General features: G+C 67.1%; 97 protein-coding genes (2 of these 97 cut by a window edge). 34 read left to right on the plus strand and 63 right to left on the minus strand.

Annotation, left to right across the window (positions count from 1 at the left end; genetic code table 11):
* Nucleotides 1–1,038, plus strand: partial view of an MDR family MFS transporter gene (locus HWX87_RS26730; protein ID WP_176050087.1) — the 3' portion only. Its footprint begins 477 nt before the window's first position; only the last 1,038 of its 1,515 coding nucleotides appear in the window; the start codon falls outside the window, past its left edge; the stop codon is at nucleotides 1,036–1,038.
* 59 nt (nucleotides 1,039–1,097) lie between these two features.
* On the opposite strand, the gene HWX87_RS26735 is transcribed toward HWX87_RS26730, so the two are convergent.
* Nucleotides 1,098–2,096 (minus strand): quinone oxidoreductase, encoded by a 999-nt coding sequence (locus HWX87_RS26735; RefSeq protein WP_176050088.1) that lies wholly within the window; start codon nucleotides 2,094–2,096, stop codon nucleotides 1,098–1,100.
* Between the two features lie 131 nt (nucleotides 2,097–2,227).
* Between HWX87_RS26735 and HWX87_RS26740 the strand changes: the two genes are divergently transcribed.
* Complete coding sequence (locus HWX87_RS26740; protein WP_176050089.1) at nucleotides 2,228–3,100, plus strand: LysR family transcriptional regulator; 873 nt, start codon at nucleotides 2,228–2,230, stop codon at nucleotides 3,098–3,100.
* A gap of 108 nt (nucleotides 3,101–3,208) precedes the next feature.
* On the opposite strand, the gene HWX87_RS26745 is transcribed toward HWX87_RS26740, so the two are convergent.
* A complete protein-coding gene (locus HWX87_RS26745) occupies nucleotides 3,209–4,570 on the minus strand; it encodes an MFS transporter (protein WP_176050213.1) in 1,362 nt (453 codons plus the stop codon).
* Nucleotides 4,571–4,995: 425 nt separating this feature from the next.
* Between HWX87_RS26745 and HWX87_RS26750 the strand changes: the two genes are divergently transcribed.
* From HWX87_RS26750 to HWX87_RS26770, 5 genes are all read left to right on the plus strand, one after another.
* Nucleotides 4,996–6,015: an AraC family transcriptional regulator gene (locus HWX87_RS26750; RefSeq protein ID WP_176050090.1), complete on the plus strand. Its 1,020-nt coding sequence runs from the start codon at nucleotides 4,996–4,998 to the stop codon at nucleotides 6,013–6,015.
* 182 nt (nucleotides 6,016–6,197) lie between these two features.
* Nucleotides 6,198–6,743 carry a GNAT family N-acetyltransferase gene (locus HWX87_RS26755; RefSeq protein WP_176050091.1) on the plus strand — a complete coding sequence of 182 codons (546 nt, stop codon included), beginning with the start codon at nucleotides 6,198–6,200 and terminating at the stop codon, nucleotides 6,741–6,743.
* A gap of 87 nt (nucleotides 6,744–6,830) precedes the next feature.
* Entirely contained in the window at nucleotides 6,831–7,670 is an 840-nt protein-coding gene (locus HWX87_RS26760) for a MerR family transcriptional regulator (protein ID WP_176050092.1), read from the plus strand.
* A gap of 123 nt (nucleotides 7,671–7,793) precedes the next feature.
* Nucleotides 7,794–8,774 (plus strand): sulfonate ABC transporter substrate-binding protein, encoded by a 981-nt coding sequence (locus HWX87_RS26765; RefSeq protein ID WP_176050093.1) that lies wholly within the window; start codon nucleotides 7,794–7,796, stop codon nucleotides 8,772–8,774.
* Between the two features lie 220 nt (nucleotides 8,775–8,994).
* Nucleotides 8,995–10,164 (plus strand): hypothetical protein, encoded by a 1,170-nt coding sequence (locus HWX87_RS26770; RefSeq protein WP_176050094.1) that lies wholly within the window; start codon nucleotides 8,995–8,997, stop codon nucleotides 10,162–10,164.
* A 154-nt stretch (nucleotides 10,165–10,318) separates the two neighbouring features.
* Here the strand turns inward: HWX87_RS26770 and speB are convergent, their stop codons facing one another.
* Entirely contained in the window at nucleotides 10,319–11,287 is a 969-nt protein-coding gene (gene speB, locus HWX87_RS26775) for an agmatinase (protein ID WP_176050095.1), read from the minus strand.
* 412 nt (nucleotides 11,288–11,699) lie between these two features.
* Here speB and HWX87_RS26780 point away from each other — a divergent pair, with 412 nt between their 5' ends.
* From HWX87_RS26780 to HWX87_RS26800, 5 genes are all read left to right on the plus strand, one after another.
* The gene (locus HWX87_RS26780) at nucleotides 11,700–12,371 is read left to right on the plus strand and encodes a lysoplasmalogenase (protein WP_176050096.1); all 672 of its coding nucleotides are present in this window, start codon (nucleotides 11,700–11,702) and stop codon (nucleotides 12,369–12,371) included.
* Between the two features lie 246 nt (nucleotides 12,372–12,617).
* Nucleotides 12,618–14,201, plus strand: coding sequence for an NAD(P)/FAD-dependent oxidoreductase (locus tag HWX87_RS26785; RefSeq protein ID WP_176050097.1), 1,584 nt, complete (start codon nucleotides 12,618–12,620; stop codon nucleotides 14,199–14,201).
* A 21-nt stretch (nucleotides 14,202–14,222) separates the two neighbouring features.
* On the plus strand, nucleotides 14,223–15,158 hold the full coding sequence (locus HWX87_RS26790; protein WP_176050098.1) for an SDR family oxidoreductase: 936 nt from the start codon (nucleotides 14,223–14,225) through the stop codon (nucleotides 15,156–15,158).
* Nucleotides 15,155–16,060 carry a metal-dependent hydrolase gene (locus HWX87_RS26795; RefSeq protein ID WP_176050099.1) on the plus strand — a complete coding sequence of 302 codons (906 nt, stop codon included), beginning with the start codon at nucleotides 15,155–15,157 and terminating at the stop codon, nucleotides 16,058–16,060. Before HWX87_RS26790 ends, HWX87_RS26795 begins: the two co-directional genes overlap by 4 nt.
* Before the next feature lie 4 nt (nucleotides 16,061–16,064).
* The gene (locus HWX87_RS26800; RefSeq protein ID WP_176050100.1) at nucleotides 16,065–16,976 is read left to right on the plus strand and encodes an alpha/beta fold hydrolase; all 912 of its coding nucleotides are present in this window, start codon (nucleotides 16,065–16,067) and stop codon (nucleotides 16,974–16,976) included.
* Here the strand turns inward: HWX87_RS26800 and HWX87_RS26805 are convergent.
* Nucleotides 16,931–17,491, minus strand: coding sequence for a putative glycolipid-binding domain-containing protein (locus tag HWX87_RS26805; protein ID WP_176050101.1), 561 nt, complete (start codon nucleotides 17,489–17,491; stop codon nucleotides 16,931–16,933). The genes HWX87_RS26800 and HWX87_RS26805 overlap by 46 nt on opposite strands.
* Nucleotides 17,492–17,748: 257 nt before the next feature.
* Between HWX87_RS26805 and HWX87_RS26810 the strand changes: the two genes are divergently transcribed.
* From HWX87_RS26810 to HWX87_RS26825, 4 genes are all read left to right on the plus strand, one after another.
* Complete coding sequence (locus tag HWX87_RS26810; RefSeq protein ID WP_176050102.1) at nucleotides 17,749–18,642, plus strand: urea transporter; 894 nt, start codon at nucleotides 17,749–17,751, stop codon at nucleotides 18,640–18,642.
* Nucleotides 18,617–19,393, plus strand: coding sequence for a class II aldolase/adducin family protein (locus HWX87_RS26815; protein ID WP_176050103.1), 777 nt, complete (start codon nucleotides 18,617–18,619; stop codon nucleotides 19,391–19,393). The genes HWX87_RS26810 and HWX87_RS26815 overlap by 26 nt, the downstream gene beginning before the upstream one ends.
* A 59-nt stretch (nucleotides 19,394–19,452) precedes the next feature.
* Entirely contained in the window at nucleotides 19,453–19,641 is a 189-nt protein-coding gene (locus HWX87_RS26820; protein WP_069251875.1) for a 4-oxalocrotonate tautomerase, read from the plus strand.
* A gap of 195 nt (nucleotides 19,642–19,836) precedes the next feature.
* Nucleotides 19,837–24,678, plus strand: a complete 4,842-nt coding sequence (locus HWX87_RS26825) for an NAD-glutamate dehydrogenase (RefSeq protein WP_176050104.1) — start codon at nucleotides 19,837–19,839, stop codon at nucleotides 24,676–24,678.
* A gap of 86 nt (nucleotides 24,679–24,764) precedes the next feature.
* On the opposite strand, the gene HWX87_RS26830 is transcribed toward HWX87_RS26825, so the two are convergent.
* The 4 genes from HWX87_RS26830 to HWX87_RS38120 are packed head-to-tail and all read right to left on the minus strand — an operon-like array spanning nucleotide 24,765 to nucleotide 26,441.
* The gene (locus HWX87_RS26830) at nucleotides 24,765–25,625 is read right to left on the minus strand and encodes a class I SAM-dependent methyltransferase (protein ID WP_176050105.1); all 861 of its coding nucleotides are present in this window, start codon (nucleotides 25,623–25,625) and stop codon (nucleotides 24,765–24,767) included.
* A gap of 7 nt (nucleotides 25,626–25,632) precedes the next feature.
* Nucleotides 25,633–25,983: a VOC family protein gene (locus tag HWX87_RS26835; protein ID WP_176050106.1), complete on the minus strand. Its 351-nt coding sequence runs from the start codon at nucleotides 25,981–25,983 to the stop codon at nucleotides 25,633–25,635.
* Nucleotide 25,984: 1 nt separating this feature from the next.
* The gene (locus tag HWX87_RS26840) at nucleotides 25,985–26,161 is read right to left on the minus strand and encodes a ribbon-helix-helix protein, CopG family (RefSeq protein WP_176050107.1); all 177 of its coding nucleotides are present in this window, start codon (nucleotides 26,159–26,161) and stop codon (nucleotides 25,985–25,987) included.
* A 31-nt stretch (nucleotides 26,162–26,192) separates the two neighbouring features.
* Nucleotides 26,193–26,441: a hypothetical protein gene (locus HWX87_RS38120; RefSeq protein WP_244137766.1), complete on the minus strand. Its 249-nt coding sequence runs from the start codon at nucleotides 26,439–26,441 to the stop codon at nucleotides 26,193–26,195.
* A 256-nt stretch (nucleotides 26,442–26,697) separates the two neighbouring features.
* On the opposite strand from HWX87_RS38120, the gene HWX87_RS26850 reads away from it, so the two are divergent.
* The 3 genes from HWX87_RS26850 (at nucleotide 26,698) to HWX87_RS26860 (ending at nucleotide 30,663) form a co-directional block, all read left to right on the plus strand.
* The gene (locus tag HWX87_RS26850) at nucleotides 26,698–28,128 is read left to right on the plus strand and encodes a hypothetical protein (protein WP_176050108.1); all 1,431 of its coding nucleotides are present in this window, start codon (nucleotides 26,698–26,700) and stop codon (nucleotides 28,126–28,128) included.
* Between the two features lie 177 nt (nucleotides 28,129–28,305).
* On the plus strand, nucleotides 28,306–30,072 hold the full coding sequence (locus HWX87_RS26855; RefSeq protein WP_176050109.1) for a hypothetical protein: 1,767 nt from the start codon (nucleotides 28,306–28,308) through the stop codon (nucleotides 30,070–30,072).
* Nucleotides 30,073–30,213: 141 nt separating this feature from the next.
* Nucleotides 30,214–30,663 (plus strand): hypothetical protein, encoded by a 450-nt coding sequence (locus tag HWX87_RS26860; RefSeq protein WP_176050110.1) that lies wholly within the window; start codon nucleotides 30,214–30,216, stop codon nucleotides 30,661–30,663.
* A gap of 142 nt (nucleotides 30,664–30,805) precedes the next feature.
* On the opposite strand, the gene HWX87_RS26865 is transcribed toward HWX87_RS26860, so the two are convergent.
* The 3 genes from HWX87_RS26865 to HWX87_RS26875 all read right to left on the minus strand — a co-directional run bounded on the left by HWX87_RS26865 (nucleotide 30,806) and on the right by HWX87_RS26875 (nucleotide 34,325).
* Nucleotides 30,806–31,687, minus strand: a complete 882-nt coding sequence (locus HWX87_RS26865; RefSeq protein WP_176050111.1) for an arylamine N-acetyltransferase — start codon at nucleotides 31,685–31,687, stop codon at nucleotides 30,806–30,808.
* A 117-nt stretch (nucleotides 31,688–31,804) separates the two neighbouring features.
* Nucleotides 31,805–32,497: a hypothetical protein gene (locus HWX87_RS26870; protein ID WP_176050112.1), complete on the minus strand. Its 693-nt coding sequence runs from the start codon at nucleotides 32,495–32,497 to the stop codon at nucleotides 31,805–31,807.
* Nucleotides 32,498–32,840: 343 nt separating this feature from the next.
* A complete protein-coding gene (locus HWX87_RS26875) occupies nucleotides 32,841–34,325 on the minus strand; it encodes an amidase (RefSeq protein ID WP_176050113.1) in 1,485 nt (494 codons plus the stop codon).
* Nucleotides 34,326–34,696: 371 nt separating this feature from the next.
* Between HWX87_RS26875 and HWX87_RS26880 the strand changes: the two genes are divergently transcribed.
* Both HWX87_RS26880 and HWX87_RS26885 read left to right on the plus strand, forming a co-directional pair.
* Nucleotides 34,697–35,131, plus strand: coding sequence for a universal stress protein (locus HWX87_RS26880; RefSeq protein ID WP_176050114.1), 435 nt, complete (start codon nucleotides 34,697–34,699; stop codon nucleotides 35,129–35,131).
* A gap of 558 nt (nucleotides 35,132–35,689) precedes the next feature.
* Entirely contained in the window at nucleotides 35,690–35,938 is a 249-nt protein-coding gene (locus tag HWX87_RS26885) for an adhesin (RefSeq protein ID WP_176050115.1), read from the plus strand.
* 68 nt (nucleotides 35,939–36,006) lie between these two features.
* Here the strand turns inward: HWX87_RS26885 and HWX87_RS26890 are convergent, their stop codons facing one another.
* Entirely contained in the window at nucleotides 36,007–36,399 is a 393-nt protein-coding gene (locus HWX87_RS26890) for a hypothetical protein (RefSeq protein ID WP_176050116.1), read from the minus strand.
* Nucleotides 36,400–36,590: 191 nt separating this feature from the next.
* On the opposite strand from HWX87_RS26890, the gene HWX87_RS26895 reads away from it, so the two are divergent.
* Complete coding sequence (locus HWX87_RS26895) at nucleotides 36,591–37,064, plus strand: nuclear transport factor 2 family protein (protein ID WP_176050117.1); 474 nt, start codon at nucleotides 36,591–36,593, stop codon at nucleotides 37,062–37,064.
* Nucleotides 37,065–37,075: 11 nt separating this feature from the next.
* On the opposite strand, the gene HWX87_RS26900 is transcribed toward HWX87_RS26895, so the two are convergent.
* Nucleotides 37,076–37,840, minus strand: a complete 765-nt coding sequence (locus tag HWX87_RS26900; RefSeq protein WP_176050118.1) for a BPL-N domain-containing protein — start codon at nucleotides 37,838–37,840, stop codon at nucleotides 37,076–37,078.
* A 407-nt stretch (nucleotides 37,841–38,247) separates the two neighbouring features.
* Between HWX87_RS26900 and acnB the strand changes: the two genes are divergently transcribed.
* Nucleotides 38,248–40,833, plus strand: coding sequence for a bifunctional aconitate hydratase 2/2-methylisocitrate dehydratase (gene acnB, locus HWX87_RS26905; protein ID WP_176050119.1), 2,586 nt, complete (start codon nucleotides 38,248–38,250; stop codon nucleotides 40,831–40,833).
* Between the two features lie 84 nt (nucleotides 40,834–40,917).
* On the opposite strand, the gene HWX87_RS26910 is transcribed toward acnB, so the two are convergent.
* The 16 genes from HWX87_RS26910 to HWX87_RS26985 all read right to left on the minus strand — a co-directional run bounded on the left by HWX87_RS26910 (nucleotide 40,918) and on the right by HWX87_RS26985 (nucleotide 55,524).
* The gene (locus HWX87_RS26910; protein ID WP_176050120.1) at nucleotides 40,918–41,331 is read right to left on the minus strand and encodes a PPC domain-containing DNA-binding protein; all 414 of its coding nucleotides are present in this window, start codon (nucleotides 41,329–41,331) and stop codon (nucleotides 40,918–40,920) included.
* A gap of 101 nt (nucleotides 41,332–41,432) precedes the next feature.
* Nucleotides 41,433–41,984 carry a GNAT family N-acetyltransferase gene (locus HWX87_RS26915; protein WP_176050121.1) on the minus strand — a complete coding sequence of 184 codons (552 nt, stop codon included), beginning with the start codon at nucleotides 41,982–41,984 and terminating at the stop codon, nucleotides 41,433–41,435.
* Nucleotides 41,985–42,109: 125 nt separating this feature from the next.
* Nucleotides 42,110–43,510, minus strand: coding sequence for an MFS transporter (locus HWX87_RS26920; RefSeq protein ID WP_176050122.1), 1,401 nt, complete (start codon nucleotides 43,508–43,510; stop codon nucleotides 42,110–42,112).
* Nucleotides 43,511–43,537: 27 nt separating this feature from the next.
* Nucleotides 43,538–44,782: an FAD-dependent oxidoreductase gene (locus HWX87_RS26925; protein WP_176050123.1), complete on the minus strand. Its 1,245-nt coding sequence runs from the start codon at nucleotides 44,780–44,782 to the stop codon at nucleotides 43,538–43,540.
* On the minus strand, nucleotides 44,779–45,741 hold the full coding sequence (locus HWX87_RS26930) for a VOC family protein (protein ID WP_176050124.1): 963 nt from the start codon (nucleotides 45,739–45,741) through the stop codon (nucleotides 44,779–44,781). Before HWX87_RS26930 ends, HWX87_RS26925 begins: the two co-directional genes overlap by 4 nt.
* A gap of 18 nt (nucleotides 45,742–45,759) precedes the next feature.
* A complete protein-coding gene (locus HWX87_RS26935; RefSeq protein WP_176050125.1) occupies nucleotides 45,760–47,250 on the minus strand; it encodes an aldehyde dehydrogenase in 1,491 nt (496 codons plus the stop codon).
* 72 nt (nucleotides 47,251–47,322) lie between these two features.
* Complete coding sequence (locus tag HWX87_RS26940; protein ID WP_176050126.1) at nucleotides 47,323–48,138, minus strand: aspartate dehydrogenase; 816 nt, start codon at nucleotides 48,136–48,138, stop codon at nucleotides 47,323–47,325.
* A complete protein-coding gene (locus HWX87_RS26945; protein ID WP_176050127.1) occupies nucleotides 48,131–49,798 on the minus strand; it encodes a thiamine pyrophosphate-binding protein in 1,668 nt (555 codons plus the stop codon). The genes HWX87_RS26940 and HWX87_RS26945 overlap by 8 nt, the downstream gene beginning before the upstream one ends.
* The gene (locus tag HWX87_RS26950; protein ID WP_176050128.1) at nucleotides 49,791–50,588 is read right to left on the minus strand and encodes an SDR family oxidoreductase; all 798 of its coding nucleotides are present in this window, start codon (nucleotides 50,586–50,588) and stop codon (nucleotides 49,791–49,793) included. The genes HWX87_RS26945 and HWX87_RS26950 overlap by 8 nt, the downstream gene beginning before the upstream one ends.
* A 76-nt stretch (nucleotides 50,589–50,664) precedes the next feature.
* Nucleotides 50,665–51,522, minus strand: a complete 858-nt coding sequence (locus HWX87_RS26955; protein ID WP_176050129.1) for an IclR family transcriptional regulator — start codon at nucleotides 51,520–51,522, stop codon at nucleotides 50,665–50,667.
* Nucleotides 51,519–52,430, minus strand: coding sequence for an alpha/beta fold hydrolase (locus HWX87_RS26960; protein WP_176050130.1), 912 nt, complete (start codon nucleotides 52,428–52,430; stop codon nucleotides 51,519–51,521). Before HWX87_RS26960 ends, HWX87_RS26955 begins: the two co-directional genes overlap by 4 nt.
* Nucleotides 52,431–52,448: 18 nt before the next feature.
* Nucleotides 52,449–52,976, minus strand: a complete 528-nt coding sequence (locus tag HWX87_RS26965; protein ID WP_175047367.1) for a cupin domain-containing protein — start codon at nucleotides 52,974–52,976, stop codon at nucleotides 52,449–52,451.
* A gap of 29 nt (nucleotides 52,977–53,005) precedes the next feature.
* Nucleotides 53,006–53,776: an SDR family oxidoreductase gene (locus tag HWX87_RS26970; RefSeq protein ID WP_176050131.1), complete on the minus strand. Its 771-nt coding sequence runs from the start codon at nucleotides 53,774–53,776 to the stop codon at nucleotides 53,006–53,008.
* Nucleotides 53,769–54,839, minus strand: coding sequence for an aromatic ring-hydroxylating dioxygenase subunit alpha (locus HWX87_RS26975; RefSeq protein WP_176050132.1), 1,071 nt, complete (start codon nucleotides 54,837–54,839; stop codon nucleotides 53,769–53,771). Before HWX87_RS26975 ends, HWX87_RS26970 begins: the two co-directional genes overlap by 8 nt.
* A gap of 54 nt (nucleotides 54,840–54,893) precedes the next feature.
* A complete protein-coding gene (locus tag HWX87_RS26980) occupies nucleotides 54,894–55,205 on the minus strand; it encodes a recombinase-like helix-turn-helix domain-containing protein (RefSeq protein ID WP_027789383.1) in 312 nt (103 codons plus the stop codon).
* 1 nt (nucleotide 55,206) lies between these two features.
* On the minus strand, nucleotides 55,207–55,524 hold the full coding sequence (locus HWX87_RS26985; RefSeq protein ID WP_006489883.1) for a non-heme iron oxygenase ferredoxin subunit: 318 nt from the start codon (nucleotides 55,522–55,524) through the stop codon (nucleotides 55,207–55,209).
* A gap of 446 nt (nucleotides 55,525–55,970) precedes the next feature.
* Here HWX87_RS26985 and HWX87_RS26990 point away from each other — a divergent pair, with 446 nt between their 5' ends.
* Nucleotides 55,971–57,050, plus strand: coding sequence for a porin (locus tag HWX87_RS26990; protein WP_176050133.1), 1,080 nt, complete (start codon nucleotides 55,971–55,973; stop codon nucleotides 57,048–57,050).
* 102 nt (nucleotides 57,051–57,152) lie between these two features.
* Here the strand turns inward: HWX87_RS26990 and HWX87_RS26995 are convergent, their stop codons facing one another.
* The 17 genes from HWX87_RS26995 to HWX87_RS27075 form a co-directional block, all read right to left on the minus strand.
* Nucleotides 57,153–58,046 carry an IclR family transcriptional regulator gene (locus HWX87_RS26995; protein ID WP_034189901.1) on the minus strand — a complete coding sequence of 298 codons (894 nt, stop codon included), beginning with the start codon at nucleotides 58,044–58,046 and terminating at the stop codon, nucleotides 57,153–57,155.
* 273 nt (nucleotides 58,047–58,319) lie between these two features.
* The gene (gene tecA, locus HWX87_RS27000) at nucleotides 58,320–58,799 is read right to left on the minus strand and encodes a type 6 secretion system effector deamidase TecA (RefSeq protein WP_176050134.1); all 480 of its coding nucleotides are present in this window, start codon (nucleotides 58,797–58,799) and stop codon (nucleotides 58,320–58,322) included.
* 99 nt (nucleotides 58,800–58,898) lie between these two features.
* Complete coding sequence (locus HWX87_RS27005; RefSeq protein ID WP_176050135.1) at nucleotides 58,899–59,387, minus strand: YbaB/EbfC family DNA-binding protein; 489 nt, start codon at nucleotides 59,385–59,387, stop codon at nucleotides 58,899–58,901.
* Between the two features lie 46 nt (nucleotides 59,388–59,433).
* A complete protein-coding gene (locus HWX87_RS27010) occupies nucleotides 59,434–60,861 on the minus strand; it encodes a Do family serine endopeptidase (RefSeq protein ID WP_176050136.1) in 1,428 nt (475 codons plus the stop codon).
* Nucleotides 60,862–60,937: 76 nt separating this feature from the next.
* Nucleotides 60,938–61,303: a hypothetical protein gene (locus HWX87_RS27015; protein ID WP_176050137.1), complete on the minus strand. Its 366-nt coding sequence runs from the start codon at nucleotides 61,301–61,303 to the stop codon at nucleotides 60,938–60,940.
* 51 nt (nucleotides 61,304–61,354) lie between these two features.
* Complete coding sequence (locus HWX87_RS27020) at nucleotides 61,355–62,197, minus strand: hypothetical protein (protein WP_176050138.1); 843 nt, start codon at nucleotides 62,195–62,197, stop codon at nucleotides 61,355–61,357.
* 8 nt (nucleotides 62,198–62,205) lie between these two features.
* Nucleotides 62,206–63,096, minus strand: a complete 891-nt coding sequence (locus tag HWX87_RS27025; RefSeq protein WP_176050139.1) for a peptidylprolyl isomerase — start codon at nucleotides 63,094–63,096, stop codon at nucleotides 62,206–62,208.
* 46 nt (nucleotides 63,097–63,142) lie between these two features.
* Nucleotides 63,143–63,562 (minus strand): hypothetical protein, encoded by a 420-nt coding sequence (locus HWX87_RS27030; RefSeq protein ID WP_244137767.1) that lies wholly within the window; start codon nucleotides 63,560–63,562, stop codon nucleotides 63,143–63,145.
* Nucleotides 63,559–64,146 carry a YbjN domain-containing protein gene (locus tag HWX87_RS27035; RefSeq protein WP_176050140.1) on the minus strand — a complete coding sequence of 196 codons (588 nt, stop codon included), beginning with the start codon at nucleotides 64,144–64,146 and terminating at the stop codon, nucleotides 63,559–63,561. The genes HWX87_RS27030 and HWX87_RS27035 overlap by 4 nt, the downstream gene beginning before the upstream one ends.
* A gap of 59 nt (nucleotides 64,147–64,205) precedes the next feature.
* Entirely contained in the window at nucleotides 64,206–64,877 is a 672-nt protein-coding gene (locus tag HWX87_RS27040) for a hypothetical protein (RefSeq protein WP_176050141.1), read from the minus strand.
* Nucleotides 64,878–64,889: 12 nt separating this feature from the next.
* Nucleotides 64,890–66,701 (minus strand): putative porin, encoded by a 1,812-nt coding sequence (locus tag HWX87_RS27045; protein WP_176050142.1) that lies wholly within the window; start codon nucleotides 66,699–66,701, stop codon nucleotides 64,890–64,892.
* A gap of 92 nt (nucleotides 66,702–66,793) precedes the next feature.
* On the minus strand, nucleotides 66,794–67,492 hold the full coding sequence (locus tag HWX87_RS27050; RefSeq protein ID WP_176050143.1) for an energy transducer TonB: 699 nt from the start codon (nucleotides 67,490–67,492) through the stop codon (nucleotides 66,794–66,796).
* 4 nt (nucleotides 67,493–67,496) lie between these two features.
* Nucleotides 67,497–67,907 (minus strand): biopolymer transporter ExbD, encoded by a 411-nt coding sequence (locus HWX87_RS27055; RefSeq protein ID WP_027780971.1) that lies wholly within the window; start codon nucleotides 67,905–67,907, stop codon nucleotides 67,497–67,499.
* 28 nt (nucleotides 67,908–67,935) lie between these two features.
* Nucleotides 67,936–69,741, minus strand: coding sequence for a MotA/TolQ/ExbB proton channel family protein (locus tag HWX87_RS27060; RefSeq protein ID WP_176050144.1), 1,806 nt, complete (start codon nucleotides 69,739–69,741; stop codon nucleotides 67,936–67,938).
* A 67-nt stretch (nucleotides 69,742–69,808) separates the two neighbouring features.
* Complete coding sequence (locus HWX87_RS27065) at nucleotides 69,809–71,461, minus strand: ShlB/FhaC/HecB family hemolysin secretion/activation protein (protein ID WP_244137769.1); 1,653 nt, start codon at nucleotides 71,459–71,461, stop codon at nucleotides 69,809–69,811.
* A gap of 150 nt (nucleotides 71,462–71,611) precedes the next feature.
* Entirely contained in the window at nucleotides 71,612–72,259 is a 648-nt protein-coding gene (gene cysC / locus HWX87_RS27070) for an adenylyl-sulfate kinase (RefSeq protein ID WP_244137770.1), read from the minus strand.
* The gene (locus tag HWX87_RS27075) at nucleotides 72,259–73,431 is read right to left on the minus strand and encodes a TIGR03032 family protein (RefSeq protein ID WP_176050146.1); all 1,173 of its coding nucleotides are present in this window, start codon (nucleotides 73,429–73,431) and stop codon (nucleotides 72,259–72,261) included. Before HWX87_RS27075 ends, cysC begins: the two co-directional genes overlap by 1 nt.
* 607 nt (nucleotides 73,432–74,038) lie before the next feature.
* Between HWX87_RS27075 and HWX87_RS27080 the strand changes: the two genes are divergently transcribed.
* Together HWX87_RS27080 and gspK are read left to right on the plus strand one after the other, a co-directional pair.
* Nucleotides 74,039–74,602 (plus strand): hypothetical protein, encoded by a 564-nt coding sequence (locus HWX87_RS27080; protein WP_176050147.1) that lies wholly within the window; start codon nucleotides 74,039–74,041, stop codon nucleotides 74,600–74,602.
* 32 nt (nucleotides 74,603–74,634) lie between these two features.
* Nucleotides 74,635–75,630 carry a type II secretion system minor pseudopilin GspK gene (gene gspK / locus HWX87_RS27085; protein WP_176050148.1) on the plus strand — a complete coding sequence of 332 codons (996 nt, stop codon included), beginning with the start codon at nucleotides 74,635–74,637 and terminating at the stop codon, nucleotides 75,628–75,630.
* A gap of 67 nt (nucleotides 75,631–75,697) precedes the next feature.
* Here gspK and HWX87_RS27090 read toward each other — a convergent pair whose 3' ends face one another.
* Entirely contained in the window at nucleotides 75,698–77,341 is a 1,644-nt protein-coding gene (locus HWX87_RS27090; protein ID WP_176050149.1) for a transposase, read from the minus strand.
* Between the two features lie 158 nt (nucleotides 77,342–77,499).
* On the opposite strand from HWX87_RS27090, the gene HWX87_RS27095 reads away from it, so the two are divergent.
* Complete coding sequence (locus tag HWX87_RS27095; RefSeq protein WP_176050150.1) at nucleotides 77,500–78,312, plus strand: hypothetical protein; 813 nt, start codon at nucleotides 77,500–77,502, stop codon at nucleotides 78,310–78,312.
* 156 nt (nucleotides 78,313–78,468) lie between these two features.
* Here HWX87_RS27095 and HWX87_RS27100 read toward each other — a convergent pair whose 3' ends face one another.
* The 6 genes from HWX87_RS27100 to gspG form a co-directional block, all read right to left on the minus strand.
* On the minus strand, nucleotides 78,469–78,729 hold the full coding sequence (locus tag HWX87_RS27100; RefSeq protein ID WP_176050151.1) for a DUF4880 domain-containing protein: 261 nt from the start codon (nucleotides 78,727–78,729) through the stop codon (nucleotides 78,469–78,471).
* A 259-nt stretch (nucleotides 78,730–78,988) separates the two neighbouring features.
* On the minus strand, nucleotides 78,989–79,984 hold the full coding sequence (locus tag HWX87_RS27105; protein ID WP_176050152.1) for a FecR domain-containing protein: 996 nt from the start codon (nucleotides 79,982–79,984) through the stop codon (nucleotides 78,989–78,991).
* Between the two features lie 11 nt (nucleotides 79,985–79,995).
* The gene (locus tag HWX87_RS27110) at nucleotides 79,996–80,544 is read right to left on the minus strand and encodes an RNA polymerase sigma factor (RefSeq protein ID WP_176050153.1); all 549 of its coding nucleotides are present in this window, start codon (nucleotides 80,542–80,544) and stop codon (nucleotides 79,996–79,998) included.
* Nucleotides 80,545–80,550: 6 nt separating this feature from the next.
* Nucleotides 80,551–81,297: a secretin and TonB N-terminal domain-containing protein gene (locus tag HWX87_RS27115; protein WP_176050154.1), complete on the minus strand. Its 747-nt coding sequence runs from the start codon at nucleotides 81,295–81,297 to the stop codon at nucleotides 80,551–80,553.
* A 183-nt stretch (nucleotides 81,298–81,480) separates the two neighbouring features.
* A complete protein-coding gene (locus HWX87_RS27120; RefSeq protein WP_244137771.1) occupies nucleotides 81,481–81,978 on the minus strand; it encodes a GspH/FimT family pseudopilin in 498 nt (165 codons plus the stop codon).
* A gap of 10 nt (nucleotides 81,979–81,988) precedes the next feature.
* Nucleotides 81,989–82,471, minus strand: a complete 483-nt coding sequence (gene gspG, locus HWX87_RS27125; protein ID WP_176050217.1) for a type II secretion system major pseudopilin GspG — start codon at nucleotides 82,469–82,471, stop codon at nucleotides 81,989–81,991.
* 64 nt (nucleotides 82,472–82,535) lie between these two features.
* Here gspG and HWX87_RS27130 point away from each other — a divergent pair, with 64 nt between their 5' ends.
* Nucleotides 82,536–82,982 (plus strand): general secretion pathway protein GspC, encoded by a 447-nt coding sequence (locus HWX87_RS27130; RefSeq protein WP_176050156.1) that lies wholly within the window; start codon nucleotides 82,536–82,538, stop codon nucleotides 82,980–82,982.
* 13 nt (nucleotides 82,983–82,995) lie between these two features.
* On the opposite strand, the gene gspF is transcribed toward HWX87_RS27130, so the two are convergent.
* Nucleotides 82,996–84,213: a type II secretion system inner membrane protein GspF gene (gene gspF / locus HWX87_RS27135; RefSeq protein ID WP_176050157.1), complete on the minus strand. Its 1,218-nt coding sequence runs from the start codon at nucleotides 84,211–84,213 to the stop codon at nucleotides 82,996–82,998.
* A 663-nt stretch (nucleotides 84,214–84,876) separates the two neighbouring features.
* On the opposite strand from gspF, the gene HWX87_RS27140 reads away from it, so the two are divergent.
* Nucleotides 84,877–86,181 carry a substrate-binding domain-containing protein gene (locus HWX87_RS27140; protein ID WP_176050158.1) on the plus strand — a complete coding sequence of 435 codons (1,305 nt, stop codon included), beginning with the start codon at nucleotides 84,877–84,879 and terminating at the stop codon, nucleotides 86,179–86,181.
* An 847-nt stretch (nucleotides 86,182–87,028) separates the two neighbouring features.
* Here HWX87_RS27140 and HWX87_RS27145 read toward each other — a convergent pair.
* The 8 genes from HWX87_RS27145 to HWX87_RS27180 form a co-directional block, all read right to left on the minus strand.
* The gene (locus HWX87_RS27145) at nucleotides 87,029–99,661 is read right to left on the minus strand and encodes a filamentous haemagglutinin family protein (protein WP_244137774.1); all 12,633 of its coding nucleotides are present in this window, start codon (nucleotides 99,659–99,661) and stop codon (nucleotides 87,029–87,031) included.
* 284 nt (nucleotides 99,662–99,945) lie between these two features.
* Entirely contained in the window at nucleotides 99,946–102,219 is a 2,274-nt protein-coding gene (locus HWX87_RS27150) for a tetratricopeptide repeat protein (RefSeq protein ID WP_176050160.1), read from the minus strand.
* Nucleotides 102,216–104,459: a tetratricopeptide repeat protein gene (locus tag HWX87_RS27155; protein WP_176050161.1), complete on the minus strand. Its 2,244-nt coding sequence runs from the start codon at nucleotides 104,457–104,459 to the stop codon at nucleotides 102,216–102,218. The genes HWX87_RS27150 and HWX87_RS27155 overlap by 4 nt, the downstream gene beginning before the upstream one ends.
* Nucleotides 104,460–104,501: 42 nt before the next feature.
* Complete coding sequence (locus HWX87_RS27160; protein ID WP_176050162.1) at nucleotides 104,502–106,724, minus strand: tetratricopeptide repeat protein; 2,223 nt, start codon at nucleotides 106,722–106,724, stop codon at nucleotides 104,502–104,504.
* 178 nt (nucleotides 106,725–106,902) lie between these two features.
* Entirely contained in the window at nucleotides 106,903–107,565 is a 663-nt protein-coding gene (locus HWX87_RS27165; protein WP_176050163.1) for a prepilin-type N-terminal cleavage/methylation domain-containing protein, read from the minus strand.
* Nucleotides 107,549–107,980 (minus strand): type II secretion system minor pseudopilin GspI, encoded by a 432-nt coding sequence (gspI, locus tag HWX87_RS27170; RefSeq protein ID WP_176050164.1) that lies wholly within the window; start codon nucleotides 107,978–107,980, stop codon nucleotides 107,549–107,551. Before gspI ends, HWX87_RS27165 begins: the two co-directional genes overlap by 17 nt.
* Before the next feature lie 316 nt (nucleotides 107,981–108,296).
* The gene (locus HWX87_RS27175; protein WP_176050165.1) at nucleotides 108,297–108,503 is read right to left on the minus strand and encodes a hypothetical protein; all 207 of its coding nucleotides are present in this window, start codon (nucleotides 108,501–108,503) and stop codon (nucleotides 108,297–108,299) included.
* A gap of 304 nt (nucleotides 108,504–108,807) precedes the next feature.
* Complete coding sequence (locus HWX87_RS27180) at nucleotides 108,808–109,404, minus strand: alpha-ketoglutarate-dependent dioxygenase AlkB (protein WP_176050218.1); 597 nt, start codon at nucleotides 109,402–109,404, stop codon at nucleotides 108,808–108,810.
* Between the two features lie 237 nt (nucleotides 109,405–109,641).
* On the opposite strand from HWX87_RS27180, the gene HWX87_RS27185 reads away from it, so the two are divergent.
* Nucleotides 109,642–110,229, plus strand: coding sequence for a malonic semialdehyde reductase (locus tag HWX87_RS27185; protein ID WP_176050166.1), 588 nt, complete (start codon nucleotides 109,642–109,644; stop codon nucleotides 110,227–110,229).
* Between the two features lie 49 nt (nucleotides 110,230–110,278).
* Here the strand turns inward: HWX87_RS27185 and HWX87_RS27190 are convergent, their stop codons facing one another.
* Nucleotides 110,279–111,421: a metallophosphoesterase gene (locus tag HWX87_RS27190; protein WP_176050167.1), complete on the minus strand. Its 1,143-nt coding sequence runs from the start codon at nucleotides 111,419–111,421 to the stop codon at nucleotides 110,279–110,281.
* Between the two features lie 186 nt (nucleotides 111,422–111,607).
* On the opposite strand from HWX87_RS27190, the gene HWX87_RS27195 reads away from it, so the two are divergent.
* From HWX87_RS27195 to HWX87_RS27210, 4 genes are all read left to right on the plus strand, one after another.
* Nucleotides 111,608–112,510: a LysR substrate-binding domain-containing protein gene (locus HWX87_RS27195; protein WP_176050168.1), complete on the plus strand. Its 903-nt coding sequence runs from the start codon at nucleotides 111,608–111,610 to the stop codon at nucleotides 112,508–112,510.
* Nucleotides 112,511–112,899: 389 nt separating this feature from the next.
* Nucleotides 112,900–113,193: a hypothetical protein gene (locus HWX87_RS27200; RefSeq protein WP_176050169.1), complete on the plus strand. Its 294-nt coding sequence runs from the start codon at nucleotides 112,900–112,902 to the stop codon at nucleotides 113,191–113,193.
* Nucleotides 113,190–114,239, plus strand: a complete 1,050-nt coding sequence (gene mdtN / locus HWX87_RS27205; protein WP_176050170.1) for a multidrug transporter subunit MdtN — start codon at nucleotides 113,190–113,192, stop codon at nucleotides 114,237–114,239. The genes HWX87_RS27200 and mdtN overlap by 4 nt, the downstream gene beginning before the upstream one ends.
* On the plus strand, nucleotides 114,220–115,343 hold the 5' portion of the coding sequence (locus HWX87_RS27210; RefSeq protein WP_176050171.1) for an FUSC family protein. 949 nt of this gene lie beyond the right edge of the window; the window shows 1,124 of its 2,073 coding nt (coding positions 1–1,124); its start codon is at nucleotides 114,220–114,222; its stop codon lies beyond the right edge, outside the window. Before mdtN ends, HWX87_RS27210 begins: the two co-directional genes overlap by 20 nt.

The following is a 115,343-nucleotide window of genomic DNA, read 5'->3' on the forward strand; positions in this document are numbered from 1 at the left end:
ATCATCGGCCCGTTGCTCGGCGGCTTCCTGGTCGAGCATCTTTCATGGCGCTGGATCTTCACGATCAACCTGCCGCTCGGCTTTCTCGCGCTCGCGGTGATCGGCGTCGCCTTCCGGCCGCACACCGCGCACGTGAAGCACCGGATCGACTACATGGGCGCCGCGTTCCTCGCGACCGCCCTCACCTGCGTGATCCTGTTTACGAGCGAAGGCGGCTCGCTGCTGCCGTGGACGTCGCCGCAACTGTGGATGACGCTCGTGCTCGGGCTCGTCGCGATCGGCGGCTTCATTTATGAGGAGCGTCTTGCGGCCGAACCGATCATGCCGCTCGAACTGTTCCGCCATCGCACCTTCGTGCTGGTCAGCCTGATCGGCTTCGTGGTCGGCATCGCGCTGTTCGGCTCGGTCACGTTCATCCCGCTCTACCTGCAGGTCGTGAAGGGTTCGACGCCGTCACAGGCCGGCATGCAGCTGCTGCCGATGATGGGCGGGATGCTCGTGACGTCGATCGTCAGCGGCCGGCTGATCTCGCGGCTCGGCTCGTACCGGATGTTTCCGATCCTGGGCACGCTGACCGGCGGCATCGCGATGGCGCTGCTGTCGACGCTGACGCTCGATACGCCGCTGCACACGATGTATGCATACATGGCGCTGCTCGGGATCGGACTCGGCATGGTGATGCCCGTGCTCACGCTCGCCGTGCAGAACACGGTCGAATTCCGGCACATGGGCGTCGCGACGTCGGGCGCGACGCTGTTCCGCTCGATCGGCGGCTCGCTCGGCGTCGCGGCGTTCGGCGCGCTGTTCTCGCACGGGCTGCAGTCGCGGGTGATGGAGGCGCTGCCGGCCGGTACGGAGCTGCCGCCCGCGCTCGGCCCGGCCGCCGTGCACCAGTTGCCGGATGCCGTGCGCGACACGTACCTGCATGCGTTCGCCGGTTCGCTGCACGTCGTCTATCTCGCGGCGGCGACGGTCATCGCGATCGCGTTCGTGCTCGCGTGGTTCGTCGAGGATGCGCCGCTGCGCAAGCACAACTGACCGGCCCGCGAATCGCGACGCAGCCGCCGGGCCGCATCGCGATTCGCAACCACCCGGCGTCAAGGCACCAGCACGACCCCGCCCGTCGTCGCGCGCGACTCCAGCAGCCGGTGCGCATCGGCTGCCTGCTCGAGCGGCAGCCGCGCGCCGATCTCCACGTGCATCCCGCCCGCCAGCCGTTCGAGCGTCGCGCGCGCAGCCTCCCGATACCCGCCAACGTCGCGCGCGATGAAGCCGAGCACGCTCGGCCGCGCGAGCGCGATCGACCGCGCCGGCCCCAGTTCGTCGAGATCGAACGTCTGCCGCGCGCCGATCGCGGCCACCTGCCCGATGCTCGCGACCATCCCGAACGGGCGGATCGCACCGAGCGTGCGCGTCAGCACGTCGCCGCCGATCCCGTCGATCGCGTAATCGACCCCGGCGCCGCCGCCGAACGCGCGTGCCGCCGCGACAAAATCCTCCTCGCGATAATCGACGACCGCCTCTGCGCCATGCCTGCGCGCGAGCGCGGCTTTCGCCGACGATCCGGCCGTACCGATCACCCGCGCGCCGAGCGCGCGCGCCCATTGCGTCGCCAGCAGTCCCACCCCGCCGGCCGCCGCATGCACGAGCACCGTGTCGCCCGCGCCGACTTGCCGGACGCGATGCAGCAGCATGTACACGGTGATCCCTTTCAGCAGCCCGGCGGCCGCGGCGTCATCGCTCAACCCGTCGGGGATCGGCACCACGCGCTCGACCGGCATCGTGCGCAGGCTCGCATAGCTGCCGGTCGGCATGCCCGCATACACGACGCGCTGGCCGGGGACGAGATCCGTCACGCCCGGCCCGACCGCGTCGATCACGCCGGCCGCCTCGACGCCGAGCGCATCCGGCAGCGCGGGCAACGCATGCGCCCCCGTCCTGAAATAGATGTCGACGAAATTCACGCCGATCGCGGTCTGGCGAATCCGCACCTCGCCGGCGCGGGGCGGCGCGACAGGCGCATCGACGCGGCGCAGCACGCCGGCGTCGCCATAGCGGTCGATCCCGATCCGGATGGCGGTGGTGGTTTGGGTCATGACGTTCCTCACAATCAAATGATGTGACACGATCATCCCATCGTGCATAATCGATCGGAATTCCCGGTTATCGCCCATCTACCGTGCAAAATTCGACCGATCAAGAACCCATACCCGCGTCCGCGCCGCCGATGAGCTGGGACGACATCCGCTACTTCCTCGCGGTGATGCGCGGCGGCAGCCTGTCGGCCGCCGCGCGGGCGCTGCAGGTTCAGCATTCGACGGTCGCGCGGCGCATCGACGCGCTGGAGTCCGCGCTCGGCATCCGGCTGTTCGACCGGCTGCCGCGCGGCTGGCCACCCACCGACGAAGGGCTGCACCTTGCCGAGCACGCCACACGCCTCGAAGCCGACGCGCATGCGTTCGCGCGCGCTGCCCAGGGTGCGGCGGCGCTCGACGGCGTGGTGCGCGTATCGGCGTCGCCGGTGTTCGCCAGCCATTTCCTCGCGCCGCGCCTGGCCCGCGCGCAGCGCGCATGGCCGGCGCTGCGGATCGACCTGATGGGCGAGATGCACGCGGCGAACCTGTACGCGCGCGAAGCCGATCTCGCGGTGCGCCTGTCGCGGCCGATCGAACCGGGGCTCGCCGCGCGCCGGCTCGGCACGATGCGCTTCGCGCTGTGCGCGTCGCCGGAATGGGCGGACGCGCCGCCCGACACCTGGCCGTTCGTCGGCTACGACGACGCGCTCGCGCAAACGCCGCAGCAGCAGTGGCTCGAACGATTCGCGGCCGGGCGCCGTTTCGCATTCGTCGCGAACGACCTCGCCGCGCAGCATCGCGCGTGTGCGGCGGGGGCCGGCGTCGCGTTGCTGCCGCGCTTTCTCGTCGACGATCCGGCCGCGCAAGCCGGTGCGCCGCTCGTCGAACTGGCGGCCGCGCCGCGGTGCGACATCGAGCGCGAGATCTGGCTCGTCGTCCACCCGGACGTGCGCCGCTCGCCGCGCGTGCAGCGTGTCGCGGAGGCGATCGCCGATGCGGTTCATGCGGCGGACGGCCGGCTGTGACGCCCCCGCCGTGTCAGAACCGCTGCTGCAGCCCGGCCATGATCGCGTGCGCAGCGTTGCCGTGCGCGATCGGCCGCCGGCCTCGGGCTGGCGCCACCGACAGGCCGCTCAGGACTGCCGGGCCGCCACCTGCCGTTCGGCGGCCGAAGCCGCCACGCCGTGACGCGACGCCGAGCGCCGATGGTCGATCAGGCCGACCGCGACGGCCGCCACCAGCGCGGGCAATCCGATCGCCATGAAGTTCTGTGCGAGCGGCAGATCGATGCCGACCAGCACGCCGATGACGATCGGCGCCAGGATCGCGCCGCCGCGGCCCACGCCCAACGTCCAGCCGATGCCGGTCGAGCGGATCGCCATCGGATAGAACTGCCCCGCGTACGCGCAGTTGACGATCTGCGTGCCGATCGTCGACGCGCCCGCGAGGCCGACCAGCACGAACAGCAGCGCGGTCGGCATCGGGTAGCCGAGCAGCGTGATCGACACCGCTGCAACGAGATACATCGACACAAGCACCGTCTTGATCGGCAAGCGATCGGCCAGCCAGCCGCCGCCGATCGCGCCGATCATCGCGCCGGCGTTCAGCACCAGCACGAACGTCAGCGCCGAGCCGAGGCTGTAGCCGGCGCCCGCCATCAGCCTCGTCAGCCACGAGCTGAGCGCGTACACCATGAACAGGCACATGAAGCACGCGATCCAGAACATGGCCGTGCTTGGTCCACGGCCGTCGTCGAACAACTGCCGGACCGGCGCGTTGCCCGTGCCACCCGCGCGCGGAACGACATAGCAGTCGCCCGGCTGCGGCCGATAGGCGGGATCGAGCCGCTGTGCGATGCGCGCGAGTTCGTCCGTCCGGCCGTGCCGGATCAGAAACGGCAGCGATTCCGGCATCCATTTCATGAGCAGCGGAACGAGCAGCACCGGCGCGCCCGCGGCGACGAACACGGATTGCCATCCATAGGCGTCGATCATCCCCTTGCCCATGACCGCCGCCAGCATGCCGCCGACCGAATAGCCGCTGAACATCAGCGTCACCAGCGTGCTGCGCACGCGGCGCGGCGCGTATTCGGTCATGTGGGCGATCACGTTCGGCATCACGCCGCCGATGCCGATGCCGGCGAGGAAGCGCGCGGCGCCGAACAGCACGGGCGTCGGCGCCAGCCCGGCCGCCGCGGTAAAGACGCTGAACAACGTCAGGCAGGCCGCGATGGCGCAGCGTCGCCCGATCCGCTCGGCGACGGTCCCGAACACGATGTTGCCGAACATCATGCCGAACAGCGCCGAGCTGACCATGAAACCGGCCTGCGCCGGATTGACGCCCATCTCGTTCATGATCGCCGGCAGCGCAATGCCGGCCACCGCGAGGTCGTAGCCGTCGAACACGATGATCAGCGCGCACCAGAACAGCACGACGCCGTGCAGCTTGCCCAGCCGCGCCTCGTCCGAGAGCGCCTGCAGGTTGATTTGACGCATGGAGCTTCGTTCCTTTTTCCAGAGGGGATTCGGGCCCGGCGGTGGCCGTCGCATGACGCGAGTTCGAACGAATACGATCGATCGACCCATCAATTTAGTAGTTGTCCGAATCATTGCCGTGAAATGCGCTGCCGTTCGTCCGGCTGCCGGCGCAGTGTAGGAAGCCACAATGATTTCCACTATCCGAAATTTGCAGGCGACTCGCGAATTCGATTCGTTTTTCTCGTGCCGCACGCCGCACGCTATCCGGATTTTTCCCCTGCGGAGATGGGACTATCCGATTCTTGCGAAACTTTCGACAAGCCTGACAAAGATCAATATCATCCTTTCAGGATATCTCGCTCACCAGAGAAACCGACGTGGCACGACGCGCATCCGCGGCCAGCTGATGTGCTGCACGAAAAGCGCCACGCAGGAGACGCCCCATGCCCCTCACCCCGAATGCGGACGTGCTGTCCGCGCTGTATCGGAATTGCGTGTTCCGATCCGGCCTGCGCACGGATGCGCACGAGCAGGTCTCGCTGGAACTGGCCGAGCATGCGCTGCGCTGGAAGCAGGGCGTACCCGACGCAGCGCTTTTCAAGGGGCAACTGAATCACCTGAGCGTCTACGTGCTGCAGTACGGCGCCGAAGTCGAGGTCGCCCCGCGCCCGTTCGACGGCTTTTCGCTCGTCCACACGTCCCTCGCGGGCGGCGCCGAAATCGAGTGCGACGGGCACGTGATGAGCGTGTCCGAAGGGCGCACCGCCGTGCTCGCGCCGACGTCGCGCGTCCGCCTTCGCTGGCGATCCGGCACCCGGCAACTGATCGTCAAGGTGCCCGATTCGCTGATGCACGCGGTTTCCGGCCGCCCGCCCGATAACGCGGCGCCTGGGCTCGCTCCCGGCTACCTGCTGTCACGCGCGCTTGCGACGCAATGGGACTTGATCGCGCAGTCGCTGCTCAACGTGCTCGCCGTTGCCGACGACGGCGGCATACGGGCCGAATGGCGCGACCACTTCGAACGAAGCCTCGCGCTGTTCCTGCTCGCACATTGCCCGCCGTCGCCCGCCGCCGTGCATGCCGGCCCGGCGCTTGAAGCGCGCGGCGCACCCGCGCAAGCCGGATCGCATGGCGGCATCCGGCAGATGGACGCACTGCACGAATTCATCCACGCACGGCTCTGCGCGCCAATCTCGCTCGAGGACCTCGCCCGGGCGGCCGGCGTCGGCTTGCGGACGCTGAACGTCCTGTGCCGGCGCTACCATGGCTCGACCCCGATGGAACTGCTGCGCAACATCCGGCTGGACGCCGCGCGCGTGCAGTTGCTGACCGACCCGGCTGCCAGCATCACCGATACGGCGCTGACGTTCGGCTTCGGGCACCTCGGCCGCTTTTCGGCCTACTACTTCGCCCGCTTCAACGAGTTGCCGCGCGATACGCAGAAGAAGCGTCCGCTGAACTGAACGCCGCGGCGCCGGACGCGCGGCCACTGCCGCAGTTGTCGCGGCAGTTGTCGCGGCAGTTGTCGCGGCAGTTGTCGCGGCAGTTGTCGCAGCAGTCACCGCCGCAGTCACCGCTTTACGCACCGGGTAATCGCCCGCATAGTAGTGGTTTTCCCGTATCCCTCCCAAGTCGCACCGTCGCCATGTCCACCACGCCAGCCGCCTGCATCGTTCGCGACGCGACCGACGCCGATCTCGATGCGATCCACACGATCTATGCGCACCACGTGCACCACAGCGTGGCCTCCTTCGAGGAATCGCCGCCCGACGTTGCCGAGCTGCGCGCGCGCCGCGACGCGGTGCTGCGCCACGGGCTGCCGTACCTCGTCGCCGAATGCGACGGCCGCGTGGCCGGCTACGCGTACGCGACGCCGTACCGCACGCGCAGCGCGTACCGCTTCACGATCGAGGATTCGATCTACATCGACGATGCGCAGCGCGGGCGCGGGATCGGGCGCGCGCTGCTCGCGGCGCTGATCGAACGCTGCGAGGCCGGCCCGTGGCGGCAGATGATCGCGGTGATCGCCGATGGCGGCACGGGCGGCTCGACGTCGCTGCATCGCGCGTTCGGCTTCGAGCCGGCCGGCATGCTGAAGGCGGCCGGTTTCAAGCACGGCCGCTGGATCGATACGGCGCTGCTGCAGCGCCCGCTCGGCGACGGCGCACGCACGCTTCCCGCCTCGCCATAAGGTCGGTTCACGCGAATGGCCGGCTTGCGCCGGTCCTGCATGAGCGCGAACAGTCCCTGGCGCGCCACGTCGCGCTAGAATGGCCGCATGTCAAAACAGACTCATTCCACGCCCGACGAGGCTGCGCCGGATTCCCGCAACGAATACACGGTCGACGAGCTTGCGCGCGTGTCCGACACGACCGTGCGCAATGTCCGCGCGTACCAGGATCGCGGCTTGCTCGCGCCGCCGGAAAAGCGCGGCCGCGTCGGCATCTATGACGACACGCACGTCGCGCGCCTGAAGCTGATCAACCACCTGCTCGCGCGCGGCTATACGCTGTCGAACATCCAGGACCTGATCAAGGCGATCGACGAAGGTCACGACCTTCGCTCGATCCTCGGTCTCGAAAACGCGATCGGCGGCCGCTGGTCGCACGAACTGCCGAAAACCTATTCGCTCGCCGCGCTCGCGCAGATGTTCGGCCCGCAGGCGACCACGCAGCTGTCGCGCGTCACCGAACTCGGCCTGCTCGAACGGCGCGGCCTGTCGTTCGTCGCGAAGAGCCCCGCGCTGCTCGAAGCGGCGGCCGCCATGACGAAGGAAGGCATCCCGCCGCGTGAACTGCTCGACGTGATCAGCCTCGCACGGCCGCATTTCGACGCGATCGCGCGGCTGCTCGTCGATCTCGTCGTGAAGCGGCTCGACCGCTACGACGCCGGCACGCTGCCGCCCGCCACCGACGTGCCCGAGCTGGTCGACGCGATCTGGCGCCTGCGCCCGCTCGCCGCCGTGTTCGTCGAAGGCGAGACGAACCGCGCGCTCGAAACCGCGGCGAGCGCCTATCTCGGCGGCCGCGTCGCGACGATCCTCGACAAGAAGCTCAGCGACGAGGCCGCGCGGCAGTCCGGCACGCCGGCACCGGAACGAGACGGCGACGAAGCATAGGCGCGCCGCCGTCATATTCATATCGGCAATGCTTCGTTTGCGGGCGCGATCGCCCATGCGACGATTCTTCCAACCGAGCGGCACCCACCGCTCCCGGAAGATGTCTCGCATGGAGTTCGTTCGATGATTCGTTTCACCCGCTGGATCACCCGCACCGCTGCCGTCACGCTCGTCACGTTCGCCGCCGCGTCGGCCTTCGCGCAAGGCGGCGCCGACAAGGTCGTGCGCATCGGCTTTCAGAAGGCCGGCCTGCTGTCGGTCGTCAAGGCTCAGGGCTCGCTCGAAGCACGGCTCAAGCCGCTCGGCTACGGCGTGCAATGGTTCGAATTCCCGGCCGGTCCGCAACTGCTCGAAGCGCTGAACGCGAACAGCATCGACTTCGGCTACACGGGCGCGCCGCCGCCCGTGTTCGCGCAGGCGGCCGGCGTGCAGTTCGTCTACGTCGGCGCGGAACCGCCGGCGCCGCACAACGAGGCCGTGTTCGTGAAAGCCGATTCGCCGATCCGTTCGGTCGCCGGCCTGCGCGGCAAGAAGGTCGCGCTGCAGAAGGGCTCGAGCGCGAACTACCTGCTGCTCGAAGCGCTGAAGAAGGCCGGCGTGCGTTATGACGAAATTCGCCCGGTGTATCTTGCGCCGGCCGACGCGCGTGCCGCATTCGAAAGCGGCAATGTCGATGCGTGGGCTGTGTGGGATCCGTACTACGCAGCCGCGCAAAGCGCGCTGAAGGTGCGCACGCTGTCCGACTACTCGGGGCTCGCGGCGACCAACAACTTCTACGAAGCGACGCGCGACTTCGCGCAGCAGCATCCCGACGTGGTCGGTGCGATCCTGAAGCAGGCGCGCGAGACGGGCCTGTGGGTCAACGGACATCCGGCCGACACCGCCGCGCTGCTCGCACCGAAGGTCGGCCTGCCGCAAGCGCTCGTCGAGACGTGGATCAAGCGGGTGCCGTTCGGTGCGGTGCCGCTCGATGCGCGGATCGTCGCTGCGCAGCAGGGGGTTGCCGATGCGTTTTATGGCGCGAAGCTGATTCCGCAGAAGCTGAGTGTCGCGGAGAATGCGTGGATCGATAAAGGCGTCGCGAGCGCGCTCGCGGCGAAGTAACGCGCGGCCGCCGCACGCATCCATTCGCACAAGGCCGGCGGGCGCCCTGCCCGTCGGCCAGTCCCGGACTGGCATCCCGTCTCGTGGCATCCGGCGCCGGCTGGCTCATGCGGCGCCGAACGCTTCGGCTGCGCGTACCGGGGTTCGCATGCACGCCCCTGCTCCACGAACGCGCACGCCAAGATAAGGCGGAACCCGTTCGCCGATCAGGAAAGCGCTGATGCTACGCACCAACTCAATCGCTTCGCCCAAAGACACTGCCGTCCAGTCCACCGAGCAGCACACCCCGCCGCCGGCGCCGGAGCACGCTCCAACACCGCAGCAACCGGGGCACGCGTTGTCCGGGCTTCAGGATCTTTCAAGCAGCCGCGCGCGTGCACAGGGCACCACGGGTGTGGAAAAGCGCCCGATCTCGCCGAGCGCGTTCAGCACGCCACAGGCGTCGACGAAGAAGTCCAGGCTCCAGGCCGATTCGCAATCCCCCACCGATGTCAGCGACAGTCACAGCCCGGATCGACTCTTCGGTCCTGGCGGTAACAGCCCGAGGCTGTCTCGCACGGAAGGCGTCCAGGCGGTCGCGTCGTCACACGGCAGTGCTGCACCGATGGGCGGCAAAGTTGTCGACGTTCCGAATCTGCCGACGCTGCAAGGCCAGCCGGAACATTGGACGCCCGCGCAGATCCAGCAGGTGAAGCACGGCATCGAGACCGCACTCACGAAGCAGCACGGTCATCCGGTCAAGGTGCTCGGCTTTCACGTGACACCGGAACAAAATGTGGAATCGCTTCGGGCCGAGGGCTTTTCCGCTGAAAAGCACCAAGGGAAAGCAGGCGGGGTAGCCGGCACCAACATCCACGGTCCAGGCCTCTATATTTCCAAACACCCGACCAGCGATTACGCCAGAGCCGATGGGCACGACAGGATGTTTGCGGTCGTCGTGCCCGGTACCGGATTCCACAAGAGCGACGAGCGTCCGGCCAAGGCGTGGGAGTCGGCGCAACATCACGCGAGTGCCGATACCGGCCATTACATGGAGAGCATGCAAGGCGAACTCAAGATCCTGCCGAGCGCAATCGAGCAGGTCGGGCTCGTTCCCATCGCCCATATTCCGCCTTCGATGTCGTCGGCAGCGCTGGCGGAGCGCGCGAGCATGTTCACCAAACCCGCGGTGCCAAACGGCGTTTCACCGGAACTGCACCAGTGGATCACGGGCGCTATCGCAGGTCATCCTGCGCTGAAGAATATCGAAACGGAAACCGACCCGGAGAACAAGCGCGCCAGCATCCGGCGCGTGGTGAACCAGCTCGACAACGACTGGGCCAAGCCGAACGACGCAACCAAAGAACGCCTGCTTGCCGATCTGAATGCGCGTTATTCGATACCGGACTGAGCCGGAGGTCCTTTCGCCATGAATTGACGACGCGACTGGCCATGATCCCGACGCTTCGATGGCGCCGGATTCGCGTGTGAGGTCCGACGCGTCGATCTCCAGCAGGCGGACAGGCTTTTGCGAGGGTGCCCGACATGTCGGCGCACCCGCTCGCCTACTTCAACGCCCCCGCCACCTTCTTCTGCCGCCACAGACACAGCAGATCGCACGCGACATGCGCAGCCGCGATCGCCGTGATGTCCGCATGATCGTAAGCCGGCGCCACCTCCACCACATCCGCCCCGACCAGATTCACCGCGCCGAGCCCACGCACGATCGCCAGCGCCTGCGCGGACGACAATCCGCCCGCGACCGGCGTCCCCGTCCCCGGCGCGAAAGCCGGATCGAGACAATCGATATCGAACGTCAGATACGCGGGCCGTGCACCGACGATCTCGACGATCCGCTCGACCACCGCGCGCGAACCATGGTCGTGCACCCACGCGGCATCGAGCCGCTCGATCCCGAGAAAGTCGTCGTTCCACGTGCGGATGCCGACCTGCACCGACGTCGCCGGATCGATCAGGCCTTCCTTCACGGCCTTGTAGAACATCGTCCCGTGGTTGAGGCTGTCCGGCTCGTCGTCGGCCCACGTATCGCAGTGCGCGTCGAAATGAATCAGCGACAGCGGCTTCCCATAGCGCTCCGCATGCGCGACCAGCAGCGGATACGTGATGTAGTGGTCGCCGCCGAACGTCAGCATCTTCGCGCCCGAGCGCAGGATCGTGCGCGCATGCTCGATGATCGCGGGCTTGATCGACAGCGGGTTGTGCGCGTCGAACCAGCAGTCGCCGTAGTCGACGGCCGCGAGGTCGTCGAACGGGTTGAAACCCCACGGATACGGATGAAGCTCCGCAAGCTGCACGCTCGCCGCACGAATCGCGGCCGGGCCGAGCCGCGCGCCGGAACGATAGGTCGTCGCAAGGTCGAGCGGCACGCCGGAAATCGCGACGTCGACGCCGTCGAGCGCGCGCGAATAATTGCGGCGCATGAAGGACAGCACGCCCGCATAGGTGTTTTCGATCGAGGAGCCGTACGGCGTCGTGCGACGGATCGCGCCGTCGCCGTGGAGAAGTTCGGTCATGGGTCGGACCTGTTTTCGTGGGGAGCCGGCGCCGCCCCGCTTTCTATGAGCGCGCGGGCCGGGCACGGCATGGATTCATCGGGCACGCACCGGCTTGCGCATCCAGTCGCGCGGCCGGGCAGGACAACGACAACGGCAATACCGCGGCGATCATAGCAAGCCGAATTGAAGTCGTTGCCCCGGTTGAGCGGGGGCAACGCGTTGAAGAATTCCGGCGGCAACACCCGCGCACCGGAGTGCCGCATCGCCGGACCGACGCGACGGCGGGCACGCGCCTGCACGTGCCTTCCCGACCGCGTCCTAGAAGGATTCACCGGTTTTTGCACGCCCGTTCTTCCGGATAATGGCCGGCAGCCGCGCCCTCGACGGCGCGCCGTCCACCGCAGACAACAACAAACCGGAGACACTCGCCTTGATCGCCACGCTTCCCGCCACCTACCGCCGGCTCTGGCCGCTCGCCGTCGCCGCCGCGCTGCTGTACGGGCTGTCGCTCGCCGCCGCGCCCTATCCGGGCCAGGCCGTCGCGAAAGCCGCGATGGGCATCCTGCTGCTCGCGGCGGGCAGCACCTGCGGCGCGGCGCGCGAGCGCGCGTGGCTGTGCGCGGCGCTCGTCACCGCCGTGCTCGGCGACGTGCTGCTCGCGCTGCCCGACTGGCCGCTGTCGTTCGTCCTCGGCCTCGGCGCGTTCCTGCTCACGCATGTGTGCTATTGCGCGATCTTCTTCCGCTGGCGCGCACGGCCGCATGGCTGGCGCGTCGTCGCGCTGGTCGGGCTGTGGATCGCCGCACCGTCGTTCTACGTGGCGTTCTTCCCGCACCTCGGCGAGTTGCTGGCGCCGGTCGCCGTCTACATGCTGGTGCTGTGCGTGATGGCGAGCTTCGCGCTCGCCGCCCGCACGCACGGCGCGCTGGTCGCCATCGGCAGCCTGATCTTCGTCGGCTCCGACACGCTGATCGGCGTCGGCCGGTTCCTCGGCGGTTTTCCGGGCATCGACTACCTGATCTGGGGCCTCTACGCGCTCGCGCAGGTCACGATCGTGGCCGGGGTTTTCCATGAGACGGCCGATCGATCGATCCGTCCCTGATACCGTTTCAAACAGGCCGCCGCGCGCCGGCGGTCTCGTCCATCGCCTGTCTCGTCCTGCCGACGGCCCTTTCCGTCCATCCCGCATCGCGGAAATTGGACCGTTCCAAACCCCGCTCAGCCTTTTCCCGTCTGGCTTCCGGCCCTTAGAGCGCCGCTTCTAGCCTCTTGCGGTTTCCGGGCTCACCCACTATCGTTACATCAAACAATGTAACATTCGAAAATGAGCCAAATCGGAGACACCCGGATGAATGCTCGCACGTTGCCTTTCGGTCCGCCCGGCCACGACGGCCAGGACGAAACCATCGACATCGCCATCATCGGCACCGGCTTCGCCGGTCTCGGGATGGCGATCCGCCTGCGGCAAACAGGCGTGACCGACTTCGTCGTCCTCGAGAAGGCCGCGTCGGTCGGCGGCACGTGGCGCGACAATCATTACCCCGGGTGTGCATGCGACGTGCAATCGCACGTCTATTCGTTCTCGTTCGCGCCGAACCCGCGCTGGACGCGCATGTTCGCGCCGCAGCCGGAAATTCGCGCCTATCTGGAAGACTGCGTGCAACGCTTCGGCGTCGGTCCGCACCTGCGCCTGAACCACGAGCTGCAGCGCGCCGAGTACGACGAGGCCGCGCAGCGCTGGCGCCTCACGTTCGCGAACGGCAAGCGGCTGTCCGCGCGCGTGCTGGTGTCGGGGATGGGCGGCCTGTCGCGCGCCGCGCTGCCGTCGATTCCCGGCGTCGAGAACTTCAAGGGCCGCGCGTTCCACTCGCAACAGTGGGATCACGACTACGCGCTCGAAGGCAAGCGCGTCGCGGTGATCGGCACCGGCGCGAGCGCGATCCAGTTCGTGCCGCAGATCGCGCCGCGCGTGAAGGAACTCGCGCTGTTCCAGCGCACGCCGCCGTGGATCATGCCGAAGCCCGACCGCAACCTGACCGGGCTCGAGAAGTGGCTGTTCCGCACGCTGCCGTTCACGCAGAAAGCCGTGCGCAGCAGCATCTACTGGATGCTCGAATCGCGCGTGCTCGGCTTCGCGATCCATCCGTCGCTGATGAAGAACGTGCAGAAGCTCGCACTGCGCCACATCCGCAAGCAGATTCCCGATCCGGAGCTGCGCAAGACGGTCACGCCGAACTACACGCTCGGCTGCAAGCGCGTGCTGATCTCGAACGACTACTACCCGGCGCTGTCGCGCAAGAACGTCGATGTGATCACGACCGGCATCGACCATATCGAAGCCGATGCGGTCGTGACGACCGACGGCAAACGTCACGAAGTCGACTGCCTGATCTACGGCACCGGCTTCCAGGTGGCCGACCCGTATCCGCGCGGTGCGATCATCGGCCGCGGCGGCCTCGACATCGTCGACGCGTGGCGCGACGGCGCGCACGCGTATCTCGGCTCGACGCTGCCCGGCTACCCGAACTTCTTCATGATCGTCGGCCCGAACACGGGCCTCGGCCACAACTCGATGGTGTTCATGATCGAGTCGCAGATCGAATACATCCTCGGCGCGCTGCAGGCGATGCACCGCGAACGGGCGGATGCGATCGAGGTACGCCCGCTCGTCGAGGCGCAGTTCAACAGCGATCTGCAGGGCAAGCTGAAAAAGGCGATCTGGTCGACGGGCGGCTGCAAGAGCTGGTACCTCGATCCGCGCACCGGCAAGAACACGACGCTGTGGCCGGGCTTCACCTGGCGCTTCCGCCAGGCGACCGCGCACTTCTCGATCGCCGACTACCACGCGTATCGCGCGCCGCAGCACGACACGACCGCGCGGCCCGTCGCCGCGCCCGCCGCTTCCGCATCCACGTCCGCCGAAGCGGCCTGAGCCAGACAAGGAGCCACCGACATGAGAGATTTCGCCAACAAGGTCGCCGCCATCACGGGTGCCGGCTCGGGCATGGGCCGCTCGCTCGCGATCCAGCTCGCACAGGCCGGCTGCCACGTCTCCCTCGCCGACAAGAACAGCGTCGGCCTCGCCGAAACCGAACGGATCGTCCGCACGATCGCGCCGAACGTGCGCGTGTCGACGCGCGTGCTCGACGTCGGCGACCGCGACGCGATGTTCGCGTGGGCCGACGACACCGCGAAGGAACACGGCAAGGTCAACCTGATCTTCAACAACGCGGGCGTCGCGCTGTCGAGCACGATCGAAGGAATGGAATACAGCGATCTCGAGTGGATCGTGAACATCAACTTCTGGGGCGTCGTGCACGGCACGAAGGCATTCCTGCCGCACCTGAAGGCATCGGGCGACGGCCACGTGATCAACACGTCGAGCCTGTTCGGGATCTTCGCGCAACCGGGCATGAGCGGCTACAACGCGACCAAGTTCGCGGTGCGCGGCTTCACCGAATCGCTGCGCCAGGAACTCGACATGATGAAGTGCGGCGTATCGGCGACCTGCGTGCATCCGGGCGGCATCCGCACGAACATCGCGCAGGCGAGCCGCGTGTCGAAGAACATGGTCGGCTTCATGGTCGCGAGCGAGCAGCAAGGCCGCGACACGTTCGAGAAGTTCTTCATCACGACCGCCGACGATGCCGCGCGCACGATCCTCTCGGGCGTGCGCAAGAACAAGCGCCGCGTGCTGATCGGCCGCGACGCGAAGGCCGGCGACTGGATGGCGCGCATGCTGCCGTCCGCGTACCAGGCGCTCGTCGTGCTCGCGACGCGCCGCGAGGCCGCTCGCGCGCGCCGCGACGCCGCGCGCGGCACGCCGGCGCCCGCACCGCTGCACGCCACCTACAACAATGCAGGCAATCAGGGAGGAGAACAATCATGACGACCCCGAACATGATGCCCGTGCGGCGCGACATCCGTTTCGCGCTGCCCCCCGAACGCGCGCGCGACTGGCACGTGCAGGGCGTGCCGGTCACGCACTTCATGAATGCGCTGTCGCTGCTGTTCCCGGCCGGCGAGCGCTTCTTCATGGATTCGGTGCGCAACTACCGCGACCGGATCGAGGATCCCGAGCTGAAGAAACAGGTGCTCGGCTTCATCGGCCAGGAAGCGATGCACACGCGCGAGCACATCGAATACAACGACCTGCTGCAGTCGTCGGGGCTGCCCGCACACAAGCTCGACAAGCGTCTGTGGACGATCCTCGGCTGGTTCAAGAAGGCCCTCCCGCATTCGATGCAGCTCGCGATCACGATCGCGCTCGAGCACTACACGGCGATTCTCGCGAACCAGTTGCTGTCGGGCCACGAGCACCGGATCGACGGCTCGGTCGAAGGCTACCAGCAGATGTGGATGTGGCACGCGATGGAGGAAACCGAGCACAAGGCGGTGTCCTACGACGTGTGGACCACCGTGATGAAGCCGGGCCTCGGCAGCTACCTGCTGCGCACGGGCACGATGCTGACGACCACCGTATTCTTCTGGACGATCGTGTTCGACTTCCACGTGCGCCTGATGCGCGCGCATCGTCGCGAACACGGCAAGTTCGGCGGCATGTGGCGCCTCGTGAAGTATCTGTACGGCCCGAAGCACGGCGTGTTCCCGAGCATCGCGCGCGAATGGCTCGACTACTTCCGCCCGGGCTTCCACCCGTGGGACCACGACAACCACCAGTACCTGCAGGGGCTCGACACGCTGCTCGAGAACATCGACGCGACCAACGCGCGCTACGCGGCGCAAGCCGCCCCGCGCCGCGTGCCGCTGCACCCGGTCCCGCAGGCATGACGCCATGGCGCGCGCCCACGAGATGCTGACCGTCCAGTCCGGCGACGTGAAACTCGCCGTCTACGTAAGCGGGTCGCGTCGCGCGCCGCCGCTGATCCTCGTGCACGGCTACCCCGACTCGGCGGCCGTGTGGGCGCCGATCCGCGCGCGGCTCGCGAAACGCTACCGCGTGATCACATACGACGTGCGCGGCGCCGGTGCGTCCGATGCGCCGCGCCGCCGCGCCGACTACACCCTCGAGCGGCTCGCCGCCGACCTGAAGGCGGTGGCCGACGCGACCTGCGGCGGCCGGCCGTTCCATCTCGTCGGCCACGACTGGGGCTCGATCCAGTGCTGGGAAGCCGTGACCGATCCCGCGTTCCGCGGCCGGATCGCGTCGTACACGTCGATCTCCGGCCCGTGCCTCGATCACGTGTTCCGCGCGAAGATGCGACTCAAGCAGAGCCTGAAGTCGTGGTACATCGCGTTCTTCCATCTGCCGGTCGTGCCGTCGCTGGTGTGGCGGCTCGGCGGTGCGGCGCTGTGGCCGCGCTGGCTGCAGATCACCGAACGCGTGCGCGCCGAGCGCGACCCCGTGCAATTGAAGAACGCGCTGAACGGGCTGCAGCTTTACCGCGCGAACTTCCTCGCACGGGCGCGCAAGCCGCGCGAACGGTATGCGCAGGCGCCGGTGCAGATCCTCGTGCCGGTGCTCGACCGTTATGTCACACCCGAGATGTCGGTCGACCTCGACCGCTGGCTCGGCGACCACGTGCGCGAGGAGATCGATGGCAGCCACTGGGTCGTGCTGCGCCACCCGGACATGATCGCGTCGCGGATCGATCGCTTCGCGTCCGCGCAGGAGCGGCCGGCGGTCGCGAACGCGGCCGTTCAGCGGCCCGTTGGCGCGGGCAGGCGTCTGAACAGCGTCTCGTAGTCGATCACGAGCCCGTCGTCGTCGATGTCCATCTCGGCCGTGAAATTCCGGAAGATCCCCTCGTAGCGATAGCGCCGGCCCGGCTCGATGCACGCATAAGCCTGCTTGACCGGCGTGACCTTCAGGTCCGGCGTCGAGATGTACACGACGTCGATCGGCCGTCGCTCGCCACGCGCGAGCCCGAGGCGGCCGATCGGCAGCGAATTCGTGAACGGCGTCGCCGCGATGTCGATGTCGATGCAGCCGTCGAGCTCCGGCAGCGCGCGGCCCACGCCGTCGCGCCAGTGGCCTTCGCCGTCGCCGCGCAGCTCGAGCGTGCCGCCGCCCATCACCTTGAGCACCGCATAGGTCACGCGCCAGTGCGGATCGCACTCGACGCGATACGCAAGCCCGTACGCACGGCCGTACCGCTGGCCGACCACCGCGCTTTCGACGACGATCGCGCCACCGCTCCGGTCGAACGTCAGATGTTCGACCCCGTCGCCTTCGAGCGACGCCCATCGCACTTCACGCATCGTTTCGCCTCCCGGTTTCCCCAATGCGGGGCACTGTCGCGCTCATCCACCGACGAAAGCGCCGGCGGACGCCGAAATTCGTCAACCACCGAGCGTTCGCATCGAAAAAACGCCGGCGCACCGCCCGTCGAACCTGGCAGACCGTCCGCATTCCCCATTTCGGGGCACCGCCGACAAATCCTGACTATCCAGAATTCCCTATTCCGGTGCATCGGATTGTGTCCTATGCTCGCGGCTCGTCCTGTTCCGCCGCCATCATGCCTACCGCCCGCTCCGCCTCGCCGTCGATCGACCTGCGCATTCTGCTGCGCGGCATCGGACAGATCGTACTGCAAGCGAACGCGCTCACCGGCGCGCTGCTGCTCGCCGCGCTGGCGCTGACCGACCTGCGGCTCGCGAGCGCGGCGCTGGTCGGCTCGGCCGCCGCCAGCATGACCGCCGTGCTGACGGGCGCCGAGCGCCGCGACGTCGAACAGGGGCTGCACGGCTTCAACGGCGCGCTTGCCGCGCTGATCGCCGTGCTGTTCGCGCCCCATCAACTCGCCGCCGTCGCGCTGGTGCCGCTGGTCTCGATCGGCGCGGCCCTCGTGCAGCGGGCGATGCGCGGGCCGCTCGCCCGCTGGCGCCAGTGCCCGTATTCGAGCCCGTGTCTCGCCGTCACCGCACTGTGGCTGCCGTTTGTCGCACTGCAGCATGCGAGTGGTGCGACGGTTAGCCCGGTGCTGACGCTTGCTTCCGCCGCAGATGCCCTTCTTTCAGGCGTCGCGCAGACCACCTTCGCGCAAGGCGCATGGGCTGGCGTACTGATCGTCGCGGGGCTTGCAATTGCGTCGCGCCGCGCGGCCGCGTTCGCGCTCGGCGGTGCGATCGTGTCGACCGTGCTGCTGGTCGCGCTCGGCGCAAACGGCGCATTGTTCGCCGATGGCCTCCTCGGCTTCAACGGCGCGCTCGCCGCGCTCGCGGTGATGCCGCGCGGCCCGCGCGCGGCGCTTGCCGCCGCCGCCCTCGCCGCGCTGATCCAGTGGCTCGCGATGCGCGCGGACATCCCCGTGTTCACTGCCCCGTTCGCACTCGCATCATGGGTGACCGTATACGTCGCGCGCCGCTTCACCCTCGGAGAACCCGATGTCGTCATTCGCACACCGTCCTGAAGCCGTGAAACCCGGCGGCCCGATCTCGGACGCCGAACGCCAGATGCGCGTCGATCTCGCCGCAGCCTACCGGCTCGTCGCGCTGAACGGCTGGGACGACCTGATCTACACGCACCTTTCCGCAACCGTGCCCGGCGAACCCGGCCACTTCCTGATCAACCCGTTCGGCCTGACGTTCGACGAGGTCCGCGCGTCGAACCTCGTGAAGATCGACCTGGCCGGCAACCGGATCGGCGACAGCGAGCACGCGGTCAACGTGACGGGCTTCGCGCTGCATGCGGCCGTGCATGACGCGCGCGCCGATGCCGTCTGCGTGATGCATCTGCACAATACGCCCGGCATTGCCGTGTCGATCCAGCGCGACGGGCTGCTGCCCGCGTCGCAGCACGCATTGCGCTTTCACGGCGACCTCGCGTACCACGACTACGAGGCGCTCGCGTTCTCGCCGGCCGAAGGCACGCGGCTCACCACGAGCCTCGGCGCGAAATCCGCGATGCTGCTGCGCAACCACGGCACGCTGACGGTCGGCCGCACCGTCGCCGAAGCCTATGTGCTGATGGATACGCTGATCAAGGCCTGCGACATCCAGGTGCGCGCGCAGGCAGGCGGCGGGCCGCTCGTGATGCCCGACCCGGCCGTGGCCGACCGCACCGCCGAACAACTGCGCGACGGCGGCGCGATCGAGGGCGAACTGGAATGGCCGGCGCTGCTGCGCCGGCTCGACCGCATCGATCCGTCGTATCGCGACTGACTTCGCATCCCTGGCCGCGATCGCGGCCGAACCCGACACACTCAACCGGAGCACTTGTCATGCCGACTTTCAATATCCAGCTGTTCGAAGGCCGCACCGTCGACCAGAAACGCGAATTCGTCGAAGCAATCACGCGCGTCACGTGCGAAACGCTCGGCTGCGAGCCGGGCTCGGTCGACATCATCCTCACCGACGTGAAGAAGGAGAACTGGGCGACGGCCGGGAAGCTGTGGAGCGACGAGCGCTGAACGTCACGATCGGCGAGGCCTGAACGCCCGCCCGCATCGCCCTGATTCATCCGCTGCAGCGCCCGCACGACGGCGCTGCAGGCGGCCGCCTCCTCCGCCTCCCGTTGTGCGCGCGCACATCGCTTTGTCACGCAATCGGTGCATATAATGCGCCTCAGACGCAGCAGCCGATGGCCACCCGACGAGGAGACCGCCATGGAAGCAAAGAACGAGGAAGTCGTCGCACACCTGCTCTCCGATGTCGTCGAATTCGCGCGCGGGCGCCTGCCCGAAGCCACCTTCCGGATCGTCGAACCCTTCCTGCGTCACTACTACGATTTCGTCGACGCCGACGATCTGCAGAACCGCAGCATCGCCGACCTGTACGGCGCCGCGATGGCGCACTGGCAGACCGCCCAGAAATTCGTCCCCGGCAGCGAACGGCTGCGCGTGTACAACCCGATCCTCGAACAGCACGGCTGGCATTCCGATCACACGGTGATCGAGATCGTCAACGACGACATGCCGTTCCTCGTCGACTCGGTGACGATGGCCGTCAACCGTCTCGGCCTCGCGCTGCATTCGGCGCTGCACCCGGTGTTCCGCATCTGGCGCGGCGCAGGCGGCGGCATCGAGCGCGTCGATGCGGGCGGCGCGACACCCGGCGACGGCCAGTCGCAACTCGCGTCGTTCATCCATTTCGAAGTCGACCGCTGCGGCGACGCCGCGCTGCTCGACACGCTGCGCGAGGACATCGCGCACGTGCTCGGCGACGTACGCGCGTCGGTCGAGGACTGGCCGAAGATCGTCGACATCGCGCGCGCGACGATCAAGGAAATGAAGGCGCGCGAATCGACCGCGGAAGACATCGAGGCGCGCGCGTTCCTCGAATGGATGGCCGCCGATCACTTCACGTTCCTCGGCCAGCGCGACTACGCGCTGGTCTCGGACGGCACGGGCTTCGGCCTGCGCGGCATCGAAGGCTCGGGCTACGGCATCCTGCGCGAATCGCTGCGCACGTCGGGCGCGCCCGACGTGACGCCGCTGCCGCAGGCCGCCGCCGACATCATCACCGGCGCGTGGCCGATCTTCCTGACCAAGGCGAACTCGCGCGCGACCGTGCACCGGCCCGGCTACCTCGATTACGTCGGCGTAAAACTCGTCGGCGCCGACGGGAAAGTAACCGGCGAACGCCGCTTCATCGGGCTCTACACGTCCACCGCCTACATGGTGTCGAGCGCCGAGATCCCGATCGTGCGCCGCAAGTGCGCGAACATCGTGCGGCGCGCGGGCTTCCTGCCCAAGGGGCACCTCGGCAAGTCGCTCGTGACCGTGCTCGAAACCTATCCGCGCGACGAACTGTTCCAGGCCGACGAAGACCAGCTCTACGACATCGCGCTCGGCATCCTGCGGCTGCAGGAACACCAGCGCACGCGGCTGTTTGTGCGGCGCGACCGGTTCGACCGCTTCGTGTCGTGCCTCGTGTTCGTGCCGCGCGACAAGTACAACACCGACCTGCGCCGCCGCATCGCGAAGCTGCTCATCGACGCGTACAACGGCGTGAACGTCGAGTTCACGCCGCTGCTGTCGGAATCCGCGATCGCGCGCATTCATTTCGTCGTCCACGCGGAACCGGGCACGATGCCCGACGTCGACACGCGCGAGCTCGAAACGCGGCTGGTGCAAGTGGCGCGCCGCTGGCAGGACGATCTCGCCGACGCGCTGCTCGACGCATTCGGCGAAGAGCAAGGCAACCGCCTGCTGCAGCGCTATGCCGAATCGTTCCCGGCCGGCTATCGCGACGACTACCCGGCGCGCACGGCCGTGCGCGACATCGAGCTGATCGAGCGCGTGAAGGACACGGGCCAGATCGCGATGAACCTGTACCGGCCGATCGAGGCCGAGCCGCGCGCGTTCCGTTTCAAGGTCTATCGCGCGGGCGACCCGATCGCGCTGTCGCGCAGCCTGCCGATGCTCGAGCATCTCGGCGTGCGTGTCGACGAGGAGCGGCCGTACCGGATCCAGACGCAGGACGCCACGCACGCGTGGGTCCACGACTTCGGCCTCGAGCTCGCGGACGATACCGAGTTCGACATCGAGCGCGTGAAAGGCCTGTTCGAGGATGCGTTCGACCGGATCTGGAGCGGCCGGATCGAGAACGACGACTTCAACCGCCTCGTGCTGCGCGCGCACCTGAGCGCGCGCGAAGTGACGATCCTGCGCGCGTATGCGAAATACCTGCGGCAGGTCGGCTCGACGTTCAGCGACGCGTATATCGAACGCGCGCTGACCGGCAATCCGGCGATCGCCCGACAGCTCGTCGAGCTGTTCCTGCTGCGCTTCGATCCGGCCACCGGCGACACGCGCGACGTGCAGGCCGAACGCCTGCTGAAGGCGATCGAAGGGGCGCTCGACCAGGTGCCGAACCTCGACGAGGACCGCATCCTGCGCCAGTTCCTCGGCGTGATCAACGCGACCGAGCGCACGAACTACTTCCTCGTCGACGCGAACGGCGAATCGAAACCGTACCTGTCGTTCAAGTTCAATCCGGCCAAGGTGCCCGGCCTGCCCGAACCGAAGCCGATGTTCGAGATCTGGGTGTATTCGCCGCGAGTCGAGGGCGTGCACCTGCGCGGCGGGCGCGTCGCGCGCGGCGGCCTGCGCTGGTCGGATCGCCGCGAGGATTTCCGCACCGAAGTGCTCGGGCTGATGAAGGCGCAGATGGTGAAGAACGTCGTGATCGTGCCGGTCGGCTCGAAAGGCGGCTTCGTCGTGAAGAATCCGCCGCCGCCGAGCGATCGCGAAGCGTGGATGCGCGAAGGCGTCGCGTGTTACCAGACCTTCCTGCGCGGGCTGCTCGACCTGACCGACAACCTCGTCAGCAACGCGATCGTGCCGCCGCCCGACATCGTGCGCCATGACGCCGACGATCCGTACCTGGTCGTCGCCGCCGACAAGGGCACGGCCACCTTCTCCGACTACGCGAACGCGATCTCGCACGAATACGGCTTCTGGCTCGACGACGCGTTCGCATCCGGCGGCTCGGTCGGCTACGACCACAAGAAGATGGCGATCACCGCGCGCGGCGCGTGGGAATCGGTGAAGCGGCACTTCCGCGAGATGGGCATCGATACGCAGACGACCGACTTCACCGTGGTCGGCGTCGGCGACATGTCGGGCGACGTGTTCGGCAACGGGATGCTGCTGTCGCCGCATATCCGGCTCGTCGCCGCGTTCGATCACCGGCACGTGTTCCTCGACCCGAACCCCGATCCCGCGACGAGCTTCGCGGAGCGCGAGCGCATGTTCGCGCTCGAACGCTCGAGCTGGGCCGACTACGATCCGGCCGCGATTTCGTCGGGCGGCGGCGTGTATCCGCGCACCGCGAAGACGATCCCGCTGTCGCCCGCCGTGCAGGCCGCGCTCGGCATCGACGCGCACGCGCTGCCGCCGACCGAGCTGATCCGCGCGATCCTGCAGGCGCCGGTCGACCTGCTGTACAACGGCGGCATCGGCACCTACGTGAAGGCCGCGCGCGAAACCCACCTGCAGGTCGGCGACCGCGCGAACGACGCGGTGCGCGTGAACGGCGCGGACCTGCGCTGCAAGGTGGTCGGCGAAGGCGGCAACCTCGGCTGCACGCAGTTCGGCCGCATCGAGTTCGCGCAGCGCGGCGGCCGCATGAACACCGATGCGATCGACAACTCGGCCGGCGTCGATTGTTCGGATCACGAAGTCAACATCAAGATCCTGCTCGGACTCGTCGTATCCGACGGCGAAATGACCGAGAAGCAGCGCAACGCACTGCTCGCGGAAATGACCGACGAAGTCGGGTTGCTCGTGCTGCGCGACAACTACTACCAGACGCAGGCGCTGTCGATCGCCGGCCGTTATGCGGTCGAGCTGCTCGACGCCGAAGCGCGCCTGATGCGCTGGCTCGAACGCGCGGGCCGCCTGAACCGCGTGATCGAATTCCTGCCGACCGATGACGAAGTCGCCGAGCGGCAAGCCGCGAAGGCCGGCCTCACGTCGCCGGAGCGTGCGGTGCTGCTCGCGTACAGCAAGATGTGGCTCTACGACGCGCTGCTCGAATCCGACGTGCCCGAGGATCCGCTGGTGGCGGCGATGCTCGTCGACTACTTCCCGAAGCCGCTGCAGCAGCGTTTCAGCGAACCGATGGGCCGCCATCCGCTGCGCCGCGAGATTCTCGCGACACACCTGACCAACGCGCTCGTCAACCGCGTCGGCTGCGCGTTCGTGCACCGGCTGATGGAGGAAACGGATGCGAAGCCGGGCGACATCGTACGCGCGTGCATCATGGCGCGCGACGTGTTCGACCTCGATGCGGTGTGGCGCGACATCGACGCGCTCGACAACCGCGTGGCCGACGACGTGCAGGCGCGCATGTTCGTCGACGTCGCGCGGCTGCTGGAGCGCGCGGCGCTGTGGTTCCTGCGCCATCTGCAATCCGGCGCGGTGGCCGACGGCGGCGTCGCCGAGCTGATCGCACGCTGCCGGGACGCAGCAGAACGGCTCGCACCGCAACTACCGTCGCTGCTGCCGGCCGACGATCTCGATGCGCTGTCCGAACGGCAGCGCGTGCTCGTCGAAGCCGGCGTCGACGGCGCGCTCGCGGTGCGTGTCGCGAGCGGCGATATTTCCGCGGCGCTGCTCGACATCGCCGAAGTGGCCGCGACCTGCAACCGCAGCCTCGAACTCGTCGCGGGCGTCTATTTCTCGCTCGGCACGCTGCTCAATTACGGGTGGATCAGCGAACGTGCGGCGACACTGCCGACGCCGACGCACTGGGACATGCTCGCGCGCGCGGCCGCACTCGCGGAAGTCGCGCGCCTGAAGCGTACGCTGACGACGAGTGCGCTCGCGGAATCGCCGGATTCGACGACGGCGGAGACGATCGTCGGCGCGTGGCGCGAGCGCCGCGACGCCGCGCTCGCGCGCTACGAACACCTGCTTGCGGATCTGCGCGCGTCGGGTGGCGCGAGCCTGGCGGTGCTGCTCGTGGTCGTGCGGGAAATGGCCGTGCTCGAACGCGCGTGACCGGGCTGGCGGGCGCCCGGTGGATGAGCGTCGCCGATCCGGCGTGACCGGAACCGGCACGCGCGCCCGCTTGCGTGCGCGCGACGCTAGATCGTCGCTACCAGCAGTTCCTCAGCGTTGTTCGGCGGCCTGAGGCCGTCCGCACGATCCGCGAAATAACGGCGCGTCAGTTCGGCAGCCGAAACGTGCTCGGTTTTCGCGAAGCCGGCCTCGTGCGCAAGCGCCTGAATCTGCGCCGGCATGAAGAAGCTGATGAACGGCGTGCCGCTCGCGCGTGCGCCCTTCGCGGCCATTTCGAGCCCCGGACGCACGTCCGGATCCGCGTTCTCCAGCGGCAGAAGGAACGTCATCGCGAGCGTCGAGCCCGGCGCGAGCGATGCGACTTCACGCAGCGCGGCCGCGTTCGCTACGCGCGTCAGGTACATGCTGACGCCAGTGGACACCACGACGGCTGGCTTGCCGGCATCGAAGCCCGCGCCGACGAGCGCATCGCGCCACGACTGCTTCGCCTCGAAATCGACCGGCACGAAACGCAGCCAGTCGGGCACGCCGAAACCGAGCTCGACCAGACGGCGTTGCTTCCAGGCCTGCGGCGCCGGCGGATCGACTTCGAACACGGTCACACGCGACGCCATGTCGGGACGGCGCTGCACGAAGCTGTCGAGACCCGCGCCGAGGATCACGTACTGGCTCACGCCATGCGCGGCCTGCTCGGCCACGAGATCCTCGATGAAGCGTGCCCGCGCGACGATCGACGCACGAAACGGCCGCGTGAACAGCGGATCCATGTCGCCGCGCTGCTGCCAGCCCGGCTCCGGCGCGAGCAGTTGAAGGCCGACCTCGTCGGCGAGCACGTGCGGCGGCGCGTCGAGTTCGACGTGCAGCGCGCGCCACAGCGCGACGCGGGCGGCCGTGCTGTCGGGGGCGTCTTCGCGGATATCGGTCATGCCGGCCTCACGCGCCTTGCTTGCCCGGCGCCTGCAGGCGCCATACACGGCCGTCGGGGTCGCGCACGGTCATGTCGCGCGTGCCCCAGTGCGTGTCCTCGAACGGCGTGACGACATCGACGATCGGCTGCGGCCGCACCGCCTGCTCGTCGGGCACCTTGAGCACGACCTGCATGTCCGGCGTCTCGCCCGGCGGCACTTCGGCGATGAACAGGAACGGGCCGTCGCCGCTGCGCAGCTGGCCCGAGTTGTGATCGGTTTCGAATTCCAGCTTGAAGCCCAGCGCCTGGAAGAACTTCGCCGACTTGCCCCAGTTGTGCGTCGTCAGGTACACGGCTTCGATTCGCTCGGATGACATGTCACTCCTCCTTGGTGGACGGCTCCGCGCCCGGCGGCGGCGCGGCCAGGTACGCGCGCAACGCATCGGCCACCAGCGCGGACAGCGATTGCTCCGTTTCGATGGCGCGATGCTTGACCTGCCGGATCAGGCCGAGCGGCAGGTACACGTTGAATTGCTTCACTTCTTCGTCGGTCATGTGGGCTAGTATGCTAGCAATCTAGCAAAAGTCAATCACGGATGCAGCCGGACGGATAGCCGATACAGGCGCTGCCGATCGCCATCACGTCCACGGTCGAGGTACTCGCCGCCGAAGCGCGCCCGATGCGCTGGCGCGGACGCGCGGGCCGGCTGAACCGGGCGATCGAATTCGTGCCGACCGACAACGAAGCCGGCGAACGGCAAACTGCGAAGCTCGGCCTCACGTCGCCCGGGTTGGCCGATGCGATCACGACGATCGCGACAACAAGCCCACCCATTCACGTCGCCATAACCCGTTATATAAGCGCGCTTTTTCACGCCCGGCAATCGACGCCCCCTCTGCCAGAAATGACAGTTGTAAAGCGCTCACACGCAAACTAGTCTGAATGGCAGTAGCTGAATTCAATAAAAGTAGAATTTCACGTTTTTTGAAACTATTCCGGTATTCGTTGACATGATCGCATGATGCTGCGATTTCCGTAGAGCCATTACGCTTTGCGTTAAAAAATTAAACAATACAGCCCCGGAGTTTCCATGAATGTCAGCAATGTCTCGAGTTCGGGTCGCCGTGCTTCCCGGTGGGCGGCAGCGGCAATTTATGCGGGCGCGTTCATTTCGGCGACCGGCACCGCTCTGCCAGCGAATGCAAAAGGCGTCGGCAGCGGGGAATGCGACACGCCGAACACACCATTCTGCGATGCCCTGATGAATCCGTTGCCGGGATGGCCCGGCCACGTTTTCAAGCTGTCGCAGGACTATCCCGATTCCGCGCCAGAAGATTACCAGCCGTGGCGTAAATACGATCCGATTAACGATACCAAACGCTACATCCTTTCGGCTCTCACGTATTTCTATGAAGGAAATATTCGGGGCAATCCTGCCGAAAGTGAAAACAATTTCGATCCGGCACTCAATCAGAGGCGCAAGTGGTATCACGCCCCTTGGCAAGATTACGGCAAAGAAGGACGTGAATTCATCCATGGATTGACGCGCGAACGTGTATCGCAACCTCTCGAACTCGCGAAAACACAGACGTCGTATTGGAATAACTACGCGGTCGGCTTCTACAACGCACCGGGCGGCGTCACGTTCGGAAAAGTCTGGAAGGATCATGGAAAGCCCGATACGAATGCGGGAACCTTTCCTGAAGGAACCGTTTCGGGGAAGTTGCTGTTTACGACGGCAACGCCTAACGAGGTTCCCTATCTGGCAGGCGCGCCCGAATGGAAGGCCTATGTTTATTGCGACGTGCACGACCAAAACCCGACGCTGGACAGCGAGCGCTGTGTCAAGACGGTTCGCTTGCTGCAGATCGACATCGGGGTGAAGGACAACCGTTCAAAGGCCACCGGCTGGGTATTCGGCACCTTTGTCTACGGAGGCGGCAAGCCGCCGAAAACGAGTTTGTCGAAGGGCTCGGAACTCGCGGTCGGCGACGGACGGCCGAAACTGAAGCCGCTCAGGAATTGGGAACAGGTTTATCCCGTCGGCGTCATGTGGGGTAATGACCCCGGATACACGGGGTCCGGCAAGCTGTTCCAGACATGGCTCAATCCGGACGTCAAGCTGCCCCATTACGGTTACCAGAACCGCCTCAACGGTCCGGTCGACAACCCGAAATCGGCTTGCATGTCGTGTCACTCGACTTCCCAGTGGCCGTTGAGTGCGAGCATGATCCCGCCCAAGGGGGCATCCCAATATGTCACCGCATGGTGGTTCCGCAACATCCCTTCGGGGACGCCATTCGGACCGGGGATGCCGCCGGAACCGCCGCCGCAGGGGACGCAGCCCGCGAGCGACAACGTGCACCGGGTATCTCTCGATTATTCGCTTCAGCTCGCAGGCGGCCTCAGAAATTTCTTTGAAGCCAATCAGCAGCTCATCGAGAAAATGTTTCCCAAGGCGTCCGCTGACGATGTCAAGGCGTACCTTGGCAATCCGGTCTCCCGGTCCGGCGACGAATAGTCTCCAGGACCGGCACGCCTGGAGATTTCGCGTGACTCGGAATCATCTGGAATGACGCGAGGGCCCATGGCTGTCGTGCGCGAGCAGTCATAGCGTCCGCGCGCCATGGAAAATTGCCTTGCGGCCCTCGGAAAAACCATTGCCGGAGCCAGGAATTTTCGATCAGGAGAACATAACATGTTGCAATCTGGAAAATTCCGCGTCCGTTTGCTACGCGTCGCGATGCTGATTGCGTGGAGCGTGTCGCTCACGATTTACCCGGTCACCGGAACGAGCAGCACCTCCAGTGGTAACGCAGACGATCCGATCGAGATCAGTTCCTCACTCCCGAAGGACCTCAACAATTCCGACGCGCCGCACGCAACCTTGCAACAGGCCGCCAATTTTGCCTGGAATCAGTTCATCGCACTGAATTGGCCCGCACTTGCCAAAGACACCAATAATCAAAAGCGGGATTATCCCGACACGAGCTTGCCGTTCGGCGACCCTCAGTACAAGGATCCTCTCGTCTGGCATACTTTTCGCGGGAAAGTTGAAATATTCCCAACCGACAATTCCACGGCCTTCGCAAAAGGAGCCGCCAACGATTACGGCTACGATGACAGGCCGAATTACAGTTACGGACAAGGGAATGTCGCCCCCTCCTCCGGACCGGCGCCCTGGATCAATCTCGACGAGAACAGCCAGATCGGCCTGAACAAGATTTATGCCGGCGTCGTGTCGAGCACACCGCTGGATAAAAACGCGCAAATTCTCTTTATGGCGAAGGCCAACAGAAACGAATACAAGTACATTACCGCAAACAAATGGTGGAACCCGCTGGCTCCGGACCCGAAATTGTCCGATCCGCCAGGCTCCACCCCGACCATATTCCAGGCGACCGCCGATTTCGTCAAAGCATACAAACGCGACCCGATAGCCGGCTCTACCAATTGCGACGGCAACCCCTCCAAGGCCAGGTGCATCAGCCTCCCGCTGGATTCCATTGAAATCAAGGCAGCATGGAGAAGGCTGACTCCTGACGAAATAAAATCCGGCCGCTTTTATACGACCCTTACCCGTCACTACGAAAGCGAAGACGACGGAAAGCACATCAAAGCTACCGATGAAGTCATGGGGCTGGTCGGACTGCACATCATCAGAAAAACAAAATCCGCCCCCTATTTCATTTATACGACCTTCGAGCAAGCCGACAACATAACGGACGCCGGCGGGAATCCGATCGAAGACGAGGACGGAAATTACAAGAGCGTGCTGAAGAACGTAACACCGATGACGCCGAATGTAATCTCCAACAACGCCACCGCAAGCACAACCCAAACATTCATGCGCCCGGGGAGTTACCCTGCCCAACCGAACAAACAGCTTTATTATCAAAACATAAAAGACACCAAGGATCACAGTTCCGGTCTGCTCGATGGCGGGATAATTCTCGTCAACAAGAGAATCAATGACATACCGGACGAGATAATAAATGCCAACAAGCAGGCTCACGACAAGATCCGGTCATATGCAGCAGCCAACAACTTCAAATCGCCGCCCGTCTGGCTGTACTACAAACTCATCAATGTTCAAAACACCCCTCTCGGGGAAAAGATTCCCGGAGTCGACAAATTTCCGCGATCGACCTACTACCAGGCCAACAGTGTTATCGAGACCGATTACAACCTTCAGCGATTCAGCGGAGAATTTGACGACTTCAGGAATAAAAAATTTACCATTTCCGATTTCACCAAAAGCGGAAACAACCTGACCAACGTTTCGCACAACGGGAACAGTCTCAACATGGGCGGCTGCATGGGTTGCCATGGCAATGCCCAGGCTGCCGGGTCCGGCTTCAGCTTCATCTTTCTTGACTCACCCGTGACCGCCCCGGAGTGGGACACCAAATCCCTGAACGACAGTAAATTCCGCCGTTTCATGAATTACCTGGCCCGCCCATGAAAGCTCGTTCATTTCAACCACGAACCGGGAGAATTTTTGCAAAGCATTCCGAACTCCGCCCGGTGGATGGAAAGGTAAATTGTCCATCCCGCACTCGAGGCAATCCGACAGACGATTTAATCACGACTTAAAGAGACCATCATGCCGAATACCATCAACATACTTGTTGCAGTAAATACGACCGGCGCAGTCAACGCAAACAACGGAGATATTCCGGGGAAAGGCGTGGGCGACTTCGTATATATGGCGGACGACTCCGACACCACATACCCGTCCGCCGAAAACTACAAAACCGAGGGTACCGACGAATTGCTCACGTACTGCGAAGACGGGGACACCCTCATTTGGCGCGTGTATTCAATCAATCAACAGCCGAGCATTTCCATTACAGGAATTACCGGGGACGTGTACGCCACGTTCAATGAATTCAAGCCTCAAGCGATACCCGGGCATGACGGCCAATGGTGGTCCGCAGTTATTCATGGGACAGGAACAAGCGTTCAATATTCCGTCAAGCTATCGATCGGCGGCGTGCCTGTCTCGTTTGATCCGCATATCACATCGGTAGAACCTGAATACGCCAAGCGCTAGGTGGGCAAAACGGGGCAACCGACCGGCATCGGGCGCAAACACATGCTTGTCCCGGCCCGTTGCCTCCCAGCTTGCGACCGCGGTGTCGAACAGCGGCGAGATGGCGTCGTGTCGTGAGGACGATTGCCGCGCAAGCGCCCCGTTACCCTCGGCGCGCGGCAGTCTGCCGGCTCGTCACCGGGCCGCGGACGCCCGACCCCGCGTTGCGCGCCGCCACGTGCTCGAACAGCGCGTCGAGATCGAACCCCGTCGTATCGATGCCGATCGTATCGCGCAGGCACGCGCCCCACTCGGTCGCGCTGTCGAACGTGACGGAGCGCCCCGCGCCCGCCGCGTCGCGCAGCGTCAGCGTGGTGTTGCGCAGCGCAGCGCGGCCCTCCGGCAGCACGCGGCACGCGATCAGGTCGTTCACGAAGATCGATTCGGGGTACGTCGACGTGAACCAGTTCGCGGCGTCGTAATCGATCCACTCGACCGGTTTCAGCGAGAAACGGTAGGTCGTCTGCCAGCCGTCGGGGATCTCGAACTGCATGTCGAATTCGCCGTCGACCGGCGCGTCGACCACGCGAAACGCGCCGTGCGGCGTCGGTTGCCGCTCGCCCGGCACGAAGCGCAGCGGCGCGGTCAGCGTCGCGCTGCCGAAGCCGATGTCCGCGAGCCAGACCGCGCCGTCGAGATCGATGCGCAGCACCATGTGCGTCTGCGCGGTGACGATCTCGGGCGGCATCATCCAGCGCACGCGCGCGATCAGCGGCGTCACGCGAAAACCGATCGCCGTGAGCGCGGTATGGAACAGCTTGTTGAGTTCGAAGCAGTAGCCGCCGCGGCGGTGCCCGATCACCTTGTCGACGATCGCGGGCAGGTCGAGCGCGACGCGCGCGCCGGTCAGCGGATTGAGGTTTTCGAACGGAATCGCCTGCGGATGCAGCACATGCAGCCGGCGCAGCACGTCCAGCGTCGGCTCGGCCGGGCCGTCGTAGCCGATGCGGGAGAAATAGCGCGAGAGGTCGAACGAGTCAGTCATGAACCGGCACCGATAAAAGGGACACGCCACGATAGCATCGCGCGAAATCCCCATGTTGTGCGGGGCGATTATCCGTCGTCGCGCGATGCCGGCACCGCATCGCGCACCCGCACGACGTTACGGCAGCAGCTTCAGCGCGGACGATGCGACCGACGGCACCGAAATGCCCTGGCTCGTCGCGAACTGCACGGCCTGGCTGAGTGTCGCCGCGAGCGACTGCAACTGGCCCGGCGCGCTTTGCGCGATATACGACGCGGCCTGCATGTTCTGCGGATTCAGGCCCGACTGCAGCAGCGACGCCGCGCTCGTCGAACCAAGATTGCCGAGCCCCGACTGCAACTGCGAATACTGCGTGAGGCCCTGCCCGAGCGACGCGAGGCCGTTGCTGAATGCCTGCTTGTCGACCGGGCCGTGCGTTGCACCGCCGCTCGCGAACGCCTGGCCGAGCGCCTGCGACACCGACTGCTGCGCGCCGCCCATCTGCGACAGCGCGGCCGGCGTCAGCGCATTGCCGCCGGACAGCTGGCTCGCGGCCTGCTGTGCCTGCCCGGCCGCACCGGTCAGCCCCATCGCCGATGCGAGCGACGACTGACCGGTCAGCACCTGCTGGTTCGCGCCGACATAGGCCTGCAGCAACTGCGCGACCCCGCCGCCCTGCGCGGGGGCCGCCTGCTGTTGCTGACCGCCGCCGAGCAGCGATGCGCCGAGCGACTGCAAGTCGAGCTGCGCGTGCGCGGCGCTACTGATCAGGATGCCGAACGCGATGCCTGCCGAGGCCAGGTGACGGCCCGTCGCGCGAATGTGCTTCATGTGCTTTCCTCGTGCCCGAATGATTGAGGCCGATATTGTCGAAGCGCGTCGCGCGGTGCCGCAACGACTGAAACACATCGAAACGAAATCACGGCGCGCGGCCGCTTGCAATTCCGCGACCGGCAGACGTCGTCACGTGGATTCGTCCACGTTTGCCGTGCGATGTCACGCGTGTACCGGCATTCGTTCCCCAGTTGCGTCAATGCAGGCGACGTCCGGCTTTTTATGCGCAGCGCAGCAAAGCGCATCGCCGCAAGGCGTCATGTTCGAAGATCGAAGCAAAACGGGCAGCTCGCGCCGCCCGTTTCATCATCCGGCTACCGGCCGTCGGCCGGCCGCGACGTTACGCGGCCATCCACGCCGGCCGCCGCTGGCCGACCCAGTCGGCCGCCTGCTCGTAGCCGCGCGCGAGCTGCAGCACCGCGAGATCGGCACGCGGGCGCCCGATCAGCTGCATCCCCATCGGCAACCCTGCATCGTTGAAGCCGACCGGCACGTTGATCACCGGGCAGCCGGCCAGCGTCCACGGCACGACCGTTTCCATCCAGCGGTGGTAGGTATCCATCGTGCGCCCCGCAATCTCCTTCGGCCAGCGCTGGTCGACGTCGAACGGGAACACCTGCGCAGTCGGCGCGGCGATGAAGTCGTAGCGGTCGAAGAAGCTCAGCACGGCCTGATGCCACGCGGTGCGCTCGACGCTCGCGTCGAACACCGCCGCGCCCTGCATCGCGAGCAGCCCTTCGACTTCGTAGATCGCCTCGGGCTTCAGCAGCGCGCGGCGCACCGGGTCGCGATAGTGCGCGAGCAGCCCGCCGCCGGACAGCAGGTGCCGGTGCGCGAGCCACAGGCGCCAGATGCGGTCGGGGGCGAACGCCGGCAATGCGGCATCGACGTCGCAGCCGATCTCGCGCAGCGTCGCGAGCCCCTGCTCGCACTGCGCGAGCACGCCGGCCTCGGTCGCGAGATAGCCGTTCCAGTCACCGACCCACGCAACGCGCTTGCCGCGCAGGTCCGCGTCGAGCGGCTGCGCGAACACGGCCGGATCTTCCGCGAGCGACAGCGGATCGTTCGCGTCGTAGCCGGCCTGGATCGCGAGCAACTGCGCGACGTCGCCGACGGTACGGCCCATCGGCCCTTCGATGCCGAGCTGCTGCACGAACACGTCGACGCCCGGCCAGCGCGGCACGCGGCCCTGCGACGGACGGAAGCCGTAGATGTTGCAGAACGCGGCCGGGTTGCGCAGCGAGCCGCCGAAGTCGCTGCCGTCCGCGACCGGCAGCATCCGCGCGGCGAGCGCCGCCGCCGTGCCGCCGCTGCTGCCGCCCGCGCTCTTCGTCAGGTCATACGGATTGCGCGTCGCGCCATAGACCTCGTTGAACGTGTGCGAGCCGAGCCCGAACTCGGGCGTGTTGGTCTTGCCGATGAAAATCGCGCCGGCCGCGCGCATCCGCGCGACGCCGACGGAATCGGCCTGCGGCACGTTCTCGCGGAAAATCGGCGAGCCGTAAGTCGTCCGCAGCCCCTTCGTCATCGCCAGATCCTTCGGCGCCTGCGGCATCCCGTGCATCCAGCCGTGGTACTCGCCGCGCGCCAGTGCGGCGTCCTTTTCCGCGGCTTCGGCGAGCAGCGCATCGCGGTCGCGCAGCGCGACGATCGCGTTGACCGCACCGTTTACGCGCTCGACGTGGTCGAGATACGCACGCATCGTCTCGACGCACGACACCGCCTTGCTGCGGATCGCCGTGGCGAGCTCGCCGGCCGACAGGCGCACGATCGGATCGACGGAAATGGAAGCGGGAGCGAGTAGCTGCGGGGCGCCGTGCGGCATGCGGGGTCTCCTGGAATCGGAATGGAATGGCGGGCCGCGTGGCGGCGGCGGGCGCTCCCGGACCGGCCGGGAGAGGCCGCCGCCGCGGCCGATGCTCTACTCTACGCGACGCCGGATCGGCGACCTCCGATATTTTCCGTCGCGATTCATTGCGGATCCGACTAAATCGGGGCGATGCTCGTCGAGCCGCCCACGCCATCCCGGCCGATGAAATCGTTTATGCGCATAAACTTAAATTTCTTATATTTCTAATAGGCGCGTCATGCGGCGGCGCACGTTAACGACATTTTTACGCGGCCGCCCGATCTCTTTAGATTGCCCGCTCCGGCCGCGCGCTACGCTGGAAGCATCTCGTTCCCAGGACACCGTTCATGCTCAAGTTGCTGGTTCCGGTCGGCCACTCGCCGCGTTCGCTCCAGGCCGTTCGCCACGCGACATTCCTGTATCGCGAGCGCTGCGCGTCGGAAATCGTGCTGATCAACGTCCAGGCGCCGCTCGAATCGACGCGGCTCGAGGCCTATCACCCGCTGTCGCGGCTGCGCTCGATCGAGGAGAAGTTCGCGTCCGACGATCTGGCGATGGCGGAGCGGATCCTGCGGGAGGCCGGTGTCAAATACACCGTCGTGATGAAGGTCGGCCCGGTGGCCGACACGATCGCCACCGCCGCAGCCGAGACCGGGTGCGACGAGATCGTCGTGGTCGCGCCGCGGCACGATCCGCTGCATGCGCTGATGTCGGTATTTCGCCGCAGCGTGATGGGCCGGCTGGTGCGCATTTCGAATGTGCCGGTGACTGCCGTGCAATGACGCGCGTCAGGCACGGCCGCGCAACTGAAGCCGGCCGCCTGACCGGCCCGAGGGCTTGCACTCGCGGCCGTCGAACGAGCGACGCGGTACGTGTGCGCATCGTGCCTCGCGCGCGTACCCGCCATCAGGCCGCGCTCAGTCGATGACCTTGCGCCAGAACACGAAATAGGCAGCCGCCGAAGACGCCACCAGGAGAATGGCCCACATCGGAGCGAGACTGATCAGCACGGAAGAGACGTTCAACATTTGGATTCCTCACTATTTCGACAGCGATGTTCAACATGCACCTGCTTGCCGGAACCGATGCATTCACCTGCCATCGCGCTCCGTCAAATCATGCATTCATGCTATAGCCTTGAGCGTTCGCGCGACCGTCTCCTCCCGCCCGTACCCTGACATTCGTCAAACTCGCGCGCATCATCGCCGTGCCGGGTTCCGACGAAAAATCGGGACAGGATCACCCCGCCCGCCATCGTTTTCAGCAGACGTTTACCGGGGGAAGCCCCAAGTGCTTCGTCGAACGTGTCCCGTTACGCTTGAGCGACGAGGAGACGAATCATGAGACGAGCCGTACATATCGCTGTTTTCGCGCTGCTGGCCTATCTCATCGGCGATCGCGCCATCCTGCATGCGCAAGGCCGCGACGCCAGCCCGCTCGCGTGCGAGCAAGGCGCTGCGCAGGTCAAGGCCGACGCGCTCGGCCGTGGTTTCGGCGACGCCGCCGCCGGCAGCCAGAGCGAGGCCTTCATGTCGGGCTGCCTGGTGACCGGGCGAGGCAACCAGGATGTGGCGATGGCGAACCGGTGACGCACATCCGGTGACGCGCCGACCGCGTTCACGTCGAAACGGCCGAACGCAAGCCGCGAGCGATCGCGTCAATTGCCGCTGTTGACCGTCATTTTCCCGATCGGCATCGCGACGGACGTCGCGGTCCGGACACCGTTCACGCTGAACGTCTGCTCGCGGTCCGCATCGTTGGCGGGAAGACGCATCGACAACTGCGCCATCAGGCCGTCTTTTCCGTACTGACCAAACCAGTCGATCAACCGGCCGATGTAGCACGTGCCGCCGACATGAACCGGCATGTCGCCGACGATCTCGTACGAATAGTGACCGGGGCCATCGTTCGAATACGCGTCGCGGTCATCGCCCTGCACCGACCGCGGAATCGGGCATAGCGGCTTGCCGGCACCCGCCTCGCGCGCCCGGCTGTCGCTCACGTCGTACAGCGCCTGTTCGAGCGCCGCATGCAGTGCGCCGTCAAGCATCGTTGAACCCGTCTTGCCTTCGTTGTGCTGCGCGATCGGCACCGACAGGCGATAGCGCTAATGCACGGTCGGCATCGGCACCTCGTCGAGCCACGGCGCATCGGATTTCCGCTACAGTGGCTTGCCCGGCCTTCGACCTCCGGCCGCCATGTCGAGACTCCGCTTCATCTACAACGACAGCCAATCAAAAGATGAGCCATCCGAACACCGAACTGATCCAGCGTTTCTACACGGCTTTCCAGCAGCGCGACATCGACGCGATGCTCGCCTGCTATGCCGACGACATCGTCTTCAGCGATCCCGCGTTTGGCGAACTGCATGGCGACCTCGCACGCGACATGTGGCGCATGCTCGTCGCGCGGGCGCAGGAATTTTCGCTGACGTTCGGCGACGTCGCCGCGGACGAGCAGACCGGCGGCGCGGAGTGGATCGCGCACTACCGGTTCACCGCGACCGGCCGGATGGTGGTCAACCGGATCGACGCGCGGTTCCGGTTTCGCGATGGCCGCATCGTCGAGCATCGCGACAGTTTCGACCTGTGGCGCTGGGCGCGTCAGGCGCTCGGGCTGAAAGGCACGCTGCTCGGCTGGACACCGTTCATGCAACGCGCAATCCGCGCTCAGGCGCGGAAAAATCTCGACGCGTATCGGGCGAAGCGGAAATAAGTCACGCGCCGCTATGGCTTCATCGTCGCGTTGATCAGGTCGTGCGCCATGTCCGGCAACACGCCGTCCGGGTTCTTGAGGCCGTTCTGGCGATACCAGCTCTCATCGGCTTCGGGATGCGGACCGGCGAGCCCGACGCGCCCCTTGCCGTAACGGTACGTCGCGACTGCGATATCGCGGTTCGGGTACGTCGCCAGTACGACCCCGCCGGAGCCGGCCGGCACGGCCGGGAGCATCGCGCCGTCCTGATAGTAGATCCAGCGTTTCTTCCCGCGCCATACGACCGGCGTGACCGTGTCGGCGATGCCGTGCAGCGTCGAGCCCGGCCGGTCGACTTCGGAGTCGATGTCGCCGTCGACCAGCCGGAAACCCTGTTCGCCCGCCAGGTACGCGCCCATGCAGAGCCCCAGGTAACGCCCGCCGTTCGCTACGTAATGCCGCACGGCCTTGATCGCATTTTTCCCGATGCTGGCTGCCGCGCCGGGAACGTCCTGCCCGCCGCCTGGCTGCACATATAACGCCGCACCGGCCAGCACCGCGGGCGTGATCTTGAGCTTTTCCGCCGGGCCGACGTAGATCACCCGGAAGTTGTAGTCCGATTCCCGCAGGCGGCTGGCGATCGCCTCGGGGCAGCCATCGCACGCGGCGGGGCCGCGATAGACCAGCGCGACGGGCCGGCTGGCCTCACGACGCGTTTCGTCGCCGGTCGTCGCCGCATGAGCGACCGACGACGCGACGAGCGACATCGCCAGGAAAATCGAATCTCTGGATCGCATGTTCTTGATCACCGGCGTAAGAAGGATCGCAGCCGCCGGGGACGAATCGACGGACACACGCCAATTTCCACCCCGCACTTTTGAAGCCTGATCGCCAGCTGCGCGACAGGAAGCGTAGACGCGCGAAAGCGCCGCGTGTGTACCGTTTCCTGCGTGCTTGTGCAGAAATGTGCGGCATCGGCAACCTGATCCAACCCCGCAAGCCGCCCACCGTGCCACGCCAGACAAGGCCGCCTCCGCCATGCAGCCGTGATTCCCGACCCTTCGCGCACCAACTCTTATATAAGACATAAGACATTTGACGTTCCAGACCATTGAGATTAGAATCCCGCTCAAAGCAGTGCCTGGAATAGCCCCGGAGTGCCGGCAAGGCCTTCCCCTCAAACGCAATATCAGCAGGTCTCCCCATGCTTGAAAACTTTCGTGCTCACGTGGCCGCCCGCGCCGCGCTCGGTATTCCTCCCCTGCCGCTGACGGCTCAGCAGACCGCCGAACTGGTCGAATTGCTGATCAACCCGCCGGCCGGCGAAGAGCAGACGCTCGTCGACCTGATCACCCATCGCGTACCCGCAGGCGTCGACGAAGCCGCCCGCGTGAAGGCCGGCTTCCTGGCCGCCGTGGCCAAGGGCGAGACCGCCTGCTCGCTGATTTCGCGCGCACGCGCCACCGAGCTGCTCGGCACGATGCTCGGCGGCTACAACATCCAGCCGCTGATCGAGCTGCTGTCCGACGAAGCGGTCGCTGCCGTCGCGGCCGACGCGCTGAAGAAAACCCTGCTGATGTTCGACCAGTTCCATGACGTGAAGGAACTCGCCGACAAGGGCAACGCGCACGCGCAGGCCGTGCTGCAGAGCTGGGCCGATGCCGAATGGTTCACGAGCCGCCCGGAAGTGCCGCAAAGCCTGACCATCACCGTCTTCAAGGTGACGGGCGAAACCAACACCGACGACCTGTCGCCGGCGCCGGACGCCACCACCCGCCCGGACATCCCGATGCACGCGCTGGCGATGCTGAAGAACGCACGCCCGGGCATCACGCCGGAAGAAGACGGCAAGCGCGGCCCGGTCAAGTTCATCGAATCGCTGAAGGAAAAGGGGCACCTGGTCGCCTACGTGGGCGACGTGGTCGGCACCGGCTCCTCGCGCAAGTCGGCCACCAACTCGGTGCTGTGGTTCACCGGCGAAGACATCCCGTTCGTGCCGAACAAGCGCTTCGGCGGCGTGTGCCTCGGCAGCAAGATCGCCCCGATCTTCTACAACACGATGGAAGACGCAGGCGCGCTGCCGATCGAGCTCGACGTATCGCAGATGGAAATGGGTGACGTGGTCGAACTGCGCCCGTACGAAGGCAAGGCGCTGAAGGACGGCAACGTGATCGCCGAATTCCAGGTCAAGTCCGACGTGCTGTTCGACGAAGTGCGCGCCGGCGGCCGCATTCCGCTGATCATCGGCCGCGGCCTGACCGCGAAGGCCCGTGAAGCGCTCGGCCTCGCGCCGTCGACGCTGTTCCGCCTGCCGCACCAGCCGGCCGACAGCGGCAAGGGCTTCTCGCTCGCGCAGAAGATGGTCGGCCGCGCCTGCGGTCTGCCGGAAGGCCAGGGCGTGCGCCCGGGCACGTACTGCGAACCGAAGATGACCTCGGTCGGCTCGCAGGACACCACGGGCCCGATGACCCGCGACGAACTGAAGGATCTCGCCTGCCTCGGCTTCTCGGCCGACCTCGTGATGCAGTCGTTCTGCCACACCGCCGCGTATCCGAAGCCGGTCGACGTGAAGACGCACCAGACGCTGCCGAACTTCATCAGCACGCGCGGCGGCATCGCGCTGCGCCCGGGCGACGGCGTGATCCACTCGTGGCTGAACCGCATGCTGCTGCCCGACACCGTCGGCACCGGCGGCGATTCGCACACGCGCTTCCCGATCGGCATCAGCTTCCCGGCAGGTTCGGGCCTGGTCGCGTTCGCGGCCGCCACCGGCACGATGCCGCTGGACATGCCGGAATCGGTGCTGGTCCGCTTCAAGGGCAAGATGCAGCCGGGCGTCACGCTGCGCGACCTCGTCAACGCGATCCCGCTGTACGCGATCAAGCAAGGGATGCTGACGGTCGCCAAGCAAGGCAAGAAGAACATCTTCTCGGGCCGCATTCTCGAAATCGAAGGCCTGCCCGACCTGAAGGTCGAGCAAGCGTTCGAGCTGTCGGATGCGTCCGCCGAACGTTCGGCCGCCGGTTGCTCGGTGCACCTGAACAAGGAACCGATCATCGAATACCTGAACAGCAACATCACGCTGCTGAAGTGGATGATCGCGCAGGGCTACCAGGATCCGCGCAGCCTGCAGCGCCGTATCGCGGCAATGGAGCAGTGGCTGGCCGACCCGCAACTGCTGTCGCCGGATGCCGACGCCGAGTACGCGGCCGTCATCGAGATCGACCTCGCCGACATCCACGAGCCGATCGTCGCATGCCCGAACGACCCGGACGACGTGAAGACGCTGTCCGAAGTCGCTGGCGCAAAGATCGACGAAGTGTTCATCGGTTCGTGCATGACCAACATCGGTCACTTCCGTGCCGCGTCGAAGCTGCTGGAAGGCAAGCGCGACATCCCGGTCAAGCTGTGGGTCGCGCCGCCGACCAAGATGGACCAGAAGCAGCTGACGGAAGAAGGCCACTACGGCGTGTTCGGCACGGCCGGTGCGCGTACCGAAATGCCGGGCTGCTCGCTGTGCATGGGTAACCAGGCTCAGGTGCGCGAAGGCGCGACGGTCATGTCGACGTCGACCCGCAACTTCCCGAACCGTCTCGGCAAGAACACGAACGTGTATCTCGGTTCGGCGGAACTGGCGGCCATCTGCTCGCGTCTGGGCAAGATCCCGACCAAGGAAGAGTACATGGCCGACATGGGCGTGCTCACCGCGAACGGCGACAAGATCTACAAGTACATGAACTTCGACCAGATCGAAGACTTCAAGGAAGTGGCCGACACCGTGCAGATGTAAGCACGCAGTCGGGTTGCGGCGGGTGGTAACCGCCGCAGCGCCGCGCAATGGCGCCGCAGGCTGAAAGGCCGCGGCGCCATTTTTTCATGCGTCTCCGGCACCCGGCTCTCGCCGGATCACCAGTTCGTTGAAGCCGGTACCCGCGTCGGGTTCGCGCGAGAAACGATGCGCGGGAAGCAGCGCCAGCAGGATTTCGGCGGTCGTACGCACCACGCAACCGCTCGCGACATGGCCGCCCCACACGCGGCCGTGCGCGTCGGAAACGGACATGTGCAGGTGCGCGCCGTCCGGCGATACCGAACCGGCCAGCGTCAGGATTTCGAGGTCGCCGCGCAGTTCGGTCGGCTGGTCGACGCCGGCGAAGCGCAACTGCGCGACGCTCAGGCTGCCGATGCCCTGGATCACGAAGGCCGCATGCGCGCCGTGCGGGCGCAACGCTTCCTCGATCGACCGGCGCAGATCGTCGCCGGGGGAAAGACGCAGGGGATGGGCTTGCATGGTCGAGAACCCGCTGGTGAGCCGTGATGTCGACAAAGCGTACGTTCGACTCGTGAATCCGGCAAGTCACCTGCCCTTGCGGTCATGCGCGCCCTGCCGCCTCACCCGCGCCGATCGCTCGCCAGCAACCCGTACAACGCGCTGTCCGACACTTCGTCGCCGACGATCCAGCGTTCGCGCAACAGCCCTTCCCGAACGAAACCGAGCCGTTCGAGCAGCCGTGCCGACGCGACGTTGCGCGGATCGATATCGGCTTCGAGCCGGTTCAGGCACAACGTATCGAACGCATGCTCGATCACGGCCGACGCCGCTTCGCGCATGTATCCGCCATTCCAGAATGTGCGCCGCAGGCTGAACCCGATCTCGGCACGCCGGCATTGCTCGTTCGCATGGAACAGCACGCATTCGCCCAGCACGTCACCGGTTTCCGGCAGTTCAAGCACGCACACGAAATCCTGCCCGCTCGCCGACGTCCGCAGGTTGCGCTCGACGCGTTCGATCGCCTGTTCGACGTGCGTCATCGGCGAGAACGAGAAATAACGCATTGCCTCGGCGTCCGACCACAGATCGAACAGCGCATGCGCATCGGATTCGCGCGGCGGACGAAGGACGAGACGCGGCGTATCGAGCGTGACGGTGTCGAACATCGGCATGGCAGTGGCGGCGGTCGGAAATAAATGATCGGAGGATTAGACCATGCAAACCGCCGAAAGCGAAAAAGGCCCGGACAAGGTCCGGGCCTTTTTCGCTTCACCTCAACCGTTGCGGCCGGCCGGGCTTAGGCCTCCAGCGCTTCCAGCACCTTCCCCTTCGTCTCGATCCCGACGAAGTGCACGGTCACCGCCGCGATCAGCGGCACGATGCCGATCAGGTAGAACGCCGGCGCGAGGTTGCCGCCGATGATCGCATGCGGCACGACCATCGGCGCGACGAACGACGCGATCTTCAGCCATGCGCTGCCGAGCCCGCAGCCCGACGCGCGGATGCTCGTCGGATACTGCTCCGGCGTGTAGACGTACGCGGTGATGAACCCCGACGCCATCAACCCGAGCGACAGCGAACAGAAAATCGCGACGACATACACCGACGATGCGTGATACACCCCCGCGAACGCCAGCGACAGCGCACACAGCACGAACGACCATACGATCACCGGCTTGCGGCCGAGCTTGTCGACCAGCAGCGCGGACGCCAGCGATCCGAACACGCCCATTACCGAGCCGATCACCGCGAGGTTCAGCGCGAGCTGCAGCGGCGCGTGATAGAAATTCTTGTAGATCGTCGGCAGCCAGGTCGACAGCCCGTACTGGATGAACCCGCAGGTCGCCCACAACGTCGCCACCGCGAGCGTGCGCTTGCGATACGCGGCGCTGAACAGGTCGCTCATCTTGCGCTTCGGATGCTGGCGCACCATGTCGTCGAACGCAGCCACCTGCGTGACGGGCGGCAGTTCGCCGCGCACCGACGCCTCGAACACGCCGACGGCACGCCCCGCTTCCGGGAGCCGCCCGCGCGAGGCGAGCCAGCGCGGCGATTCCGGCACGAGGTGCGTAAGCACGAACGACAGGATCAGCGGCAGCCCGCCGACGAAGTACATGATTTCCCAGCCGAAGCGCGGCACGAGCCACGCGCCGAGCGCCATCGACACGAGCAGGCCGATCGGGAACACGATCTCGTACAGCAGCACGAAACGGCCGCGGCCATGCGCGCGCGTGATCTCGTTGATGTACGTCGCGGCGACCGGCAGCTCGCCGCCGAGCCCGAGCCCCTGCAGGATCCGCAGCAGCACGAACACTTCGAAGGTCGGCGCGAAGCCGCACGCGATGCTCGTGATGCCGATCACGGCCGAGCTCCACGCGATCGCCTTCACGCGGCCGTGCTTCTCCGCGAGCGCGGGAAACAGGAAAGCGCCGATCAGCTGGCCGATCGCGCCGGACGCGATCAGCATGCCGATCTGCGTCGGCGACAGCCCCCACTTGTGGATCAGCAACGGCAGCGTCGCCGCGATCGTGATCACGTCGAAGCCGTCGAAGAACGTCGCGGTGCCGATCAGCACGCGCGCACGGATCTGCATCGAGTTGGCCGGAAGCCGCTCGAGCCGCGCGATGATCGCGCCGGGCGTGGAGGCGGCAGCTTCCATCGTGGCGCGGCCGGCCACGACGTTGTCGAAAGTGCTCATGCGGGGTGTCTCCTGGTCTTTCGCCGGTCAGGCAAGCGCTTTGGTCGTGTCTGCCAGGGCTTCCGTATCCACTGCCCGGCCCTGGTTCATCCACTTGCGCGCGAGCTTCAGCTCACGTGCGTTGTTCACGGCGATGACACCTCTCACATGCCCGTCGCCCACAAAAAACAGCGTCGCACGGCGCGCGGCGAGCTCGCCGCGCACGACGAGCTGCGCATCGGCCGGCAGATCGCCGAGGATCTGCAGGTTCACGTCGTACTGATCGGACCAGAACCACGGAATCTCCGCGTACGGTGCGCGCACGCCGAGCACGGCCTTCGCCGCCGCGATCGCCTGGTTCTGCGCGTTGGCCCACGATTCGAGCCGCACGCGCCGCTTCAGCCAGCCGTTGTGATGGTTCGCGACGTCGCCGCACGCGAAGATCGCCGGGTCGCTGGTCGCGCCGAATTCGTCGACGACGATGCCGTCGTCGACCGCCAGCCCCGCATCGCTCGCGAGCGACGCGTTCAGCGCGAGGCCGATGCCGGCCACCGCGAAATCGGCGTCGATCGTGGTGCCGTCGGCGAGCGTCGCGCGAACCTTCGATGTGTCGTCGGGCTGCGCATCGAGCGACGCGAGCGCCGCGCCCGTGCGCACGTCGACGCCGTTCGAGCGGTGCAGGTCAAGCAGGAAATCCGATACGATCTGCGGCACCGAGCGGCCGCACAGCCGCGGCGCGCCTTCGACCACGACCGCGTCGACGCCGAGCTTGCGCGCGGTCGCCGCGACTTCCAGGCCGATCCAGCCGCCGCCGATCACGAGCACGCGCTGGCTCGCACGCAGCTTCTCGCCGAGCGCGGCCGCTTCGTCGAGCGTGCGCAGGTAGTGCAGGTTCGGCGTCTTGACGATCGCATCGGGCAGGCGGCGCGACGTGCCGCCGGTCGCGATCACGAGCCGGTCGTATTCGATCTCGCGGCCGCTTTCGGTTTTCACGACGCGGCGCGCACGGTCGATCGATGCGGCGCGCTCCGGCTGCCATGCTTCGACGTTCAACGCGTCGAATTCGTCGGGACGCACGACGCGCACGGTTTCGATGTCGACGTCGCCGGCCAGCACGGCCTTCGACAGCGGCGGACGCTCGTACGGCAGATGCGGCTCGTCGGCGATCATCACGAGACGGCCCGCGTAACCTTCCGCGCGCAGCGTCTTCAGCACCCAGCCGGCGGCCTGGCCGCCGCCGATCACGACGACCGTACCGGGCGCGGGCTGCGCCTGTGTATTCTCATCGCTCACGATTTGCGCTCCGTCATGAACTTGCCTTCCGGCGCCTTCGCGTCCTTCTGCCGGCGCGTGTTGCCGTCGAGGCCACCATCGACGGCCCACTCGGCGAACACGGTCGGGCCCGGCTCGAATTCGCGCGGCTGCCACTCGGGCGTCAGCATGTCCTCGTCCGCGTAGTACTCGATCAGGCCGCCGGCCGGGTTCTGGAAGTACCAGAAGTACGCGGACGACACCGGGTGGCGACCCGGCCCGAGTTGCGTTTCCCAGCCGCAGCGGTCGATGTGCATGCCGCCGCCGAACACTTCGTGGATGTCGCGCACGGTGAACGCAACGTGGTTCAGGCCGCGCTTGGCCGTAGGCAGCGCGAGCAGGAACAGGTCATGGTGGCCGCCGTGCGGCGCGCAACGCATGAACGCGCCGCGGCCCGGGTAACGATCCGACGTCTCGAAGCCGAGCAGCTCGTGATAGAACTTTTCCTGCGCGTCGAGGCAGTTCGTAAAGAACACCACATGCCCGACCTCGACCGGCTCCGCGCGCGCATAGATCGGGCTCGGCTGGTCGACGCGCAGCGTCTGGCCCCACACGTTCGACGGCGAGCCCGTGATGTCGAGTTCGCGCTTGCGCGTGACTTCGATGCGGATCGCCATCCCGTTCGGGTCGATGCAGCCGACCGCATCGTCCTGTGCGTAATAACCGGGCTGACCCGCGAGCTTCGTACGCAGCGCGTCGAGTTCGGCTTGCGTCGCGACGCCCCACGTGACTTCCCGCAGCGTCGGGCCGGCTTCGAATGCAGGCGGCAGCGCCGGATCGTCGGCCTTGACGGCCAGCACGGTGCAGCCGTTCAGCGTCTCGAAACGCGCGCGCGTATCGTCATGCGCGACTTCCTTCATCCCCCAGTCGGCGAAAAAGCGCCGGCAGGTCGCGAGATCGTCGACGCCGTACGTGATCTGCTCGATTCCCAAAATGCTCATTGCGTTTTTCCCCTTCGCTCAGTTCGCCCACGGCAGCGGCGCGTCGTTCAAGCCCCAGTAGAGGCTCTTCTGCTGCATGTACTCGCGGATGCCGAGACGGCCCTTCTCGCGGCCCATCCCGCTCTCCTTCCAGCCCGAGAACGGCGTGGAAATCGAAAACAGCTTGTACGTGTTGATCCACACGGTGCCCGTCTCCAGCGCGCGCGCGATGCGCCATGCGCGCTTGTAGTCGCGCGTCCAGATGCCGGCCGCCAGGCCGAACACGCTGTCGTTCGCCTGCGCGATCAGCGACGCTTCGTCGTCGAACGGCATCGCGACGAGCACGGGCCCGAAGATTTCCTCCTGGCAGATGCGTGCGCTGTTCGGCAAGCCTTCGAGAATCGTCGGCTGATAGAAGAAGCCGTTCTCGCGCCCGTCGCCCGACGGCCGCTCGCCGCCGCACAGCAGGCGGCCGCCTTCCTCGAGACCGAGCGCGACGTAACGCTCGACCGATTCGCGATGCTTCGCGGTGATCAGCGGGCCCATCTGCGTGTCGGGCCGCGTCGGGTCGCCCACGCGCAGCTTGCGGGCGCCGGCCACCAGGCGCTTCATGAATTCGTCGTACACCGCGCGCTGCACGAACAGCCGCGAACCGGCGATGCACGCTTCGCCCGACGAGCTGAAGATGCCGTACAGCACGCCGTTGACCGCGTGATCGAGATCGGCGTCGTCGCACACGATGGTCGGCGACTTGCCGCCCAGTTCGAGCGACACGGGCATCAGCTTCTCGGCGGCGATGCGCGCGATGCCGCGGCCCACTTCGGTGCCGCCCGTGAACGACACCTTCTTCACCAGCGGATGACGCACGAGCACGTCGCCGATCACCGAGCCCTTGCCAGGCAGCACGCTCAGCACGCCCTTCGGCACGCCGGCTTCCTCGCAGATGCGCGCCAGCGCGAGCGACACGAGCGGCGTGACTTCGGCCGGCTTGAGCACGACCGCGTTGCCGCCGGCGAGCGCCGGCGCGAGCTTCTGCGCGTCGGACGCGATCGGCGAATTCCACGGCGTGATCGCCGCGATCACGCCGATCGGCTCGTACACGCTCATCGTCAGGTAATCGCCGCGCGACGGCGTCAGTTCCTCGTCGAGCGTTTCGAGGCACGCCGCGAAATAGCGGAACGTGTTCGCGGCGCTCGCCACCAGCACGCGCGTCTCGGCGATCGGCTTGCCGTTGTCGCGACGCTGCAGGTTCGCGAGCGCTTCGTGGCGCTGCATGATCAGATCCGCGATGCGGTACAGCACCTGCGCGCGCTGGTGCGGCTTCAGCCCGGCCCAGTCGGCGCGGCGCCACGCGGCGTCGGCGGCCTCGACGGCTTCGGCCGCGTCTTCCGCGTTCGCCGTCGACACTTCCATGTTCAGCGACTGGTCGGCCGGATAGATGCTCGCGTAAGGCGCGCCACGGCCGCGCCGCCACTCGCCGCCGATCAGGATATTGCCGTCGGGTACGAGGCTCGTATCGAAAGGAGTCATGTCACAAGTCCCACAAATCTGTCTCTGCACGTCCACCCTCGCCATGGCGCGGGCGGACGGTCCAAGGCCCGGTCAGATCACGCAGCGGGCCGCGCGGTTGCGCAACGCGCGGATCGCGCTGTACGCCGTCAACGCGGACGTCTTCGGGTTGTCGGGTAGCGGCTTGCCGCTCATTTCAAGCGACATCTCGCCGAATGCGCCGCGCGCGGTGATGCGGTGCACGTTGCGCTCGACCGCCGGATCGGCGATCAGGCGCACGTGCGTCGCGTCGAGGCCGAGGCCGGCGAGCGCCACGGTGGCCGCGACGTTCGCGTTCTTCGGATACAGCCGCGCGGCGTCGCGCGCGGTGCCTTCGAAGATCACCTTTTCCTCGGTCATCGCGCGCAGGTCGCACAGTGCCTCGGCCGGCGTACCGAGCCAGCCCAGCGGCGGCTTGCGGCCGACGTACAGCACTTCGTCGAGGCCGCCCTGCTTCGCGGACGCCAGCGCGTCGATCCCGCCGATCGCGCCGGACAGCAGCGTCACCGTCGCGCCGCCCTCGTCGGCCGCCTGCGACAGCACCTCGAGCAGCGCGAGGTCGGACAGCGCGCCGATCGATGCGACCGCGCAGTCGGTGCCGGCCTTCAGCAGCGGCACGACGTGATCGACAAGCGCGCTGTGGCCCGCGCATTCGAGCGCGAACTCCGGGCGGCGGGCCAGTGCGTCGACCGACGACACGACCTCCACCGCGCCGCCGAGCACGCCCTGCACCGCCGCGCGCTGGTGTTCCGGCACGATCACGTGCGCGACACGCAGCGACGCATCGTGCTCGACCGCGTGGTACACGGCCGCGCCGATCGCACCGAAGCCGATCATCGCGACGTCGACGGGTGCGTGGACGTTACGCATACTGGCGCTCCGTCGGCGCTTCCTTCTTCACCGGCGGGCCCGCGAACTGCGATGCGAACGAGCCGACCGACAGCATGTCGACTTCGACCATCACCGGCCCTTCCTTCGCCATCCCTTCGCGCACGATCGCCTCGGCGTCGTCGAGCGACGTGATCCGGTAGTGCGTGAGGCCGAAGCTCGCGCAGAATTGCGCGAAATCGGGCTGGTGCAGCTGCACGAAGCAGCGGCGGCCGCCGTAGTGCGCGTCCTGGATGTTGCGGATCACGCCGTAGCACTGGTCGTTCATCAGCACGATCATCACGTTCGCGTTTTCCTGCACGGCCGTGACGAGCTCGCCGACGTTGACCATCAGGCCGCCGTCGCCGACCAGGCAGACCGTCTTCGCCGCGGCGCCCGCGAGCGCCGCGCCGATGCCCATCTGGATGCCCTGGCCGATGCCGCCGCCGAGCGCATGCACGCCCGAGCGCGGCTCGAAGATCTGCAGCAGGCGGTTGCCCCACGTGCTGTTCGAGATCGTCACGTCACGCACCCAGTTGTAGTCGCGGCCGACGGCGCCCTGCAGCGTGTCGACGAGCTGCTTGTACGGCCCGAGGCCCTTCGACACGTCGGCCACCGCCTGCTCGCGGGCCGCCGCGAGATCGGCCGCAAATTGCGGATCGACCGACAGGCGGCCTTCGAGGCGGTCGGCCAGTTCGGCCAGCACGCGCTTCGAATCGCCGTGCACGAACAGTTCGTTGCGATAGCCGCGGTTGTCGGCCAGCGCCTCGGCATCGACGCGGAACAGCGGCTGCGGCAGCGCGAGCTTGTACTTCAGCGTCTCGTTGCCGCGCAGGCGCGAACCGACGACGACGAGCGCATCGCAGGTCTTGTAGAACGCTTCGACGGACGCGTGCACGTTGAACGCGCCGAGCGTCGCCGGATGATCCTCGGGCAGCACGCCGCGGCCCTGCACGCTCGTCACGACGCCGAAACCGAGCTTCACGAGGCGTTCGACTTCCTCGCGAGCATGGCGCGCGCCGCCGCCGAGCCACAGCAGCGGGCGGCGCTTCGCCACGAGTGCATCGGCGAGCTTCGCGACGCGCGCGGAGTCGTGCTCGCGCACCGTGATGTGCGCCGGCGCGAGGTCTTCCGGCCATTCGATTTCAGCCGCCTGGATGTCGATCGGAATCTCGACCGAAACCGGGCCCGTCGGCGCCGTCTGCGCGATGCGCACGGCTTCGCGGATCGTCGGCAGCACGGTTTCGACCGTACGCACGCGGAACGCGGCCTTCGAGATCGAGTCGAGCATCGACAGCTGGTCGGGGGCTTCGTGGATGTAGGCCAGGTCCTGGTCGAGGTAAGGCGTCTCGATCTGCCCCGTCACGTGCAGCAGCGCGGTGCCGGCCGTCAGTGCCTCGACCATCGCGCCGGCCGCGTTGCCGGCCGCCGTGCCCGTGCTCGTGAACGCGACACCGAGGCCGCCCGACACGCGGGCCAGGCCGTCGGCCATGTTCAACGCGCCGGCTTCACCGCGCGCGCCGACATACCGGATGTTCCCGCGCGAGTTGATCGCGTCGAGGATCGGCATGTTGTGGATCGAGATGACACCGAATGCGGTTTTCACGCCGCACTGCTCGAGAAAGGCGGCAATCAGCTCGCCAACCGTGGTTTTTTTAGACATGGCGTGCAAAGCCTCCAGAAACGTCGATATGGCTGCCCGTCGTGTACGACGACAGATGCGTTGCGAGATAAAAGAGTGCCCAGGCGGCCTCGTCAGGCTTGCCGAAGCGGCTCAGCGGAATGTTCTTCTTGCGGGCGAGCGCGCCCGTCCAGTCTTCCCAGCTTTCGCCGGGCTGCGCCTGCGTGTCGTAACGACGGCGCCACTGCCCCGACTCGACGATGCCGATCAGGATCGAGTTCACGCGGATGCGCTGCGGCGCCAGTTCGGTCGCGAGCGACTTCACGAGGCTGAGCACGCCCGCTCGCGCCGACGACGTCGCGACCATGTGCGGCTCGGGCTGCAGCGCGAGCAGCGAGTTCACGCACGTGATGGTCGGCGCCTGCGCGTCGCGCAGCAGCGGCAGGAACGCACGCGTCGGGCGGATGATGCTGAAGTACTTCAGTTCGAGTTCTTCGCGCCATGCATCGTCGGTCGTGTCGGCGAAGGTCGACACGCGACCCTGGCCGGCGTTGTTGACCAGCATGTCGGCGCGGCCGAAACGCGCGGATACCTCCTGCGCGAATGCGGTCACGTCGGCTTCGTCGAGCACGTTGCAGCGCGCGGCGAACAGTTGCGCGCCCGGGTATTTTTCGACGAGCAGCGCTTGCGCGCGTGCGAGACGGCCGTCGTCGCGGCCGCAAATCGCGACCGACGCGCCTGCCTGCAGGAACCGTTCGGCAGTCGCGAGGCCGATGCCGGACGAACCGCCCGTCACCACCGCCACCTGCCCGGTCAGATCGATCTGGATCATGTCAATCCTCGCCGGGCCGCCCCAAGAGGATTGACCGCCCCCTTGGGGGGCAGCGTGCGAAGCATGCGTGGGGGTCTCATTTCAATCCTAATGCTTTCAGAAACGTGTGCTCGTCGTCCGAGCGGTAATTGAGCCGCCGCGACAGTTCCGCCGCCGCGCGCTGCACCTTGTCGATCAGCCCGTCCGCGATCAGCGCCGCGTCGATCTCCGGACGCGGCACCGTCACCGTGATGCACGCGACGATCTTTTGCGTCTCGTTGCGCACCGGCGCCGTCACCACCGAAATACCGCGCTCGAACGACGAATTGCTGACGCCGTAGCCGCGCAGCGCATCCTCGCGGATCATTTCGTACAACGCGTCGATCGTTTCCGGCGTCGCGCTCGTCATCCGGTTCAGCGCGCCCTCCGGATACAGCGCCTGCAGCTCCTTCAGCGACAGGTCGCCCATCAGCACGTGGCCGTGGGTCGTCGCATGCGCGGGCAAGCGCGTGCCGACGTTCACACGGATCGAGCTGAACACCGGCGACTGGCTCTGCGCCTTCGCGACGAACACCACGTCGCGGCCGTCGCGGATCACGATGTGCGTCGTGAAGCCGGTCGCATCGCGCAGGCTTTCGATCACCGGCAGGCCGAGATCGGTCAGCTCCAGCGAGCTCAGGTATTCGAAACCGAGCCGCAGCACGGCGATGCCGAGCTTGTAGTTGCGATCCTTGTCCGCGCGCTCGAGGAAGCCGAGCGATTCGAGCGTCTGCAGCAGACGGAACACCGTCGTGCGCGGAATGCCGAGCCGCTTCGACAGTTCGGGCGCGCCGAGCACCGGCTCGCGCGGCGAGAATTCGGCGAGAATCCGCAACCCGCGTTCGAGGCCGGGCACCACATAGTTCGCGTCGGACTTCGTGTTCTCGGGTTCGGGTCGTTGCAGCGGTTCGCTCATGCCAGCCCCCGCTGTTGGTCGCATTGACGACAGAAACCGTCGATCAACGCGGAATAGACGGCCGGCGCTTCCACGTAGCCGGCATGACCGGCTTGCGGAATCACCTGCAGCGCAACGTGCGCGGCCGCGGCGATCCGCTCGCATGCGGCCGGTGGCGTGATCGCGTCGTTCGCACCGACGGCCACGGCCGTGCGGCCGCGATAGCCGGCGAGATCGGTTGCGAGATCGGCGTTCGCGAGCAGATGCGTGGCCTGCGCGTAGCCGGCCGGCACGATGCGCGCCATGTTCCAGCGCACCCACGCCCTGGCATCCTCGTTCGCGAAACCGGACAGCATGTTGCCGCTGCGCTGCTCAGCGAGCCCGGCCGGGCCGAGTTCCGCGAGCATCGCGAGCCGCGCGTCGCGGCGCGATTCGCGCGTTTCGGCCGGTGCGCTGCCGTAGCCGCCCGCGGGCGACACGAGCAGCAGGCCGGCGATCCGCGCGGGCATCACGCGGGCGAGACCGCCCGCGATGATCGCGCCGAGCGAATGGCCGACCAGCACGCAACGATCGATGCCGAGTGCCTCGAGCCACGCGTTCAGCGATGCCGCGTAATCGGCGGCAGCCGGCGACGCGCCGTGCACGGGCGTCGACACGCCGTAACCGGGTGCGTCCCACGCGAGCACGCGGCGCGACGCGCCAAGCGTGTCGAGCTGGCGGACCCACGATGCGGCGCCCGAGCCGATCCCGTGCAGCAGCACGACGGGCAGCGCGCGGCCCGCATGCTGCGCGCCGGCCTCGCCTGCGCCAGCTTCACGGTAGCCGATCGTGCCCGCCGCGCCGGCTGCGCAACGCTGCTCGGGAAACTGCCCGAGCAGCGCGGCGAACGCCGCGGTGCGGTCGCGTTCACGTTTGTCGATGACACTCATTGCTTCACCGGCTCCGTCTCAACGCTTGATCTTCGCGAGCGGCGAATCGGGCGGATACGTCGGCGTGACGGGCTTCGGCGAACCGAGCATCACGCACATCAGCGCATCTTCCTCGCCGATGTTGATTTCCGTGCGATACACGCCCGGCGGCACCGAGATCAGGTCGCGCTCGCCGAGGATCGCTTCCCACGTCTCGCCGTCGCGCTCGCAGATCACCTTCATCTTGCCGCGCAGCACGAAGAAGATTTCCTCGACGTCCATGTGGATGTGGCTCGGGCCGATGTTGCCGGCCGGAATGACCATCGTCGAGAACGTGAAGCCGCCGGCCGGCACCGTGTTGACGTCCTTCGCGACGCCCGTGCCGCCCGTGCCGACGTAGCGCATCTGCGCACGGCGGTACTTCGGGTCGTAGTCGGCCTGGAACTTCAGCGCGTCCCAGTCGTAGCGCCGCGTCGCGTAGCGCGCGACGCGCCCTTCCATCCAGTCGTCGAAGCTTGCGCCTTCCGGCTGGTCCCACGACTTGCGTTCGAGATCGGCGTCCGCCATCGTCCTCTCCTTCATTCAGTGTGAAAACATCAATTCATTACGAAGCCGCCGTTCACCGGCAGCAATTGACCCGTCACGAAGCGCGCGCCGTCCGACAGCAGGAACAGCACGGGGCCCGTCACGTCGTCGGGCACCTGCGCACGCGTCAGCGCGCGGCCCTGCATGTAGAACGCATGGCGCTCGGCCGGCACGTAAGCGGTCGCCTCGACTTCGGTGAGCCCCGGCGCGATCGCGTTGACCGTCACGCCGTGCGCGCCGAACTCGCGTGCCTGCGCGTAGGTCATCGCGATCACCGCGCCCTTGCTCGCGACATACGCGAGCAGCCTCGGCGCGCCCCACAGCGCGGTGTCCGATGCGAGGTTCACGATCGCGCCGCGGCCCGACTGCGCGAGGTGCGGCAGCGCCGCATTGCTGACGAGCCACACGCCGCGCACGTTCACGTTCATCACGGCGTCCCACGTCGACACGTCGAGCTCCGTCGACAGCTTGCCGCCCGAGTTCGTGATCGCCGCGTTGTTGATCAGGGCGTCGATGCCGCCGAGCGCCGCCGCGCCCTGCGCGACGAATGCGTCGACGCTCGCCGGATCGGCCAGGTCGAGCGCGAAGAAGTGCGCCACGTGGCCGGCTTGCGTGAGCTGCGCGGCCAGCGCGCGGCCCTCTTCGACGAGCACGTCGCCGAACGCGACCTGCGCGCCCGCTGCGACCAGCGCCTTGACGAACGCCGCGCCGAGCCCGCGCGCGCCGCCCGTGACGAGCACGCGGCGCCCCGGCAGCGACACGACCGGAGCGAGCTCAGCCATTCGCAGGCTCCGAGGCGGCGTGGGCCGCGCGATGCGCGTCGAGTGCGGACAGATGCTCTTGCGCACGCTGGCGCAGCATCCGGCGCACGCGCGTGATGCCGACGTCGTGCTGGTACAGGTATTCGTGATCGCGCGCTTGCGGCGCGAGGCTTTCGAGGACGTAGCGATCCTGCTCGAGCACGTCCCAGTGCAGGCCTTCGAGGCGGTTGCGGTACATGAAGCGCCACACGTCGCGCTGCCAGCCGCTGACCTTGCGCGTACGCCAGAAGTAGACCTGGCAGTTGTCGCCGTCGACCGGCGTCGCGAAGCCGATGATCCCGAAGTTGCCGCCCGGGCCGAACTTCTGCTTGTACGGAATCGCGAGGCGCATCCACAGGCAGCCCGTTTCGCCGAGCTCGACCCAGTCGAAGTTCACGTCGCGCTGGCCGATCTTCTCGAACATCAGGCCCGTTTCCGTCTTGCGCACGCGCATGTCGGCCTGCTTGTCGCCTTCGGCCATCGAGTGCGACGTCGCGTGCAGGTACGCGCCGTGCATCGGGTCCATCACGTTGTCGATCGCGTACTGGTAATTGCACTTCCAGTTCGACACGCACAGGAAATGGCCGTACTCGTCGGCGACCAGCTCCTCGGGAAGATTCAGCGGCGCCGGCTCGCCGTGCGCTTCGTCGCCGAACCACAGGAAGATCGCGCCGGCCTTCTCTTCGACCGGATACGACTTCACGCACTTCGTGCCTTCGAGCGGACAGTTCGACACGGCCGGCACCTTGTCGACCGTGCCGTCGCCGCCGATCTCGATGCCGTGATACCAGCAGGCGATGCTGCCGCCGAGGTTCCAGCCGAGCGACAGGCGCGCGCCGCGGTGCGGGCAGCGATCTTCCAGCGCGTGGACCTTGCCGTCGTGATCGCGCCACAGCACGATCTGCTCGGACAGGCGCGTGAGGCCGACGGGCGCATTCGACACCTGCCAGCTGGGTGCAACGGGATACCAGTAGTTCTTGATGCCGCGGTCGAGATAGTCACGGACCGGGTCGTGTTGGACTGCGTGTTGTACGGGGGACGTCATCAGTGTGCTCCGGATGCGGTTGTCGTCGGGTCGGCGGTCACGCGCGCGGCGCGCTCATTCCGCGAGCGAGGCCATTTCGGCGCGGAAACGTTCGGCGGTCCACGCCGTGCCGTCCGGCGCGCGGAAGCCGATGCGGTTCAGGCCCGCGACGACATCGTCCAGCTCGGTTGCGCCGGCTTCGAACACGCGTTCGAGCGCATCGCCGAGGTCGTTCTCGTACTGGGTCGGCGCGGCCTTGCGGTTCTGCCAGACCTGGTTCTCGACCTGGCCGGGGATCTCGATCTGCCCCTTGCCCGCGACGTTGTTCGGCTGCGGCGCCACCCACGGCTTCAGGAAGGGATTGAAGTTGACGGTCGCTTCTTTCATGTCATTCCACCTTGATCTGGATTTCCTCGCCGGCGAGGCGCACCGCGTACTGCTTCAGCGCACGTCCGCCCGGACCCTTCAGGCATTCGCCCGTCTTGATGTCGAACACGGCCTCGTGCAGCGGGCATTCGACCGTGCCTTCGTCGACGAACCCCTGCGTCAGCAGCGCGTACGCATGCGGGCACACGTTCTCGAGCGCATACACGTCGTCGCCGACGCGGTAGATCCCGATTTCCACGCCGTCGGTCCGCTTGAACTCGATCGGCGTGTCTTCCGACAGCGCGCCGGCGTGACCGGCGCAAATCCATTGTTCAGACATCTCACACCCTTCCTTCTGATCGACTCTCGGTTTGTTCCGATTTGTTCCATATCCGGAACAGCAGTTTATGGATGGTGATTATAGGAGTGACTTTCCACGAGTAAAACAAAAAGCTGCATGTCCTAGGGAAAACACCGACCGCTGGGTCGACAATCGCTTTCGACTACCTTGTCGAATGTAATTTTTTGTTGTGTGGCGGGGATTTACCGTCTTTTCCGGGGCATGACGCACCGAGACCGGGCATCGGCCCGGACCCCTTCCGTCCCGAAAAATTTATTTTTGATACGGTGCTTGACACCTCTATACTTCATTCCACCAGAGGCACATTGTTCCTTATATGGAACATACGAATGCCCGCCAGATGGCGAACCCCTGCGTGACGGACGGCCGTCCCCGCGCACGCCGCCATGGCACGTTTTCATCAGGTTGGAGATTCAGGAGATCAAATGGTCAAGCATGCGGTAGCAGCAGCAGTGATCGGATTGGGCGCCGCGTCGGGCGCGTGGGCGCAGAGCAGCGTGACGCTGTACGGCAGCCTGGATGCGGGCGTCGCCTATGTGAACAACGTCGGCGGCCATGCAAAGTGGGCGATGATCCAGGGCAACACGCAGCCCGACCGGTGGGGCCTGAAGGGCAAGGAAGATCTCGGCGGCGGCCTGTCGGCAATCTTCCAGCTCGAAAACGGCTTCTATACGAACAACGGCCAGTTCGCGACCGCGAACACGATCTGGAACCGCGCGGCATTCGTCGGCCTCAGCTCGGACCGCTACGGCACGCTGACGCTCGGCCGCCAGACGCCGCTGTCGTTCGACTATCTCGATCCGCTCAGCACGGCCTACCTCGCGATGAGCTGGTACGCGTTCCACCCCGGCAACATCGACGGGCTCGCCGCCACCGGCAACGTGCCGTACAACAACGCGGTCAAGTACCGTTCGCCGACCTTCGCGGGCTTCTCGGCCGCGGCCACGCTGGCGCTCGGCAACACGACGAACTTCTCGACCGGCAAGTCGGTCGGCGTCGCGCTGAACTATGCGAACGGGCCGTTCAAGGCGTCGGCCGTGTACTCGAACGAGCACGACCGCTCGATCCTGATCAGCCAGACCGGCATTACGTCGTTCCAGGGGCAGAACACCGCGAACGGCTACCTCGCGAACAAGGTCGAGAACATCGGCGCGGGCGCGTCCTACCAGTTCGGCGACTTCCTCGTGCATGGTCTCTACACGCGCACGAAGATGCAGTCGAACGGCTATTCGGATACATTCCAGAGCTACGACGCGGGCGTGAACTACCGCAGCAGCGCGTTCAACACGATCGCGGGCGGTGCGGCGACCACGACGCTGGCCGGCCGCCGCTGGACGCAGGTCGAGCTCGGCGACATCTACGCGCTGTCGAAGCGCACGCAGCTCTATGCGAACGTGCTCTACGAACACGGTTCGGGCGGCGCCAAGGCTGCGTTCTTCACGGCCGGCGTGTCGAGCACCGCGAACCAGGTAGTCGTGCTGACCGGGATCCACCACTCCTTCTGAGCGGTGCCGGGCATTCGGCGCCTGACATGAAAATAGCGGCCCGCGGGCCGCTATTTTCTTGATTGCGATGCCGCGTGCAGCGGCCCGGCCGACCAGTCGGCGTCAGAACATCGCGACCTTGTGGCGCGCATGCGCGAACGTCGGGTCGCTTTCGAGCGGACGGTAGTTCAGCCGCTGCGACAGGTCGACCGCCGCGCCGCACACGGCTTCGACGAGCCGCTCCTTCTCGCCGGCCTCGCCGATCTCCGAACGCGGCACCGTCGCGGTGATCGCCGCGACGATCGAGCCTGACTGATCGCGCACGGGCGCGGTCACGGCGGAAATGCCGCTCTCGAACGCCGCCTCGCTGACCGCGTAGCCAAGCCGGGCGTAGTGGCGAACGCGTTCATACAGCTCGTCGACGCTGCCCGGCGTGCGTTCGGTGAACTGTTCGAGTTTTTTCTCCGGATAGAGCTGACGCAGCGCGTCGCGTGTCAGGTCGCCCATCAGCACGTGGCCATGCACGGTCGCATGCGCGGGCAAGCGCGTGCCGACGTGTACCTTCACCGAACCGAACATCGACGTATTGCTCTGCGCCTTCGCGACGAACACCACGTCGCGCTGGTCGCGGATCAGCAGATGCGTCGACAGGCCGGTCGCGTCGCGCAGCCGTTCGAGCACGGGCGTGCCGAGATCGGTCAGTTCAAGCGAATTCAGGTATTCGAAGCCGAGCCGCAGCACGCCGACACCGAGCCGGAAATAACGGTCGCCATTCACGCGTTCGAGGAAACCGAGCGCCTCGAGCGTCTGCAGCAGGCGGAACGTGGTCGTGCGCGGAATGCCGATGCGCTTCGACAGTTCCGGCGCGCCGAGCACGGGCTCGCGCGCGGAGAATTCGGCGAGGATCCGCAGCCCGCGTTCGAGCCCCGGCACCAGGTAGGACGAAGCGCCGCCGGACGATTCGTCGTCGCCGGGCGTCGCCGGATCGGGTGCGCCGCTCATCGTTGTCTTGACCATGTGGACATGGACGAAAGGAAATCAGTCACGAAACAGGTCATGGAACATCGTGGATATTCAGTCATGCTACCTCAGCGCGCGCGCAGGATCGCACCGGCACGCATCGCCGCGATGCAGCATGCGCATCCGCGCCGCCATGCAGCGCCATTCAAGGTCGAGAGGATAGCAGCGTTGGGCAGCGCGACGCCATGCGGAAATCGCCGAACGGCGGGCAGGCGGCCGCACGACCGAAGGACGCGGCCGGCCCGTGTCCGGCATGGCGCGCCGGATCGCCTACAGGCGCGACAGGTAGACGCGAAGATTCGCGCGGTCGTACGTGAAGCCGCCGGCCGGATCCCGCTCCAGCACGCGCGCGAGATCGACCGCATACATCCAGCCGCTGCCCAGCAGGCCGCCGTTGATCGCGCGGATCCGGCTGCCGCCGACGGCGATCGCGGCATGAAACACGTTGCCGTTCCGGGAGAAGCCGACCGCTGTGCCGGCCGGAATGCTCGCGCGCCCGTCCCACTGGTCGCCGCTCTCGAAGTTGAACCGCGGCTTCCACAACTGGCCGATCGTGTCGAGCAGCGTACCGGGCGCGATCAGCGCGTCGGCGCGCAGCAGATACCTGACGTAGGCTGCGGCGTCATAGCAGACACCGCCGGATACGTACTCGTTGATGTTCGCCATCCCGAACATCAGCGCTTGCGCGTGCTTTTGCCGTTCGCCGAGGCCGGATTGGGCGACATGCCCGCCTAACTGGGTCAGTTGCATGGGTAGCTCCTGGTGAGGAAGCAGGACACTATCGTCCCGCCAACGCAATAACCTCATATCTTATTACGATATCGATCGACGCCGACCGGGCTCCGGGCGTCATGGCGCGCGCGCCGCCGCTGACGCCGCCGCCGGGGCGGCGGCCTGCGCGTCGGGATTCGGCGCAAGCCGCAGGCGCACACGCAGCGGCTGCAGCATGTCGGGCGGCGGCGGCTCCGCCAGCGGGCCGGCCGTGAGCAGTTGCCGCAGCGTCGCGTCCGCATCGGGATCGCCGAGCGACGCGAACTCGACGCGCGTGACGGCGCCGTTCGCGCCGATCCACGCGCGCACGACAATCGCGGGCGGCGGCGCATCCGCACGTGCGTTCAGCACGCGCGTTTCGAGATACCGGTGCAACCGGTCGGCCGCGTCGCCGTCCGCCTCGAGCCACGTCTGGAACTGCTGCCCGGCGAGCTGGCCGTAGCGGAGCCACGCTGACGGCACGTCGGCCGTTTGCGCGACGGCTGGCGCGGCCCCCGCGACCAGCGCACACGCGACGACGATTCCCCGCAGCCATCCGCGTGCGCCCCGGTCCTGCCTTCGTTTCATCCCGCCTCCGTTTTCAATCACCCGCACGGTGCCCGCCGGCGCCCGCTCACCCGATCTCGATCGGTACATACAGCCGCGTGCCGCCGCGCTGAACGAGCAGCGCGACGTTGCCGCGCGCGGCGTCGATCTCTGTCATCAGCGCGCCAATGCTCGCGACCGGCGTGCCGTTGACCGACAGCACGACGTCGCCGGGCTGCAAGCCCGCGCGCGCGGCCTGGCCGCTCGCCTGTTCGACGACGAGCGCCTGGCCGACGCCGAGCCGCTGGCGCTCCTGCTCGGTCGCCGCGCGCAGCGCGAGCCCGAACCGCGCGGGCCCCTGTTCGCCGCCGGCCGATGCCGTGCCGCTGTCGAATGCGCCGACCGTCGCGATCACGTGCATCTGCCGTCCCGCCCGCCACACGAGCAGGTCGGCCTGGCGCCCGGCGCGCATGCCTGCGACCGTGCCGAGCAGGTCGGCCGATTCGGCGACCGGCTTGCCGTCGACTGCCCGCACGACGTCGCCCGCCTGCAGGCCCGCGTGCGCGGCCGGGCCATCCGGCTCGACCATCGTGATCAGCGCGCCGTCCGGACTCGCGAGGCCGAACGAGCGCGCGAGCGCCTGGCTCACTTCCTGCAACGCGACGCCGAGCCGGCCGCGCGTGACCTTGCCGGTGCGCAGCAACTGGTCCTTCACGTCGAGCGCGATATCGATCGGAATCGCGAACGCGAGCCCCTGGTAGCCGCCCGTCTTCGAGAAAATCATCGAGTTGATCGCGATCACGCGGCCGCCGAGGTCGAACAGCGGGCCGCCGGAATTGCCGGGATTGATCGGCACGTCGGTCTGGATGAACGGAATCGCGCGCTCGCCGGGCAACGAACGCGATTTCGCGCTGACGATGCCCTGCGTGACGGTGTTCGCGAACCCGTACGGCGACCCGATCGCCATCACCCAGTCGCCCACCTCCGTGTGCGCGGGGTCGCCGGTCGCGACGACGGGCAGGTTGTGCGCGTCGATGCGAATCACCGCGACGTCGGACACGGGATCGCTGCCGATCACGCGCCCCTTGAACTGCCGCTTGTCGGTCAGCTTCACGTCGATGGCGACCGCGTCGCCGACCACGTGCCGGTTGGTCAGGATCACGCCGTCCGCACTGACGATGAAGCCGGAGCCGAGACTCACTTCCTCGCGGTTGCCGATCACGCGCCGCGCGAGAAACGGCGCGAGCGGATGATCGGGCGCGATCCCGGGCGGCAGCTGGATGCCCATCTGCGTGACTTCGCGCGTGACGCTGATGTTGACGACAGCCGGGCCGACGCGCCGGACCAGCGCGGCGAAGTTGGGCAGCACGACGGTCGGCGATGCCGCGCCGGCCTGCCCGGGCCGCTCGGCGGACTGGGCCGCCGCACAAGCACAAGCGCACGCGAATACGAACGCCAGCGCGCCCGCAATGACCCGCAGCATCGTCGCCCGGCCCGTCTGCCTGCCCGCTTTCATGTCGCTGCTCCTCGTCGATTCCGGCCGGAACGCCGCACGCGCATCGATGCCCGCGCCGGGTGCTTCACGGCATGCATCACTTCGGCGGCACCGCGACCGGCGCGTCGGGCCGCTGCGGCGTGATCGACCGGCCCCAGTTCGAGCCGAAGCGGTTCCGCTCGGTCGACAGGTTGAACGTGCCGAGACGGTTCGACGGCTGCTTCGACAACCGTTCCGAATCCGTTTGCGATGCGCCTGCCTGCGGCTCGGCCTTCGGCTTCAGTTGCTGGCTCAGGCAGTCGTACGACAGCGCGCGCTTGCCGTCGACTTCCGCATCGACGCACACCGGCTTCGCCGCCGATCCGGGACTGGCCGGCGCCGCTGCGTGGCTACCCTGCGCATGCGCGCCGGCCGTCAGCAGCAGGCAGACGATCGCAGCGAATCCGTTTCGTCGCATCTTCATCCGCGCCTCCTTCCGTGATGTCATCGCACTTACGTGGCCGTGCTCGCGCGCTCACCCACCCGTGCCCCACGCCGGCGCACGCGCGAGGAAACGCTCGAACGCCGCGCGCTCGGCCGCGTCGACGGCCGGTTCATGGGCATCCGCTTGCCGCGTCCACGCGTCGCGCATCCCGTCGACCGGCTGCCACGCGTGCACCTGCGCACCGGTCGGATACGGCGTGACGAGCGGCTCGCGATAGTCGACGCGAAACAGCGGCGGCGCGGTGCTGCCGGCCGTCCACAGATCGCCGACGTCGCGCACGCTCGCGTCGAACCAGAACCGCACCCAGCGCACGGTGGGTGCGCGCACGTCGTCGGCCGGCGCGGCGGCGCCCGACGCGGCGGCGCCCGACACTTCCGGCACGCGCAGGAAACCGGCCAGCACGAGCAGCACGGCCGCGAGATCGTCGTCGCGCAACATCCGGTACGACCAGAGATCCGCGACGTCCACGCATGCGATCACCGCGATGAAGCGCCCGATCGTCAGCGCGGGCCATGCGCGCCGCATCAGCGCGTAATGGCGCGGCCACTGCGCGACGAAGCGTTCGCGATGGCGGGCCGCGACCTGCACGTCGCGCGACCCGCGTATCGTCAGCTCCTCCGGTTGATACTGGCGCGTCGTGAGCACGCACTGCGCGGAACATCGTGCGCTCCGGTGCCGCGCATAACCGCCCGCGCCGGGCAACGGCTCCAGCGCGCCGAAGCACAGCGGGCAATGCGTCGGCCACTCGCCGGGCCGGCCCGGCCACGGGTTCGCCTTCGGCATGCGCGGACGGTCGGCGGCGGCCGCGCGACGCCGCCCCGGCGTACGCGCGTCGGGCGCCTCGACGCGCGGCGTCGAACGGACGGTTGCCATGGGCGCGCCTACCGGGCGGATGCGAGCGCTTTCTTCAGCGCGTCTTCGTTGATCGGCGCGTTCGCCGCCAGCTTCGCGAGATACGCCTGTGCATTCTGCTGCGTACGCTGCGCGCGCAGCATCGCGCGCAATTGCTCCTTCACGTCGGCCAGCGGGCGCGGCGCGGCCGCGCGTATCTCGATCAGCTTCACGACGTGAAAGCCGGACGGCGTCTGGATCGGCGCGGAGACCTGGCCCGGCTTCAGCGCGTCGGCCGCCTGCCGGACCGCCGGCACCATCAGCTGATCGGGCACGAAGCCGAGATCGCCGCCGTTCGCGGCGCTCGCCTTGTCCTGCGAATTCGCCTTCGCCAACGCCGCGAAATCGCCGCTGCGTGCGCGGCTCGCGAGATCGGCCGCCTGCTTGCGCGCCTTGTCGAGCGTCGCGGCGTCCGCGTTCGGCGGCACCGCGATGTAGATCTGCGCGACGTGGAGCGCGCGCGGCGCCGTGAACGCCGCGCGGTTCTTGTCATACGCGGACTCAAGCTCCGCGTCCGACGGGTAATCGGCCGCCGGCGCGCTCACCGACGCCAGATAGCTGCGCACGACGATCTCGCGCTGCGCCTGCTCGACGGCCGCCTGCACCTGCGCCTGCTTGTCCCAGCCCTTCGCTTTCGCCTCGGCCAGCACGGCCTTCTGCGCGAGCGTCGAGCGCACGGCCTGGTCCAGCGCCGCCGGATCGGCCGCGAGGCGCTCGCGCCCTTCCGGGCTCACCGTCTTCAACAGCGCCGCGAAGTCGGCCTGCGTCACCGACGCCTGCGCGGCGTTCGCGATCACGTCGTCCTGGGCGTGCGCCACGAACGGCGCACCCAGCACGAGACAGCCTGCCACCATCGCCCGCATCTTGATCTTCGTCATCATCGTTCGACTGTCCTCTGGATTGCTCTTTTGAAATGCGGACGGCGCATCAGCACGCGCCCGTCAGTGCCACGCGCAGGACGAGCGGTTGCGCCATCCCGCGCGGCGGCGCGATGCCGACCGCCCTGCCGACGAGCGCGGCGTCCAGTGCGGCGTCGAGCGTCGCCGGCCCGGCCGCCGCGCTGTCCACGCGCGTCACCCGCCCGCGCCGGTCGAGCCACGCACGCACCGGCAGCACGGGCCCGTCGTCGCCGGCGTCGGCCAGCGCGTCGGCCCAGCGCTCGACGTCGGCACGCAGGCGGCTCGCGGCGGCATCGTCGCCGTCGAGCACCATCTGCAACCACCGCGCCACGTGCTGTGCATATGCGCCCCAGGCGGCGGGCGCATCGCGCCCGGCCATCGCACCGGATCGCGTGCGGCCCGGCAGCCACGCGCGCAGCGCGGCGCCGATCCGGCGCGCGACGATCACGATTGCGCGGCCGCCTCGATCCCGGCCGCTGCGGCAGTGGCCGATTCGCCGTGCCGTTCGCCCGCTGCCGCACGCGCCGCCGCCTCCTGCTCGGCCATCGCGGGACGATTGCGCAGGTGCAGCAGGAATTCCTGGATCAGCCGGTCCCACAGCTCGATCGTCGAACGCAGGTAGCGTTCGGACACGCCGCCCGCGACGACGACGTCCATCTCCAGCGCGAGAAACTGCCCGTGGCTCGCGAGACGCGCGAAGCGCTTGGTGCGGTTCCAGTCCGCGACGAGTTCGACCGGCAGCTCGCCCTGCACCTGCAGCACGCACGACAGCGTGTAATCGATGTACGGCAGCGCGGCGAGCTGTGCGTCGGCACCCTGCGGCACGAGCGCCACGGCCGGATTGCCGAAGCGCACCGCGAAGCCGATGCCCTGGCTCGCGCTCATCAGCTGCACCGTGCCGTTCTGCTCGGCCGCCGTCACGCGGTAGCCCGCGCGGCGCAGCACGTCGGCCAGGCGGTCGGCGCTGATCGCTTCGATCGGCGCATCGTGTGCCGCGCGTTCGTCGCCGGCGTTCGGTTGCTTGTCTTGCATGTCGGTCTTCCCCGTATTCGACGAATCGATGGATTTCAATGAGATGTCAGGCCGCGCGCTCACGGTGCGCTCGCGGCCGACGCCGGTGCCGCGGCGGCCGGCCGTGCGGCCGGGTCGTACTTGCCCGCATACAGCGCGTCGCCGTAGCGTTGCGCGAGATCGTCGTACTTCACGCGCGCCGACTGCGCGAACGGCTGCCGCGACGAGAAGAACGTGCCGATCCCGACGTGCTCGTACGCGTCGAGAATCTCGTGCCCCACGCGATACAGCTCGGCATTGTGTGCCTGGCAGGTTTTCAGTTGCGTGTCACGCGCGGCCGCGTCCTTCTGCAGTTGCGTGTGCTGCGCATCGCGGGCGCGCGACACGGCAAGCAGGTCTTCATAGGACGACTTGTATTTCGCCAGCGACTTCGCGTCCTGCTCGCGGCCCGCGCGCTCCTGCGCGAGCGCGCGCTTCGCGGCCGCCTCGGCGCCCGAGTCGCCGCGCGCAGCAGCCAGTTGCCCCTGCATCGCCTTCAGTTGCGCGAGCGCGTCGTCGCGCTGCTTCTCGGCCGCCGCCTTGTCGCCCTGCAACTGCGCCTGGCTGTCCTGCAGCTGGCGCAGCTCCTGCACGGTCGATCGCAACTGGCTGCGCAGCTTGTCCTCGATGCTCTGCGCGTGCGCGCCGCCGGCCGCGAACAGCAGCGCGCCGGCCACGGCGGCCGCCAGCATCGTGCGAGTGGTCGTGTTCATTCGCGGCTCCGGTCAGAAGCGAGCATTGAGCTCGATCTGCAGCACGTCGATCGACACCGGCGGCCCGTACACTTCCTTCGAGCTCAGGTAGCGGGCCGACACCCACGTGTCGCGTGCGACCGCATACGCGGCGCCGATCACGTAGCCGCGCGCATTGGTGCCGCCGAGATGGAAGTCGGGATCGTTGAACGCGTCGAGCACCGCGTCCGGCTGCAGGTACTTGTAGGCGATCGAGAAATTCCACTGGCCCTTCTCGCGCGGCTCCGGCTCGCCGATCGTCGCTTTCGCCAGGAAGCCGTTCGGGCCGCTGCGGTAGTCGGCGCGCGTCGCGTTCACCGACGTCGATTCGTAGTTGTTGACCGGCAGCGACGCCGCCGCGAACGCCTTGTTGTCGTTGTATGCGAGGTTGCGCACGTATTCGCCGTCGAGGCGCAGCTTGAAGCGGTCGGCCACCACCGTGTCCCACTGCGCCTTCAGGTCGAGCAGCCGGTAGTTGTACGCGAGCCCGAAGAGCTGCGGCTGCGGCGTCATCCCCGGCGCGAGGTTCGGGTTCTGCACGATGTTGCGCAACGCGATCAGCGTGTTGCCGCCCTGCATGAACGTGGGCGCTTCGTTGTCGGTGCTGCAGCTCGTCGCGCCGAGATACAGCGCGCATGGCGACGACAGCGTGCCGCGCATGTTCTGGAAGTCGTAGTACGCGACCGCGCCGCGCAGCCGGTTCTTCGCGTCGATCTTCCAGTCCGCGCCGAACTGCGCGCCGAACATCCACTTCGTGTCGCTGCCGGCCTTCTCGGTGCTGTTCGACGGGAAGTTCTCGCTCGTGTACTGGATCGGGAACACGCCGAGCGTGCCGAACAGCGTGACGTCCGGATTCCACGGCAGCGCGTGGCGCAGGTTCGCGGCCAGCCCGTCCATCATCAGGTCGTCGGAGAACACGAGATCCGACTTGAAGAACGGATTGTCGAAACGGCCGGCCGTCAGGTTCAGCCACGACGTCGGCCGGTACGCGAAGAACGCCTTGTTCAGCCAGATGTTCTTCTTCCCCCAGCCGCCCCCGGCCGTTCCCGTCGTGGAAACGGGGCCGTTGTCGTTGCCGCTCGCGAGCTGGAGGCCGGCGATCATGTCGTCGGACAGCGTCGCCGTCACGCCGAGCCGCGCGCGGTAGCGCAGCAGGTTGTTGCGGTTCTGCGTGGTGTTCTGCGTCGGCAGCTGCGTCGTGTTGGTGTTCGAATTGATGTCGAACCCGCCGCCCTGGTTGATCGCCGCGAAGTTCGTCACGTTGTTCGCGTTGCGACTGCCGTAGAAGTGGTATTCGTCGCGCACGCGCATGTCGCCGTCGAGCTTGATGCGCGACACCCAGTCGGGGAACGTGTTCGGCTGCGCCCAGTTCTCGGCCTTCGCCTGCGCGATCACTTCCTGCTTCACCTGGTCGCGGATCTGGTCGCGCACGAGCTGCGGCACGTACGGCACCGCAACGTCGCCCGGCTGCGTCGGCGGGTTGACCACGCCGCCCGCCACGACCGGTGCGCCCGACGCGCGCGCCGACCTCGCCTGCACGGCTTCCGAGCGCGCCTCGCTGATCAGCTCGTTCGCGTTCTGCTGCGTGAGCACGCCGCGCTTCACGAGCAGGTTGATCAGGTTGATCACCACACTTTCCGTCGGCGCGGCCTTCCCCGATGCCGCCTGCGCCTCGAGCGACTGCCCGTGCGCGGCGGACGCGCACGTCAGCCCGAGCGTCAGCACCGCCGCGCCGACACGCGACAGGCGCGTGGCCGGCACGCCATTGCGGGGCACCCCACCCCGTCCGTTCATCTTCCGAATCATCGAAGCACTCCGAACAATTTTCGTTTCTTTTCCGGCAGCATCCGTGCAACGGCGCTGCCCCATGATTCTTTCGTGGTCTCTCTCGCGCATCGTCATGCCGGCTTGCGGCCCTGGAGCTTGACGAGCACCGGATACGACGTCGCCGGCGGCGGGACTTCATCGACCCTGCCGAGCGCTTCCACTGCCGCGACGACAGCCGTGTCGATCTTCGCGTCGCCGGTCGACTGCGCGATCGTCACCTTCGTGATCCGCCCCGACGCATCCATCCACAGGTTCAGGCTGCCCGCGAAGCGCGCGCCGCCCGCCTCCTGCACGCCCTTGTCCTGTTCGATCGCGCGCTGCAGCAGATACACCATGTATTGCGCGTAGCTCGCATTGCCGAACTTGCCGCCCCCGCCGCTACCGACCATTCCCGAGCCGTCGCCCGCGCCGATGCCGAAGCTGTCGGTGCCGGCCTGCGCATCGGCATTCATCGTCATCTGCTTCGGCTGGTTGTCCGACGGCTTCGGCGCCTCGGACGGTTTCGGCGCGATCGTCGGCCGGTCGACCGGCGTCTTGACCTCCTCCTTCACCTTCTCGGGCGGCGGCTTCTGTTGCGGCGGCGGCGGGGGCGGCGGCAACGGGATCACCGTCGTCACCTGCGGCGCGCTCACGCGCTTCACGCCCGCGGTATCGCCGGCGAAATGCCAGATCAGCGCGGCCAGCCCCGCGAGCACGAGCGCGATCGCCACCGGCTTCACGAAGCGGCCGGGGCCTTTCTGCGGCGGGCCGCCGTTATAGGTCATTTCCATCGCGTCAGCCGCCCTGCTTCGCCTTGCCGGTCACGAGCCCGACCTGCGACAGGTCGAGGCGGCGCAGCAGGTCGAGCACGTCCATGACTTTCTGGTACTGCACGGCCGCGTCGCCCTTCAGCACGATCGGGAATTCCGGATTGGTCGCCTTCTCGGTGCGCAGCCGGCTTTCGAGTTCGTCCATCGTCACCGGGTACGCGTCGAGGAACACCTGCCCCGAATCGGCCACCGTGATCGCCTTCGTCTTCGGCTTCGCCAGACTCGCTGACGAGCTCGCCTTCGGCAGGTCGACCTTGATGCCCTGCACCGACGCGGTCGTCATGATGATGAAGATGATCAGCAGCACGTACGCGAGGTCGAGCATCGGTGTGATGTTGATGTCGTCGTACGGCTTGTCGTCGTCCTGAACCTGCATGGTGGTCTCCAGCGTGCGTTCGATGCGCTCAGTCGGCCAGTACGGCGTGATCGGGCGAGCGGTGCGCTTCGGCGAGGCGCGTGACGAATTCGTCGACGAACACCTGCATGTTCGCCGTCACGTTCTTGTTGCGGATCAGCAGGTAGTTGTAGCCGAACAGCGCGGGGATCGCGACGAACAGGCCCGTGACCGTGGCGAGCAGCGCGGCCGCGATACCCGGCGCGATCGCGTTGACGTTCACGTCGCCGGCCGCCGCGATCGCCGCGAACGTGATCATCACGCCGACCACCGTGCCGAGCAGGCCGAGGAACGGGCCGCCCGAGATCGCGATCGTCAGCAGCACCATCGATTTCGACAGCCGCTGGTTCTCGCGCACGAGCGTCGCGTCCATCGACGCGCGGATCGCCTCGATCGATTCGGACGTGATCACCGTGCGACCGTTGCCGTCCACGCGGCTGTGGATCTCGTGCACGCCGGCCTTGTACAGCCGGTACAGCGACGACTGGTACAGCCGGCGGCCGTCGGCGCTCGCTTCGTCGACATGCGCGAGACCGACCAGGTGACGCCCGGCCACTTCGCGAAAGCGCTGCACGAAATACTGGTTCGCCTTGTCGACGGTGCCGACGTAGCGCGCCTTGGTCCACATCACGATCCACGACACGAGCGCCATGCCGAGCAGGATCGCGATCACGACCCACGCGTCGACGGTCACCGACTGCACGATCACGCCGAAGTAGCCGAAGCCGAAGCCCGACTGCTTCTCGTCGGCACCGTACGCGACGAGCTTCGATTCCGAACCCTGCGCGAGCGCATCGACGGCGATGGCGGCCGGCGAGCGTGCGATCTTCGACAGGCGCAGTTCATCGAGCGCGCCCGCATACGCGGCGAACCCGGCCGGCGCGCCGCTGGCGTCCGCGCCGATCGTCGCCGCGCCGGTCAGCGCGGGCAGCGTCGCCGCGACCTGCGCGGCCTGCTTGCCGTTCACGTAGACGGTCAGGTTCTTGCCGTCGGCCGTGACGGCGAGGTAGGTCCACTGGTTCGCGGCGACCGGCGGGGCGGCCGGCGTGCGCACCGGCGCGGGATTGTTGGCCGCGCCGTCGACTTCCGCGAACGGCACGCCGTTGTCGAGGCCGATCAGCAACGCGTTCGCGCTGTCGCGGCGGCTGTACAGCAGCGTGTTCGCCGCCAGCGCCGACGGCTTCACCCATGCACTGAACGTGAAGCTGCCGCCGGCCGGCACATTCAACGATGCGCTCGCCGGCAACGTCAGCGAGCCCGTGCCGTCGAACCGCGCACCCTTGCCGACGATGCCGTCCTCGACCGTGCGGAACGACGCGTTCTGCGCGTGGTTGCCGTACGCGGTCGCATCCTTCGGCGGCGCGCCGGCCGCGCCGTTGAAGTGGTAGACGAGCGTGTAGTCGGCATCGAACGTTTCGGCCGGCCGGCCGCCGTCCGGCGCCTTCTTGTTGCCGTAGTACATCCAGATCGACTCCGCGGCGCCGGCCGGCATCTTCGGCACGTCGACCCAGATCAGGGCGACGCCGAGCACGGGATCGTATTGCTCGACGTGGAAATTCAGCGGCGTCTTGTCGTCGGCGGCGACGAAGCGGATGTCCGCGCCGTTGTCGGCCAGCCCGTCGAACTGGAAGTTGCCGGAATGCAGGCGGATCAGCAGCGGCACGCGGCCGGCCGACTCCGCGAGGTTCGCGCCTTTCGGGCTCGCGTCGATCGTGATCGACTTCCGGTACGACCAGTCGTTCTGCCACCACGCGTTCGCGATGCCGGGCAGCACGCCGAGCATCACCGCCAACAGGAAAAACAAGACTCGCTTCACGATCCACTCCCCGAATGTGCGGGCGCCGCGCTCGTCGCATCGCCCCGCCACGATCAAAAAAAATCCGTCAGAACCCCAGCCTCACGTAGAAATCGAACCGCGGGCTGTATTGCCGCGTATAGACACCCGCCTTCAACGGCCAGCCGGCCTCGAAATCCGCGCTCGCGTACTTCATGAGCTGCACCCGCGTGCCGACGCCGACGCTCATCAGGTTGAAGCGCGACGTCTGCTCCGGCAGCGGGCTCAACAGCCACAGGTGCGCCGCGTCGAAAAATGCGTGGAAGCGCCACTCGTTCAGGCGGCTGCCGACTGCGCCGCCAAGCCACTTCGCAAGCGACGGGCTACGCAGCTCGAGCGATGCGATCACGCCACTGTCGGCCGTGTTCTCGGCCTGCATGTAGCCGCGCACGCTGTTCATCCCGCCCGCGGCGAACTGCTCGCTCGACACGAGCGGCGAGTTCGAGATCTGTGCGTTCACGTGCGCGTTGGCCTGCATGTCGTTCGCGAAGCGCTGCGTGTGGTTCACGTCGAACTTGCCGTACACGAAATCGGGCGTCGCGTTGTAGCGCTTGTTGTCCCATGCGCCCCAGTCGCTGCCGAGGCCGCGAATGTTCGTCGTCAACGACGCGGAGAACGAGGTCTGCGAATTCTTCAGGCTCAACTGGCCGTTGTAGGACAGCGTGACCGGCACGTAGGTGAGCGGCGCCGTCGAGCCGCCCTGGCCCGGCAGCGACACGTCTTCGTCGTAATGCTTGCGATCGATCTCGATGCTGACCGAGTGCGCGTAGGTTTCAGTGGCCGGCAGCGAATAGATCGCCGTGAAGCCGTACGTGGTGCCCTTGCCGAGCACGTTGGTGTTGCCGACCGACGCGACGTTGCTGTCCGAATGCACGACCGTCGCGAGGAAGCTCCAGCGCGAATCCTTGATCGGCGCGAGATACGAGAACGCGTAGACACGCGCATCGTTCGGATGCTGCGGCGCGATCACGTAGGTGCCGGAAATCACGTGGCCGAGCTGCCAGAGATTCGAATAGCTGAGGCTCGCGGTCGTACGCAGCGTCGACGTGCCGGGGCTGTTGTCGTTGTTCAGTTCGAGCGAGCCGTGCAGCGGGCTGTGATCGTCGACCTTCAGGTCGACGTCGACCGTCTGCGGCAGCGCGCCCGGCTTCAGCACCGGTATAACCTGCCGGTCGGCCGAGCGGTTCAGGTCGGTGAGTTGCTGCTGCGCCTGGTTGAAATCGGGCACCTGGCCTTCGGCGAGCGCCGGCACCGCATCGCGGATGTTCTGCGGCGAGTTGTATTTCGCGCCATCGACGCGCAAGCGCCCGACCTTCGCCTCGGTCACCTGCAGCAGGATCACGCCGTTCTTCACCTGCTGCTGCGGCAGCTCGACGACGACCGACTGGTAGCCGCGATCCTGGTACGCCTTCTGCAACGCATCGCGCGCCGCGTTCACGTCGGCGAGCGTGCGCCCCGGCCCTTCGAACGGATACACGGCCTTCTCGATCTCGAGCGTCGGCAACGTCGTGTTGCCGCGCACCACGAAGGCATTCACGTCGAACGACTGCGGTGCGGCCGGCGCCGCCTTCACGGCAGGCGCGGCTTCCTGCGCATGAATGCCCGGCGCGACGCTCAACCCTCCGGCCAGCACGGCACCAGCCAGGCATCGGCAATTCAGCCGCCATCGTTCGCGTGACTTGCGGTCTACTCTCGGCGGCATGCGCCATTCCCCTTTGTTGTTCCGGATCGAAGCGTTGCGCGCTGCACCCGCCGCTCGCCCCGCTATCAGTTGCCTGTTTCACTTTGATGACGATTGATTCGCCATCCTTATCATGAGCTGCGCAATGCTTCTTATGCCGTCGATCCGAACTCAGCCGTGACGCGTCAGCGCCGCCTGCGCATCGGCCTCGAAACCGAACTGCGTCGCAGCGAACTGCAACAGCGTATCGACGCACGCCGCGAGCGACACGCACCCGGTATCGATCGTGAGATCGGCTTCCACCGGCGGTTCGTACGGCGCCGAAACGCCCGTGAATTCCGGCAGCGCACCGCACCGCGCCTTCGCATACAGCCCTTTCGGATCCCGCGTCTCGCAGCAGGCCAGCGGCGTGCTCACATACACTTCACGGAATGCCGGCCCCACGATTGCTCTCGCCGCATCGCGCATCGCCGCAAGCGGCGAAATGACCGCGACGATCGCCAGCGCACCGGATTCGCTCGTCAGCGCCGCGACTTCGGCGATGCGTCGCACGTTCTCGAAGCGATCCTGCACCGTAAAACCGAGATCCCGATTCAGCCCCGTCCGCAACCGGTCGCCGTCGAGCACCACCGGATGCACGCGCCGGTCGCGCAGTCGCGCCGCCACCGCGTCGGCCAGCGTCGTCTTGCCCGCGCCCGACAACCCCGTGAGCCACAACACCCCGCCGGCCCGCTGCGGCGATGCGCTCCGCCCTGCGCGAGCCACGTCTACCGATAAGGACGAAACGACGTTCGGAAACCCGCAACGATCGATTTTCATCACGCGCGCTCCCCCGCCTTCGCCGGTTCGTCGTCCTCGCGCGGGCGCGTCTGCCAGAAGCCGCCCTGCATCGTCACGATCGAAGGCGTCTCGGCCCATTGATTCGGGCTCAGGATTTCAGCACGCCGCACGTTCGGGATCACCTGCACGTCGAAGATCTCGTCGACACCGTTGAAGAACTGCAGGATGCCGAGCACGTCGCCGGTGTTCGCGTCGAGCGCGGCAACGCCCGCGACCAGCACATCCGATTCGCTTTCGATCGGCAACCCCTGCGGACCGCGTTTGTCGCGCAGCTTCGACAGCCCGACGAACAGCACGCCACCGTACTCGGCGAGACCGTGCGTAAAGCCCGGCAGCTTCGCGAACACGCGCCGCGCGCCGGACTGCGGATCGATCTGCAGCACGTGGCCGCGGCCGCCTTCGAGCACATGCAAGCGCCCGCCGATCACGCGCGGCGAATGCGGCATCGACAGCCCCGATGCGACGATCCGGCCGGACGGCACCTCCATCACGATGCCGCTGCTTGCCATCCCGCTCCGCCAGCCGAACGGCTCGTTGCTCATGCCGAGCGCGGTCGCGAACCGCACCTTGCCGTCGGCGAACGCCATGCCGTTCAGGTGGCAGCGATCGTCCGGCCTGGTCTCCGTCACGAACGGCGGCTGCCAGATCGGCGTGAAATTGAAATAGCCGTCGATCACGCTGATGCACGAATAGCGCGTGTTGACCGCGAGCAGCACGTGCTTGTCGAACGCCATGTCGTGCAGGTCGAGATCGCCGGTGTAGTAGGCCATGCGCGGCACGAACATCGCGTCGTAGTGATCGGGCCGGGCCGGATAGTGCGGCGCGAGCGTCGACACGTTGGCGAACACCATCAGCTCGTGCATCGTCGCGACCGCGAGCCGGTTGCCCGACACGGCCATCCCCATCGAGCGCGGCAACAGGCACGCGGACAGCGTCGGCACGCCGTCGTCGACACCGATCACGGCCACGCCGGACGGGCGGCGGCTCACGGCCAGCGAGCACTTGAGCGCCTCGAGCACCTGCAGGAAGCGCCCGGTGTCGCGCAGGTTGATGACCGGCGACAGCGCTTCCGCCTGCCGCGCCGATGCATCGTCAGTCGGCGCGCCGCTTTCATCCGCCGGCCGGGTTTCCTCGAACTGTTCCACTGTCATGCACCTGTCGGCTTCACGCCGCCTGATGAGAAAAAATGCGCGCGTTTGCGTACTCCCGCCCGCTGGCCCGACGCACGCGCGTCGATCGCGAACAGTGCCGCGTACGGCGCACCAAGTCGCAGCTCCCACCTACCTAGACGGAACGAAGCGCGGATTGCCGCAATGTTTTTTGCGTGACGCCGGCCGATCCGCCGGCAGGGGCAAGCGGTCGACGCAAGCGGCCTGCAATGCGCGCGGCCGCCCCTCGCGCGAGACTCGCGAGACGCGGCGCATGACCTTGCGTGGCCCCCGTTTCGTGTACGTGTCGTTGCCTGGCCGACGGGCGGCGCTTCAGCGGCCCGCGCGCTAAACCGCGACGGGCCAGCGTGCGGCCCGACAATCCTCCGGTTTCAACCGGGAAGTTTTTGTGACATTCCACTGAAGATATTCACGAAACACGCGCGAAACACGGCACGCGATCGTCGGGACCGTTTACGCGGCACCGCCGCACCGCGGCCTCGCGGCGCGCGGCACGGCAGACCGCAAGCGCGTACGAAATCCTGCGGCTTGCGGCCACCCGCTTCGTCCTAGCTATTGAGAACAGAACACGTCAACGACAGGACACTCCATGTCATTCGCCACGATGCTCGTACGGTGGCTCGCCGGGCGGTTGTCCGGCGCCGCCGGAATGCCGGGCCCGTTGCGGCCGCGCGCCGCTCATGCCGCGTCGAATCCGCCGCTGCGCTGGCGCACGCCGTGGCTCGCGTGGCAGCTGCTGTCGTGGTCCGTGCTCACGCTGCTCGCGCCGCCGATCTGGATGATCGGTACGCTGCTGCTGATCAATCCGTCGAGCGACCAGCCACTGTTCTGGGCGCTCGCGATGGCGATCGTGCCCGTCGCAAACGGGGTCGCGATCGTCGCGACGAACCAGCGGCATCACCGCGCGCCGTTCACGCGGCGCCCGGCGGTTGCAGCGCACATGTTCGCGATCGCGATGATCGTCGGCTGCACGCTGTTCGTGCTGCTGCTGTGGCGCTCGCATGCGATCGCCGGCCTCGTCGGCCCGCTTGCGGCCGACGGCATGCGTCCCGCGACGCTCGCGTGCTGGGTCGCGGGGCTCGCCGCGCTGTTCGGCGTCACGTCATCTGCGCATGCGAGCATCGCGCATGCGTGGCTGGCGTTCGACGTGTGAGCGCGCCGCGCCGACACTGCGGGGGCACGCGGATGCATCGATACAGGGCAGGAAGGACGGCACATGCACGACGCGAGCGCGGCATCGCGATCGTGACGGTGCTGCTCGTCGTCGCGCTGGCGGCCACGCTCGCGGCCAGCGTGCTGTGGCGCCAGCAGGTCGCGACGCGCGACGTCGAGAACCAGCGGCTCGCGACGCAGACGATGTGGATCGAGCGCGCCGCGGTCGAGTGGGCACGCGCGACGCTGCGCGCGCAAAGCGCGACGTCGAACGTCACGTTCGCCGGCCAGCCGTGGTCGGCTCCGGTCGCCGACGTGCAGCTCTCGGACCTGCTGCCGTCCGACGCGCTGGCGGTCAACGCGGAGCTGTCGCGCGCGTGGATCTCGGGCAGCGTCGAGGACGCGCAGGCGCGCTTCAACCTGATGAACCTCGTGTCACGCGTCGCGCCCGGCAAACCGTGGCAGTCCAGCGGCGAAGGCGTGCTGGCCTACCGGCGCCTGCTCGTCCAGCTGTCACTCGATCCCGCGCTCGCGCAACCGACGGCCGACTACATGCTGCGCTCGCTGCGCGACGCGAACGGCCCGGGCGGCTGGCCGCTGCAGCTCGTGTCGGTCGAGGATCTCGCGCGCATTCCCGGCTACGACGCGCATGCGATCGACACGCTCGCGCCGTTCGTGACGATCCTGCCCGACCTGACCGTCGTCAACGCGAACACCGCAGCCGAGCCCGTGCTCGTCGCGGCGATTCCGACGCTGTCGGCGAGCCAGGCCAAGCGGCTCGTCGACCGGCGCGCGACCGCCTACTTCGTCAGCACCGGCGACATCGCCGAATACCTGCTGCCCGCGCAGGGCGGCAACCCGACGCTGCCGGACGGCTCGGCCGTCGGCGTGAACAGCGGCTACTTCATCGTGCATTGCCGCGTGCATTCGGCGCGGATCAACGCGCGCATCGACACGCTGATCGCCCGCTACGGCAGCGGCAATTTCGCGTGGACGTCGGTCATCTGGGTGCGGCGGCTGACGAGTTGAAGCCGGATGCGGCACGTGCCGGCGCGGTGAACTGCGAACCGGGCCGGCGACGTGCGACCGGCCCCCGCTAATTCAGCGACGATTCGCTCAATGTCACCGGACGCAGCCCCTGCGACGCCGCCGCATCGAACGACAGCCGCGTGAAGCTCGTCTCGCGCACTTCGCCGAGCAGCCGGTTCCAGTCGTCGATCGACACCAGCAGCGCGATCGGCCGGTTGTACTTGGTGACCATCACGAGCGCCTCGCCCGCGTGCCGCAGCGCCTTCGACGGATTGCTGCTGAAGTCGCGCGTCGCCATCGCGATCGTGCGCAGGCTGAACACGTTCGCGGCCGGATCGTCGCCGTCGTCGTGCATCAGGCGCTCGAGCGTCGCCGCGCGCAGCAACGCCTGCGACTTCGCGGACAGCCGGTTGTCCCGGCGCCGGCGCCGCTCGCTGCGCGGGTCGACGTGCACGGCGAGCATGTGCACGATCTGCCCGAGCGTCGTCGCCGGCAACTGGTCGTAACGCGCCCACCAGTCCGGCGGCAGCGCGATCATCATGCCTGCGTAGGTGGCTGCCACGCCGTCGGCGATCAGCGACGGCAGGCGCTCGGCGTCGCGCGCGTCGAGATCGAGCGCGCCGCCGACGACGCGTGTCATCACGCTGAACGCGTTGTATGCGAACGCCATGATCCCGCTCGCCAGCAGCGCCGCACGCGCGGGCACCGCGCCGAACGGCGCGCCGCCCGTGACGGACTCGAGCGCCAGCGGCAACGCGTCACGCCAGCGCCGGCACGACAGCGCCACGACCTGCGGCGCGTCGAACCGCTCGGCCGGCAGATCGGTCAGCAGCGTGACGATGTCGCCGGGCGCCTCCGCACGGTGCCATTCGATTCGCCGAAATGCGCCCGACACACCGCCTTCGCCGGCCATCCCGACGGATTGTTCACGAATGCGACCGTCGCCGAACGCGCCGGCCTCGCGCCAGTCGCCAAGCGGCCGCCATGCGGCCGAGCGGCCGTATTCGCGCAGCACGAACGCGCCGCCGCGGCGCGGCCAGCCGGACAGGATCGCGTCCGTATCGAAACGCCCGTCGACGATCCACAGCTCGCCGGGCCGAACCGTTTCGAGCAGCGCGCCGACGAATGCACGCTCGTGCGACCGGCCGCGCTCGCAAGGCAGCAAGTCGACGATCATCCCGAGATCCGGATCGTAGACCGGCAGCACGCGTGCACCGCCCGCCGCCGCATCGCGGGCGGGATCGTCGCACGCGCGCCCGCAGTCGCAACCGTCGGCCCGCGGCGCGCAAGCCTCGCCGAACCCGTCCAGCACGCGCAGCCGCATCCCGTCGACCGCGCGCGCACCGTCGACGCTGCGCACCAATGCGACCGGCAGCAGCAGGTCGACGCTGTCCCTGGCCAGCGCGCGCCCCCAGCCGGAGCGCCACCGGCTCATGCAATCGTGCAGCGCCGTCACGGCCGCGGCCAACCCCGGCGCGACTGCCCCGGCTGCCCCGGCGGCATCCGGCATCCGCTGCCACGCGGCAATCGCCGCGATCGCGTCGACGGCGACGGCAAACAGCGCCTCGCGGATCGACTCGCCATCGGGTTCGTCGCCGGCGTCCGCCGCGGCGCCGACCCAGTCGTCGTGCAGCGCGCATTGCAGCACGAGCCGCGCCATGATCGTCACCGGGCTCTGCTCGACAAAGCGTTCCACGATCGTGCGCATCATCGGGTTACCCCACACTGTCTGGTTGATCGCACGTGCCGTCGCAACGGCGTCCGCACTTGACGGAGCGCCGGCGACACCGCAGCATCGTGGGCGACCCGATCCGCGCGACGCCGCGCCGTCGCGGCGGTCCGCCCGCAATCGATGCACGAGGCACCGGCATGTACGTAGATCCCCGCGTGGCGCACGGCCGCGCCCGGTTCGACCTGAGCGGCTCTCCGCGGCTCGTCGCCGACGAGCGCCGCTGGGAGATCAGCGACGTCGTCACGCGCGGTATCGACGATTTCACGGGCGTGCGCAACCGCCGCAACCTGCTGCGGCTGCTCGAGCGCCAGATCGCGCCAAAGCTTGCGCGCCTCGGGCTCGAGCCGTACGTCGGCGCGCTCGGCCGCGCCGAAGGGCTGTTCGTCAACTTCTCGACGATGAGCGCCGAGCACGGCCTGCGCGAATTCCAGCTGCAGTTGACGGTGCCCGACCTCGTGCTGCGCAGCTTCGCGTCGAACGTGATCCGGCCGCACGCGGTCGCGCGCTGCATGCAGCGCAACGGCGTGATGTCGCTGGCGGAAATCGAACATGAGACGCGTATCGCGTTCGTCGCGGCGCGCGTGATGCGTTCGCTCGCGCTTGCGGAAGGCTGGCAGCAAATCGGCGTCCCGACGCCGCACGGGCTGTTCGTCGGCGCGCTGACCGAGGGGGACGACGTCGCGATGAACACCTATTTCCGTCCCGGCGACAACGACCGTCCGTCGCGCTGGAGCGGCTTCTCCGCGCTCTTCTCGACGATGCCGGACTGGCGCCCGGAACAGGTCCGGCACGGCGGCGAACTGCTGCAATGGATGGTCAACCATATCGTGGCCCTGCAAGAATCCGCACCGTTCGTCGAACGCTTTCCCTTTCTGCGCGAGCCGCTGCGCGACGCCGGCGACCCGCTCGACGCCGCCTGGAACGGCGCACGCGCCGGCCACCGTGCGTGAGCGGTGATCCGGGAGCCCGTTCAGGCTCCCGGTCCCGGTCTCCGCCTCTCGGCCCCTCTGCACGGCCCCCTCGCCCTCTCATATACAAGGTCGAAGCAGGCCCGCCTAACCCGCAGACTTTCTTGCGGCGCAGGTGCCCGGACAGCGCCCGCCCCGTCAATGCGTGTGCGTCGACCCGCCCGGCTCGCCTGGCTCCTGGCGGCCGACCGTCTCCAGCACGGCCCACATCCAGATCAGCTCGCGGACCGTGCGCGCATGCTCGTCGCTCTGCGCGCGCCAGCGCCCGAAAGCGTCGAGTTCCTGTTCAGTCGTGTCGCCGGCGCGCAGCCACAGCAGCCAGCGCACCGCGCCCTCGCGGATCGCATCGGCGCGCGTATTCGCGTCGCCGGAATCCGATTCCCGTTGCGATTCGTTCATGATCACGCCACCGCCCGAAGCTCATTCGACACACCTTCCCCGCACCGCACATCGCCGCGGCCGGGGCGCTTGCCACCCATGCCTCGGGTCCGACGACGCCCCGCCGGGCCGTCATCGAAGACGGCCCGGCGTTTGCCGGCCCTCATGGATAAAGTCGTATCGAAGGGCCGTAACCCGCAGCGCGGGCAGCCCAAAAGCAGGCGAACGGGCCGCCTGGCGGAGACACGAGGAAAGGAAGCGGAAGACGCGGGAAACCGCGTCAGCTCAGCAGCACGATGTTGCCGGGCAGGCGCGTGATGTGCGCGCCGTACAGGCGGCCGACCATGTCGATCACGTCGTCGAGCCGCGTGATCGGGAACTGCGCCTGCATCCGGTTCGCGCCGAGCGACGCGCTGCGCAGGATGACCTTGCCGCGCCGGTAGCGGTTGATCTCGTCGACGACGTCCGACAGCGGCACGCCGTTGAACACCAGCATGCCGCGCCGCCACGCGCTGACGGCGCCCGGATCGATCCGCGACACCGGCTGCACGCCGCGATCGTCGTAGACGACCTGATCGTCGGCGTTCAGCGTGCGCGCGCCGCGCGGATGCTGGAGCGCGACCGTGCCGGACAGGCAGGTCACGCAAACCTGCGTGCCCGTGCGCCGCACGTTGAAGCGCGCGACGGTCGCCTGCATGCGGCCGCCGCCCGCCACCACCGTGACGGGCTGGATCGGCGTCGCGCGGCCGGCCGGCGGCGCGACCGCGTCGATCTCGGCCTCCCCCGCGACGACTTCGACGCCGTGTGCGGCATCGCTCGCGGGCAGCACGTCGAGACGCGTCTGCGTATTCAACTCGACCGTCACGCGCGACGACAGCGCGACGCTGCGCTGCTCGCCGGTGCCCGTGTGGTAATCGGCCGCGATGTCACCGAGCGACGGCCACAGCTGCATCGGCGGGCGTACCGCGAGCCACGACGCGCCGGCCGCGACCGCGAAACCGATGAACGCGCGCCGTCCGGTGCGCATCGTGCGCTCGCGCTTTGCAACGTTTGCCCAGGCGGCGGCCGCCCGCTCCTCGTGCGCAAGCTCGGTCGCCGCCGTGCGCAGCGAACTCCAGGTGCCGCGCAGCAGATCGGCGGCTTGCGGACGATCGGCACACCAGCGCTCGAACGCGTCGGCTTCAGCCTGGCTCGCTTCTCCCGAGCGCAGACGCAGCAGCCACGCGCTCGCTTCGTCGAGTTCGTCGTGGGCAGGTTGGGCCTGGGCTTTCGTCATCGTCCGGGTGCTCAAAATTTGCGCGGGCCGCCTCGCGTGCCCGTGTACGGATCACCGTCTTCCTGCATGCGCTGCAGGCAGTACTTCATCGCCGCGCTCAGCTCGCTTTCGACGAGCCGCAGCGATATGCCGAAATGCTCGGCGATCTCGCGGTTCAGCAGGCCGTCCACGCGGGCGGCCAGCAGGATCGCGCGACGCCGCGGCGGCAGGCCGCGCAGCACGTCCTTCAGGGTCTCGACCTTGCGGCGCGCCGCGACGATGCGCTCGGGATCGGCCACTTCGTCGGGCATCTCGAGCAGCGTCTCGACATCGTCGTCGTGCAGATGCCGCCGTTCGCGGCGATGCTGGTCGATCGCGACATTGTTCGCCATCCCGAGTATATAGGCGTCCGCGTTCGTCACCTGCGTGGAGACGTTCGCGTTCTCGAGGCGCAGCCAGGTTTCGTGCAGCGCATCGGCGGCGCCGTCCTTCGATCCCGTCACGCGTTCGAGCCGCCTGACCAGGTACGCGTAGCGCGTCGCCAGCAGATTGCGGAGCCCGGAGCGGTTGCTGTCGGACATGGCGGCCTAGCCCCGCACGGCCGGCTGCGGCGCCGGGCAACGGAAATGCACGCCGTTGCCGGCCGGCCGCAACAGGATCGTGACCGGCTGCGGCAGGTCCGCCGGCGGCCCATCGTCCAGCTTCAGCGCGCGCAGCGCGCGCATCACCGCCGCGTCGCGGGCGGCCGAACCGCTCGATGCCACCATGTTGACCGCCACCACCGCCCCCCTGTTGTCGATGCGCACCTGCGCGACGAGTCGATAGCTGCCCGGCACCGCCGCCGGCTGCGCGCACAGCGCATCGATCAGACGCGCCTGCAGCAGGCCCGCAAACGCGCGCCGATCGCCTGAATCGCCGATCCCGTCGATCGGCAACGCCGCATCCGCCGGCGTGTCGGCCGTCGCGGGCGGCGTCTCGCCGGCCGGCTGCGCGACGATGATCGCTTCGTCCGGACGCGAGAATTCCGCACGCAACCCCGTTCCGGCCAGCATCCGCTCGAGCGCGTCGCGCGGCGCGAAGTCGCCCTGTACCGGCGCACTCGTGCGCCCGTCGAGCAGCGGCGCCGGCGCCAGCACGATCAGCTCGGTGAGCCGCGCGAAGTCCTGCAAGGTCTTCGCGAGCGGCTGCGCGGGCAGATCGAAATGCACCGCGCTGCCCGGCTGGCGGCCGATGGAACCGGTCTCCTGCGCGTGCACGCCGCGCATGCACAGCACGACGAACGCGAGCCACGCGACGAGCGCCAGGACACCGGTCGGCGCCCGTGAACGAGTCATGAATCCCTGGACGGAAGTGGAGTTGCACGCTGCGTGCCGAAGCGCGTGCCCCCGTGAGCGGCTCCGTCGCAAGCGAACGACAGATTGTGAGCGGGCACTGTGACAGTCAGGTGAAGCGTGCAGCGGCGCGATTCAATCGCGGCGCGTGCGCGCAGCGTGTTCACGCCCGGTGCCACGCGTCGCTCACGGCCGGCGTACGACGAAGTTGCCGATGCCCGTGCCGACGACGGCCATTCGCACGTCGCCCGACCACAGCGTGATCGTCACGGGCACGTCGATGCTTTCACTGCCGAGCACCACGCGCGACGGCACTTCGCCGCCGCCGGTGTAGCGCACCGACACGCCCGTTACCGCCGTGCCCCAGCGGCGTGCGCGGTACAGGTCGTCCGTCATCGGCGCCCAGCCGCCGCTTTCGGTGCGCTGCACAAAGCGATAGCCGCCGCCGACCGGCTGCCATGCGATCGGCATCGAGCGCACCTGTGCTTCGTCGCCAGCCGATTCGAGCAGGTTCGCCAGGCGTTGCGCCTCCTCCGCCAGATCGGTGCGGCGATTGCGCGACGGCGCGAGCGTCACGACCGCGACCAGCAGCCCGACGATCACGAGCACGACGAGCATCTCCAGCAGCGTGAAGCCGGATTGACGATATCGACGTGATCGCAGCCGCATGTTCGTGCGTTTCATGGGTATGCCGTTACTGCCATGAGCCGATATCCGCATCGTTCCCCTCGCCGCCCGGCTTGCCGTCTGCGCCGTAGCTGAACACGTCGATCGCGCCATGCGCGCCCGGGTTCAGGTACTGATACGCGTTGCCCCAAGGATCCTTCGGCAACCACTCCAGATAGCCGCCGTCCTTCCAGTTGTTCGGTACCGGATCGGTGGCCGGCTTCTGGACCAGCGCGGTCAGCCCTTGCTCCTGCGATGGATAACGACCGTTGTCGAGACGGTACAGGTTCAGCGACTGCATCATCGTGCCGATGTCCTGCTTCGCGGCAATGCGGCGCGCCTCGTCCGGACGGCTCATGATCTTCGGCACGATCAGCGCAGCGAGAATCCCGAGAATCGCGACCACCACCATGATCTCGATCAGCGTGAAGCCGCGTTGCGTGCGGCGACGCGTGCGTCCACACGACTGGCCGGCGTACGACGACGCTCGCGTTTCGTTGAAGCCCGTCATCATGCATTCACCCTCGCAGCAAAGAATGGAGAACGTCTTCTGTCCATCGCATCGGCCTGTCGCCATGAAACCCTTCGACCTGCTTCGCATCGCGCCTTCCCGCGCCGATCTCGCACCGCTTGTGGCAACGCTCGCCGCCGCCGCGGCACTCATTACCGTATCGCTGTGGGCCGTGCGCGTATTGAGCGCCGCCGATGCGCCGGTCGCATCGTTTGCACCGCCGCCCGCGCCAATCGACGTCGCGGCCGGCGCGCGGCTGTTCGGCGCGAAACCCGACGACGGCCGCGATGCCATCCAGCTGCTCGGCGTACTCGCCTTCGATGCGCGCCGCGCGGCTGCGATCGTCAGCGTCGGCGGCGACGCATCGCGCGTCGTGTCGCTCGGCGCGGCGATCGGCGAAGCCCCGAAGCTTGCCGAGGTTCGCGCACGCTCGATCGTCGTCGACCGCAACGGCCTGCAACGCGAGATCACGCTGCCCGCCGTGGAGAAAGCCAACGCGTTCGTGCGCTGAGCCGAACCGCGCGTCACTGCACCATGTTGTTTAGCTCGATGATCGGCATCATCACCGCCAGCACGATCACGAGCACCACGCCACCCATCGCGAGGATCAACAGCGGTTCGAGCAGGCTCGTCAGGAACATCGTGCGGCGCTCCAGCTCGCGCGATTCGCCTTCGGATGCGCGATCGAGCATCGTGGTCACGTCGCCCGTCGCCTCGCCCGAACGGATCAGGTGCACGAGTACCGGCGGGAACGTCTTCGTATGGGCCAACGCACGCGACAGCGCGGAGCCCTCGCGCACGCGGACGATCGCGTCGTCGACGTTCGCGCGCATCGCACGATTCGACAACGTCTCGCCGGCCGCCTGCAACGCGCGCAGGATCGGTACGCCGGCCGCGGTGAGGATGCCGAGCGTGCTCGCGAAGCGCACCGTGTTGTAGCCACGCACGAGCTTGCCTGCCAGCGGCGTGGTCAGCAGCCACGTGTCGAACCTGAGCCGCGGCGCATCGCGCGACAGCACCTTGCGGACCGCATAGACGATCGCGACCGTCGCCACGAGCGACGCCCACCACCAGTGCCGCACGAAATCCGACAGCGCGAGCATCACGACCGTCAGCGTCGGCAGTTGCTGCTTGGTGCTGGTGAACACGTTCGCGACCTGCGGCACCACGTAGCTCAACAGGAACGTGACGATGCCGAACGCGATCAGCGTGACGATGCCCGGATACGTGAACGCGAGCAGGATCTTCTGTTTCAGCGCGTTGCTTTGTTCGATGTAGTCGGCCAGGCGCGACAGCACGATGCCGAGCTTGCCGGTGTGCTCGCCGGCCGCGACGAGCGCGCGGTAGATTTCAGGGAAATCGCGCGGATGCTGGGTCAGCGCATTCGCGAACGAATGGCCGCCGACGACTTCCGCGCGGATCGATGCCATCAGCTCGCGCACGTAGTCGCGCTCGGCCTGCTCGCTCAGCACCGACAGCGATTCGTCGAGCGGCAGCCCTGCGACCAGCAGGCTCGCGAGCTGGCGCGTGATGATCGCCTGCTCGCGCTGTGACAGCTTGCGTCCGAGCGACAGGCGCTGGTGGCGCTCGCCGTGCAGGCGCTGTGCCGCAAGTTCGACGACGAGCGGCGTGAGACCTTGCGTGCGCAGATGACTGCGGCCTGCGCGCGCGCTGTCGGCTTCGAGCACGCCTTTCAGCGTGCGGCCGGTGGGATCGATCGCTTCGTAGCGGAATGCCGACATGCCGGTGCTCTCCTGTCACGTGCGCGACTGCTTTCGATGACGTCGCGCAGCATGCCGGACGGAGTCGCCGGGGAAGACTACGGAGCGAACCGGCGCAAATTTGTGACGGATGTTGGGCTACCTTTTTTGGCGGGCTTTATTACCTGGGTTATCCATTCTTATAACGTAAAAACGATTTCACCCTTATCCAATCAATTAATCGGTCACACATTAAATACACACACGTTGCCTCGCGCTTCAATTTACGGATTCGCACGGCCAACTAAAGAAATACATCAAAGACGTGGATATTCATCGACGCACGGAATGTTCCGTAGCATCCGCCACAAAACCGTCTTGAAGTTGGGATAGCGCTTCCCGGGCTCGCGTACTACGCCGACAGCTTCCGTCAAGTGTGATGCGGGCTCCCACACACGATCCGTCGAACAACCCTGGTTGAATCCCAATATCTGAACACTCCGGTCTGTGCCGAATAACGCCCCAATCTACGCCTTATCAATTCGAATAACGCAATGACTTGTCAGTTGAAAATGTTACGCACCATTCGTTATGAAAAATTCACACGCGTCATTCGGATTTCCCCCTACATTTACCCGGCGGTCCAAAAGCATTCCAACCGCAGTAGCAGGGGTTCCCGTTTATCTTCGTCCAAGGAAATTTCTCATGAAATCCAGCAAGCGCAAGATCTGTCAAGTCCTCGCTCTCGTTGTTTCGGGCATGGGCGCATCGCTCGCGATGGCCGCAGGCCCCGTGATTCAAGGTGGCGGTTCGTCGCTCGTCGCCCCGACCATCGGCGCCAATTCGCCGGCTTCCGGCGAAATCGGCCTGTACGGCACCGCCAACGCCACGTTCACGTACTACTCGGTCGGCTCGGGCGCCGGCCAGAACGCGTTCCTGAACAACCAGCCGACGTTCTTCGGCGCAGGCGTCACGGGCACGGTCCACTTCGCGAACAGCGACGCGGCACTGGCGACCACGCAGATCTCGTCGTACAAAGCTGGCCTCGGCACGACCAACGGCCCGCTGATCCAGATCCCGTATATCGTCACGCCGATCACGGTGCCGGTCGTCAATGGCCCGGCCGTGACGAGCACGACGACCCCGCAAACGACGCCGAGTCAAGCGCATAGCATCGCGCTGAACGACGACGATCTGTGCGGCGTGTTCTCGGGCAAGCTGACGAACTGGAACCAGGTCATCAATCCGGAAACCGGCTCGGCCTATGCGCTGAGCGCGCCGATCAAGGTCATCTATCGCTCGGACGGCAGCGGCACGACCGAACTGCTGACCCGTCACCTGGCTGCTGTCTGTACGACCACCAACACGGCCTCGGGTGTATCGTTCGTCGATTCGCTGACGTTCACGGCTTCGTTCCCGGGCGGCGTGCCGGCGAACTTCACGGCTGCCTCGGGTAGCGGCGGCGTGCGCACGCAACTGGTGAGCTACCAGTCGGCCGGTACGGCTGCTGTCGCTTACCTGAGCCCGGATTACACGAACACGTTCCTGGCTCCGCAAAGCACGGTTGTGACGTCGGCCAGCGCATTCCAGCTGCCGATTGCGAGCCTCGTGAACAGGGGCGACAGCAAGTACTACGCGCCGACGTATGCGAATGCGTCGACGGCCCTCGGCACGATTGCTCCGCCGTCGAACAAGCTCGCGGCGTCGAATCAGGCCAACTGGGTGCCGAACGCGGGTAACCCGGCGTCCGGCTATCCGGTTTCGGGCACGAGCCAGATCATCCTGAGCCAGTGCTACGCCAACTCGACCGTCAAGACGAACGTTCATGACTTCCTGAACAACCACTTCACGAACGCCAGCTACGCGTCCGTCGTGCACGGCAATGGCTTCGACACGGTTCCGTCGTCGTACCAGACGGCCATCTCGAACGACTTCCTGAGCAACGCAAGCGGCTTCAACCTCGACATCGGCAACACGAGCGTCTGTACGGGTACGGTGGTCGGCCGCTAAGCGATCGGCAACCTTCTCGACTGACGTCCAGGCAACTGCGCCCTTGGGGCTCCAAGGGCGCAGTTTTTATTTATGCGCGTGGGGCACGCACTCCGCGCCGCGTGCAAATATTCAAGTCGCTGCAAACTGTCCACCAGGCGTCATACATATTAAGAAGTAATCCTATATGACACTTTATCGGCGTAGAGTCCGCAAGCTCATCCCCCCGTTCTTTCCGGCCTGGGTATCACGGTCGCGATGGCCGCACCAAACGTGCAAGGCGGTGGCTCATCGCTCGTCGCCCCGGTAATCGGCGCAACCTGCAGCCCCACGACCGAAATCAGGATGTTTGGCACATCGGAACACCGCAGAGCATCGCGATAACATCAGCCAGCGCATTCCACCTTCCGGCTACCCTATTTCCGGTACGAACCAGATCATTCCGAGTCAGTGTCATACCGACCCCAGCGTCAGTACAGCAATACACGACTTCCTGAACGCGCACTATACGAATGCCTGCTTCGCACCGATCATTCGCGGCAACGGCTTCGATACGGTTCCGGATGCCTATCAGAGAGCCATCTCTGACGACCTCCCGAGCAACGCACGTGGCCGCAGTAACCCGAGCGTCTGCGCCGGTACTGTTGTAGGCCGGCAAGCGATCGACAAGCCGATTTCCAGGTGCAAGCGACTGTGCCCCTGGATTGCCAGGGGCACAGTCATTTTGATTTCATTGTCCCGGCACGTTCGTTACGCAGTCTCTACTGCTATTTCGCGATCCCGTTTTCAACGCGCGATTCACGTCGATCCCGCACACGAAACACCGCCGGGAACATGGTTGCCCTGCCTCACCCAGCCAATCGAGTGATCAGATCTTGCCAAGCTTCGCGCGCTCAGCCTCGGTCAGCCCGGCACGTTGTGTTGCGCTTGCTTGCCCAAATCCGATTATCGAGACCGAGTTCGACGGATCATAGCCGACTTGCTGGCGGTGTTTCTTTGACCCGTCACCGCCTGCATCGCCAAAACCCTCGACCTGCACCGAGATCGTCCAGCGCCGTACCGCCCCGCCGGATGCGTTGTTCTTCGCCATGTCCTGCGCGACCTGGGTCGCAGCCGATGCAGCCGCACTCGCAGCGGTCAACGCACCGGTGTTCACCGCCTGCACCAGCGGGATGCCCGATGCTTTACCCGTCACCTGTATGTTGTCCGCGTTCACCACGCGCAGCGCCGCAACGTTAAGGTTGCCCGCGCGAATACCCGCATCGCCGGCATCAACGGTACCACGCGGCGCGATCAGGTTGATCGTGCCCAACGGAATACCGGGCACGCTCTGCAGCGTCGCAATGCCTGCACCCGTGACCTGCCCGCGCGCATCGACCGTACAGTAGTGATTCGGGTCACACACGTATTGAGGTGCCGGCGTATCGGCCGACGATTTCGCGCCCTTGCCGGCGTTGATGTCTCCGTTCGAGCTCCAGATCGTCATGTCGCCGCCCTGCTCGGCGAAAATCCGGCTTTGCGCGAGCAGTACGCTTCGATCCGTAAAGATGTTCACGTCGCCCTTCTCAAGCGTCAGGATACCCATTGCGCCGGGACCGACGACCACGTTTCCGCTTGTATCCGCAATCTGCGGCGGTGCCGACGCGCTGCCGACCAGCGCCTGTCCGCCGGGGCCCAGGATCGAGATATTTCCGCCTTGTTGCGTCTGGATCGTCGTGTTCCGGATATCGAGATCACCGGTATCGATCGGCTTGTTCGTACCGTTTCCACCGCCTCCGAGATTGTTCGCCGTATAGCCGAACGACGCAGGGAACAATGTATTGATCGCGTCATAGCCGCGTGCGTACTTCTGGAAATAGGGACTCGCGGCGTTGTTGTAATCTTCACCGACCCGAGTCAGCACGTTGAACAACACCTGTTCCGCAAAGATCTGCTGAACGTACGAAGGCAGGTTCTTGAATTTCGACCATGCCTGCATCGCATCCAGCGGTTCGATCGCACGTTGGTCCTTGACTAGTCCCGTATCGACCACATTGCCTGCGACGTACTGCTGTACGAAGGCAATGAGATCGGACGCCGTGCCCGGCACGCCCGCGCTCGACCCGGTCGGATCAATGTACTTCGAGATAAACGTGCCGGTATCGATTCCCGGACTGACACCGAACAGGATATTTACGTTTGCACTGTCGTGTGGCAGGTTCGGGTTCGACGCATTTCCGGTCGCGTTAATGCCCGTCAACAAGCCGGTCTTGGGATACGCGCTGTTCAACGCGGCGTAGGCCTCGGACTGGCTAGTCAGCGGACCGATGTTTCGGCCGGCCTCGATATCGAAGTATCCCGGTCCGCCCAGCGTCAGCGCAGGCACCACGGCCGCGTTGTAAACCAACGACGTATCGTAGATGTCGCGTCCCGCCACGATGCGGGTGACATCCGATTTACGCAGATTCTGCCCCCGGAACGACAAGTTCACGATGTCCTGCCCGGCCTGGATCATCGCCGGCTTGTCGATCACGACCTGCATGAGCTTGTCGTAGAATCCTGCTGCTCCTCCGCTCGACTGCAGTACACCACTGACGATATCGCCGTTCAGGCTGTAGATGCGTGCCGGTACCGGATCGTCCGCATGCAAGGCATTGGCGGCGTGTGCAGCCGTCGTCGGATCGGTGAGCGAGGCTATCGTTGCAAACGGATTCGTGGCGGAGGGCATCGCCGATGGATCGCTATCCGACATACCGAATACCGGGCCCGCCCCCCCAATCCCGGCCATATTCGCAAGATTGATGGAACCATCGGCAATGAGACTCAAATTGCCTGACGTCGACGGGAAAAGCGCCCCGCCCGATGCAACGTCGATGCCTCCCGAAAACGCCGTCGCATTCACGGTCGCAGGCAATACGGACGATGGATCGACAACCGCTCCGCCTTGAAAACTATCCCTTAGCACGAGTTTCGACGCCAACGAGTTCAGCACCACATTGCCCGTAATGGCCATGACGTTGACGGCCGAATCGGACGAATATGCCTGTGCATCGGAATACTGCTTGTACTGACTTTGAAGGTTCGTGCTTCCGATCTGAAGATAGGATGGGTTGAATACGCCGCCGATTTCCGCGCCTTGCCGCGCAACGACGTCGATGATGCCGTCCTGAGTGGCCAGCAAGGTCGAGACCGACACCGGGACTTGCCCCGACGTCAACCACGGCTGCACGACAACGTCCGAGCCAATGCGCCCCCCTGCCGTGATCCCGCCCGTTCCTTTCGCGACGAAATAGTTGCCGCTCAAGATGTCGCCGCCCGCCTTCACAACCAAATTTCCACCGCCGATCGTGACAGGTGTACCACTGGCGTCCTTGTACCACGTGGTCGGCAATGACACGCCCAGATCGGCGATATTGCCGCCAGCGTTGATCATGACGTTACCGCCAGCACTCATCACACCCTGATCGAATGCACCGAAATCGATGGACGTCCGGTCGAGCGACACGAATTTTCCGCCGTCCAGTAACGTCGGCCTGGCCGTCACCTGCATCCATTGCCACCAGAACTGCCCGATTGGAGTCCCGGCCTGTCCTGTAATCGTACCGTTTGCATCAACGACATTTTCGATGCCGGTGATATTGCCTTGAGCACGAATCGAAATATCACCGGCAGCCTCCGGATTGACAGGCGCCGTGACAAGGATGTTGCCGCGTGTGTTGCTGCCCCCCTGCACTATCGTGGTGGTGTTGGACGCAACTGGCCCGCCCGACGACGGAACGCCCGCCGTATAGATGGCGCCCGGGACAATCGTCACACCCGAATCCTGCTGCTTCGACGGATCGAACAGCGACACGTTGCCCGCAGCCGATACGTCGATGGCCCCACTACCCGTCCGAATCAGCGTAGGCGCAATCACGGCCAGACCGTTCGGCGTATCGAGATTGGGGTTGGTTGCGTTGTTGTATTCGAAGTGACCATCGAGCGTCACATTTCCGCCACTCCCGGTGGGTGACGACGACAAAAATGCCTGAGCCGGCTTCAGCGCCTGAGGATCGGTACTCGAAAAATCAGCGCCGGCCACGATCCGATACGACGAACTGGCACCCGCGACCAGCGATGCCGAGGCCAGTGGCAACGCATTGCCTGCCGTGACTACCGGCGCAGGCGTGTTGTCGGTCACGGGTGGCGCGATGACAATGGATGTCGTCGTCAGCACTGGGCCAAGCACGGAAGGCGGGGGTGATAGCGCCTCCAGATGCGGAGCGATACCTGTTGACTTGTAGAACTGGATCTCGCTGTCCACATAGCCGTTATAGGAGGCCAGGTACCGAAGATAGGCTGCCGCGTCGGACTGTGCGTCTCCCGTCGGGTATGGAACAGCCAGCGCCGGCTGATTCGGAGCCATCGGTCGGGTCGTCCACGAGCGCATGTTGATGCCGTAGTACGAAAACAGACTGAGTACCTTGCCGACGGGCACGCCCAGGAAGCTTCTTTGAACCGCATCTGCCGGCGATAGCAGATAGTCGAGATACGCGCTATAGAGACCGTAATACTGCCCGATCTCCGCGGGGTCGCCCGAGGTGAAGTCATATGGCCTCTGCGCAGGCGACGGCAATCCATTGTTGAGGTAATACCCGAAGTAGTAGTAATTCGCCGGCCCCAGCAGCACACCGCTTTGCACTGCATATGTCGACGACGCGGGCACGTTGATCGTGATACCCGTACCAGTCGGATTCGCGATCTGGAAAAAACCATCCGACAAGCTCGCCCTGACATCAACGTCATTCTCCGCCCGCAGCGTAACGATCGGCGCCTGCCCATTGAACCGGAATGCCTGATTTGTCGCCGACGTCCCGGCTCCGAGGTTCCAGTTCGTCAGTACTTCGATGTTCCCGCCGTTGATCGCCGGGCTCGGATTGTCCAGCTCGATACCCGGCACGATGCGCGCATTCGCGATTCCCGTGCCGGTGAACGGATTCTTCAATGCGTCCAGCCCATGCTGCACGAAACCCATCAGCGTTCCGGGCGCGGCCGTCGTCGCATTGCCGCCCTGATACCCGTAGAACGTCTGGTGATCCGTGTTCGAGCCACCCGACACCGGCGCAAAGAACATGCTCTGCAGCCCGCCAAAGCCGATCGTGCTGGATCCGCTCTGCAATTGCGCCTGTGTCACTGCCGACGTTGCGCCCGTCGTATTGTTCTTTACGGTGCCGCCGCCGCTCCCATCCGGCGTGAACGTAAAGGTCGTCGGCGTGCTCGACGTGCTCTGCGCGGTGAAGGTACCGGCCAGCAGGTGACCGCTGGCGTCGTACCAGCCAGCCGGGTCGACGATGCCGTCGAAATGCCTGGCGCCGGTCGTCGCGTCCGTGGTGCTCCACGTTGCATATGCCTCGAGCGTCGTCGCGCGTGAACCCGCGATGCCCTTGCCCGCTGCGAATCCCGAAGACGGTAACACCACGTTCACGGTGCCGTCCGACAACAGCGGCGCGCGGAAATTCACCGTGCCGCCCGACAGCCCGCCGGCCGTGCCGCCCGAAACGTCGATCAACGCGTTCGCGCCGACCCGGATCAACCCGGCGCGCGACGGATCGATGTTTTCGTAACCGTAAGTGGCATTGTACGGATCGGCCACGCCTGGATCGAACACGCCGCTCGTTCCGATATCGACCCTGCCGCCGCGCTGTTTCGAATCCGAGCCGCGCGCCAGCAGCGTGCCCTCGACGTCGACACCACTGCGCCCATACAGCGCGATCGCACCACCGGCCTTGCCGGATGCGTCAATCGTGCCCGATACGTTGACGTTGCCATTTGCCGTGTCCAGTGCGTTGCCCGCGCCGCCATCAGCCGTCAGCGACACCGCATGCGCGGTGAGCGTGTTGCCGGCAGACAGCGCAAGATTGCCCGACCGGGTGTGGATCGCGATGGCCTGGTTCACGCCGCTCGATGCGAGCGTCTTCGCGAGGGCGTCGAGATCGGCGGCGCCGCTCGTGTCGAGCGACAACGAACCGCCCGCATAACCGCTCGCCGCCCCGCCCTTGATCGTGCCGTTCAGGTTCACGACTTGCCTGGGCGCCGACAACGTCAGGCTGCCCGCCGCGCCACCACCCTTCGCACCCGAGAAATCAAGCGTCGAACCGGCCTGCACGTCGACCGTGCCGACATCGGCCGTCAGGGTAATCGCGCCGGCCGGCGCGTATTGCACGATGTCGAAGAACTGCTTCGACACGCCAGCTGCGCTCACTGTCGAACCGCTGCCGAGCGTCAGGTTGCCGCTCGTCGCCTCGAGGCTCACATTGCCCGCAGGGGCGGCGATCGTCGCGCCGTTGTCGGCGATCGTCCCGCCGATGAAATGCCATGCGCCGCCTACCGGTGTCGTAGCCAGCGCGGTGCCTGACGCGCCATTCAACGTCAGTGCGCCGGTCGTTTTCACGGTCGATGCCGAACTCGTATCGGCAAGATAGACGGGCGCATTCAGCGTGACCGGAAGCGTACCGAAGTCGAACGTGCCGGTGCCCTGCCCGACGACGCCGCCCGACGCGGTCATGCTTGCGGAGCCGAAACCGCTCGCCGTCTTCGTTCCCGCGCCGAAATCGATCTCCTTCGCATTGACCGTCAGCGTGCCGCTGCCCGATGCTGCCGTACCGTTCGGCGCCCCCGTTTCGTTCGAGAACGTGATCCGCTGCGCATTCAGCGTCACGCTGCCGCCATCGCTCGTGAATGTCCCGGCGCTCAGGTTCACGCTGTTGCCGAACGTCGCATTCACGTCGCCGACGAAACCGATCGCGCCATAGCTGCGCAGCGTCACTTGTTGCGCTTTGCCGAATTGCGCGAGCCCGGCCGGATCGATCACGAAACCTGGCAGTGCAGCGGAAGCCGCGCCATTCGCACCGGTGAACGTGATAGCCGAGCCGTCCGCCGTGATCGCCGTCGCCGACAGCACCGCGCTCGGATCGACCTTCAGGTTCCCCGACGAATCCAGCGTCAATGCCTGGCCGCCTGAGAGGGTTGCACCTGCGCCCACGGTCAGCAGACCGCTGCCGGTCGAGCCCGTGCGCGTGAGCGGCGCCATCGCGCCGTTCGACACGCGCAGCAGCGCACCGTCGCCTGCGATTGCAATCGGCTGGTCCTTCGCCACCGGATAGTCGCCGGATGCCACGATCGACGCGCCTGCGTCGATGCGCAGGCCATTCACGGCATTCGGATCCGTGCCGCTCGCGTCGGTCTTCGTGACGAGCAGGATCTCCGGGCCCTTGAGCGCCGTGTTGCCATCGTTCGATACGATCACGCTGTTCGCGATCGGCGTGATCGTCACGCCGTTCGTCGTTGCCGCACGCGTGCCGCCGATCAGCAGGCTGCCCGCATTCAGCGAATCGAGTGCATCACTGCCGATCTGCAGATAACCCTGCAACGCGGTACCGCCATTGCCGAGGATCTGAATGTCCCGGGACGCAATATCGACTTCCGCCGGCGCCCCTCCGCTGCCGGCAGCCGTATTCAGCGTAGCGCCGAGCGTCAATGCCTTGGTTGCAGCCAGCACGAGTTGACCGCCGTCCACCGGCGACGGCGGCGTCACATTGCCTTTCTTCGCGGCCTGCGCGGCAAAGAAAGCGTTCGCGCCCGTCAGGGTGTACTGAGAGTATTGCTGCCACACCGGCCCGGACTGCACGTTGAATAGCGTCGGCGTCGCGCTGCGGCCGCCCGTCAGCGCATCAGCGAAATAACCGGCCGTCATCACGGTGCCATCCGGCAGCACCTGGCTCGCCCCCGGTGCGACATTACCCGGCGCGCTCGCGAGCGTGACGCGATATGCCCCTGGCAGGGTCGCGTACTTGCCGGGAAGCAGCGTGTAATAGCCGGCCGCCAGCCCTGGCACCCCGGACAGATAGACGGCCTTGCCGACCGGGTCCTTCAAGCCGGCTTGGCCCAAACCGAGCGATACCGTCGTGCTGACGGTCGAACCGTCCACCGACGGCTGCACCGAGTGCGCGAACACCGGATCGTAGGCCGCCACCGGCGATTGCGCGCCCGGCACGATCGCATAAACATTCGTCGCCCCTGGGTTGACCGGAACCGTCGCCCCGGCGGGGTTGTTCGCATAGCTGACGTTGTATTGCGACAGCACGTCGCGCGTACCCCCCGTACCCGGCACCCACTCGACCGCCTGCAGGTCGCCGCCGCCCGAGAGGTCAATCTTCGCGCCCTTGTCGAGCGCGACGCGGCTGCCGTTGACGCCGATGTATTTCGCGGGTGGCGCGGTCAGATCCGGCGCGGTCGCGCCCGTGGTCGGATTGAACTGCCACTCGACGCCGTCGACCGTCGTGCCATAAGGGATCACGAGACCGCCGTTCGATACCGACGTCGTACTGCCGTTCGCGAACGTCACCGAATCGGTCGCGACCAGCGGCTGGCCGGCGAACTGCGCCTGGGTCGCGGCGTTCGACGGATCGCCGACGCCGAAGACGATCGTGCCCGACGGTGCGCGCACCGTACCGCCCTGCACGATATCGGTCGCATCGACGAGCAAGGTGCCGCCTGCCGACAACGGTGTGCCCGATGCTCCGTTCGACGCGAACGTGACGGTCGTCGGCGCCGGCTTTCCCGTCGCCGGATCGATCGGTCCGACGGCATCGACGATGAACGTGCTGCCGGTGGCCGGATACAGGTCCGCGGCCCTGAACGACACGTTGCCAGGCGTGTAAAGAACGCCGGGGAGCAGTGCGGTGCCCGAAGAATTCGTATTGGACGAGCTCATCCGAATATCGCCTGCACTGACGAAGTTCGCATGTCCGACGTTGTTCAGCTGGAACTGATTACGCAGATCGATGAACGACGCGTTCACATTCAGCGTCGCATCGGACCGGGTCGCGACCGGCGCAAATGCCGGCGACTGCGCCGTCAGCGTCGGCCCGATCAGTGCGACGTATGGCGCATCGATCTCGATCGTGGTGCCGGACGGCCGCTGCGGCGGCTGCGTCAGCAAGGTCTGAAGAACCGAGGCCGGATTCGTACTGCCGTTCGATTGCGTTGCAGGCGTCGACAGCAGGGTCGCGAATTGATCCATGCCTAGCGCCGCGACGCGCCCGGTATTCAACGTAACCGATTCAGGCAGCGCCAGTTTGACGTCGCCTGCGAACGCAATCGGCGGCACTTCCACGGCTGCTGGCATAGGCGTGGCGTCGCCAAGCACGAGATTCGCGACGCCCGATCCGTCGAGGCGGTCGACAGAGAATTGAATCACGCCGGTCGGCTTGCCGATCGGCAAGCCGGTCGTCGTGTCGATGGCGGTCGCGAAGCTTTGGCCGGCCCCGAGACCTGCTGGCGTCAGTTCGCCACTTTGCCGGATGACCAGTGCGGTCGCGCCGGTTGCGTTGTTGTTCTGATGCGGCAGGATCGCCAGCGTGCCGCCACGCCCCTGCGGAGCGCCCGCGTGCGCAGCGAGCGTCGCATCTGCGAAGAGGCCGTACGCGGCAGACAGCGTGATCGAACCGGCATCGCTCCACACCGGCTGCGACGCATAAGTCCCGTTTGCCTGCAACTGATCGAAGTTCGCCGATGCACCGGACACGTCGATCCGCGACCCCGGCTGCGCAACCACATAACCCGCATCGCTCGACAGCGTGACCGAGCCGCCCGACAGGACTTTGCCGGTGTTCGGCACGACGGTCGTAGCCCCGATCCTGACCGGCGCGGCGAGCGGATTGGCAAGTGCGGTGCCCGACACATCGAGCGCCGCGTCCGTACCGAGCCAGACCGATCGGCTGTCGCTCGGCGTGAATATGCCGTACTGGCCCGTCTGACCGAACGTGCCGCCCGAATCCGCACTGAGCGTGATCGACCCGCCTGGCGCGACGATCGAGCCGAGCACGGTCACCTGCGTGGGCGAGCCGAACCCGACGCTCGCACCGGCATCCGCGTGAATCGATGCGCCGGACGACAGCGTGACGGCCCCCGTCACGCCCGGATACGACGGCGCCGTATTCCCCGCGGTCAGCCATGACACATAGTTGCCGCCCGTCAACACGAGGCTGGTCGACTGCCGGTGGTAGTCGTCGAGTCGACCGGAGGTCGTCAGCCCCGCCGTCGACAGGTTGCTACCGGTGGTTGCCTGCTGCAGCGCAAGCGCATCCGGAATCAGATTGCGCTGAGTCAGCGCGACCGTCGCACCGGGCGCCACGGTCGCGTCGTAGTAGGCGTTCAGTACATACTTGCCGAAGCCCTGCTGCGCGAAGAAGCTCTCCGGCAGATAGACATCCCACGGTGCGGCAGCTTTCTGATCGCCGCCGATCCTGAAGCCGAGCGCCTGCAACGTCAGCGTGCCGCCGCCCGAAAAGCCATCGCTGAGAATCGTGCCACCGAGCGCAATGGTGCCGTTCGCGGGTTGCGTCGTAGGCAGGTTCGGGCCGCCATCGCCTATATGGCCGAACTGCTTTGACTGAGGAGCGACATAGGTCTGCAACGATACGTTCCCGCCACGCCCGACCGGAATGCCGTTCTGCATCAGCAACTGGCCGCTGGACAGCAGTTCGCCGCCGCTCGACACGTCCAGCACACTGCCGGGACGCAACAGAATCGCGCCTGTCGCATCCGTGAAACCTTCACCCACGTGTCCGATCGACTGCTCGCTGGTCGCCAGCGAAATGTTGCCGCCGTTGACGAACTGGGTATTGCCCGGCGTCGTACCCGGCGCCGCCTGTACGTCGTTGTTGACCCATTGGCCGGCAGCACTGAGCACGGCTTGCGGACCGACGACGATATTGCCGCCGCTCGTGATGGAGATCGATCCGCCCGGTGCGGACAAACTGCCCGCCACATTGACGTCCGCACCGCCGGTCGCGCTGTTGAGCGCGATGGAGCCACCCGGCTGCACGTTGAGGCGGGTATCCTGCGCGACGACAATTCCCTTGCCGCCGTGCGTATCCTGCGTCACGTTGACGTTCGAGAAGCCGCCGGCGTTCAGCGCGTCGACCGGCACCACCATCGTGGTCAGCACGTTGTGCGGATCGGTCGCGGCGACATTCTGCAGCGACGCCCTGTCGATCGGCGTATTGCTCGAGAAACCCGCCGCCAGATCGTCGAGCTGCGGCGCCTGGCCTTGCAGAATCGTCAAGCCGGTGACGCCGGTCGGCGCCGCATTCGAATTGTTCCACGTCAGGCTGGCGAGCGTGCCGCTGGTGAGCTTCGCATCTGCACCGAGATTGAACGTCCCGCTCGCAGGCAGGCTGTTGCCCTGCATCTGCTTCGCGCCGCCGAACGACTGCGCGCTGATGTCCCCATCGAGCACGAGCGTCGAGGTCGCGAACAGGTCGAGCGTGCCTGCGTTGCCACCAACGATATAGTCACCCTGATACGAACCGGCCGTCAGCAGCGGGTTGTACCACGTCTTCGTCACGCCCCAGCGCGGATGGCTTTCGATGAACTGGCCGGAAATTCCGACGTAGGTTTCGTACTGGCTCGCCTGCCCGATCGGCACGATCGCACCATTTGCGTCGACGAGTCGCGTCGTATTGACGATCCCGCCGTCGACATGCACGTACCCGCCGTTCAGGTTCAGTGACGAACCACGTGCAGTCATCACCTCGTTGCCAGACAGCGTGATCGTCCCGCCGTTGGTCAACAGCTGATCGACACTGCGGGGAATCAGGTTCACATAGCCCGACAGATTCAGGATCGGACTACCGACCCATGACACGCCGTCGCTGCGCGTGCCCGTTAACGTGCTGTCGACGACGACTCCCTTCAACCCGAACAGGAAACTGTTCCGGAGCAACGGCGAATCGGCGAGTTCGTTCTGGCCGATCCGATCGATCGTCACGAGCGTCTGCGCGATCGGGATTTCGACGTTCGCAAGCCCGGACACGTCGATCGTCGATCCCGCATCCTGATAAATGCGGCCAGGCGCCGAACTCTGCTTGACGTCAGGCGTATAGGCCGTTACCGATGGCGAAAGCGCTGTCACCGACACGTTCGAACCCGGCGCCTCGATCAGTGAACCGCCCTGGAACCACACTGCACCGGCCGTCATTGCGATGCCGCCGGGCGTGAACGTCGTGCCGGGCGTCGACGTCGCCGTCTGCCCGCTGCTGTCTGGCAGCACGGTCGTGACCGAGCCCGGCCCGAACGTGAGCAAACCCGAGCGATTCGCGTTGTCTGCACTGCCGCCAGCCAGTCCGCCCGTTGCAAGCGGTGTCCCCGGATACGCGTTGCCGAGCGGATCGTTCGACACGTATTCGTCGACCGTCGAAATCGTGATCCGGCCCGGCGTATTGACGCTCGTCGTCACGCCTACCACACCATTCTGCGCGACGCGGCCGCCGAGGAGATTCACGCTGCCGCGCGAGGCTTGTACGATGCCCGTGTTCGTCAGCGTGCCCACCGGCGTAAGGTCGACCGTCGTACCATTCTGCGTCGTGACGATCTGGCCGCTCAGCTCGGGCAACAGCAGTTGCGGATTGTTTTTCAGCCCACTGTTCGGCCGCAAGCTCACACCGACACCCGCGGCCAGCACGACCTGGCCGTCAGTCGCCGTGATGCTGCCGCCATTCGTCACGTTCGGCGCTGCAACGAGCACGAATCCGCCGTCGCTGACCGTGCCGTTCGTATGCGTCACAATCGACGCACCCTGTTCGATCGTGATGTCGCCCGGCGCCTGATAGCTACCACTCGTTTTCGCGACGTTGCCGAGCCCGAGTATCTCGTTGGGGCGACTCGACGATCCCGCCACCCCGCTTGAACTCCCGGACTCCGGATACGCCAGCCCGCCGGTCGTGCCGGCAGGCAAGCTGAGGAACTGCTGATTGCTCGCAACGATGCCGTCGGGCGTCGGTACGATCTGGTTCTTCATGTCCAGCAGGTTCAGCGACGACGCCACCAGCGAATGCACGTTCACCTGCGACCCGGCGCCGAACAGCACCCCGTTCCGGTTGATCACATACACCGCCCCCTGCGCGCTGATGTTCCCCAGAATCTGGCTCGGCCGCCCGCTCGGATCGTTGATCCGGTTCAGCACCGCCCAGTTGTTCGCGCCGTTCGTCTGCGTGCCGCCCGACTGGTCGAAGTTCAGCGTCGTCTGCCGGCCGACGTTCATCGTCTCCCACGTCAGCACCGCGTTCTGCCCGGTCTGCTTGACGTCGACGTTCACGTGGCCGCTCGCGTCGGCGTTTTGCGTCGGCGCGTTCGCGTTGAACCACAGCACCGGATTGTTCGTATCGCCCGTCGCGCCCGCCGCCACCTGCAGCCCGCCCGGCGCAAGCCCGTTCGGCACGGTCGACGGCAGCTTCGCCGCGGCCGCCGCCGCATTCTGCTGCGCGGCGATCTGCGCGGCGATCGCGTGCGCGGCATAACCGAGGTTGCGGATCGACGGCTGGCTCGCCTGCAACGCCTGCTGCGGCGACACGCCGAGATTCGGCATGCCCGGCACGCCGCCGGCTCCGCCCGCGCCGCCGCCTGACGCCCGCGCGGTGGCCTGCCCGAGGTTCGTGATGCCCGCCCCGTGCGCATGCGCGGACACGCCCGCCGCGAGCATCAGCACGACCGCCCGGTAAAGCGGGCTCAGCTCCGAATTCAGGACCGACCGCGAGGCCGTTGCGCGAAGTTGCCGATCCGTACGTGCGCGTGCTGCCATTCTTGCCACCCCGATGCTAGGAATTTGCGCGCGGCGCCGGTCCGGCACCGCACATGTCGTTGCGCCCGAAACAGGCCGCTGGAATCCGAAGACCATACGAAGCGCGAATGGCAGCGACATGGCGACTGTTACGGACCATTCCGGCCGCCGTGAAAAGGTCCGTAGCTTTTGTCATGGAAGGCCGGTCACGCCGCCTCGGAGCGGTCGCGGCGTACCGTGCCGAGCGCGTCGGCCACGCGGCCGACGACAGCCGGCCAGTCTCCCGGCCGCGTCTGCCGGAACAGCGTCGCGGCCGGATACCACGGGCTGCCGTCGCGCTCGAGCAGCCAGCGCCAGTCCGGCACGCGCGGCAGCAGCACCCAGACGGGCCGCCCGAGCGCGCCCGCCAGATGCGCGACCGACGTGTCGACGCTGATCACGAGATCCAGCGTGTCGACCAGCGCAGCCGTTTCGGCGAAATCCTGCAACGCGTCCGCGAACGACAGCACGCCGCTCGTGGCAAGCGCGTCGGCATCACGCGCACGCACCTGCGGCTGCAAGCTCACGAACGTCACGTCGAGCGCATCGCACCCGACGAGCGGCGCGAGCGCGGCGAACGGTATCGAGCGGTTTTCGTCGTTCGCGTGGCGCGGATTGCCGGACCACGCGAGCCCGACCCGCAGCCGGCCCGGCGGCGCTATCGCGTCGATACGCTGCACCCACGCGGCACGCCGCGACGCATCGGCGCGCAGGTACGGCACGTCGGCCGGCACCGTATCGAGCGTCGTGCGGAACGCGTACGGCAGGCTCATCAGCGGACACTGCAGGTCGAACGCCGGCATCGGCTGCCCTTCGGTGACAACCCGGCTCACGCCGCGCAGCGTGCCGAGCAGCTCGCCGAGCGCGGCCGGCGCCTCGACGATCACGGTCGCGCCCGCGTCGTGCGCCAGGTTCGCGTAGCGGCAAAACTGCAGCGTGTCGCCGTACCCCTGCTCCGCATGCAGCAGCAGCGTGCGGCCGGCGAGCGGTTCGTCGCCGGTCCACAGCGGCCGGTCCGCATGACGCCGGTGCAGCATCACGTCGGCCGCATCCCAGCGCGCCTCGTGCTGCCGCCAGCCCGCATCGAAATCGCCCGTCAGCAGCCGGCAGAACGCCTCGGAACGGCGCGCGGCGCCGTGGTTCGGATCGCGCCGGCAGGCATCGGCGTAGTCGGTCAGCGCGGCGGCATCGTCGCCGAGGTGCTGGCGCGCGAGCGCACGCGTGAACAGGGCCTGCGCAGTTTCCGCCGGTGCGGCCGCCGCCGCCGCATGGCTCGCGAGCGCCTCGTCGTAGCGGCCGAGCTGCTGTAGCGCGAGCGCGCGGTTGTAATGCAGTTCCGCATGCGGGCCCGTCAGCGCCAGCGCCGCGTCGTAATCGGCGAGCGCATCGTCGAACCGGCCGAGTGCGCGCAGCGCGGCCGCACTGTTGCGGCGCGCGTCGATATCGTCGGGTTTGCGCGCCAGTGCTTGCGCATAAGCCTGGGCGGCTTGCGCATGACGTTCGAGCCCGAGCAGCGCATTGCCGCGCCCGACCCATGCCGCGACATTGCCGCGATTCAGCGCGAGCAGCCGGTCGCAGCGCTTCAGCAATTCGTCGCGGGCATGCAGCAGATCCAGCGCGACGCAACTCGCGTACAGCAACTGCTCGTCTTTCGGCAACCGTGCGAGCCCTTCGTCGAGACACGCGAGCGCATCGGCCGGGCGGCCGAGTTCGGTCATCACGACGCCGCACGCGTAGACGATCTCCGGCGTCTTGCCGCGCGCGACCATCGCGAGCTGATAGCTGTGCAGCGCCTGCTCGCGATGACCGAGCGCTCGCAGTGCATGCCCGCGCTCGAGGTTCGCGGCCGCATCGTTCGGGTCGATCCGCAACGCGCGCTCGATGCTGATCAGCGCATCGGCAGGCCGGTCGAGCCAGCGCAACGTCTCGCCGCGCTTGCGCCACGCCGTTGCGTGCGCCGGTTCCCGCACGAGCGCCCGATCGTAGGCCGTGAGCGCCGCGTCGTATTGCCCGAGCGCGAGCAGCGCATCGCCGCGCGCCGCATTCGACGGCGCATGGTCCGGATCGGCCGCGAGTGCGCGATCGGCGAGCGCGAGCGCGTCGCGGTGACGGCCGACACCGGTCAGCGCCGCCGCATGGTTCGCCAGATTCCACGGCTGGTTCAATCCGAACCGCATCGAGCGCGAGATCAGCGGCTCCGCCCGCCCGGGATCGCCGAGCTGCAGATACACGAGACCCAGCAGGTGCAGCGCCTCGACATGGTCGGGCGCCATCGTCAGTACGCCTTCGTAGAGCCGTCCGGCCCCCGCGAAGTCGCGCAGTTCGAGCCGCGCGCGGGCCTGGCGAAGCGCATCGTCGAGCACCGCACGCAACGGCGCGGCGCTTGCGCCGAAGCCGGCGCCGGCGCCGGGCGACGGTGCGGCCCCGCGGCGCGTATTCATCGCGCGCCTCCGCCGACGAGCGTCGGCAGCTCCGCCGCGATCCGCTCGACGACGGGCGCCCACTGCCCGCCCTCGGGCTGGCGGAACAATCGCACCGACGGATACCACGGGCTGTCGTCCCGCTCGAGCAGCCAGCGGAAATCGGGCGTATGCGGAATCATCAGCGCAAGCGGCCGGCCGAGTGCGCCGGCGAGGTGCGCGACGGACGTATCGACGCTGACGATGCCGTCCATCAGCGCGGTCAGCGCGGCCGTATCGGCGAAATCCGCAAGGTCGTCGCCGACGAAGCGCACCGCGCTCGCGTCGAGCACCGGACGATCCTCGTCGCGGACCACTTTCTGCAGGCTGATCCACTCGTAACGGTCGTCGAACAGCGGCAGCAGATCCGCGAGCGTCATCGAGCGGTTGCGGTCGTTCAGGTGCAGCGGGTTGCCGGACCACACGAGACCGATGCGCGGCCGCGTCGGTGCGCCAAGCCGTTCGCGCCATTGCGCGATACGCACGGGATCGGCAGAGAGATACGGCACGCCGGCCGGAATCGACTCCAGGTCCGTGCGGAACTCGAGCGGCAGGCTCAGCAGCGGGCAATGCTGGTCGAACGGCGGCAGCGGCTCGCCGCGCGCGACGAGCGCATCGACACCGTCGAGCGTGGCGAACAGCGCCTTCAGTTCGACCGGCGCTTCGAGCACGACGCGTGCGCCGAGCGCTTTCACGAGCGGAACATAGCGGCAGAACTGCAGCGTGTCGCCGAGCCCCTGTTCCGGGTACAGCAGGATCGTCTTGCCGTCGAGCGGCATCCCGTGCGTCCAGCGCGGCTGCGCGAACGTGCGCCGGCTCGCGTCGAGCTGCGTATCACGCCAGCGCCATTCGTACTCGGCCCAGCCCGCTTCGAAATCGCCGATCGACAAACACAGGAACGCGCGCATGCAGTGTGCGAGCACGTAGTCGGGATCGATCTCGATCGCATCCGCATAGGCCTGCCGCGCGGCGTCGTGATGCCGCAGCGCGCGCAGCGCATTGCCCTTGTGAAAGTGCGCAAGTTTGTCGCGCGGCGTCGCGTCGATCACGCGCGCGAAATCGTCGAGCGCAGCGGCGTAGCGGTGCGTTTCGAGCTGCACGCGGCCGCGCGTGAACCACGCGGGCACATAGCCCGCATCGAGCGCGAGCGCACGGTCGCACATGTCGCGCGCATCGTCATGACGCTCGATGCGCATCAGCGCGCTCGCGTAGTTGCACAGCACGCCGGTGCTGCGCGGTTCCGCGTCGAGCGCGCGCGCATAGCTGTCGGCCGCATCGCGATAGCGCTCCAGGTGGCTGGCCGCGTTGCCGCGGTTCGCCAGCGCCCGCGCATGGCGCGGATCGATCGCGAGCACGCGGTCGCAGCGCACGAGCGCCTCGTCGTGCCGGCCGAGCAGCTCGAGCGCGATCGAGCTGTTGAAGATCGCATCGACGAAGGTCGGGCTCGCCGCGATTGCCGCATTGAAATCCGCGAGCGCGCGCGCGGGATCGTTCAGGTCGAGATAGGCGACACCGCGCAGGAACAGCACCTCGGCGCTGCCCGGCATTTGCGCAAGCGCGTAGCCGTAGCTGTCGACGGCATCGCGAAAGCGGCCGAGTTCGCGCAGCGCGAGACCGCGCCCGCGCATCGCGTCGAACGAACGCCCGGCCAGCGCGATCGATCGATCGCAATCGGCGAGCGCGTCGTCGTGACGGCCGAGCGCGCGCTGCATGTCGCTGCGCTTCACATAACCGTCGGCAAAACCGGGCGTCAGCTCGAGCAGCCGATCGTAGACCGCACACGCATCGTCGTGCCGCGCGAGTTGCGCGAGCAGGCCCGCGCGCTGGAACAGCACGCGCTGATGAACCGGATTGATCGCGAGCGCTTCGTCGAGCCGCGCGAGCGCGTCGTGCTCGCGCCCGAGCCCGGTCAGCACCGCCGCGTAATTCGCGAGCGCGAGCGGCACCGGCCGACGCTCGATCGAGCGCCGCATCAGCGGCTCGGCATCGTCGAGGCGCCCTTGCTGAAAGCGCACCGCGCCGAGCAGGTGCAGCGCCTCCGGATGCTCGGGATCGAGCGTCAGCAATTCCGTATACGCGTGTTCCGCATGCTGCAGCGCGCCGTCGTGGTGCGCCTTGCGCGCACGCAGGAGCAGCCGTTCGAGTTGCGCGGTGTCGGGCGGACGGCGATCCGGCGCGACCGGCGCGCTCGCGAGTGTCGTCCCTTCCCCGTTCGGTGTCATCGTGTGGCCCCCACTTGTCGCTGTTCGTATCGTGTGTCGTGTCTAACGTGTCATCGCCGCGATCGCGGCACGCACCGCGTCGATCGCGCCCGTCCAGTCGCCCGGCGCCGCCTGCCGGAACAGCCGCGCGGACGGATACCACGGGCTGTCGCCGCGGGTCCGCATCCAGCGCCACTCGGCCGGATCGGGCAGCAGCACCCAGACCGCGTGGCCCAGCGCACCCGCCAGATGCGCGACGGCGGAATCGACCGCAATCACGAGATCCAGCGCGCCGATCAGCGCGGCCGTGTCTGCGAAATCGCCGAGTTCGTCGTCGACGCGGCGCACCGGCGCCTCCGCGAGCAGCGCCGCGTCGCGTTCGCGCACGGGTTTTTGCAGGCTGATCCAGTCGACGTCGAGATCGAACAGCGGCGCGAGCCGCGAGAAATCGATCGACCGGTTGTGATCGTTCCGGTGCTCCGGATTGCCGGCCCAGGCGATCCCGATTCGCGGCCGGCGCCGTTCGCCGAGCAGCGCTTCCCACTGGCGCGTGCGCTGCGGGTCGGCATGCAGATAGGCGCCGGCACACGGAATCGTGGCTTCGTCGGTGCGAAACGCGTGCGGCAGGCTCATCAGCGGCGCCTGGCAATCGAACGCCGGCAGCGGCTCGCCACGCGCGATCACGTCGACCGACCCGGGCAGCGACGCCATCAGCGCGCGCAGCTGCGGCTGCACCTCGAACACGACCCGCGCACCGCGCGCGGCCACCAGCGGCACATAGCGGCAGAAATGCAGCGTGTCGCCGAACCCTTGTTCCGCATGAATCAGCACCGTCCGGCCGTCGAGCGGCGTGTCGCCCTGCCACGCCGGCTGCGTGAACGGCCGGTAGTGCCGCGCAAGCTGCGCGTCGCGCAGCCGCCATTCGTACTCGGGCCAGCCGCGCGCGAAATCGCCTTCGATCAGATACAGCGACGCGCGCGCGAAATGCGCCTCGGCGTAGTCGGGATGCAGCGCGATCGCGCGGTCATACGCGACGAGCGCGTCGTCCGTGCGCGCCGTTTCGAAATGCAGGTTGCCGCGATTGAGCCAGTTCGTCGCGTGATCGGGACGCAGCGCGAGCGCACGGTCGATCGACGCCATCGCTTCGTCGTAGCGGTGCAGGTCCTGCAACACGCTGCTGCGGTTGGTCCACGCCTCGGCGAACCGCGCGTCGCGCGCAAGCGCGGCATCGTAGCTGGCCAGCGCGTCGTCGTAACGCTTCAGGTAACGCAGCGCGGTGCCGCGGTTGCACAACGTCTCCGCCGAGTGCGGATCGAGCGCCAGCGCGCGCGCATAGGCGGCCAGTGCTTCGTCGTGGCGCTTGAGCTGCAACAACGCATTGCCGCGACTCGCATGGGCGCGGACATGATCCGGATCGAACGCCAGCACGCGCTCGCAGCGGGCCAGCGCTTCGTCCGCGCGGCCGAGCCGTTCGAGCGCAACCGCGCTGTTGTAAAGCACGTCGATCCGCGCGGGATCGGCCGCGATCGCCTCGTTGAACGCGTCGAGCGCCTCGCCCGGCCGATCGAGATCGATCAGCGTGCGGCCGCGCTCGGCCATGATCGCAGCGATGCCGGGCCGGATCGCGCTGGCGCGCTCGAAGCACTGCAGCGCATCGGCCTGCCGCTGCAGTTCGCGCAGCGCGAGGCCGCGGTTGAACCACGATTCGAACGAACGCGGGTCGACCATCAGCGCGCGATCGTAGGTATCGAGCGCTTCGTCGAAGCGGCGCAGCGCACGCAGCGCACTGCCGCGATTGCAGAGCGCATCGAGCACCAGCGGCGACACGGCGAGCGCGCGGTCGAACGACGCGAGCGCGTCGTCGTAGCGGCGCAATCCGAGCAGCGTATTGCCACGTCGCACGAGCGTCTGCACGTCGTCGGGCGTCGCGCGCAGCGCGGCCGCGAAATGCTCGAGCGCTTCGCCGGCGCGGCCGCGCTCGCCGGCGATCGCGCCGAGATCCGACAGCGCGCGCGTGCCCGGTGCGATCGCGATCGACTGGCGCAGCAATGCTTCGGCGTCGTCGGCCGCGCCGCGCTGGAACTGCAGCACGCCGTACAGGTGCAATGCCTGGGGATTGTCCGGCTCGTTCTCGAGCACGGCGAGGTATTCGCGCGCCGCGTCGTCGAATCGTCCGGCGCCATGCCAGTTCTGTGCGCGGCTCAGGATCGCCGCCGATTGCCGTTGACCGCGCGCGTCGAGTCCCGACGCGCCCGCGTGTGCATCATGCCGGTGCTCGACCGTCACGTTCGCCCCCTTCCCGTTTGCCGATGCCGCCGCTGGCCCGGCTCGATGGAACCGGTCGCGGCGGTCATGCTCGTCACGAGACTAACGGACGGGCAATAACAGACGTATGACGAAAGTTACGGACCATTTTGCCCGGGGGACGGACCACATTGCCGGCCGGATGCAGCGCGTGCCGCCGTCACTGGCCGATCGGGATCGTCCGCACGTATTCGACGGCCGGCGCGCCCATCGTGACCGCGAAGCGCACGCCGCGCGGCAGCGGCATGCCGAGCGACGTGATGTTGCTGACGCCGTGCTGCGCGAGAAACTGCGCATAGGACTGTTCGATGACGGTCTGGCTCGTCGTCCATCCCCCCGGCGGAATCCACACCGAAAGCTGCATCGTCCGCGCATCATTGCTCACCACCACGCGCGCGAACGTGTCGATGTGTTGCAGCGCGTCCTCCACGTCGGCCAGCGACGCAAGCGGCTGCGACGCGCTGCGCACGAGTTCGCGCCCCTTGAGCTGGTAGCGCACGACCTGCATCTGCGCCGGCCCGCTGCCGACGCCGAGACGACGCACCATCACGAGTTCGTTCGGGCGAATGCGCAGCGGGGGCCCGAACACTTCGTCCGCCGTCACGAGGTTCGTCAGGTCGAATTGCAACTGGGAGAAATAGCGGCCGAGCAGACGCGTTTGCGACAGATTCGACGCGATATCGTCGCGGCCGCGGATCGTCGCATCGAGGCCGCGCCACGACAGCAGCGCGATCACGGCGAGCAGCGCGATCGCGACCAGCATCTCGATCAGCGTGAAGCCGCGGGCACGCGCCGCCGCGCGCGGTTCAATGGCGCGCTTCATTCTGGATCACCGTGACGACTTCGGCGAGCACGTTGCGGCTCGACGAGGATGGATACACGCTGACCGTCACGCGCCGCACCAGCGGGCTCGGCAACGCGGCCACCGACTGGCGGCACACGAACCGGTAGCGGCCCTGCGGGCACGCGAACGTGTTCGTGCCGACGGACGGCCACGCCGATGCAATGCGGATTTCGCCAAGCGCGTTGTCGGCGCTCCAGAGCGCGAGCAGGCGCATGCGCGCCATGTCGGTATCCGACGCGAGCGCGCCGATCGCGCGCATCACGGCGCCGAGCGCCACGGCCACGATCGCCAGCGCGATCAGCACCTCGATCAGCGTGAATCCCCGTTGAAGCGTACGCGCCGCGCGCGATCCGCCGCGCGCATGGCGGCGGTAGTCCGTTCTGTCGTCGCACATGACCTGCATCATTCTTGTCGATGGGTCGGCGTCCGGCGGTCAAACCGCGGCGCAGGCCGCGTCGCCGGCGCGACGGACGCCGTGCACGGACGTTAAGCGCAACGTATGGCACGCACGTGTCGAATGGTACGGACCATTTGGCGCGACGAGCACCGGGGACAGGCGTGCCGACGCCCCGCATGCGGTATCGCGCGATGCGCGCACCGCGCCGGACAAAAGGCTGAAAACGGAAAGGAATCGGGAACGAACCGCCCGGCACCGGACGGCGAAAGGCGGACGGTGAAAGCGATCCTCGGGCGGGATCGCCGCGACGGCGTCAGGCCGTCACGGCGTCGTCATATTCGGCGCGGGCAAGCTGGCCGGCGGCGACTGCCTCGGCTTCGCCGCGAAAGCCTTCCCGGCTGAACGCAACGACTTTCACGCCGACGCCGGTCGCCCGCTTCACCGTCAGCGCCCATTGCCATCCACCGTCTTGTTCAAAGACGTGCAGCGAGGGTTCGAAGGAAGGGTCGAGTACGGTCACGCGTTTTGCTCCTGCCCCCTTGCGCGCCGCATCGGCAACACTCGGGGCATGTCGAAAGGGTCGCGCCGGTGTGCCGACGCGTTTCTGCCATTCGACAGTCTAGTCAATAATTGTTGCGACGCACCATCAGAGGTTTCACTCATCTATCGGAACCGCCCGGTCGATCGAAACTGACTGAAACCCATACGGGACGGGCTTCCGGGCCATGTCAGGCGACACCGTATCGCATTCGTGCGGCAACGTGCCGCACACACGAACGATTGCTTGCATCGGCCATTCGTGGATCGCGGAAACGGGGTGCGATCTATCCGGCGGACATCACCCGCCGGAAGGTCAGGTTGACGCGCTCGCCCTGCACGCCCGGCGCCTTCGGCACGCGGTGCTGCCATTCCGACTGCGTGCGCCCACGCATCACGAGCAGGCTGCCATGCACGAGGCGGTACGCATGCGTGACGCCGGTCGCGCGATGGCGCAGATCGAACACGCGCATCGCACCGAGGCTCACCGACGCGATCACCGGCGCCTCGCCGAGCTCCGGCTCGTTGTCCGCGTGCCAGCCGAGGCTGTCCAGCCCGTTGCGGTAGCGATTGAGCAGCACGCTGTTGAAGCGCGCGCCGCACGTTGCCTCGACCGCCTGCTTCAGGTCGAGCACGGCCGGCGTCCACGGCGCGGGCACGTTGCGGATCCCCGAATACACGTACACGGCATCCGGCTCGCCCTGCCACGCGGTGAGCCGCGGCAACGGAATGCGGCCACGCGGCGTACGGATCGTATCCTGCCGCCACGCGACCTCGCCGATCAGCGCGGCAAGCGTGCGATCGGCATCGGCTTGTGCAAGCCAGTCTGGGTACCAGTCCACGTCGGGCGCGGGCGTGTCAGCGAAGAGATCGGGCGTCGACATGTCGGAAAGAGCGGGCGGGAAACGGAGCGAACGATGCATGTCTGCATACTAGCCAACGGCGCCGCGCACCGCCATGCGCTGTCATTCGCCGATGAAAGGAAACCGCCGCGCACCGCGATGCACATACGCGCATCACGCTATCATCGCGGCGTGTCGCGGCACGCTCCGCCGAGGGGCGCCGCTTTTCTCCGCCACGCCGGCCGGCACGACGCGGCCGCTTTCTTCCCGGACCCCATCATGACGACGCTCTCCGATTCCGCCCTCGATCAACTGTTTCTCACTGCCCGCACGCACAACGCGTGGCAGGACAAACCCGTCGACGACGCGCTGCTGCACCGGCTGATCGACCTGATGAAATTCGGCCCGACGTCGGCGAACTCGAGCCCCGCACGCTTCGTGTTCGTCAAGTCGCCCGAAGCGAAGGCGCGCCTGAAACCCGCGCTGTCCGAAGGCAACCTCGCGAAAACCATGGCCGCGCCCGTCACCGTGATCGTCGGGATGGATTACGCGTTCTACGAGCACCTGCCGCGCCTGTTCCCGCATGCCGACGCACGCAGCTGGTTCGCCGGCAACGATGCGCTGATCCAGGCCACCACGTTCCGCAACGCGTCGCTGCAAGGCGCATACCTGATCCTGGCCGCACGCGCGCTCGGCCTCGATGCGGGCCCGATGTCGGGCTTCGACGGCGCGAAGGTCGATGCCGAATTCTTCGCGGGCACCACGATCAAGAGCAACTTCCTCGTGAATCTCGGCTACGGCGATCCGGCCGGCCTGTTCCCGCGCAGCCCGCGCTTCGATTTCGACGATATCGCACGCATCGAGTAACGATTGCGGGCCAGGGCCCGTTCACACTGATAACGGGCTTGCGCTGGCCCTAGCGCGTCAGCCGGATCAGCGTGATCTCGGACGGCACGCCGAAGCGGTTCGGCGGCCCCCAGTATCCAGTGCCGCGGCTCGCATAGAGCCACATGTCGCCGAAACGGTTCAGCCCGCCGATCACCGGCTGCTGCATCCGCACGAACGGCGGCCACGGCAAGAACTGGCCGCCGTGCGTGTGGCCCGACAACTGCAGGGTGTAACCCGCGCGGTTCGCCGCTTCCGCGCTGCGCGGCTGGTGCGCGAGCAGGATCTTCGTGCCGACGTCGCGCGGCGCGCCCGCCAGCGCCTGCGCGGGATCGCTGCGATGCGCGGGATCGAACCCGCCGGCCGTGAAATCGGTCACGCCCGCGAGCACCGCGCGTGCGCCGTCGTGTTCGATCAGCACGTGCTCGTTCAGCAGCACCGTCAGCCCGATGCGGCGAAATTCGTCGATCCACGCATGCGCGCCCGCGTAGTACTCATGGTTGCCGGTCACGAGGAAGCTGCCGTGCCGCGACCGCATCCGGCCGAGCGGCGCCGTGTGGTCGCGCAGGCGCTTGACCGAACCGTCCACCACGTCGCCAGTCACGACTACCAGATCGGCGTCGAGCGCATTGACCGCACGCACGATCCGTTCGATATACGGCCGCTTGATCGTCGGCCCGACGTGGATGTCGGACAGCTGGACGATCGTCAGCCCGTCGAGCGCCGCCGGCAGCCCCGCCACCGGAATCGACACGCGCTTGACCGCCGCCGTGCGGCGCGCGCCGACGAACCCGATCGCGGTGACGAGCACCGCGGCCGCCAGCACGCCGAGCGCCGTGTCGGTCGCCGCGCCGTTCCACGCGCCGTCGTGCCCGAGATGCCGCCACGCGACCACGCCGAGCAGCACGAATTCGCGCAGGAACGTCAGCACCAGCAGCGACGAAAAGAAACCCATCACGAGCGACCCGGCCCAGCCGACCAGCGTCGCGGCCCAGCCTTCGTCGAAGCGGCGCGAGAACATGCCGACCGGAATCAGCACGACGAAGCTCGCCAGCACGAGCGCCGCAATTGTGCGCGCGACCGGCGACGCGAACGCATCGGGAATGATCCGCATCCCGACGTACAAATGGAACAGCACGCCGATTGCAATGAACCGGACAAAGAAACTTCGCATGGAACGCTCACCTTCGTTGCGATACCGCTTCCGCGAAGCGCGGCACGGGGCCGTGATGCCCTGCGCCGCGCTTCGCGCCATACGCACGATGGTACACAGATCCCGGCCGTGACGACCGGTCGCGGCCGCCGGTGGAGGACCACGCGGCTTCGCGCGATAATCGGCCATCCTTCCGCCGCCCCGCCCATGCGCTTCGATCTCGTCGACCTCAAACTCTTCACGCACATCGCGGAGGCGAACAGCCTGACGCGCGGCGCCGAACGCGCGCACCTGTCGGTGCCGGCAGCCAGCATGCGCATCAAGAATCTCGAGGAGCAGGTCGGCGTGAAACTGCTGAGCCGCACGAGCCAGGGCGTCACGTTGACCGCGCCGGGCGAGACGCTGCTCGCCCATGCGCGCCGCGTGCTGCGCCAGCTCGAACAATTGACGGGCGACCTGCAGGAATATGCGTCGGGCGTGAAAGGCCATGTGCGCGTGTTCGCGAACACCACCGCGATGAGCGAATTCCTGCCGGGCGTGCTGCGCCGCTATCTCGTCAGCCACCCCGACGTGACGATCGACATGCAGGAGCGGCTGAGCCCCGACATCGTGCGCGCGGTGCAGGAAGGCATGGTCGACATCGGCATCGTCGCGGGCGACGTGCGCACCGACGGGCTGCAGGCGATGCCGTACCGGCGTGACCGCCTCGTGCTCGTGACGGCGCTCGGGCACCCGCTTGCCGAACTGGCGTCGGCACCGTTCGTCGCGACGCTCGACCACGACTTCATCGGCCTGACCGAAGCGAGCGCGATCCACAACTTCCTGAAGCGCGCGGCCGCCGACGTGCAGCGCACGCTGCGCTGGCGCATCCAGGTCAGCAACTTCGAGGCAGCGTGCCGGATGATCGAGGCGAACGTCGGTGTCGGCGTGCTGCCCGAAGGCACCGCGCGCCGCCATGCGAAGACGATGGCGCTGCGCCTCGTCGCGCTCGAGGACGACTGGGCCGAACGCCAGCTGCAGATCTGCGTCGCCGATCTCGATGCACTGCCGCGCTTCGCGCGCGACCTCGTCGACCTGCTCGTCGCGGACGCGCCCGGCCAGCCGGACTGACCGGATTCAGGCACGTTCAGGCAGCAATTGGGCATTTTCACCGTCATTGCCTTGCATCGACATGGCAAACGCCTTCACCTTTCGTTCGTCTGACGATTCTTTGCAGTCCGTTAGCAACCCTACGCGAGCGTGCGCTGGCAGAATCGCGGCGATCCGGCCGTTGCTGCCGAAACGCGCGGCCGGATGAACGGCCGGACGGACCGGCCGCCGGCACGCCCGCGACCGGCCATGGCCCGTGCCGCGCGCGTGTGCCGGATCGCTGGCGATCCGCATCGCGCTGATTTATGATCGGCTCCGTATCCTGGAATCGTCGTCGCGGCCCGGCCGGTCGCGACGATCCACATTGCGCCGCGCCCGGCATCCACCCCCAACGTCGAGCTCGTCACACCATGAGAAAAACAACGCCGCGCGCGCCCCTGCGCGTTGCCGCCGCCCTGGCGCCCGCCCTGCCGCTCGCGGGCTGCGCATCACACGGCGCACCGTCGTACGTGCTGTTCGGCGCGTACTTCCCGCTCTGGCTCGTCAGCGCGATCGTCGGCGTCATCGGCGCGATCATCGCGCACCGCGTGTTCGTCTCGACCGGCTGGGCCGCCACCGTGCCTTACCAGCTCGCCGTCTGCACCGCGATCGGGCTCGTGGTCGCCGTGATCGTCTGGCTCACCGGCACGGGGCCGTTCGCATGAAGGCCGCCGGACTCCCCCGCCCCTCCGTGAAAGGCCGCGTGATCGCGCTCGCGATCGTCGCGCTCGGCGTCGCCGCGCTCGTGTATGCGTACTACCGCACGACGGCCTATCCGTCGACGGACGACGCGTCGATCGACGCGGACGTCGTGCACGTCGCGTCGCCCGTCGGCGGCCGCATCGTGCAGCTCGCAGTGCACGAGAACCAGCGCGTCGCGAAGGGCGACCTGCTGTACGTCATCGATCCCGTGCCGTACCGCCTGACGGTCGCGCAGGCGCAGGCCGACGTCGAACTCGCGCGCGCGTCGCTCGACACGCGCCGCCGCTCGCTGATCGGCGAGCGCTCGAATGCGGCGGTCGCCGCCGAGCAGGTCAAACGCGCGACGCAGAACGCCGACCTCGCGACACGCGACGTGAACCGGCTCGCGCCGCTCGCCGCGCAGGGTTATGTCAGCGCGCAGCAGTTCGACCAGGCGAAGGTCCGCCAGCGCGACGCATCCGTCTCGCTCGCGCAGGCGCAGGAGCAGCAGCGCGCATCCGCACAGACGATCGGGGACGAAGCCGACGCGATCGCGACGCTGCATGCGCGCGAAGCCGCGCTCGCCCGCGCGCAGCATGCGCTCGACGATACGGTCGTGCGTGCGCCGCACGACGGGCTCGTGACGGGTCTCACCGTCCTCGCTGGCGAAACCCTTGCACCGAACCAGTCGATCTTCACGTTGATCGACGCGCGCGAATGGTTCGCCGTCGGCAATTTCCGCGAGACGGCGCTGAGCCGCATCGCGGTCGGCGATTGCGCGACCGTCTATTCGATGATCGACCGCAGCCGCCCGCTGACGGGCAAGGTCGTCGGCATCGGCGCCGGCATCGCGGACAGCGCGCGCATCAACCTGCCGCGCTCGCTGCCGATCGTGCAGAACTCGGTGAACTGGGTACACGTCGCGCAGCGCTTCCCGGTGCGCGTGAAGCTCGACGAACCCGATGCGAAGCTCGTGCGCGTCGGCGCCAGCGCGATCGTCGAGGTCCGGCATGGCACTGCCTGCCGCTGACGTTCGCGCGCCGGGCCCGCGCGAAGTCCTGCGGCTGCTCGCGCCGTTTCCGGGGCGCACGGCCATCGCCGTGCGCGTCGCGCTGATCTGCGCGCTGACCGCGCTCGTGACGGCCGCGTACGGCACGCCCGAAGCCGCACTTTCCGCGTACGTCGTGTTCTTCATGATCCGTGCCGACCGCGTGACGAGCGTCGTGCTCGCGGCCGCGCTGCTGCTGATCGTCACGATCGTGATCGGGCTGGTGCTCGGCATCGCGATCTTCAGCATCGACTATTCGATCCTGCGGGTCGCGTGCATGGCCGTGCTGTCGGTCGCCCTCCTGTACCTCACTTCCGCCAGCAAGCTGCGACCGGTGGGCGCGATCCTCGCGATGATCGTCGGCTTCGGGCTCGACCAGCTCGGCCTCGCGCCGTTCGGCGAAGCCGCGACGCGCGCGCTGCTCTATATCTGGCTGACGATCGCGATCCCCGTCGGCGTGGCGATCGTCGTCAACCTGCTGATCGCGCCGTCGCCGCGCAAGCTCGTGCACGCGCAGCTCGCGAAGCGGCTGCGGCTCGCCGCGCGGCGACTGCGCGGCGACGACGATGCACGCGCCGCATTCGACACGAGCCTGCGTGAAGGCGACAAGCAACTGCTCACGTGGCTCAAGCTGTCGAAGCTCGAAGGCTCGTCGACCGCCGCCGACGTCGCCGCGTTGAGGCAAGCCATCGCCTCGAGCACCGCGCTGATGGTCGGCGTCGCGCTGGCCGATCGCGAACCGGACGCGCGGCTGCCCGATGCGTTCGCCACGCCGATCGCCGCGACGCTCGACGACATGGCCGCCATTCTCGAACGCGGCGGCTATCCGGTCGACGTGACGCTCGCGCTGCCGCCCGCCGACGCACTGCCGCCGCTCGCGCGCATCGCCGCGACCGATCTCCATGCAGCGATCACGCGCTTCGCGGAGCCGGGCGCGGCGGTCTCGACGGCCGATGCAGCGACGGAGGCTTCGGCCGGCGCAACGCCCGCTGCCCCTGCCGCCCCGCCCGCAGCACCCACCGCAGCGCCGGCACCGGCCCCAAGCGGCGGCTTCTTCCTGCCCGACGCGCGCACCAATCCCGACCA

The organism is Burkholderia sp. BCC1644 (genome assembly GCF_902833225.1).
Taxonomy (GTDB): domain Bacteria; phylum Pseudomonadota; class Gammaproteobacteria; order Burkholderiales; family Burkholderiaceae; genus Burkholderia.

Coding starts and splice junctions, on each gene's coding strand:
- HWX87_RS27050 (WP_176050143.1), bottom strand. CDS start 67,492: ATGGAAATGACCTATAACGGCGGCCCGCCGCAGAAAGGCCCCGGCCGC.
- HWX87_RS27015 (WP_176050137.1), bottom strand. CDS start 61,303: ATGAAGATGCGACGAAACGGATTCGCTGCGATCGTCTGCCTGCTGCTG.
- HWX87_RS26955 (WP_176050129.1), bottom strand. CDS start 51,522: ATGAGCGAACCGCTGCAACGACCCGAACCCGAGAACACGAAGTCCGAC.
- HWX87_RS26805 (WP_176050101.1), bottom strand. CDS start 17,491: ATGCGTGAAGTGCGATGGGCGTCGCTCGAAGGCGACGGGGTCGAACAT.
- HWX87_RS26900 (WP_176050118.1), bottom strand. CDS start 37,840: ATGCGATCCAGAGATTCGATTTTCCTGGCGATGTCGCTCGTCGCGTCG.
- speB (WP_176050095.1), bottom strand. CDS start 11,287: ATGACCGAACTTCTCCACGGCGACGGCGCGATCCGTCGCACGACGCCG.
- HWX87_RS26975 (WP_176050132.1), bottom strand. CDS start 54,839: ATGACGTCCCCCGTACAACACGCAGTCCAACACGACCCGGTCCGTGAC.
- HWX87_RS26770 (WP_176050094.1), top strand. CDS start 8,995: ATGCTACGCACCAACTCAATCGCTTCGCCCAAAGACACTGCCGTCCAG.
- HWX87_RS27010 (WP_176050136.1), bottom strand. CDS start 60,861: ATGAAAGCGGGCAGGCAGACGGGCCGGGCGACGATGCTGCGGGTCATT.
- HWX87_RS27005 (WP_176050135.1), bottom strand. CDS start 59,387: ATGAAACGAAGGCAGGACCGGGGCGCACGCGGATGGCTGCGGGGAATC.
- HWX87_RS27195 (WP_176050168.1), top strand. CDS start 111,608: ATGCGCTTCGATCTCGTCGACCTCAAACTCTTCACGCACATCGCGGAG.
- HWX87_RS26935 (WP_176050125.1), bottom strand. CDS start 47,250: ATGACTCCTTTCGATACGAGCCTCGTACCCGACGGCAATATCCTGATC.
- HWX87_RS27095 (WP_176050150.1), top strand. CDS start 77,500: ATGTACGTAGATCCCCGCGTGGCGCACGGCCGCGCCCGGTTCGACCTG.
- HWX87_RS26755 (WP_176050091.1), top strand. CDS start 6,198: ATGTCCACCACGCCAGCCGCCTGCATCGTTCGCGACGCGACCGACGCC.
- tecA (WP_176050134.1), bottom strand. CDS start 58,799: ATGCAACTGACCCAGTTAGGCGGGCATGTCGCCCAATCCGGCCTCGGC.
- HWX87_RS26875 (WP_176050113.1), bottom strand. CDS start 34,325: ATGCCGCACGGCGCCCCGCAGCTACTCGCTCCCGCTTCCATTTCCGTC.
- HWX87_RS27190 (WP_176050167.1), bottom strand. CDS start 111,421: ATGCGAAGTTTCTTTGTCCGGTTCATTGCAATCGGCGTGCTGTTCCAT.
- gspI (WP_176050164.1), bottom strand. CDS start 107,980: ATGTGCGACGACAGAACGGACTACCGCCGCCATGCGCGCGGCGGATCG.
- HWX87_RS26840 (WP_176050107.1), bottom strand. CDS start 26,161: ATGACCGACGAAGAAGTGAAGCAATTCAACGTGTACCTGCCGCTCGGC.
- HWX87_RS26970 (WP_176050131.1), bottom strand. CDS start 53,776: ATGGCTGAGCTCGCTCCGGTCGTGTCGCTGCCGGGGCGCCGCGTGCTC.
- HWX87_RS27055 (WP_027780971.1), bottom strand. CDS start 67,907: ATGCAGGTTCAGGACGACGACAAGCCGTACGACGACATCAACATCACA.
- gspG (WP_176050217.1), bottom strand. CDS start 82,471: ATGACGGGCTTCAACGAAACGCGAGCGTCGTCGTACGCCGGCCAGTCG.
- HWX87_RS27200 (WP_176050169.1), top strand. CDS start 112,900: ATGAGAAAAACAACGCCGCGCGCGCCCCTGCGCGTTGCCGCCGCCCTG.
- HWX87_RS38120 (WP_244137766.1), bottom strand. CDS start 26,441: ATGGGTGGGCTTGTTGTCGCGATCGTCGTGATCGCATCGGCCAACCCG.
- HWX87_RS26950 (WP_176050128.1), bottom strand. CDS start 50,588: ATGATCCAGATCGATCTGACCGGGCAGGTGGCGGTGGTGACGGGCGGT.
- HWX87_RS26910 (WP_176050120.1), bottom strand. CDS start 41,331: ATGCAAGCCCATCCCCTGCGTCTTTCCCCCGGCGACGATCTGCGCCGG.
- HWX87_RS26930 (WP_176050124.1), bottom strand. CDS start 45,741: ATGAGCATTTTGGGAATCGAGCAGATCACGTACGGCGTCGACGATCTC.
- HWX87_RS26880 (WP_176050114.1), top strand. CDS start 34,697: ATGCTCAAGTTGCTGGTTCCGGTCGGCCACTCGCCGCGTTCGCTCCAG.
- HWX87_RS26895 (WP_176050117.1), top strand. CDS start 36,591: ATGAGCCATCCGAACACCGAACTGATCCAGCGTTTCTACACGGCTTTC.
- acnB (WP_176050119.1), top strand. CDS start 38,248: ATGCTTGAAAACTTTCGTGCTCACGTGGCCGCCCGCGCCGCGCTCGGT.
- HWX87_RS26790 (WP_176050098.1), top strand. CDS start 14,223: ATGAGAGATTTCGCCAACAAGGTCGCCGCCATCACGGGTGCCGGCTCG.
- HWX87_RS26800 (WP_176050100.1), top strand. CDS start 16,065: ATGGCGCGCGCCCACGAGATGCTGACCGTCCAGTCCGGCGACGTGAAA.
- HWX87_RS26920 (WP_176050122.1), bottom strand. CDS start 43,510: ATGAGCACTTTCGACAACGTCGTGGCCGGCCGCGCCACGATGGAAGCT.
- HWX87_RS26855 (WP_176050109.1), top strand. CDS start 28,306: ATGTTGCAATCTGGAAAATTCCGCGTCCGTTTGCTACGCGTCGCGATG.
- HWX87_RS26940 (WP_176050126.1), bottom strand. CDS start 48,138: ATGCGTAACGTCCACGCACCCGTCGACGTCGCGATGATCGGCTTCGGT.
- HWX87_RS27140 (WP_176050158.1), top strand. CDS start 84,877: ATGAAATCCAGCAAGCGCAAGATCTGTCAAGTCCTCGCTCTCGTTGTT.
- gspF (WP_176050157.1), bottom strand. CDS start 84,213: ATGTCGGCATTCCGCTACGAAGCGATCGATCCCACCGGCCGCACGCTG.
- HWX87_RS27185 (WP_176050166.1), top strand. CDS start 109,642: ATGACGACGCTCTCCGATTCCGCCCTCGATCAACTGTTTCTCACTGCC.
- HWX87_RS27025 (WP_176050139.1), bottom strand. CDS start 63,096: ATGATGACGAAGATCAAGATGCGGGCGATGGTGGCAGGCTGTCTCGTG.
- HWX87_RS27040 (WP_176050141.1), bottom strand. CDS start 64,877: ATGAACACGACCACTCGCACGATGCTGGCGGCCGCCGTGGCCGGCGCG.
- HWX87_RS27090 (WP_176050149.1), bottom strand. CDS start 77,341: ATGATGCGCACGATCGTGGAACGCTTTGTCGAGCAGAGCCCGGTGACG.
- HWX87_RS26850 (WP_176050108.1), top strand. CDS start 26,698: ATGAATGTCAGCAATGTCTCGAGTTCGGGTCGCCGTGCTTCCCGGTGG.
- HWX87_RS26815 (WP_176050103.1), top strand. CDS start 18,617: ATGTCGTCATTCGCACACCGTCCTGAAGCCGTGAAACCCGGCGGCCCG.
- gspK (WP_176050148.1), top strand. CDS start 74,635: ATGCATCGATACAGGGCAGGAAGGACGGCACATGCACGACGCGAGCGC.
- HWX87_RS26735 (WP_176050088.1), bottom strand. CDS start 2,096: ATGACCCAAACCACCACCGCCATCCGGATCGGGATCGACCGCTATGGC.
- HWX87_RS27075 (WP_176050146.1), bottom strand. CDS start 73,431: ATGACAGTGGAACAGTTCGAGGAAACCCGGCCGGCGGATGAAAGCGGC.
- HWX87_RS26760 (WP_176050092.1), top strand. CDS start 6,831: ATGTCAAAACAGACTCATTCCACGCCCGACGAGGCTGCGCCGGATTCC.
- HWX87_RS26965 (WP_175047367.1), bottom strand. CDS start 52,976: ATGGCGGACGCCGATCTCGAACGCAAGTCGTGGGACCAGCCGGAAGGC.
- HWX87_RS26990 (WP_176050133.1), top strand. CDS start 55,971: ATGGTCAAGCATGCGGTAGCAGCAGCAGTGATCGGATTGGGCGCCGCG.
- HWX87_RS26745 (WP_176050213.1), bottom strand. CDS start 4,570: ATGCGTCAAATCAACCTGCAGGCGCTCTCGGACGAGGCGCGGCTGGGC.
- HWX87_RS26825 (WP_176050104.1), top strand. CDS start 19,837: ATGGAAGCAAAGAACGAGGAAGTCGTCGCACACCTGCTCTCCGATGTC.
- HWX87_RS26960 (WP_176050130.1), bottom strand. CDS start 52,430: ATGAGTGTCATCGACAAACGTGAACGCGACCGCACCGCGGCGTTCGCC.
- HWX87_RS27120 (WP_244137771.1), bottom strand. CDS start 81,978: ATGAAACGCACGAACATGCGGCTGCGATCACGTCGATATCGTCAATCC.
- HWX87_RS26890 (WP_176050116.1), bottom strand. CDS start 36,399: ATGCTTGACGGCGCACTGCATGCGGCGCTCGAACAGGCGCTGTACGAC.
- mdtN (WP_176050170.1), top strand. CDS start 113,190: ATGAAGGCCGCCGGACTCCCCCGCCCCTCCGTGAAAGGCCGCGTGATC.
- HWX87_RS26820 (WP_069251875.1), top strand. CDS start 19,453: ATGCCGACTTTCAATATCCAGCTGTTCGAAGGCCGCACCGTCGACCAG.
- cysC (WP_244137770.1), bottom strand. CDS start 72,259: ATGAAAATCGATCGTTGCGGGTTTCCGAACGTCGTTTCGTCCTTATCG.
- HWX87_RS27115 (WP_176050154.1), bottom strand. CDS start 81,297: ATGACTCGTTCACGGGCGCCGACCGGTGTCCTGGCGCTCGTCGCGTGG.
- HWX87_RS27065 (WP_244137769.1), bottom strand. CDS start 71,461: ATGCCGCCGAGAGTAGACCGCAAGTCACGCGAACGATGGCGGCTGAAT.
- HWX87_RS26945 (WP_176050127.1), bottom strand. CDS start 49,798: ATGTCTAAAAAAACCACGGTTGGCGAGCTGATTGCCGCCTTTCTCGAG.
- HWX87_RS27110 (WP_176050153.1), bottom strand. CDS start 80,544: ATGTCCGACAGCAACCGCTCCGGGCTCCGCAATCTGCTGGCGACGCGC.
- HWX87_RS26885 (WP_176050115.1), top strand. CDS start 35,690: ATGAGACGAGCCGTACATATCGCTGTTTTCGCGCTGCTGGCCTATCTC.
- HWX87_RS27180 (WP_176050218.1), bottom strand. CDS start 109,404: ATGTCGACGCCCGATCTCTTCGCTGACACGCCCGCGCCCGACGTGGAC.
- HWX87_RS27150 (WP_176050160.1), bottom strand. CDS start 102,219: ATGAATACGCGCCGCGGGGCCGCACCGTCGCCCGGCGCCGGCGCCGGC.
- HWX87_RS26765 (WP_176050093.1), top strand. CDS start 7,794: ATGATTCGTTTCACCCGCTGGATCACCCGCACCGCTGCCGTCACGCTC.
- HWX87_RS26835 (WP_176050106.1), bottom strand. CDS start 25,983: ATGTCATCCGAGCGAATCGAAGCCGTGTACCTGACGACGCACAACTGG.
- HWX87_RS26750 (WP_176050090.1), top strand. CDS start 4,996: ATGCCCCTCACCCCGAATGCGGACGTGCTGTCCGCGCTGTATCGGAAT.
- HWX87_RS26740 (WP_176050089.1), top strand. CDS start 2,228: ATGAGCTGGGACGACATCCGCTACTTCCTCGCGGTGATGCGCGGCGGC.
- HWX87_RS26830 (WP_176050105.1), bottom strand. CDS start 25,625: ATGACCGATATCCGCGAAGACGCCCCCGACAGCACGGCCGCCCGCGTC.
- HWX87_RS26865 (WP_176050111.1), bottom strand. CDS start 31,687: ATGACTGACTCGTTCGACCTCTCGCGCTATTTCTCCCGCATCGGCTAC.
- HWX87_RS26860 (WP_176050110.1), top strand. CDS start 30,214: ATGCCGAATACCATCAACATACTTGTTGCAGTAAATACGACCGGCGCA.
- HWX87_RS26985 (WP_006489883.1), bottom strand. CDS start 55,524: ATGTCTGAACAATGGATTTGCGCCGGTCACGCCGGCGCGCTGTCGGAA.
- HWX87_RS26795 (WP_176050099.1), top strand. CDS start 15,155: ATGACGACCCCGAACATGATGCCCGTGCGGCGCGACATCCGTTTCGCG.
- HWX87_RS26980 (WP_027789383.1), bottom strand. CDS start 55,205: ATGAAAGAAGCGACCGTCAACTTCAATCCCTTCCTGAAGCCGTGGGTG.
- HWX87_RS27130 (WP_176050156.1), top strand. CDS start 82,536: ATGAAACCCTTCGACCTGCTTCGCATCGCGCCTTCCCGCGCCGATCTC.
- HWX87_RS27155 (WP_176050161.1), bottom strand. CDS start 104,459: ATGACACCGAACGGGGAAGGGACGACACTCGCGAGCGCGCCGGTCGCG.
- HWX87_RS26810 (WP_176050102.1), top strand. CDS start 17,749: ATGCCTACCGCCCGCTCCGCCTCGCCGTCGATCGACCTGCGCATTCTG.
- HWX87_RS26870 (WP_176050112.1), bottom strand. CDS start 32,497: ATGAAGCACATTCGCGCGACGGGCCGTCACCTGGCCTCGGCAGGCATC.
- HWX87_RS27020 (WP_176050138.1), bottom strand. CDS start 62,197: ATGGCAACCGTCCGTTCGACGCCGCGCGTCGAGGCGCCCGACGCGCGT.
- HWX87_RS27165 (WP_176050163.1), bottom strand. CDS start 107,565: ATGAAGCGCGCCATTGAACCGCGCGCGGCGGCGCGTGCCCGCGGCTTC.
- HWX87_RS27145 (WP_244137774.1), bottom strand. CDS start 99,661: ATGCTCGCGGCGGGCGTGTCCGCGCATGCGCACGGGGCGGGCATCACG.
- HWX87_RS27100 (WP_176050151.1), bottom strand. CDS start 78,729: ATGAACGAATCGCAACGGGAATCGGATTCCGGCGACGCGAATACGCGC.
- HWX87_RS27105 (WP_176050152.1), bottom strand. CDS start 79,984: ATGACGAAAGCCCAGGCCCAACCTGCCCACGACGAACTCGACGAAGCG.
- HWX87_RS27035 (WP_176050140.1), bottom strand. CDS start 64,146: ATGCAAGACAAGCAACCGAACGCCGGCGACGAACGCGCGGCACACGAT.
- HWX87_RS26915 (WP_176050121.1), bottom strand. CDS start 41,984: ATGCCGATGTTCGACACCGTCACGCTCGATACGCCGCGTCTCGTCCTT.
- HWX87_RS26785 (WP_176050097.1), top strand. CDS start 12,618: ATGAATGCTCGCACGTTGCCTTTCGGTCCGCCCGGCCACGACGGCCAG.
- HWX87_RS27045 (WP_176050142.1), bottom strand. CDS start 66,701: ATGATTCGGAAGATGAACGGACGGGGTGGGGTGCCCCGCAATGGCGTG.
- HWX87_RS27080 (WP_176050147.1), top strand. CDS start 74,039: ATGTCATTCGCCACGATGCTCGTACGGTGGCTCGCCGGGCGGTTGTCC.
- HWX87_RS26995 (WP_034189901.1), bottom strand. CDS start 58,046: ATGGTCAAGACAACGATGAGCGGCGCACCCGATCCGGCGACGCCCGGC.